This is a genomic window from Stenotrophomonas sp. 80084_Sma, from assembly GCF_056481995.1.
The window spans coordinates 2133774-2249116 of record NZ_CM151177.1; the positions used below are offsets into that span (position 1 = coordinate 2133774).

Sequence of the window (115343 nt, forward strand, 5' to 3'; positions counted from 1 at the left end):
GACCACCACCGGACGGGTGGCACGCACGCTTGAGCATGGCCATCGAGGCTATGCCGCCGCCATCGACCGCCTTGCTTCGCGCTGATCCGCGCCCCGTTCCGAACTTCGAGACCTCCCCCATGAGTGCAACCCAGGCAGCGCCGGCACGAGACCGGTTGCGTATCGCCATCCAGAAGAGTGGCCGGCTGGCCGAACCCGCGCGCAACCTGCTCAGCGCCTGCGGCCTGAGCTGGCGCGAGAGCCGCGACAAGCTGTTCTGCTACGGCGAATCGCTGCCGGTGGACCTGCTGCTGGTGCGCGACGACGACATCCCCGGCCTGATCGCCGACGGCGTCTGCGACCTCGGCATCGTCGGCCGCAACGAGCTGGACGAACAGGCCGCCGCGCGGCGCCAGATCGGTCTGCCGGATGCCTACCAGGCATTGCGCGGGCTGGGCTTCGGCCAGTGCCGGCTGATGCTGGCGGTGCCCGAGGAATGGCAGTGGCAGGGTCCGGCGCAGCTGGCCGGCACCCGCATCGCCACCAGCTACCCGGCCATCCTCAAGCAGTGGCTGGCCGATCAGGGCGTGGACGCACAGGTGGTCGAGCTGTCCGGTTCGGTGGAAATCGCCCCGCGCCTGGGCACCGCCGACCTGATCTGCGATCTGGTGTCCAGCGGCGCCACCCTGCGCGCCAATCAGCTGACCCCGGTGCACAACCTGCTCGACAGCGAGGCGGTGCTGGCCGGCGCGGTGCGCGTGCCGGATGACGCACGTGCATCGCTGCGCGCGATGCTGCTGCGCCGCCTCGACGGCGTGGTGCAGCGGCAGGACCGCAAGCTCCTGATGTTCCGCGCCAGCGAGGATCGCGTCGACGCGCTGGCACAGCTGCTGGCCGATGCCGAGCCGCTGGTGCGGTTGCCGGCCGATGGCGGCGCGCTGCGCCTGCAGACCATGTGCCCCGGGCCGTTGAGCTGGCAGCGCATGGAGGAACTCGAGCGCGCAGGTGCGCAGGGCCTGATGGTACTGAGCGTGGAGCGGTCGCTGGCATGAACCGTCTGATCTGGTCCCGACTTGATGAGGCCGCGCGCAGCGCGGCATTGACCCGCCCGGTGCAGACCGTGGCGCAGCAGACCCGCGATGCCGTGGCCGCGCTGATCGCGCAGGTGCGCACTCAGGGTGACGACGCGCTGCGTGCGATCACCGCGCGCTTCGATGGTGTCGAGCTGGCCTCGTTTGAGGTTTCCGAAGCCGAATTCGCCGCTGCCGAAGCGGCCGTGCCCGCCGACCTGCGCCAGGCGATGGTGGACGCCGCCGGACGCATCGCGCGCTTCCACGCCGCTGGCATGGGCAAAGGCTATGCAGTTGAAACCGCGCCGGGCGTGGTCTGCGAACGCATGTTGCGTCCGATCGGCCGGGTGGGCCTGTATGTGCCGGCGGGCAGCGCGCCGTTGCCGTCCACCGCGCTGATGCTGGGCGTTCCGGCGCAGCTGGCCGGCTGCCCGCAGGTGGTGCTGTGCACGCCGCCGCGCGCCGATGGCAGCGCCGATCCGGCGGTGCTGGTAGCCGCGCGCCTGACCGGCGTGCAGCGCGTGTTCAAGCTGGGTGGTGCGCAGGCGATCGCCGCGATGGCCTATGGCACGGCCAGCATTCCGGCTTGTGACAAGCTGTTTGGGCCCGGCAACAGCTTCGTCACCGAAGCCAAGCAGCAGGTCGCACAGGATGGCGCCGCCGCCATCGACATGCCGGCTGGTCCCTCCGAAGTACTGGTGATCGCCGATGCCGGCGCCAATCCGGCGTTCGTTGCCGCCGACCTGCTGTCGCAGGCCGAGCATGGTCCGGATTCGCAGGTATTGCTGTTGACCGATGATGCCGCGATGCTGGCGGCGGTCGAGGCTGAGGTGGAGCGCCAGGTAGCCCTGCTGCCGCGCCAGCAGATCGCACGCCAGGCGCTGTCGGCCTCGCGCCTGATCCAGGTCGATTCGCTGGACGAGGCCTTCGCGATCAGCAACTGCTACGCGCCCGAGCACCTGATTCTGGCCCTGCGTGATCCGCGCGCGTGGCTGGACAAGGTGCAGGCGGCCGGCTCGGTGTTCCTGGGCGATTACACCCCCGAAGCGCTGGGCGACTACTGCAGCGGCACCAATCACGTGCTGCCCACTGCGGGTGCCGCGCGTGCCTACAGCGGCGTCAGCGTGGCCAGCTTCCAGAACCTGATCAGCGTGCAGAGCGCCAGCGCTGCCGGCCTGGCGGCAATCGGCGGCTGCGCACGCGTCATCGCCAGCGCCGAAGGGCTGGATGCGCACGAGCGTGCAGTGGCCCTGCGCATGGAGGCCGCCGCATGAGCGCCGCCATTGATGAAGTGCTGGCGCTGGTGCGCCCGGATCTGCAGGCCTTCGCCGGCTACAGCTCGGCGCGCAGCGCGGCGGTGCAGGGCGAGGTCTGGTTGAACGCCAACGAGTCGGCCTGGGCCAATCCGGCTGATGCGGCGGGCAACAGCCGGCGCTATCCGGAACCGCAGCCGCTGGCGTTGCGTGAGGGCCTGGCGGCGCTGTACGGCGTGACGCCGCCGCAGCTGCTTATCGGCCGTGGCAGCGACGAAGCCATTGATCTGCTGGTGCGTGCCCTGTGCGTGCCGGGCCGCGGTGGCGTGCTGGTCACGCCGCCGGTGTTTGGCATGTACGCGGTCTGCGCGCGCCTGCAGGGCGCCGCACTGATTGAAGTGCCCCTGGTGGATACCGAATACGGCCTGCGTGCCGATCTGGATGCTGTGATCGATACGGCAAAGTCGCGCAACGCCAAGCTGGTGTTCCTGTGCGCACCGTCCAACCCGGCCGGCAGTGACATCGCCCTGGACGAGATCGAGCGCGTGGCCACTGCTCTGCGTGGGCAGGCGCTGGTGGTGGTGGACGAGGCCTATGTCGAATACGCGCAGCGCTCGTCGGCGACCACGTTGCTGGCCGCGCACGCCAACCTGGCGGTGCTGCGCACGCTGTCGAAGGCGCACGCACTTGCGGCCGCGCGCATTGGCAGCCTGATCGCTGCTCCGGAGCTGATTGCCGTGCTGCGCCGCTGCCAGGCGCCGTACCCGGTGCCGACCCCGTGCGCCGAGCTGGCCGTGCAGGCACTGCAGCCGGCCGCGCTGGCACGCACGGCCGAGCGCGTGGCGACGGTCATCGCCGAGCGCGAGCGCCTGTTCGCGGCACTGCCCGGCCTGCCCGGCGTTCGTCGCGTGTACCGCTCGTCCGGTAACTACCTGCTGGTCCGCTTCGCCGATGCCCAGGCCGCGTTCGACACGTTGCTGGCTGCCGGTGTGGTGGTGCGCGACCAGCGCGCCGCGCCGCAGCTGGGTGATGCACTGCGCATCAGTATCGGCAGCCCCGAAGAGAATGACCGCGTGCTTGCGGCCCTGTCGGCGCGGAGGGCCGCAGCATGACCCCGATCCTGTTCATCGACCGCGACGGCACCCTCATCGAGGAGCCGTCCGATTTCCAGATCGACGCCTACGAGAAGCTGCGCTTCGTGCCGCAGGTGATCCCGGCGCTGCTGAAGCTGCGCGATGCCGGCTACCAGTTCGTGATCGTCACCAACCAGGATGGCCTCGGCAGCGACAGCTACCCGCGCGCCAGCTTCGATGGCCCCAATGAGCTGATGCTGCAGATCTTCGAGAGCCAGGGGATCACATTCCGTGACGTGCTGATCGACTGCAGCTGGCCACAGGACAACGCGCCGACCCGCAAGCCGGGCATCGGCCTGATGACCGCCTACCTGCAGGACCGCAGCATCGACTGGGCGCGCTCGGGCATGGTCGGCGACCGCATCACCGACCTGCAGTTCGCCGACAACCTCAACATCCGTGGCTTCCAGCTGCGCACCGAACAGTTCGGTGGCGAGTGGGACTGGCCGGGCATCGCCCACGCACTGGCCGACGCGCCACGCACCGCGGTGGTCCAGCGCAACACCAAGGAGACGAAGATCCGCGTTGAACTGGATCTGGACCGTGCCGGTGATGCGCGCATCGCCACCGGACTGCCGTTCTTCGACCACATGCTGGAACAGATCGGCAAGCACGGCGGGTTCGCGCTGGACATCCAGGCCGAGGGCGACCTGCACATCGACGAGCACCACACCATCGAGGACACCGGGCTGGCGCTGGGTCAGGCCCTGCGCGAGGCGCTGGGCGACAAGCGCGGCATCGGCCGCTACGGCTTCACCCTGCCGATGGACGAGACCCTGGCCAGCGCTGCGCTGGATTTCAGCGGCCGCCCCTATTTCGTGTTCGAGGGCGAGTTCAAGCGTGAGCGCGTGGGCGATATGCCGACCGAGCTGGTGCCGCACTTCTTCCGTTCGCTGTGCGACGCCAGCGGCCTGAACCTCAACCTGCAGGTGCGCGGCGACAACGACCACCACAAGGTCGAGGCCTGCTTCAAGGCACTGGCGCGCGCGCTGCGCCCGGCATTGGCCCGCCAGGGCACGGCACTGCCGAGCACCAAGGGGGCGCTGTGAGCGACGTTGCGCTGATCGACGCCGGCGGTGCCAACCTGGGCTCGGTGCGCTACGCATTGGAGCGCCTGGGCGCGACGGTGCGGCTGGTGCGCGATGCGGACGGTCTGGTCGGTGCGCAGCGGGTGATCCTGCCCGGCGTCGGCGCCGCTGGTCCCGGCATGCAGCGCCTGCATGCGCAGGGCCTGGTGGAACCGCTGCAGCGACTGGAGGTGCCGCTGATGGGCATCTGCCTCGGCATGCAGCTGCTGTTCGAGCGGTCCGAGGAGGCCGGCGTCGAGACACTGGGATTGATTCCGGGCGTGGTGCGCAAGCTGGTACCGGCCTGTGGCATCCGTGTGCCGCACATGGGCTGGAACCGCCTGCTCCCGCTGCGCGAATCGCTGCTGCTGCAAGGCGTGCCGGAGCGCGCCAGCGCCTACTTCGTGCACAGCTATGCGGCGCCACTCAATACCCACACTGTTGCTGCCTGCGACCACGGTGGCCTGTTCACTGCCGTGGTGGAGCAGGGGCGTTACTACGGCGCACAGTTCCACCCCGAGCGCTCCGGTGAGACCGGTTCGCTGATGCTGCGCAACTTCCTCGAGGGCACTGCTGCATGAGTTTCATCGTCTACCCCGCGCTGGATATCCGCGACGGCCGCGTGGTGCGGCTGCGCCAGGGTGACTACGCGCAGGAAACCTCGTATGGCGACGATCCGCTGCCGCGTGCACAGGTCTTCGCTGCGCAGGGCGCGCAGTGGATGCATCTGGTCGACCTGGACGCTGCGCGTGCCGGTGGCTACACCCTTGCGCCGCTGCTGGCGTCGATCCGTGCGCAGACGCCGCTGCAGGTGCAGACCGGCGGTGGCGTGCGCGGCCGCGACGACGTGGCGCGCATCCTCGACGCCGGCGCCGGCCGCGTGGTGGTGGGTTCGCTGGCAGTACGCCGCCCTGACGAAGTGGTCGGCTGGCTGCAAGAGTTCGGTGCCGAGCGCATCACCATCGCGCTGGATGCCCGCCAGGATGCCCGGGGCCAATGGCAGCTGCCGGTGCACGGCTGGACCGAGAACGCCGGGGTGACCCTGGATGACCTGGCCCAGCGTTATGCGCGTGCCGGCATGCGCCACCTGTTGTGCACCGACATCGCCCGCGACGGCATGCTGGCCGGGCCCAACATCAGCCTCTACCAGCACCTGTCGGCGCTGCTGCCGGGCGTGGCCGTGCAGGCCTCCGGCGGTATCCGTGACGTGGCCGATGTGACAGAAGCCCGTGCCGCCGGCTGCGGTGGCGCGATCCTCGGCAAGGCGCTGCTGGAGCAGCGCATGGACCTGGCGGAGGCGCTGGCATGTTGAGCCGTCGCATCATTCCGTGCCTGGACGTGCGCGACGGCCGCGTGGTCAAGGGTGTGCGCTTCCGCGACCACGTCGACATGGGCGACATCGCCGAACTGGCCCAGCGCTATCGCGACCAGGGGGCGGACGAGCTGGTGTTCTATGACATCGGCGCCAGCCCCGAGGCGCGTTCAGTCGACGTCGCCTGGATCGAGCGCATCGCACGCCTGATCGATATTCCGTTCTGCGTGGCCGGTGGCATCGACAGCGTGGAAACCGCGCGCCGCGTGCTGTTCGCCGGTGCCGACAAGGTGTCGATCAATTCGCCGGCGCTGGGCCGCCCGGAACTGATCACCGAGCTGGCAGACGAGTTCGGCGTGCAGTGCGTGGTGGTCGGTGTCGATTCGGTGCGCGAGACTGATGGCCAGTGGCGGGTACGCCGTTTCAGTGGTGACCCTGACAAGACCCAGGCGGTGCCGCTGCGCACGCTGGACTGGATCGTCGAAGCACAACGGCGTGGCGCAGGCGAGATCGTGCTGAATTGCATGGACAGCGATGGCGTACGCCGTGGCTACGATGTCGTGCAGCTGCAGCAGGCGCGGGCCCTGTGCCAGGTGCCGCTGATCGCCTCGGGCGGTGCCGGTGAGATGGAGCACTTCGCCGAGGCCTTCGACCAGGCCGACGTCGACGGCGCGTTGGCGGCCAGTGTGTTCCACAGCGGCGCCATCGCCATTCCAGAATTGAAGCGCTACCTGCGCGGACAGCAGATCGAGGTGCGGGATGTCTATTGAAGTGAGGCCGTCGCTGGATGCGCTGCAGGCGCTGGACTGGGGCAAGGGCGACGGCCTGCTGCCGGCGGTGGTGCAGGATGCCGACACCCTGCAGGTGCTGATGCTGGGCTATGTCAGCGCCGAATCGCTGGCGGCCACGCTGGCCATCGGTCACATGACCTTCTTCAGCCGCAGCAAGCAGCGGTTGTGGACCAAGGGCGAGCAGTCCGGCAACGTGCTGGTGGTGCAGTCGATCAGCGTCGACTGCGATGCCGATACGCTGCTGGTGATGGCGCGCCCGGCCGGGCCGACCTGCCACACCGGTGCCGAGAGCTGTTTCGACGGGGCACCGAAGGACTTCCTTGGCGGGCTGGGCCAGCTGGTGGCGATGCGTGAGGTGCAACGCCCGCCGGGCAGCTATACGACCAGCCTGTTCGAGGGCGGGATCCGCCGCATCGCGCAGAAGGTGGGCGAGGAGGGCGTGGAGACCGCATTGGCCGCCGTGGCGCAGGATGATGAGGCGCTGCTCGGCGAGGCTTCGGACCTGCTGTACCACCTGCTGGTGCTGCTGCGCGCGCGCGGGTTGTCGCTGGATGATGCGCGGGCGGTGCTGGAAAAGCGTCATCGTTGAGGAAGGCGTGCGGACCAACGGTCCGCACCCACCTCTGCAATGCAGCCGAGCATGGCTCGGCTCTACAATAGGGGGTCTTCTTCTTTCCCGGACCGCCCATGAAACTGCCTGCCGCCTGGCTGTGCTGCCTGTTGCTGACCTCGCCGGCCTGGGCCGCGGATACCGTGGTCAGCGGCAAGGTCTATCTGGAGCGTGACGGCAAATCCGGGCGCGGTGCGACCGATCCGGGCCTGGCCGGGGTGCAGGTCTCCAACGGCGAGGCCATCGTCAAGACCGCCGCCGACGGCAGCTACAGCCTGCCAGTGCGCGACGGCCAGACCGTGTTCGTGATCAAGCCCGATGCGTATTCGTTCCCGAAGGCGGCCGATGGCCTGCCTTCGTTCTGGCGCCACTACCGCCCGAACGGTTCACCGGCACTGAAGTACGGTGGCATCGCCGCGACCAGCGACGTCACCCGCAACTGGGATTTCGCCCTGCAGTCGGATCGCCATGACAGCCGCCGTGGTTTCCAGATGCTGGTGTTCACCGATTCGCAGACCGCCAGCCTGAAGGACATCGGCTACTACCAGCAGTCGATCGTGGCGCCGCTGGTCGGCCAGACCAAGGCGCGCATGGGCACCACCCTGGGCGACATCGTCAACGATGACCTGACCCTGTACCCGGCGATCAACAAGGTCACCACCGAGCTCGGTGTGCCGTGGTTCCACGTGCCGGGCAACCACGATCTCGACTTCGATGCGGCCAGCGACGAACACTCGCTGGACAGCTGGCGCAACATCTACGGCCCGGACACCTACGCGGTGGAAGAGGGTGGCGCCAGCTTCGTGTTCCTGGACGACGTGGTCTACGACCCCAAGGCGAAGCCGAAGTACATCGGCGGCCTGCGCGAAGACCAGTTCGCCTTCCTTGCCAGTTACCTGAAGGGCCTGCACAAGGACCGCCTGCTGGTGCTGGGCATGCACATCCCGCTGTTCGACGCGGCGCCGGGGCGCGAGACCTTCCGTCACGCCGACCGCCAGCGCCTGTTCGACCTGCTGAAGGACTTCCGCAACGTGCTGGTGCTCAGCGGCCACAGCCACACCCAGCAGCACGTCTACCACGGCAAGGCCGAGGGCTGGAACGGCGACAAGCCGCTGCACGAATACAACGTCGGTGCCAACTGCGGTGCGTTCTGGTCGGGGGTGAAGAATGCCGCTGGCGTGCCGGACAGCACCATGAGCGACGGCACGCCGAAGGGCTATGCCCTGCTCGATGTGGCCGGCAACGGCAGCTACAAGCTGCAGTACCGCGTGGCTGGCCAGCCGGCCAGCGAGCAGATCGGCCTGCATGCACCCAAGGTACTGCGCCAGGGCGCCTATCCGGCGTGGGGTGTCTACGCCAACGTCTACATGGGTGAGGACGCCAGCGTGGTCGAGTACCGCGTCGATGGCGGCGCCTGGCAGCCGATGAAGCAGGTCAGCCAGCCCGATCCGCGCCTGATGGTGGAGAACGTGGCCGATGATCTGGCCAACAGCCTGCGCGGCTACGACCGTTCGCCGGAGGCCACTGCGTCGCCGCACCTGTGGCGGGGCGCGCTGCCGACCGACCTGGCAACAGGCAGCCACAAGGTCGAAGTACGCTCCACCCAGCCTGATGGTGCAGTGTTCACCGCCACCACCAGCTACAGCCTGCAGACTGCCCAGCCCTGACACCGCGCACCAGCGCTCCAGCGAAAGGACCCCGCATGGATATCCGCTTCATGGCCGGCACCACGCCGGTGACGCTAAGCCGCCACTGGTTCACCGGCGCGATGCTGCTGCAGAGCGCCACCGAGAAGGTCTGGGTGCAGCACCCGCTGCATCCGGGCACCCACTTCTCGTTCTCGCTGGTACAGTCGTGGCTGCGTCACATCGCCGGCCACGAAGTGCTGGTCGAGCGCACCCGGCCGCTGTTGTTCGCCGGCTTCCGCCCGCAGCGCCTGCGCGTGCTGGTGGATGGTGTGCAGGTGGCCGAACAGGAAGGCATGTAGGCCAACCTGAACCATCGGCGCGCTAGGCAAAGCCGCCCCGATGCCTGAGAATCGGGGCGATTCAATCGATCCAAGCAGGCCAGCGTGACCATCGCAGCAGCGTCCCCGGTTTCCTCCGACTCCGCCCGCGGCGGTCTTCCGCGCCATCTGGTCGTTGCCGATGTCGGCGGCACCTTCGCCCGCCTGGCCTTGGCTGAGACCCAACCCGGGCACGCGCCGTTGCTGGGCAGCCATCGCACCTATGCCTGCGCCGAGCACCCCAGCCTGGCCGCGATCCTGGCCGATTTCACCGCTGGCCTTGGTCAGCCGGTGCAGACCGCGGTGGTGGCCATCGCCGGCCTGCTCGATGGTGATGTGCTGATCAACTCGAACCTGCCGTGGACAGTCTCGCTGTCGACCACGCGCGAACAGTCCGGCCTGCGCGAACTGCAGCTGATCAATGATTTCGAAGCGGTGGCGCTGGCCATCCCGTACCTGCAGCCGGAAACCCTGGTCCCACTGAATGGCGACGCCGATCCGGCGCAGGCCTTCCCGGCGCTGGTGCTGGGTGCCGGTACCGGCCTGGGTGCCGCGCTGCGTTTCGCCGATGGCGAGCGCCCGGTGCTGGCCAGCGAGATCGGCCATGCCGCGCTCGGCGCCGGCAACGCGCTGGAACTGCAGGTGCTGGGCAAGTTGCTGCAGCGCTGGGCGCACGTGGACAACGAGCGAGTGCTGTCCGGCAGCGGCCTGATGAACCTGTATCCGTGCCTGTGCGAACTGCGCGGTGTCACCCCGGTGTGGACCAGTACCGAGGCGCTGATCGGCGCGGCGCGCAGCGGCGAGGATGCACTGGCGGTGGAAACGCTGCAGGTGTTCTGTGCCTGGCTGGGCAGCCTGGCCGGCGACGCGGCGATCGCCGTCGGCGCGCGTTCGGTGTACCTGGCCGGGGGCATTTCCGCGCATGTGCAGGATTTCCTGGCCGATGGCCGCTTCCGTGAGCGCTTCCTCAACAAGGGCGTGCTGACCGAAGTGCTGCGCCAGGTACCGGTGTGGCGGGTGGAGCACGGCCAGCTGGGTGTGCTCGGTGCAGCGGTCTGGCACGCAGCGCGGCAACCCACGCACGACTGATCGGCAGGGCCGGCATCGGGCCGGCCATGCATTGCAGACTGGGAGGGGACGATGGTGGATCGCAGGCAGTTCCTGCAGGCCGGTGCACTGGCCGCAGGCATGGCGGCTTTGCCGGGCGTGCAGGCGCGCACGCTGGGTGGGGCCAAGGTGGTTTCGACCTGGGACTTCGGCGTGCCGGCCAACCAGGCTGCATGGCAGGTGCTGGCGCAGGGTGGCAGCGCACTGGATGCAGTCGAAGCCGGTGCACGCTGGGCCGAGAGCGAGCTGTGCAACCCCACTGTCGGTCATTGCGGCAACCCGGATCGCGACGGCGTGCTGAGCCTGGATGCGAGCATCATGGATGGCGATGGCCGTTGTGGTGCGGTGGCGGCGCTGGTCGACATCCTGCATCCGGTGTCGGTGGCGCGCAAAGTGATGGAGAACAGCCCGCACGTGCTGCTGGTGGGCGAGGGCGCGCAGCAGTTCGCGGTGCAGCAGGGTTTCGAGCGCAAGCACCTGCTGACGCCGCAGGCCGAAGCGGCCTGGCGCGAGTGGCTGAAGACCGAGAAGTACCAGCCGCAGATCAATGCCGAGCGCCGTGGCATTCCCGGCAACAGCGACAACCACGACACCATCGGCATGCTGGCACTGGATGCCAATGGCCATCTGGCCGGTGCCTGCACCACCAGCGGCATGGCGTGGAAACTGCACGGTCGCGTTGGCGACAGTCCGATCATCGGTGCCGGCCTGTACGTCGACAACGACGTGGGCGCGGCCACTGCTTCGGGCGTGGGTGAAGAGATGATCCGCAACGCCGCCTCGTTCCTGGTGGTCGAGCTGATGCGCCAGGGGCGCTCGCCGGCGCAGGCCTGCCGCGAAGCGATCGACCGCGTGGTGCGCAAGCGCCCGGAAGCGAGCAAGACACTGCAGGTCTGCTTCCTGGCCATGAACAAGCAGGGCGAGGTCGGCGCTTACGCGCTGCATCGCGGCTTTGTCTACGCGGTCTGCGATGGGCAGCGCCAGGATGACCTGCGCGACTCGCCATCGATCTACACGAGCACCCAGACGTGAGTACGCGGCTCACCCTGGAGATCGCCAGCAATTCGCTGGCATCGGCGCTGGCCGCGCAGGCCGGCGGTGCCGACCGCATCGAGCTGTTCGACAACCTGGCCGAAGGCGGCACCACACCGTCGTTCGCCAGCATTGCGATGGCCCGCGAACGCCTGTCGATTCCGCTGTTCGTGCTGGTGCGGCCGCGCCCGGGCGACTTCCACTACGACGGGCTGGAAGCCGAACTGATGCTGCGTGACATCGCGCAGTGCCGCGCACTGGGCTGCGATGGCGTGGTGATCGGCGCGCTGGATGTACAGGGCGGGATCGACGTGGCGCTGTGCCGCGAGCTGGTGCAGGCTGCCGGGCCGTTGCAGGTGACCTTCCATCGCGCCTTCGATGCCGCCCGCGATCTGCCCGCCGCGCTGGAGCAGGTGATCGGGCTGGGCTGCCAGCGCGTGCTGACCTCGGGCGGTCAGGTCAGTGCCGAGGCGGGTGCCGATGTGCTGGCAGGCCTCGTTACCCAGGCAGCAGGCCGCATTACGGTGATGGCTGGTGCCGGATTGGCACCGGGCAACATCGCTACCGTGGCAAGGCAGACCGGCTGCACCGAACTGCACGCCTCGGCCAAGGGCCTGCGGCGCTCGGCCATGCAGTTCCAGAACCCGGCTTTGCGAGGGCTGGACCCGGACTGGAGCCAGACCGCCACCGCCACCGTAGCCGCGCTGCGGCAGGCGCTGGACGCCTGATCGCAAGCCCCGGGTCGGATCCTTTCGCAGAAGGGCTCTGACCCCATCTGGATGCAGTCGGGTCAGAGCCCCTCCGTGAGGGGATCCGACCCAGTACGCCGGCCCGCCACGGACAAAATAGTTCCGCGCACGATTGTCGCGATCGTGTCATTGACGTGTGCTCCGTCTTCTCAGCGATGTTTCGCAACCCGTTGATTGTTTTGGATACCTGCAGCCGATAACGGCATTACGCCACGTGTTGCTGCGTCGCCGCATGCCGGGCGTGGTTCAGCTGTGCTTTAGTTTGGATCGATCCACAGGGGAGGGTGTCGGGACGGCCTTGAACCGATCCAGGTGCCCGGATCAGCCGTAGTGCCGCGCCACCACCCGTCCGTGCGTCCACACTTTCGAAGAGCAACCACCCATGGCTCAGATCGTCCGCAAGCGTCGTCACCTGCTGTCCCAGGCCTTGGTCCTGGCCCTGTTGCCCCTGGCGGCCAGCGCGCAGGAGGCCGCCAGTTCGTCCACCAAGGATCTCGACGCGGTCACCGTCACCGGTTCGCGCATCAAGCGCGCCAGCGTTGAAGGCCCAGCGCCGGTCAACGTGATCACCGCCGCACAGATCCAGAAGGAAGGCTTCGTCAGCGTTTACGACGCACTGAAGACGCTCACTGAAGCCACCGGTACCGTCGAGGCGGCCTCGCAGTGGGGTTCGCACACGCCCAATGCCAGCGGCCTGAACCTGCGCGGGATGGGCCCGAACCGTTCGCTGCTGCTGGTCAACGGCCGTCGCGTGGCCGACTACCCGCTGCCCTACGGTGGCGAAACCAACTTCTCCAACTACGGCAACATTCCCGCTGCCGCGGTGGAGCGCATCGAAGTGCTGACCGGTGGCGCCTCGGCCATCTATGGCTCGGATGCGATCGCCGGCGTGGTCAACGTCATCCTGAAGACGAATTACGACGGCGACGAAGTGCGCGTGCGCGGCGGCACCTCCACCGAAGGAGGTCGCGATACCTGGGATCTGTCCTGGGCCGGCGGCAAGACCGGCGACAACTGGAGCGTGACCTACGCGCTGCAGTACACCAAGCGCGATCCGCTGTTCGGACGTGACCGTCCGCAGATGGACGATGCCGACGATGCGCCGTACCCGTCCTGGAACATGGAACAACGCAAGGTCGGCTTCCGTCCCACCGCCGGCCTGGCGCTGATCGATCCCACCACCGGCCAGCGCCTGGCGCCGCCCACCGGCACCTGCGAGAAGTTCGATGGCGAGTACTACACCGCCGATCGCCTGGTCTACAACTACGCCGCCAACACCATCACCAACACCGGCCGCCTGTGCGGCATGAGCGCCGACTACGCCAACTGGCTGCTCACCGGCGGTGCCGAGAACGTGTCCGGCAACCTGTATGCCACCTTCGATTTCAGCAATGACCTGCAGGCCTGGACCAACCTGGCGGTGTACCGCTCCGAAGCGATCTGGGGCACCAATCCGCCCGGCGTGTCGCTGATCGACGATGACAACGGCTACTACTGGGATGCCAACCGCAACCGCCCGATCCTCGGCGTGCGCCAGTTCACCCCGAACGAGGTGGGCGGCCTGGATACGCTGCGTAACACCAACCGCGAACTGTCCTGGGACTGGAGTGCGGGCCTGCGTGGTCGCCTGGCCGATCGCTTCGACTGGAGCGCCACGGTGGGGCGTTCCTACTACCGCGTTGAAGAGCGGCAGAACGTGGTCGACAAGCAGAAGTCGTACGACTATTTCCTAGGCCCGAAGCTGGGCACTACCGCCGACGGCGAGGCGATCTATGCGTTGAACGAATCGCGCTGGTGGAACCCGCTGACGCCGGATCAATACTGGCAGATGGGCACCGTGGCGAAGAACCGTGCGTCCTCATGGGTCAATCAGGCTTCGGCGGACATCACCGGCGAGCTGTTCCAGGGCTGGGCCGGCCCGATCTCGTTCGCGGCGGTGGCCGAAGTCGCGCAGCAGGGCTATCACCTCAGTCCGGATCCGCGCGCCGGCATCGATTTCGACCTGCAGAACGTCGATCGCGGTGGCGGCGAGCGTACCCGCTATTCGGCCGGCGTCGAGTTCAAGATCCCGCTGCTGGAAAGCGTGACCGCCACTGCGGCCGCGCGCTATGACCGCTATGGCAGCTACAAGGCTGACAACAGCGGCGAAGCGCTGGACATCGGCAGCCAGAAGGAGACCACCTGGAATGTCGGCCTGGAATGGCGCCCGGTGGAGTCGCTGCTGGTGCGTGGCTCCTATGCCACCAGCTTCCATGCGCCGGACATGCACTACCTGCTGGGCCAGCCCAGCAGCTCCGAAGTGCAGACCTATGACCGCCTGCGCTGCATCCAGAGCGGCGCGTACCTGGTCAACAACTGTGGCGTGGGCAATACCGATGTCTGGTACACGTTCGACGTGAACCGGCGTGGCACGCCGCTGCTGCGCTCGGAGACCGGTGATTCGTGGACGGTCGGTTTCGTCTGGGATGTGATGCCCAATCTGTCGGTCAGTGCCGACTACTGGGCAATCAAGCTGGAAGACATGATCGTCGACGTTGGCGCCGACGAGGTGCTGGCCAGCGAAGCGGGCTGCCTGACCGGCAAGAACATGGACGGTACGCCGTGGGCCAATCCGGCCGGTGGCGAGTACTGCGCCGGCATCCTGGCCCGCGTGAACCGTGACAGCAACGGTCGCCTGGTATCGATTGAACGTGGCCCGTTCAACCTGGCCAGCCGCGAAGTGCGCGGCATCGACCTGACCGCGCGCTACCGCCTGGAAACCGCGCAGTGGGGCAGCTTCCAGCTCGGCCTGAACTACACTAATCAGATCTCGACCAAGGAACAGCGTTACGCCAACGATCCGAACCCGGAGCGTCGTGACCGTGACCTGCGCAGCAAGCTGCGCGCGAGCCTGGCCTGGCAGCGTGGCAACTGGAATGCCAACGTCTATGCCGATCGCATCGGTTCGGTGCCGGGCGTGCGCTACCACTGGGGCACCGATCGCCTGAACAATCCTGGCGGCTGCCTGCCGTTCGCCGATGGTTACGTGCCCAGCGACAGCCCGTCGCTCAACTGCCTGGAGCCGGCCACGCGTCCGGACGGCTCGCCGAATCCGAATCCCAATGCCGGCCAGCAGACGGCGCGCTACTACGGGCGGGTCGGGCCGTTCATCACCTGGAACTTCAACGTGGGCTACCAGGTGACCGAACGCGCCAAGGTCAATGTCTACGTCAACAACGCGTTCAACTCGGCCAGCTGGAACCACAAGGACCCGTACAAGCTGGACTACGATTTCGCCCCGACCCGCCTGCTCGGCGCGGTTGGCCGCGAGTTCGCGCTGGAATACGTGTTCACCTTCTGAGGTGGACGGCGGGCGGTACGCCGGGCATGGCCCGGCGCTACCGGCTGGACGGGGTGGCTGGATTTGACCTTCCCACGATGGCAAGGTTTAGCCTGTCCGCATCCAGAAGGAACCCCGGGAATCCGATCATGAGCACGCCCCGCGCCACTGCAGTCCCCGCAAGCCCGTCCACCATCAGCCTGCCCATCGAGGGCATGACCTGCGCCAGCTGCGTCGGTCGTGTCGAAGCGGCGCTGTCCAAGGTCGAGGGCGTCGGCAGTGTTTCGGTCAATCTGGCCACCGAACGTGCGGATATCCGCGCGTCCGGTCCGGTCGATCGCGCCGCGCTGATCCAGGCGGTGGAGCGGGTGGGTTATGACGTGCCGGCCGGCACCATCGAGCTGGCAGTGGAAGGCATGACCTGTGCCTCCTGCGTCGGCCGCGTCGAGCGCGCGCTGCTGGCGGTACCGGGCGTCAGCCAGGCCAGCGTCAACCTGGCCACGGAGCGTGCGACCGTGCGCGGCGTTGCGGGCGTAGACGCGCTGATAGCGGCCATCGACAAGGTCGGTTATGCCGCCCATGCCATCGAAGCGGGCGTTCAGTCCGATGACGAAGCGGCGGAAAAGAAGGATGCCGAGCGCGCCGAACTGAAGCGCGACCTGATCGTGGCCACCGCACTTGCACTTCCGGTGTTCGTGCTGGAAATGGGGTCGCACCTGATTCCCGGCATGCACGAATGGGTGATGGCCACCATCGGCATGCAGACCAGCTGGTACCTGCAGTTCGTACTGACCCTGCTGGTGCTGGCCATTCCCGGCCGCCGTTTCTACCAGAAGGGTTTCCCGGCACTGCTGCGGCTGGCGCCGGACATGAACTCGCTGGTGGCGGTGGGTACCGCCGCAGCGTTCGGTTACTCGGTGGTGGCGACCTTTGCACCGCGGTTGCTGCCGCCGGGCACGGTGAACGTCTACTACGAAGCAGCGGCGGTGATCGTCGCGCTGATCCTGCTCGGCCGCTTCCTTGAGGCGCGCGCGAAGGGCCGTACCTCGGAGGCGATCAAGCGCCTGGTCAACCTGCAGGCCAAGGTCGCGCATGTGATCCGTGACGGCCGCACGACCGAGATCCCGGTCAACGAGGTTCTGAGCGGCGATGTGGTGGAAGTGCGCCCGGGCGAGCGCGTGCCGGTCGATGGCGAGGTGATCGAGGGGCGCAGCTACATCGACGAGTCGATGATCAGTGGCGAACCGATTCCGGTCGAGAAGCAGCCGGGCAGCAGCGTGGTCGGCGGCACGGTCAACCAGAAAGGTGCATTGACCGTGCGTGCCACGGCGGTGGGTGCGCAGACCATGCTGGCGCAGATCATTCGCATGGTCGAACAGGCACAGGGCTCGAAGCTGCCGATCCAGGCGGTGGTCGACAAGGTCACCCTGTGGTTCGTGCCGGCGGTGATGCTGGCCGCACTGGCGACCTTCGCGGTCTGGTTGATCTTCGGCCCATCGCCGGCGCTGAGCTTCGCGCTGGTCAATGCGGTGGCGGTGCTGATCATTGCCTGCCCCTGCGCGATGGGCCTGGCTACGCCGACGTCGATCATGGTCGGAACCGGTCGTGGCGCCGAGATGGGCGTGCTGTTCCGCAAGGGTGAAGCACTGCAGTTGCTGAAGGACGCGCAGGTGGTGGCGGTGGACAAGACCGGCACGCTGACCGAAGGCCGCCCGCGCCTGACCGACCTGGAGATCGCCGACGGCTTTGATCGCGCCACAGTGCTGGCCGCCGTCGCCACCGTGGAATCACGTTCGGAGCATCCGATCGCCCGCGCCATTGTCGATGCAGCCACCGAGCAGGGCATCGCATTGCCGGCCATGGTCGACTTCGAATCGGTCACCGGTATGGGTGTACGCGCCAGCGTGGAGGGTGCGCGTGTGGAGGTCGGTGCTGATCGCTTCATGCGCGACCTGGGCGTGGACATCACTGCATTTGCGGCGCTGGCGGCCGAACTCGGCGCGCAGGGCAAGTCGCCGTTGTACGCGGCCATCGATGGACGCCTGGCAGCGATCATCGCAGTATCCGATCCGATCAAGCCGAGCACGCCGGCCGCGATCGCGGCACTGCACCAGCTGGGCCTGAAGGTGGCGATGATCACCGGCGACAATGCCGGCACCGCGCAGGCGATCGCACGCCAGCTGGGTATCGATGAAGTCGTTGCCGAGGTGCTGCCGGAAGGCAAGGTCGAAGCGGTGCGTCGCTTGAAGGCCACGCACGGCCATGTCGCCTTCGTTGGTGACGGCATCAACGATGCGCCGGCGCTGGCCGAGGCCGATGTCGGCCTGGCCATCGGCACCGGCACCGATATCGCGGTGGAGTCGGCCGATGTGGTGCTGATGTCGGGCAACCTGCAGGGCGTGCCGAATGCCATCGCGCTGTCGAAGGCGACGCTGGGCAACATCCGGCAGAACCTGTTCTGGGCCTTCGCCTACAACACCGCGCTGATTCCGGTGGCGGCCGGCGTGCTGTACCCGGTCTGGGGTGTGCTGCTCTCGCCGGTGTTCGCCGCCGGTGCGATGGCGTTGTCCAGCGTATTCGTGCTGGGCAACGCGCTGCGCCTGCGCCGCTTCCAGCCGCCGATGGCGGATGCCCCCGCTGCGAGCCACTGAAGGAGAACCGCATGAACATCGGTGAAGCCGCCAAGGCGTCCAGCGTTTCGGCGAAGATGATCCGCTACTACGAACAGATCGGCCTGATTCCTGCGGCCGATCGCACCGAGTCCGGCTACCGGGCATATTCGCAGGCAGACATCCACCGCCTGCGCTTCATTCGGCGGGCGCGCGATCTTGGCTTCCAGGTGGCCGAGATCACCGATCTGCTCGGCCTGTGGAACGACACCTCGCGGCACAGTGCCGACGTCAAGCATCTTGCCGAACAGCACATCGCCGACCTGGAGCAGCGTATCGAAAGCATGCGGCAGATGGCCGACACGCTGAAGTCGTTGATCAGCTGCTGTGCGGGCGATGAGCGCCCGGAATGCCCGATTCTGCAGCGGCTGGGCGAGGACGAAGAGACCCTGGCACCGCCGGAGACCGCGAAGACCGGTGCAGTACGGCGCCGCACGCACAAGCACTGACCTGGCGTTGCATACATGAAAAACCCGCCCGGTGCAGCTGCACCGGGCGGGTTTTTCGTTGCAGGCGCAGGCTAGGGGATCAGGCCGTGCGCGGCGGGAAGCCTGCATCGGTCAGCGCCGCCACGATCTGCGCTTCGCTGGCCGAGGTCTGTACCTGCACGCGACGGCTGGCGGGATCTGCCTGCACGCTGGCCTGCGGATCGACCAGCTCGATCGCCTTGGTCACGCTGCGTGCGCAGCCGCCGCAGGTCATGCCTTCCACGTGGAATTCCATCTGTAGCTCCTTCGGTGCTCTTGGGGTGGCGCCAGTGTGCACCTTCCAACATTGGCAGGGTCAAGCGCAGGGCTGAACCGAAGACAAAGCACCAATGAAAACGGCAGCCACCTGTACCAGCGCGGCTGCCGTGGAGGAACGTCCCCGCCAGGGCGGGGCGTGGGTTGCACCGGGGCGGGCCCGGGCAACCCGGTGTTGCCTTAGAACTTCCAGGTAGCGCCGAAGTACAGCTGGCGGCCTGCGTAGGTATTGGAGATCAGGCGTGCCTTGGTGTCGCTTCCCAGGTGCACGCGCTGCTCGGACTTGGTGGCATTGATCACCGAGGCGGTCAGGGTCCAGTCCGGGGTCAGGTTGTAGGCCACGTTCAGATCCAGCTGGTCATACGGCTCGGTGTAGACGGTGAGGCCATTGTTGAGCCCACCGACAACCTGACCGCGACGGTTGAACGAGGCGCGCGCGAGGAACTTCTCGTTCTCGTAGAACACCGTCACGTTGGCTTGGTTCTTGGCGCTGCCGACCAGTGGCGAGGAGCCGATTTCCTGACCGTCCAGAACAATGGAGGCCAGGTTGGTGTCGTTGTAGGTGTAGTTGGCCTGCACGCCGAAGCCGAAATCGAAGGTGTACTGGCCATACAGCTCGACGCCTTGCGAGACACCATCGCGGCCATTGGCCTGGGTCTCGTAGCGCTGCACGTTCACCGCTTCACCGTTGATGACCATCGGCGTGTCGCGCACCACCGGCAGGGTGAAGTTGTCCACGTTCTTGCGGAACAGGCCGACGCCGGCGACCGCGCCCGGCTGGAAGTACCACTCCAGGCCCAGGTCGAACTGGGTGGCCTTGAACGGTTCCAGCTGCTTGTTGCTGCCCTGGCCGACCCAGCCTGCGGTCGATGCGCCACCGGCAACGCGGCGATCATTGACGTACTCCTCGCTGTAGTAGCTCAGTGCACCCGGTGCTGCGATGTCGGTGTAGCCGGGGCGGGCGATCACCTTCGACGCGGCACCACGCAGCACCAGCGTGTCGGTGATGTCCCAGGCGATATTGAAACTCGGCAGTACGTCAGTGTAGGTGCGATCCACGCCGATCAGGCTGTAGGTCTTGCTCTGCGCCAGATCGTGCGGCAGGCGCACGAAGCCGCTCTCGCAGCTGTAGGTCGGGTAGGCCGCAGCGGCCGGATCGGTGCACGCCATCGGTGCGCCGGACGCGTTGTCCAGGAAGTAGTCGTTGAACTTCTCGATCGAGTCGGAGGACTGCGCGAACTGCTTGGTACGCACCACGCGCACGCCGACATTGCCGCGCACGCGTTCGGTGCGGAAGTTGGCCTGGAAGTAGCCCGAGTAGATCTTCTCGTTGACGTTGTAGACGAAGTCTTCCTCGGTGCGGTTGTGAGAACCACCGTAGGTCTTGTTCAGGTAATCGATGTAGGCCGGGTAGTTGATGCCCGGGAACACGTTGGCATTGAAGCCGCCCGCGATGTTGTTGATCGGATTGGACAGGAAGAAGCCCGGCTGCGCGTCGCCCGCAGTCGGATCGCAGCCACTCTGGTAGCGGCTGTTGTCATAGTCGGCCGGGTCGCGGCCCGGGCACACCCAGTAGGTGTTGCCGGTATTGCGGTGGACCTTGCCGTCACGGTACTTGGCGCCGAACTGGATCGAGTCCAGCCAGCCGGACTCGAACAGCTTGGTGACGTCAGCCTGGAAGTAGTTCTGCTTGACCTCGGTGCGCTTCCACGACGAATCGGTCGAGCCGGTGTCGACTTCGGCGATGCCGTTCATCAGCTGCTGCTGCAGGTCGGGCGAGAAGGTGGCCGACGGCGTACCGGTCAGGTCCCAGGCGCTGTACAGGTTGCCCGACAGGTAATCGTTGCCGACCTTGCGGCGCGGCTTGGCCGACATCCGGAAGTTCATCGACGGACCACCTTCGGACCAGGTACGGCCGCCGGTGAACGAGGCCTTCCACAGCGGGCTGATGTCCCAGTCGATGGTCAGGTCAGCGGTCTGCGAGAGCGCCTTTTCCTTGCTGTAGCCACCGGTCAGCTGCGGCGTCGGAACCGTGCAGTCGTCCGGGCCCCAGCCGCCGGGCTTGAGGCCAGCGGCCTTGGCCTGGTCTTCGCTGCAGTAGTAGGTCTTTCCAGCCAGCTTTTCGAACTGGGCGCCGGTAACGGTGTTGCCGCTGGGATCGAAATCCAGGCCGTTGAGCAAGCGGCCGCCGGCCCAGTTTCCATCGCCGTTGAAGCGGGCCATGCTCCATTCCGGAATCTTCAGCATGTTCTGGGTGTAGTCACCCTGCAGCTCGAAGCGGAAGTAGTTGGCCGTCATCGTAACGTTGTCGACCGGCTTGAACTGGAAGGTCAGCTGGCCGCCCTTGCGTTCGCGCTTCTCTTCCTTTACCGCGAAGTTGACCGACGTCGGCATGAAGAAGTCGCTGTAGTTGCCGCCGGTCTGGTTGTTGAAGCCGGACTTGCCCCACCAGTAGTGGATGCCATCCTGCGCCTGCACGTTGCCATAGGCATCGCGCGCCTTGCCGGCGCCATACCACTGGTAGTCCTCGGTGCTGGCTTCCATGGTGCGGGTGGTGCGCTTCTGCTGCGTCACGCCGATCAGCACACCGAAACGCTCGTCCTTGCTGTGCCACGAATACAGGGCCGACGCCTGCGGGTCGATATCGTGGTGGGTATCGGAGGAGGTGCCCTCGAGCGTGACGAAGCCCGAGTTGGATTCCATGTCCAGCGGGCGACGGGTGTGCAGGATGACCGTGCCGCCGATGCCGCCTTCATCGATGCGTGCTTCCGGCGACTTGAACAGCTCGGCGCTGGACAGCATGTTCGACGGCAGCAGGGTGTAGTTGAACGAACGGGTGGCTTCGTCGTTGGTTTCCGACGTGGCCACGTAGTTGCCGTTCAACTGGGTCAGGGTCAGGTCGGGTGCCAGGCCACGCACGCTGACGCTCTTGCCTTCGCCGCCACTGCGGGTGATGACCACGCCGGGCACGCGCTGCAGTGCGTCGGCCACGTTCTTGTCGGGGAACTTGCCGACGTCTTCGGCGGTGATCACTTCGACCACGGCGTTGGCGTCGCGCTTCTGCTCAAGGCTCTTTTCAATGGCGTAGCGGTAGCCGGTGACCTGGACGCTGTCCAGGTTGGTGGCTTCCTGCGAGCCGGTGGAAGCGGCCTGCTGCGCGGCGGCGCCAGCCGGAATGACGGCGGCGGCCAAGGCCAGCGCGATGGCCAGCGCCAGTGCGTCCTGGCCATGCGTACGTGTTGAATGCTTCATTCCCATCTCTCCCTCTCTCCTGGATTGATCCGGTGACGTGGCACGGACAACTTGAATCGATCTAATTTGAAGTGACATTGTCGCTATTGCCATGCAGTGGCAGTAGCACCGTGCGCGTGGCCTGGTACGTCCTGTTGCTGCTCCCCCAACTCCCGGCCATCGCAGTGTCGTTCTTGGATCGATCTAAGCGATGGGCGGGCGTTTTTTAGCATGGGTCGCCCGCGGGCGCATGCTGCTCCGCAATATGGTACTGGCGTGGCGAAGGCATGACGGTTTGCTGAAATCAGTGAAATCGTTTTCGTGCGCAGGGGAGGGTGGGGCGGCAGGGCTGCGCCCTGCACCTGCTGTAGTGCCGGCCGCTGGCCGGCAACAGCCAAAGCCAAAGCCAAAGCGGCTCTGGGTTTCTGCTGGTTTGGCGGGGCGGTGTGGGCTGGCAGGACACGCCGTAAACCCCCAGACCGGCCCAGCCGCTGGCGGCTGGGCGTTCGGGCGCTTGCGAAGCAGTGCTTCGCAAGCAAAGCGCCCTCACCCATGGGGGCTCGATGGCGCCATCCATGGCGCCAACGGTCCTGCCAGCCCACACCGCCCCGCCTTTGACAGTTTCCCGGTGACGGTTGGATAGGTCCTGGAATCACGCGAGGTCATGGGGTCAGATCCGTTCTCCGTTGGAAAACGGATCTGATCCCGATTGATTTCGTTATCCGACAGAGATTGATCCACGCATGGCGTGGATCTACTGCAGATCGCGAGAAACTGTCGAAGGCGGGGTGGGTCCGGTTGCGGGGGCGTGAGCCGCATGGATGCGGCGACCGAGCTTACATGGACGTACTTGCAGCGGCCCCCGCAACCGGACCCACCCCGCCTCCCCACAGGAAATCAGCTTCTGCTGTTGCTGTTGCTGTTGCTGTTGCTCCAGCTCGGAGCGGGTGCAGGGCGCAGCCCTGCCGAACACCCCCCTCTCATGCTGCGCCGCAGAATGCATTCGGCTGAACCTGCATGCTCTACTTGAATCGATCTAAATTCACGGTCTGGTGGGTCGGGCGTCATTCCAGGGGGAGCTTTCTGCCAGTCATGGCGGGGCTCAGCGGAACGGTGCCGGACGGCCCCGGCCGTCTGCCTCCGCCTCATCGACTACAGGAACCCGACATGCGTCCAGTGCCGTCCGCTCCCGCCGTCCCAGTGTCCTCGCGCCCGCTGCTGCGCCTGGCCTGCCTGCTCGCACTGTCGTCAGTGCCGGTGCTGCTGCAGGCCGCGCCGGCTGCGCTGGAGCGCGAGGTCAACACCTTCATCGGCAGCAAGGACGACGGCAACACGTTCCCGGGCGCGTCGGCACCGTTCGGCCTGATCCAGGTCAGCCCGATCGGCAGCCACTATTCGGGCTGGCGCTACGACGACGAGAAGATCCGCGGTTTCGGCCACTCCTTCATCTCCGGCGCAGGTTGCTGGGAGCAGGGCGGGCAGGTGTCGGTGCTGCCGGTGACCGGTTCGATCGGTCCCGGCGGCGATTTCGATACCGGCAACGCGAAGAAGTTTGACCACAAGGCCTATGCCGCGTCGTACACGCATGACGGCGAGATCGGCCAGGCGGGCTATTACAAGGTGCGGCTGACCAGCTACGGCGGCATCGATGCCGAGACCACCGCGCGTACGCGTGCCGCGGCCGAGCGCTACACCTTCAGCCAGCGCAGTGGCGATGGCCACGTGCTAGTCAATGTCGGCCAGGCGAACGAGCGCCACTCGGTGATCGGCAGCGTGGTTGATGTGGTCGGCGACCGCGTGGTGGAAGGCAAGCTGGTCACCAAGAGTTTCTGTGGTGGCCATCAGTACACCACCTGGTTCCGCATCGAGTTCGACCGCCCGTTCAAGGCACACGGTACCTGGGGCGAAGGCGGTGGCCTGCCGGGTGCGCGCCACAGCATGGAAGGCGAGCAGAAGCCGAACGGCGCCTGGCTCAGCTTCGACCTGGCCAAGGGCCAGTCGGTGACGGCGGTCAGCGCGATCTCGCATGTGGACGCCGAAGGCGCGCGCATCAATCTGCGCGCAGACGGCATGCAGGGTGGGGCGCTGCTCGGTTTCGACCGCATGCGTGCGCTGTCCCAGCAGTCGTGGCGCGAGCAGCTGGGTCGGGTGCGTGTGCAGGGCGGTACGTCCGATGACCGCACCGTGTTCTACAGTGCGGCCTACCACGCGCTGCTGCAGCCGATGACCGGCAACGACGCCGACGGCCGTTATCGCGGCTATGACGATGGTATCCACCGCGCCGATGGCTGGACCTATTACGAGTACTTCTCGCTGTGGGATACCTACCGCGCGCAGAACCAGTGGCTGGCACTGACCCGCCCGGACGTGGCGCGTGACATCGGCCGTACCCTGCTGGCGATCGACGAGCAGGGTGGCTGGCTGCCGCGCTGGGGCTATGCCAACTTCGAGACCAACATCATGACCGGCGATCCAGTCACGCCGTTCATGGTCGACCTGTGGCGCTTCGGTGCGCTCAAGGGCCGTGAATCGCAGGCGTGGGATGCGCTGCGCCGCAACGCGTTCGGTACTCCTCCGCTGAACTCGCGCATGGCCGGCCGTTCCGGCAACCCGACCTACCTGGACAAGGGCTACGTGGTCTACGACCGCGCATTCCCATCCAAGGGCATGGACGTCGATCCGCACCACGGCGGTTCGGCCACCTTGGAATATGCGCTGGCCGACTGCGCGCTTTCGCAGATGGCCGATGGCTTGGGCCATGCGCAGGACGCGGCGACGCTGCGTGAGCGCGGCCGCAACTGGCGCAAGGTGTGGGACCCGCAGGTGCGTGACGCCGAGACCGGCTTCACCGGTTTCCCGCGCCCGCGTACCGAAGACGGCCAGTGGTACACGCCGGCCGATGGTCACTACAGCCCGCGCTCGCACCACGGTTTCCATGAAGGCACGGCGTGGCAGTACCAGTGGCTGGCGCAGCAGGACGTGCCGGGCCTGGTCGACGCGATGGATGGCCGCGAACAGGCTGGCCGACGCCTGGATGCGTTCTTCGCGATGGACGCGCTGCAGGCCGACCCGCTCAATGCAGCCCGCAAGGAGTGGGTGGTCGGGCCGTACAGCTACTACAACCAGTTCCGCTACAACCCGAACAACGAGCCGGACCTGCACTCGCCGTGGCTGTACACGCTGATCGGCCAGCCGTGGAAGACCGCTGCGGTAGTGCGCGCCGCGCAGCAGTTGTTCACCAATGCCCCGAATGGCGTGACCGGCAATGATGACCTCGGCACGATGTCGGCCTGGTACCTGTTCAGTGCCATCGGTGTGTATCCGGCGGTGCCGGGCAGCGGCCAGTTCCTGCTGCACACCCCGCGTTTCAGCAAGGTGGAAGTGGACATGGGCAATGGCCGCACCCTGCGCATCGACGCGCCGGGTGCCGATGGCCGTCGCCTGCAGTACGTGCAGGGCGTGAAGGTCGATGGCCAGGCGCATGCGCCGGTGTGGCTGGACTGGAACCAGCTGCAGCAGGGCCCGCGCCTGCAGTTCGCGCTCGACGCGAAGGCGCCGGAGCAGGGCTGGGGTACGGCGGTGAAGGACCTGCCGGTATCGTGGTGCGCGGCACCGGGCAGCCAGCTGCGCTGAGACGGACTGTGCCGTTCGCGGTGACCCAGCGAACGGCACGGCACGACAGGGCCCTGATCCATTAGGCTTGAGCCTCCAGCGGAGTCCGGGAAGACGATGAACGACAACGGCAGCAGTCCCAGCAAGCGCGCCGGCAAGGCGGTGACGGTGACCGACATCGCGCGTGCGATCGGCGTGTCACGGGCAACCGTGTCGCTGGTGCTGCGCGGCAGCCCGCTGGTCAACGTCGATACCCGCGCCAAGGTCGAGGCCGAACTGCGCCGCCAGCGCTATGTCTACAACCGCGCGGCGGCCAACCTGCGCCGGCGGACCTCGTCGAGCATCGCGCTGGTGATCAACGATCTGTCCAACCCGTTCTTCGCCGAATTCGCGTCCGGCGTGGATGAGGCGCTGGGCGGACGCGGTTACGTGACCCTGCTCGGCAGTACCGGTGAATCGCCGGAGCGGCAGCAGGCGGTGCTGTCCACGCTGATGGAGCACACCCCGGCCGGCCTGATCCTGTCGCCGGCCGAGGGCAGCGATACCGCGCTGCTGCGGCAGGCACTAGGTGCCAATGCCAACGTGCTGCTGTTCAACCGCGAGCTGGACGGGGCCGACTGGGATTTCCTGACCCTGGACAACCAGCACGGCGCCTATCTGGCCACGCGCCACCTGATCGAACGCGGCCATCGCCAGATCGCCTTCTTCGGCGGCCACGCTGCATCGAGCTCGTGCCACCAGCGCCGTGCCGGTTTCCAGCAGGCGCTGGCCGAGGCCGGTCTGTCGCTGCCGCCGGGCTGGATGATCGAGTCGGCGCCGAACCGCCTGGAAGCTGCGGCGCGCACCGATGAGCTGTTTGCCGACGGACATCGCCCGAGTGCAGCGGTCTGCTACAACGACACCGTCGCGCTGGGCCTGATGCTGGGCTTGAATTCGCGTGGCATCCGTCCGGGCGGTGACTTTGCCGTTACCGGTTTCGATGATATTTCCGAGGCGTCGGTCGCGGTGCCGCCGTTGACCACGCTCACTGCCGATCCGCGCGAGCGGGGCCGGCAAGCTGCCGCGCTGCTGCTGCAACGACTGGACGAACCGGATGCGCCGCCACGGCGCACGGTTGCGCCGGTGCAGCTGCGCATCCGCGAAAGCAGTGCCGCACGACCGAACTGATTCCTTCGTACACCCCTTCCACGCAACAACGACCTTCCGCGCATCGAGGCGCGTACCGCATGCCGATCTCCGCAACGCCCCGTCCATCGGGTACCTCCAGCAGCCAGGCGCCGGTCATGAATGTCCGTGCTGCTCTGGCGGTTGCCACCACCATATTCTTCATGTGGGGCTTCCTGACCAGCCTCAACGACGTGCTGATTCCGCACCTGAAGGCGGTGTTCGAACTGAATTACACCCGCGCGATGCTGGTGCAGTTCACCTTCTTCGGCGCGTACTTCCTGATGTCGGTGCCGGCCGGTCGGCTGGTGGCCCACCTGGGCTACAAGAAGGGCATCATCGCCGGCCTGCTGATCGCCGGCGTGGGCGCGCTGGGCTTCTGGCCGTCGGCTGCATTGCGCACCTATGAAGCGTTCCTTGGTTCGCTGTTCGTACTTGCCACCGGCATTACCGTGCTGCAGGTGGCAGCCAATCCCTACGTCGCGCTGCTGGGCCCGGAACAGACCGCATCGAGCCGTCTGACCCTGGCGCAGGCACTCAACTCGTTGGGTACCACGCTGGCGCCGCTGTTTGGTGGTTTCCTGATTCTGAGCACCGCAGTGAAGAGCGGCGACGAGATCAACGCGCTGCCCGTGGCCGAACAGATTGCCTACCGTACCGCCGAAGCGCAGTCGGTGCAGGGCCCGTACGTGGGCCTGGCCATCGCACTGGTGCTGCTGGCAGTGTTCGTCTACCTGTTCCGCCTGCCCAGCCTGACCGAGACAACCGAGCAGGCCGACAGCGGCCACCACACGCTGCTGGATGCACTCAAGCATCCGCACGTACTTTTCGGCGTGCTGGCTATTTTCTTCTACGTCGGTGCTGAGGTGTCCATCGGCAGCCTGATGGTGAACTACCTGGCACTGCCGGAGATCGGCGGCATGACTGAACAGCAGGCCACGCACTATGTGTCGGCCTACTGGGGCTGCGCCATGGTTGGTCGCTTTGCAGGTGCGTGGCTGCTGGCCAAGTACTCGCCGCGCGGCCTGCTGGCCGGATTCGCAGTGGCCAATGTGGTGCTGCTGGGCGTCACGCTGGCGTCGGGTGGCAAGGTCGCGCTGTACGGCATCGTGGCGACCGGTCTGTTCAATTCCATCATGTTCCCGACCATCTTCTCGCTGGCCATCGAACGCCTGGGCCCGCTGACCAACAAGGCGTCCAGCCTGTTGATCATGGCCATTGTCGGCGGCGCGATCATCCCGCTGCTGCAGGGCATGCTGGCCGACCGCATCGGTCTGCACCTCAGCTTCGTGCTGCCGGTGGTCTGCTACGTCTACATCATCTTCTACGGTCTGGTGGGTTCGCGCCCGCCGGCTTCCGCAACGCAGGGAGGCTGAGTCGGAAATGGGTGCCATTGTCTGCTTCGGCGAAATTTTGATCGATCTACTAGCGCAGCCGCCGGCCTCGGCCGATACCCCGCGCGCGTTCCTGCAGTACGCCGGCGGTGCGCCGGCCAACGTGGCGGTGGCGGCTGCGCGGCTGGGGGCGAAGACCCAGTTCGTCGGCATGCTTGGCCGCGACATGTTCGGTGACTTCCTGGCCGACAGTCTGGTCGAGCACGGCGTGGGCACGGATTACATCGTGCGCACCGACGCCGCCAAGACTGCGTTGGCCTTCGTCGCGCTGGATGCCAGTGGCGAGCGCAGCTTCAGTTTCTACCGCCCGCCGGCGGCTGACCTGCTGTTCCGTGACAGTGACTTCCAGGCGGAGTGCCTCGACAGCGCGCAGTGCTTCCACGTCTGTTCCAACAGCCTGACCGAGCCGGCCATCGCCGAGGCGACCTTCGCCGGCATGGAGCGCGCCCGTGCCGCCGGTGCGGTGGTCAGCCTGGACCTCAACCTGCGCCCGGCTCTGTGGCCAGCCAACGAAGATCCGACGCCGCGCCTGTGGCAGGCGCTGGAGCGCGCCGACCTGGTCAAGCTGTCGCGCGAGGAGCTGGATTACCTGGCGGCACCGCTGGGTGCCGATGGCGAGTCAGTGGTGCTCAAGCGCCTTCTGGCCGCGCAGGCGCGCTGGGTCATCGTTACCGATGGTGCGGCCACGCTGCACTGGTACACGCGCGACAACCACGGCACGGTCACCAGCTTCCGCGTGGCCACCGTCGATACCACGGCCGCCGGCGATGCCTTCGTCGGTGGCGTGCTGGTCGGCCTGCTGGAGCGTGGTGGGGCGGGCGCAGGCTTTGCCGCGTTCTGCCAGGACCCGGAGGCGATCACCGCCACGCTGCGCTTCGGTGCCGCCGTGGGTGCGCTGGCTGTTACCCGCAAGGGCGCGTTCGCCGCGATGCCCTCGCTCGATGAAGTGCAGCAGCTGCTGCAGGCCCAGGACATTACCGCATGAGCACCTCGCCCGATTTCCGTTCGCCCGCGTTCCTGCGCGCGCACATCGCCGATACGATGGCGTTCTACCACCCGCGCTGCATCGATCCGGACGGCGGTTTCTTCCACTACTTCCGTGATGACGGCAGCATCTACGATGCCAGCCACCGCCACCTGGTGAGCAGCACCCGCTTCGTCTTCAACTATGCGATGGCCTACCGCGAGTTCGGCAATGCCGAATACCGGGAGGCTGTCGAGCATGGCGTGCGCTATCTGCGCGAGGTGCACCGCAACCCGGCCACCGGCGGTTATGCCTGGACCCTGCGCGACGGCAAGGTCGAGGACGATATGAACCACTGCTACGGCGTGGCCTTCGTGCTGCTGGCCTACAGTTGCGCGCTGAAGGCCGGCATCGAGCAGGCGCGCGACTGGATGGACGAAACCTGGCAGCTGCTGGAAGCACGCTTCTGGGAGCCGCAGCATGGCCTGTACAAGGACGAGGCTGACGGCCAGTGGAGCTTCACCGGCTACCGCGGCCAGAACGCCAACATGCACATGTGCGAGGCGATGCTGGCCGCGTTCGAGGCCAGTGGCGAGCAGCGCTATGTCGAGCGCGCGCTGCAGCTGGCCGACAACATGACCCGCCGCCAGGCCGCCAAGGCCGGTGGCCTGGTCTGGGAACATTACGATGTGAACTGGGAAATCGACTGGGACTACAACCTGGACGATCCCAAGCACCTGTTCCGCCCGTGGGGCTTCCAGCCGGGGCATCAGACCGAGTGGGCCAAACTGCTGCTGATCCTCGATCGCCACGTGCAGGCCGACTGGCTGGTGCCGACCGCGCAGCATCTGTTCGACGTGGCCGTGGCGCGCAGCTGGGACGACACCCGTGGTGGCCTGTACTACGGCTTCGCACCGGAATCGCGCCGGCAGCCCGGTATGGACGGCGCCCCGATCGGCGGCGACAGCTTCGTCTGCGACGACGACAAGTACTTCTGGGTGCAGGCCGAAACGCTGGCTACGGCCGCGCTGATGGCCAAGCGCACCGGCGATGACCGCTACTGGCAGTGGTACGAACGCATCTGGGCGTATTCGTGGGAGCACTTCGTCGACCACCAGTACGGTGCATGGTTCCGCATTCTCGATGCCGACAACCGCAAGTACAGCGACGAGAAAAGCCCTGCCGGCAAGGTGGATTACCACACCATGGGCGCGTGCTACGAAGTGTTGAACGTCGTGCGTTGAAGATCGTTCGAATGCAGTAGTGCCAGGCCATGCCTGGCAATCCGAAATCGGTAGCGCTGGGTCACGCCCGGCGGAAAAACAGGAGCGCCACGTGCATCGCCTTTCCCTCGTTGTCCGTCTGCTCCTGCTGCTGGTCGCAGCCTCCGCTTTCCCGGCAACTGCAGCGCCTCTGCAGGCGCAGTGGGAATTCCGCATGCTGCCCGGCGACGCCGAGGGTGCAGCCCACCCGGGCCTGCAGCAATGGCGGGCGGCGAAGGTGCCGGGCAGCGTGCACACCGACCTGCTGGCGCATGGGCTGATCCGCGATCCGTACGTCGGTGCACCCGAGGCCGAGCTGCAATGGATCGGCCTGGCTGCCTGGGAGTACCGCGCCCGCTTTGACGTGGATGCGGCGACGCTGGCCAAGCCGAATGCCGAGCTGCGTTTCGACGGGCTGGATACCTTCGCCGAGGTCAGCCTCAACGGCAAGCCGCTGCTGCGCGCGGACAACGCGCACCGCACGTGGCGTGCACGTGTGGACGGGCGCCTGCGCGCGAAAGGCAATGAACTGCAGATCGTGTTCCGCTCGCCGATTCGGACCCTGCTGCCGGGCGTGCAGGCGATGCCGCACAAGATCGCCGGCAATTACCCGTCGCCGTATGGCGATGAACCGAAGGAGGCGATGGTCGGCAACTTCGCGCGCAAGCCGGCCTACCACTTCGGCTGGGACTGGGGCCCGCGTTATGTCACCGCCGGCGTGTGGCGCGGGGTCGACCTGCAGGCCTGGGACGCGCACCGCCTGACCGATCTTGCCGTGCGTACCGATGCATTGAGCGCGGAGCAGGCGAAACTGGCGGTGTTGCTGCAGGTGGAGCAGGGCAGCGCTGCCGGTTCTGCGATGGTCACTGTGGATGTGCAGGATCCGGAAGGCCGCAACGTGGCCCAGGTGCAACGCACGGTGTTGCTGAAGCCGGGCCAGAATACGGTTGAGCTGCCGGTTGAGCTGGCCACGCCGCGGCGCTGGTGGCCGGTGGGCCATGGTGCGCAGGATCGCTATACCGTGAAGGCTGGCCTGGATGGTGGCGGCGATGCAACGCTGGCGCGCGAGCAGCGCATCGGCCTGCGCACGGTCGAACTGCGCCGCGAGGAAGACGGCAAGGGAGGGCAGGGCTTCGCCTTCGTCATCAATGGTGTGGAGATCTTTGCCAAGGGCGCCAACGTCATTCCGTTCGATGCCTTCCCCGCACGCGTCGATGCCGCACGCCTGCGCCAGGTGCTGACCGCCGCGCGCGATGCCAACATGAACATGCTGCGCAACTGGGGCGGTGGCTACTACGAGGACGACGCGTTCTTCGACATCGCCGACGAGCTAGGCCTGCTGGTCTGGCAGGATTTCATGTTCGGCGGCGGCATGCAGCCGGGCTACGATCCGGCATTCCGTACCAGCGTGGTGGCCGAGGCGCGCGACAACGTGCGCCGGCTGCGCCATCACCCCAGCATCGTGCTGTGGTGTGGCAACAACGAGGAGGAAACCGCCTGGAAGGACTGGGGTCACGGCCGCGACCTGAAGGCAGCTGACCCGGCATTTGCGGCGAAGGTCTGGCAGGGCTACGTCGACCTGTTCGGCAACGACCTGCGCCAGGTGGTGGGCGAGGAAGGGCTGGGCGTGCCGTACTGGTCCAGCTCGCCCAGCAACGACCTTGACGAGAAGGCCAACGATTCAACGCGTGGCGACAAGCACTACTGGCAGGTCTGGGGCAATCCGGCGTTGCCGGTGCAGGCCTACCTGCGCGAGACCCCGCGCTTCATGTCCGAGTACGGGCTGCAGGCGTGGCCGTCGGTGGCGACGGTGGACCAGATCGCCACCCGCGCCGAGCAGCGCATCGACAGCCCGGTGATCCGCGCGCACCAGAAATTCATGGCCGGCGAGGGCAACAGCCGCCTGCTGCACTACATCGAACTGGGCTACGGCACGCCGAAGGACTTCGAGGACTTCGTCTACCTCAGCCAGGTGATGCAGGCCGATGGCATCGCACTGGCGGCGCTGCATCATCGCGCCTCGCGGCCGTACACGATGGGCTCGCTGTACTGGCAGCTCAACGACGTCTGGCCAGGTGCTTCATGGTCCAGCGTGGACTACTTCGGTCGCTGGAAGGCGCTGCACTTCGCCGCGCGGCGTTTCTTCGCGCCGGTGGCGGTGGCGGCGCTGCGCGACGAAGGCAGCACGCGGGTGCGCCTGATCAATGATGGCGCCGCGCTGGATGCACGTTGGCGGTTGCGGGTGATGGATGTAGACGGCAAGGTGCTTCGCCGCCGCGAGGAAGCGGTGTCGCTGGCTGCCGCCGGTGTCACCTCGATCGGTGATTTCCGCGACGCCGAATTGCTGGCCGGTGCCGATCCAAAGCGCACGGTGGCCGTGTTCGAACTGCTGCAGAACGGGGCGGTGAGTGCCCGCCAGGTGGTCGGCTTCGTTGAGGCCAAGGATCAGATCCTGCCGCGGCAGAAGCTCAAGGCCAGCCTGTCCATTGAAGGCGACCACTACCGTCTGCGATTGGAAAGCGCGGCCTACATGCGTTCGGCGTGGATCGACTTCGGTGCATTGGACGTGCAGGTGGAAGACAACCTGCTGGATCTGCTGCCGGGCGAAACCCGCGACATCGCAGTGCGTGGCCCGGTGGATCTGACGACGCTGCGCGAAGCGCTGAAGGTAAAAACCCTCAACGATCGTTGAGCAAAAAAGGGGACGGAGGGGATTAAGTCGTTTGTGGCCCATGTGTGCCACAAACGACTTAATCCCCCTCCGTCCCCTTTTTCTTGCTTACAGCTGAATCTGCTGGAAATTCTCGACCCGCTCGTGGCCGTTGGCGGCCTGGCCGGTGCGCGGCAGCGGGTAGTCATCCAGGCGATCAATCAGGCGGGTCTGCAGGCCGGCTTCGCGGGCGGCATCCAGTTCTTCCACCACATCCGACAGGAACAGGATCTCGCCGGCCGGCACGCCAATGGCCTGCACGATGCGGCGGTAGCTGTCGGCCTCGCGCTTGCCGCCGACTTCGGTGTCGAACCAGCCCGACACCAACGGGCTGAGGTCACCGGCGTCGCTGAAGCCGAAGAACAGCTTCTGCGCCGGCACCGAGCCGGAGGAGTACACGTACAGCGGCAGGCCGGAGGCGTGCCAGCCCTTCAGCACCGGCGCCACTTCCGGGTAGAAGTGCGCGGTGTAGTCGCCGCGGCGGTAGCCTTCGTCCCAGATCAGGCCCTGCAGCGCCTTCAGTGCGGTGTGCTTGCGGTCCTGGTCGATCCAGCCCTGCAGCGTCTCGGCCACCAGGCTGTCCTGGCAGGCGCCGCCGATCTCGGTGGCCACCGCATCCAGCCAGCGGCGGACTTCCGGCTGCTGGCCGTGCTCGGCGACGAACGCGGGCAGCGCCTTGCGGGCATAGGGGAACAGCACGTTCTTGACGAACGAGATGCTGCTGGTGGTGCCTTCGATGTCGGTCAGGATGACGCGGGGCTGCATGGATCAGGACGCCTGGGTGGGTACGTAACGGGGGAACTTCTGCGCGATGTCGGTGCCGGTGAAGTGACCGACCCAGCCATCCGGTTCGGTGAAGAAGCGGATCGCCACGAAGCTGGGCTCGTCGCCCATGTCGAACCAGTGGGTGGTGCCATCGGGTACGGCGATCAGGTCGTCCTTCACGCACTCGATCTCATAGACCTTGTCACCCACGTGCAGGGTGAACAGGCCGGAACCCGCGACGAAGAAGCGCACCTCGTCTTCCTTGTGGAAGTGTTCGTCGAGGAACTTCCTGCGCAGCTCGGCGCGGTTCGGGTTGTCCGGGGCGATCGAGGCCACGTCCACGCTCTTGAAGCCGCGCTCGGCAACCAGGCGGTCGATGTCGGCGCGGTAAGCGGCGAACACTTCATCCTGGCTGGCGCCCGGTGCGACCGGTGCGGTGGCCTGCCAGCGCTCGAAGGTGACGCCGATCTTCTGCAGCTCGGCAGCGATGACCGCGCCGTCCTGGGTGTCCAGCAGCGGTGATTCGGGGCGGGTGTCGTCGTAGATGCGCAGTCGGCTCATGGCGGCAGCTTGAACGTCTCGGGGGGAAGACAGGGTAGCAGGGTGGGCACGAGGTGCAGATTCCGGATCGGCATCTGCACCTGCGTGCGGGTTCAGCCGCGCAGCTTGCGCAGTTCCAGCTCGCAGTGGAACAGGAACTCGAACGCTTCCAGGTGGCGGCGTGCCTCGGCCATGTCGCGGCCCCAGGCATACAGGCCGTGGCCGTCGATCAGGTAGCCCCACAGGTTCTGCCGGTCGAGCAGGTCATCGACCTGCTTCGAAAGCACGTTCATGTCCTGGGTGTTGGCGAACACCGGCACGTCGATGGCCATCTCGTGGGTGCTGTTGCCGGCGAAGGCCTTCAGCAGCTCGTAGCCTTCCAGGCGGATGTGGCCCTGCGGCGCGTACAGGCGCGAGGCGATGGTCTGCACCGGCGAGTGGGTGTGCAACACGCAGCCGATCTCCGGGAAGCGGCGATACAGCTGGGTGTGCAGCAGGGTTTCGGCGGACGGGCGCAGCGGGCGGCCGACGGCCAGGCCGTCGAAGTCCACCACCATGATGTCGTCCTCGATCAGGCGGCCCTTGTCCTTGCCGGAGACGGTGATCGCGGCGTGGCGGTCGTCCAGGCGGTGGGAGAAGTTGCTGCTGGTGGCCGGCGTCCAGCCGGCGTGGGCCAGCTCGCGGACGTTGTCGATCAGCAGCTGGGCCAGTTCGCTCAGGCGCGCGGTGTCGTACGGGAAGGTGGGGGCGTTCATGCGGGCGATTTTACTGGATTCGGCCAACGGCTGAGCCCCTCGTGGCTGTCTCGCCGGGCTGGATTTCTTGCTTTGGCCGGGCGGGTGGGCTGTGCAGGGGACGCCGTAGACCCTTCCTTGAAGTGACCCCCGGGAGTTGGACACCAGATCCAACCCCGAGGGATACATGAACAAATACGACGCGCGTTTCAAACTGCAGGTCGCCAAAGAGGCCTGCAAGACCTCCACATCGGTCAAAGCCATTGCCCGTCGCCACGGCCTGGAGTTCTCCACGGTCAGGCGCTGGGTGGCGACCTATCGGCTGCATGGTAGGCGGGGATTTCATCGCCAGGCCCGGTCCTATGACCTCCCGTTCAAACTGGCTGTCCTGGAGAAGATGAGCCAGGACGGCTTGTCCGGGCGGGAGGCCACCACCTACTTTCAAATTGGCGATGCCGGCGCGGTGGGGCGATGGCGGCGCCTGTATGCTCAAGGCGGTGCCCAAGCGTTGGCACCCCCTCCGCCGCCGCCCCGAAAGCCGATGAAAAAGACCCGTTCGTCCAAGCCACCTGAGGATATGAGCCGCGATGAGCTGCTCAAGGAAGTCGCCTATCTGCGTGCGGAGACCGACTACCTAAAAAAACTCGATGCCTTGATCCGGGAAGAGCAGGCGGCGCAGGACGCAAAGCGCAAGCCGTCCAAGGATTGAGGCAGGTTCATACGCTGTCGCTTCTGCTCGAAGCAGCTGAGCTGTCACGCAGTACGTTCTATTACCAGAACCATGTCCTGGCCCATCCGGATCAGGATGAGGCAGCCCTGTGCGAGCGCATCCGTGCAATCTACGATCAAAGCCAAGGGCGCTATGGCTATCGCACGGTGACGCTGGAATTAGCCAATCAGGGTCATCGGACCAATCACAAGCGGGTTCAGCGCCTGATGGGGGAGATGGGACTGAAATCGCGGGTGCGTGTGAAGCGCTACCAGGCCTTCAAGGGGGCGGCCAATGTTGTGGTTGGCAATGACCTCAATCGCCAGTTCCATGCCGAGCGGCCCAACCAGAAGTGGGTGACTGACGTGACCGAGTTCAAGGTGCAGGGCATGAAGCTGTACCTGTCGCCGATCATGGACCTCTACAACGGCGAAATCGTGGCTTATCAGATCAAGCGTCGGCCCGTATTTGATCTGGTGGGTCAAATGCTGGAGGAGGCCATCAAGAAGCTTTCCCCGGATGAGCGCCCGATGATCCACTCCGACCAGGGCTGGCAGTACCAGCATGAAAACTACCGGCATATGCTGGAAAAGCACTCGTTGAAGCAAAGCATGTCCCGGCGCGGCAACTGCCTGGACAATGCGGCGATGGAGAGCTTCTTTGGAACGCTGAAGTCGGAGTTCTTCTACCTGAACAGCTTTGACAGCCTCGAGAGTCTGGAGGCTGGGCTGGTGGAATACATCCAGTACTACAACGAAGAGCGCATCAAACTGAAACTGAAAGGTCTGAGCCCGATAAAGTACCGGGAGCAGGCCCAATCGGCCGCCTGACCCCGTCCAAGTCTCGGGGGTCACTTCACCTTGGGGGCTTGGCCGCGGCATCCATGCCGCGGACACCCCTGCACAACCCACCCGCCCGACCACGGACAGGTTCCGTGCGCGTCAGCCACGGAGTGAAGAAGGAAAGGCAGAAGCGGGTCGCGGCGCTGCGCTTGCTCGGAGCCGAGCATGGCTCGGCTCTACAGAGAATTCATTTCCCAGACCGAATTCATCCACGCATGGCGTGGATCCACCGGACGCGCCGGGAGAGTGTCAGGGGCGGGGAGGCATGGGTTCGCGGGGGTATCCGCGCCATGGATGGCGCGGCTAAGCCTCCATGGACGGATTCACGGCGTCCCCGCGAACCCATGCCTCCCCGCCAAACCTTCAGCCCAGCTGTTGCCGTTGCTCCGGGCGGGTGCAGGGCCGCAGGCCCTGCAATGCAAAAACCTCACTTACCCCGCAGCCGGCTGTGCCTGAAGCCGTAGCAGAAATAGATCACGAAGCCGACGAACGTCCACACCCCCATCAGCATCCAGTTGTGCATCGTCATCGCCGACAGCAGGGCAAGGCAGCTCAGTACGCCCAGGCTGCAGATCAGCCACGCCATCGGCATGCGGAACGGACGCGGCAGGTCCGGCTGGGTGCGGCGCAGGATCAGCACGCCGGCGCACACGGCAGCGAACGCGATCAGCGTGCCCATCGAGGTCAGCTCGCCGAGGATGTCCAGCGGGAACAGCGCCGCCAGCAGCGCGATGCCGATACCGGTGATCACCGTGTTGATGTGCGGGGTACGGTACTTCGGGTGGATCTTGGTGAACACCGGCGGCAGCAGGCCGTCGCGGCCCATGATCATGAAGATGCGCGGCTGCCCGATGATCATCACCAGCACCACCGAGGACAGGCCGACCAGTGCGCCGACCTCGACCACCCAGCGCAACCAGCCCAGCTGCGGATGCGCGGCCACCGCGGTCACCACCGGCTCGTCGGTGCCCAGCAGTTGGAACGGCACCAGGCCGGTCATCACTGCGGCCATCGCGATGTACAGCACGGTGCAGATCACCAGCGACAGCATCATGCCGAACGGCATGTCGCGCTGTGGATTCTTCGATTCCTGCGCCGCCACCGACACCGCCTCGAAGCCGATGTAGGCGAAGAACACCATCGCCGCGCCACGCAGCACGCCTTCCATGCCGTACTTGCCGGGGCCTTCGTTGGCCGGAATGAACGGGGTCCAGTTGCTGGTGTCCACGTACTTCCAGCCGACCACGATGACCAGCACGATCAGGCCGGTCTTGAGCACGACCATCGCCATGTTCATCGCCGAGGACTTGCTGATGCCGACGTAGCACAGCCAGGTCAGCAGCAGCACCAGTGCGGCGGCCGGCAGGTTGGCGATCGCGCCGGTGGGGCGCAGCTGTGCATCGAGTGGGGCACTGACCAGCGCCGCCGGTAGATGGATGTCGAACTGGCTGAGCAGGCTGAGGAAATAGCCGGTCCAGCTGACCGCGACCGCCGAGGCGGAGACGCCGTATTCGAGCACCAGCATCCAGCCGATGAACCAGGCCGAGAGCTCGCCGAAGGTGGCGTAGGTGTAGGTGTAGGCGCTGCCGGAGACCGGCACCATCGAGGCGAACTCGGCATAGGCCAGCGCGCAGAAGGCGCAGCAGATGGCGGCCAGTACGAAGGACAGCATGATGGCCGGGCCGGCGTGGTTGGCGGCGGCCTGGCCGGTGATGACGAAGATGCCGCCGCCGATCACCGCGCCGATACCCAGGGCGGTCAGGCCCCAGGGGCCGAGGTGGCGGCGCAGGCTCAGGCCGTTGGCGTCTTCATGGGCGGCATGCGGGTGCTTGGTGGCCCACAGTTGCTTGAACATGTGTGGTGGTCTTGTCGAAGCGCGCCACGGGCGGCGCGCGGGGAAAACGGACGGGCCGGCACGAGGCCGGCCCGTAGGCGGATCAGGGCGACTTGGCCAGCTTGCTGTTGCGGATGCCGTAGCCCAGGTAGATCAGCAGGCCGAGCAGCGTCCAGCCGACGAACAGGTGCCAGTGCACCACGAACGCCTGCCAGAACAGGAACAGGCAGGTAGCCGCGCCGAGCGGGCAGATGATCCACACCGCCGGCACGCGGAACGGGCGGTGGATCTCCGGCTTGGTATAGCGCAGCACCAGCACGCCGATGCAGACCGTGGCGAAGGCCAGCAGGGTGCCCATCGAGACCAGTTCCCCCAGCACGTTCAGCGGTACCAGGCCGGCCAGTGCGGCGGCGATCACGCCGACCACGATGGTGGCGACGTACGGGGTGCGGAAGCGGGCGTGGACCCTGCCGAAGAACTTCGGCAGCAGGCCGTCGCGGGAGATGGTGTAGGCGATGCGGGTCTGGCCCATCATCATCACCAGCACCACCGAGGACAGGCCGGCGATGGCGCCGATCTCGACCAGGGTCTTCAGCCAGGACAGGGTCGGGTAGGGTTCCAGCGCGGTGGCCACCGGCTTGTCGGTGCCTAGCAGGTGGTACGGCATCATGCCGGTCAGCACCGCGCAGACGATGATGTAGACGATGGTGCACACGGCCAGCGAGCCGAGCAGGCCGATCGGCATGTTGCGCTGCGGGTCCTTGGTTTCACCGGCGGCGGTGGAGACCGCATCGAAGCCGATGTAGGCGAAGAACACGATGGTGGCCGCACGGAACACGCCGCTCCAGCCGAACTCACCCGCCACGCCGGTGTTTTCCGGGATGAACGGCTGCCAGTTGGCCGGGTCGATGTGGGCCGCGCCGATGCCGATGAACAGGCAGATGACGGTGACCTTGATCGCCACGATGATCGCGTTGACGAAGGCCGATTGGGTCACGCCCACGTACAGCAGGCCGGACACCGCCGCCACGATCAGTACTGCAGGCAGGTTGAACAGCTTGCCTGAGGCGATGAACTCGCTGCCGGTCCAGGCGATCGGGGCTGCGCTGAGCGCATCCGGGAACGGCATGTGCAGCGTGGTGGTGATGAAGCTGATCAGGTACGCCGACCAGCCCACCGCGACCGAGGCCGAGGCGAACAGGTATTCCAGCACCAGGCACCAGCCGATGAACCAGGCCATGCCCTCGCCGAGGGTGGCGTAGGAGTAGGAGTAGGCGCTGCCGGAGACCGGCATCATCGCCGCGAATTCGGCGTAGCACAGGCCCGCCAGGGCGCAGGCGAAACCGGCGATGACGAACGACAGCATCACTGCCGGGCCAGCGTGGTTGGCCGCAGCCTGGCCGGTCAGCACGAAGATACCTGCGCCGATCACCGCACCCACGCCAAGCAGGATGAGGTGTTTAGCCGTGAGGGTCCGTTTCAACGTGGCTTCGCCGTCCAGGCTGCCTTCGATGGGTTCGCCAGCATCGACGTGCCCGGCCGGTTCAACCGGCTTGACCCTCAACAGAGCTTTCAGCATGCAGTACTTCCTAGTGATCGGATTGGGTGGGCCGCCGATACGTTGCCGGCAACCCTGGAATGGTGAAGGCCGCGCGAACGGCCCGCTGTACCTTAGCCAAAGCTGAAGCCAACGCACAAGCGCAATCGCAACAATGAACGGCGATAATGAGCAGTATTTTTCCAAACGCCGCCCATTCATGAGCCAGACCGCCGAAACCCTTGCCGTGCTTGACGATCGCCTGCGTGGCCTGCTGCGGGACTACGCCCGCCGCGAGCCCGCCCACGACGCATTGGCTGCCGAATTCGGCACATTGTTGGACGATCCGGAAGATCCGTTCCGGCGCGAGCGGCTGGCCGGCCACTTCACCGCCAGCTGCTGGCTGGTCAGTGCCGACGGCCAGCGCCTGCTGCTGACCCATCACCGCAAGCTGCAGCGCTGGCTGCAGCTGGGCGGCCACGCCGACGGCGACCGCGACCTGGCCCAGGTGGCGCTGAAGGAAGCCGAGGAGGAGTCGGGCCTGAGCGGCCTGGTGTTGGAAGACCCGGCCATCTTCGATCTGGACAAGCATTGGATTCCGGAGCGCAAGGACGTGCCGGGGCACTGGCACTACGACGTGCGTTTCGTGATCCGGGCGCTGGGTGGCGAGGCCTTCGTGCTCAGCGAGGAATCGCTGGAGCTGGCCTGGCGGCCGGTGACCGAGGTCGCCGCCGATCCGGAATCGGACGAATCCATGCAGCGCATGGCGCGCCGGTGGCTGACGCGCTGAAGAAAAAGGGGACGGAGGGGATTAAGTCGTTTACGCCGCATGTGCCGCAAACGACTTAATCCCCTCCGTCCCTTTTTTCAGTACAGGATGCGCGTGCGCAGCGTGCCCGGAATCGCGGCCAGCTCGTCGCGCACGGCGGCGGCTTGTTCCTCGCTGGCGGTGATGTCGATCACCACGTAGCCCACCTTCGGGTCGGTGCGCAGGAACTGGCCGTCGATGTTGACGTTGTGGCGCGAGAAGATCTCGTTGACCTTGGACAGCACGCCCGGCACGTTCTGGTGGATGTGCAGCAGGCGCAGGCTGTCTTCGTGTTCGGGCAGGGTCACTTCCGGGAAGTTGACCGCCGACAGGGTGCTGCCGTTGTCGCTGTAGCGCACCAGCTTGGCCGCCACCTCCACGCCGATGTTGTCCTGCGCCTCCAGCGTGCTGCCGCCTACGTGCGGGGTCAGGATCACATTGTCGTGGCGGGTCAGCGGCGATTCGAAGATATCGCCATTGCCCTTCGGCTCGACCGGGAACACGTCCAGCGCGGCGCCGCCGACGTGGCCGCTGGCCAGCGCCGCGTCCAGCGCATCGATGTCGACCACGGTGCCGCGCGCGGCGTTGATCAGGTGCGCGCCCTTGCGCATCTTCGCCAGCTCGGTGCTGCCGATCATCCACTGCGTGGACGGGGTCTCCGGCACGTGCAGGGTGACGATGTCGGCGCGGGCCAGCAGGTCGTCCAGGCTGGCCGCAGCACGCGCATTGCCCAGCGCCAGCTTGGTTTCCACGTCGTGGAAGATCACCTGCATGCCCAGCGATTCGGCCAGCACGCCGACCTGGGTGCCGATGTGGCCATAGCCGATGATGCCCAGGGTCTTGCCACGCACCTCATGGCTGCCGCTGGCCGACTTGGACCAGCCGCCGCGATGGCACTCGGCATTCTTCTGCGGAATGCCACGGGTCAGCATGATGGCCTCGGCAATCACCAGCTCGGCCACGCTGCGGGTGTTCGAATAGGGCGCATTGAACACCGGGATGCCGGCCAGCTCGGCCGCGTCCAGGTCGACCTGGTTGGTGCCGATGCAGAAGCAGCCCACCGCGATCAGGCGCTTGGCCTCGGCCAGCACTTCGGCGCTGAGCTGGGTGCGCGAACGGATCCCGACGATGTGCGCCTCGGCGATGCGCGCCTTCAGTTCGTCCTCGGGCAGCGCCTTGGTGTGCGCTTCGATCTGGCTGTAGCCGGCGGCGCTGAATACCTCCACGGCGGTCTGGCTGACCCCCTCCAGCAACAGCACGCGGATATCCTGCTTCGGGAACGAGGTCTTCTTCGGCGACATGGGGCGACACGGCCAGTGGGACAGGGGCTGACCACTATGCCAGATCGCAGCGACCATGGTGCAGTGCGCAATTGGTTGCATCCGTAGCTATCTGCACGGCTGCGGGGCTGGACGCTGGCGCGTGCCGCTGGCACGCTTGCCCGTTCTTCACGCACCGCGCTGGACCGTCATGACCGATTCCCGCATTGCCTCGCTGCAACAAGCCTGCCCCGGCCTGAAGCTGAAGACCGATCCGTCCGACCTGGAGCATTACGGGCGCGACTGGACCCGGCGCTGGACGCCGGCGCCGCTGGCGATCGCACTGCCGGCCACGGTCGAGGAAGTGCAGGCGGTGATGCGCTGGAGCGCAGGCGAGGGCGTGGCCGTGGTGCCGTCCGGTGGCCGCACCGGCCTCTCGGGTGGCGCGGTGGCCGCCAACGGCGAGCTGGTGCTCAGCCTGGAACGGATGAACAAGGCGCTGGCCTACGACGCGGTCGATCGCACCCTGGTGGTGCAGGCCGGCATGCCGCTGGAAGCCGTGCACAATGCCGCGCTGGACCATGGCTTGATCTACCCGGTGGATTTCGCCGCGCGCGGGTCCTGCTCGATCGGCGGCAACATCGCCACCAATGCCGGTGGCATCCGCGTGATCCGTTACGGCAACACCCGCGAGTGGATCGCAGGGCTGAAGGTGGTCACCGCTGACGGCGAGTTGCTGGAACTCAACAAGGGGCTGATCAAGAACTCCAGCGGCTATGACTTCCGCCAGCTGCTGATCGGCTCGGAGGGCACGCTGGGTGTGATCGTCGAAGCCACAGTGAAATTGACCGACCCGCCGCCGGCCAGCAACGTGATGCTGCTGGCAGTGCCGAGCTTTGAAGTTCTGATGCAGGTGTTCGCCGCGTTCCGCGCGCGCCTGCAGCTGCAGGCCTTCGAATTCTTCACCGACCGGGCGCTGGAGCACGTGCTGGCACATGGCGCACAGGCACCGTTCGACGAGGTGCATCCGTACTACGTGGTGACCGAGTTCGCCGCGGGCGACGAGGCCCAGGAAGCGGCGGCGATGGCCGCGTTCGAGGACTGCATGGGCAATGGCTGGGTCAGCGATGGCGTAATCAGTGCCAGCGACGCGCAGGCCGCGCAGCTGTGGCGCCTGCGCGAAGGCATCACTGAGTCGCTTGCCCGTTACAAGCCCTACAAAAACGATGTTTCGGTGCGGATCTCGTCGATGCCGGCGTTCCTGGCCGAGACCCAGGCGCTGATCGGGCAGGCCTATCCGCATTTCGACGTGGTCTGGTTCGGCCACATCGGTGACGGCAATCTGCACATCAATGTGCTCAAGCCGGACGACACCAGCGACGCTGATTTCGTGGCGCAATGCGAGCACGTAACCAAGCTGTTGGCGCAGGTGCTGGCCCGCTTCGATGGCAGCATCTCGGCCGAGCACGGCATCGGCCTGGTCAAGAAGGGCTACCTGGACAGCACCCGCGGCCCGGCCGAGATCGCCCTGATGAAGGCGGTCAAACGCGCGTTCGATCCCCAAGCGCGGCTGAATCCCGGCAAGCTGTTCGACGTTTGAGCCGGGCAAATCCTTCACGCACCCGTTACGCTCCACGCTTCCTAACAACCGGCTTCGAACCGATGACCCGTCCGCTTCTGCTGCTCGCCCTGCTGTCCCTGCCGCTGGCCGGCTTCGCTTCCAGCTTCGCCGGCACGTCGGCCGGTTCGGCCACGGGTGCTTCCTCCGGTTCCTCGGGCAGCAGCTCGGGTGACGACAAGGTGGTGATGGCTGCACGCGACGATGCCGCTGCGTTCGTCGCCAGCGACGGCCAGATCCGTGGCGCTCGCCTGCAGGCGGCGCTTGTCCACCTGCGTGAGCAGAGCACTGCCGCACAGCAGCAGAGCGACCTGGAACTGGCCCGCGCGCTGCTGGCGCGTTGATCCCGCCTTCGGGTAGTGCCGGCCGCTGGCCGGCAACGCCATGACATCTGCACGGAACGCAGCCACGCACGGCGTGGCTCTACTGCTGATCGCTCATGTCGCGCACGCGGCTGATCGCCTGCAGCTCGATCCTGCGGGGCTGAGCCCTGCACAGCAGCAGGTGGCGACGCAGACCCTGACCGACGTACAGTCACTGCTGCCGGAGGGTCTGCTGCGCGCCCTGCCGGCGCAGGTGCAGGTGCGCTGGAGTGATGGCCTTCCCGCCGAGGTGCATGGCCGCGCCTTCGCCGGCCGCATCACGTTGCGCCGCGATCTGCTGGATGATGCCGTGCCCGGTGCGCGCCGCGCACGCCGCAGCGCGCTGGTACACGAACTGAGCCATGTTGCCGACCGTACGGCGGCGAACTGGTCGCGCAGTGTGCGCTGGCGTGATCTGGCCGGATGGCAGCGCAAGCCCTGGCATCTCGGCCGTGGCGGCAATGACTTCCGAGACCGTAGTCCCGATGCGTATGAACTGAAAGATCCGGCCGAGTACCTGGCAGTGAACGCCGAGCATTTCGTGCTCGACAGCGAGTTTGCCTGCCGGCGCCCGGCACTGGCGCAGTGGTACCAGGCCCATTTCGGAACCCCGCCATCGCTGCCGCAGTCGCACTGCGCGACCACGCTGCCGTTGCTGCAGGCTGAATCGGAAGAGGGCGCGGCGTCGTTGCTGCAACTCGACCCGGCACGCGTCTACGCGGTGGACTACCTGTTTGCCGAAGGCAGCGCGCAGCCGATGAGCCGCTGGGGCCACAGCATGCTGCGGCTGGTGATCTGCCGGCCGGGCCGTGCGCCGGGGCCGGACTGTCGACTGGACCTGGAGTACCACCGGGTGCTGTCGTTCCGTGCCTTCGTTGGTGACGTGCAGATTTCCAACTGGCGTGGCCTTACCGGTGGCTACCCGTCGCGACTGTTCGTGCTGTCGCTGCAGCAGGTGGTGGATGAGTACACCAAGGTGGAACTGCGCGGGTTGCAGTCGCTGCCGTTGCAGTTGTCGCCCGGCGAGATCGCCAGCCTGCTCGAGCGCACTGCGCAGGTGCACTGGAGCTATGACGGGCGCTATTACTTCGTCAGCAACAACTGCGCGGTGGAAACCGCCAAGCTGCTGCAGGCGGGTGTGCCGCGGCTGGGGGAGGCCGGGCTGGCCCAGCTGAGTCCGCGTGGTTTGAAGCGTCGACTGTCGCAGCTGCATGTGCTGGACGAGCAGGTACTCACGGACCGCAATGCAGCACAGGCGCAGGGTTACTACTTCGCCTCGGCACGCGATCACTACCAGCAGTTGTTCGGCGTGGCGGCAGCCCAGCTGGCATTGCCCGCACGCGACGTACGCGGCTGGTTGAAGCTGCCCGCACAGCAGCGTGCGCTGTGGTTGCTGCAGGGCGGCCTGCGCGCAAGCGCCGGCCTGCTGCTGCTGGAACAGGCTGCGCAACGCCGCGCCGAGCTGCGCGCGCGCGATGTGCTGAAACGGCGCCTGCTGGCCGCACCGGACAGTGCCGAGACCCGGGGCCTGCGCCAGTTGCTGGAGCAGGGTGGGCAATGGCTGCGCCCGGGTACGCTGCTGGCGGACGGCGGCTACGGGTTGCCGCTGGCCGATGAGCAGGCGGTGCTGGCCGAAGCGGTTGCCACCGCCAGCGCACAGGCGGTGCCGGCCTGGCAGACGCTGCGCGTACAGCTGCGTCAGCAGCTGCCGGAGAAGCAGCGCAACGAAATGGATGCGATCGACGCCAACCTCGCTGCGCTCGGTGCCCGCCTGCGGGAACAGGCAGCCACGCCGGCTATTGGCGCGGCAGCTCGATAACGAAACGGCTGCCACCAGCGTTGCCCGCCGTGCAGTAGACGCGGCCGCCGTGCGCGTCGGCGATGGCCTTGACCACCGCCAGACCGAGCCCGCTACCGCCACCCTGGCGCGAACGCGAACCGTCGGCACGCATGAACGGAGAGAAGATGTCGGCGTGCAGCTCAGGGTCGATGCCCGGGCCCTCATCCTCGATCGCTACCTGCACATGGCCCGGTGTGTCATGCACGGCAATCCGCACCTTGCCCGGGCTGGCATAGCGGCGCGCGTTCTCCAGCAGCGCCAGCAGCGCCTGGCGCAGGCGGGTCGGGTCGCAGTGCGCGTTGTGTTCTTCGCGGCTGGTTTCCAGCTCCAGCACGAAGCCGGCGGCGCGGAACTGGGGATCGACCAGGGTCATCACCGAATGCACTTCGGCCACCACGTCGGTACGTGCGCGGCGCACGTCCAGCCGCGCATTGTCGGACAGGCTCAGCACGCGCAGATCCTCGATCAGTCGTGACAGGCCCTCGACCTGGGCGAGCAGGCTGCGGAACTGTGATTCGTCCGGCTGGAAGACGCCCTCGGCCAGGCCCTGCAGGCGGCCGCGCAGGATCGTCACCGGAGTCCGCAGTTCATGGGCGATGGCTGCATGCCACATCGCACGCTCGCTCTCCACGTGCTGCAGCCGCCGCGCCATGGCATTGAAGTCCTCGACCAAGGTGGCCACTTCGCCCGGCGAGTTTTCCTCGACGCTGGCACGGGCACCGAGGTCGCCGCCCGCGAGCGCGCGCACGCTGTCCACCAGCGAATTCAACGGCGACAGGATGCGATGGGCAAGACGGAACGAGGCGGCGATGGCCAGCGCCAGGCCGGTCAGGATCACGCCGACCATCCATGCCAGTTCAGGGCCGGTCGGCAGCCAGCTTTCCGGCTCCTCGGTAGTGCCGGGGAAGAATTCGACCAGGACCGCATACAGCAGCCACGATGACAGGATCATCATCACAATGACGCCGATCACCATCAGCGACATCGAGACGATGATGTGGCGGCTGAGCCCGGAGCGGCGCAGGCGGGCCATCAGCGGTCGGCCATCAACCGGTAGCCGACGCCACGCACGCTGGCCGGCACATTGACCATGCCCACTTCATCCAGCTTGCGGCGCAGCTTGCTGACATGGCTGTCGACCGTGCGCTCCAGCGCCTCGCTTTCCGGCAGGCATTCGTGCATCAGTTCGCTGCGGCTGAAGATGCGGGTCGGCGCCAGCGCCATGCAGTGCAGCAGCTTGAACTCGGTGAGCGTGAGCAGCACTTCGTGGCTGTAGCCTTCGCCTTCCACGTGTACGGCGTGGGTGGCCGAGTCGATCAGCAGCGGGCCCGCCCGCAGCGCGGTCGGGGCATCCACGCGCGAGGCGCGCAACGTACGCCGCAGCACGGCGCGTACGCGCGCCGCCACTTCGGCCGGATTGAATGGTTTGACCACGTAGTCATCAGCGCCCATGCGCAGTGCGGTCAGCTTGTCCAGGTCCTGGTCCAGTGCGGTCAGCATGATCACCGGCGTCTCGCCGCGCTGGCGCAGCTGGGTCAGCACGCTCCAGCCATCCAGCCGCGGCAGCTGCACGTCGAGCAGGACCAGGTCGGGGCGGGCGCTGCGATGCAGGTCCAGTGCGCTGTGGCCGTCGGCGGCGCGCAGCGTACGCAGTCCTTCGCGTTCCAGATAGGCGGTAAGAATGTCGGCGATCTCGGCCTCATCCTCGACGATCAGGACGAGGGCGGCGAGGGCAGGGGCGGCATGCATGCAGGGGCGGGGCCTTAAGGTGCTTGCCTCCATCGTATCTCCACAGTTCCTCCATCGAAACCCCATCATCGCCACGCACACTGGGTTCTTCAGAACCTATCAGCCGCCCGCGCGGCATTGTGCACAGCAATGAGAACCTTCAGGACTCCGGTCGCGTTGATCGCGGCCCTCGCCCTGGCCATGACGGCCTGCTCCACACCCCGAAGCCACGCCCGAAGCCGCACCCCGCGTGAGCGTGGTTACCGTCGGCCCGCAGGTGGTGCAGCGTGACGACGAACTGCCTGGCCGCGTGGCCGCCGTGCGCACCGCGCAGATCCGAGCGCAGGTGGGTGGCATCGTGCAGCGCCGGCTGTTTGACCAGGGCGCGGAAGTAGACGCCGGCCAGGCCCTGTTCCAGATCGATCCGGCGGCCTTCCGTGCCGATGTCGATTCGGCACTGGCCGCGCTGCAGCGCAGTGAGGCCGCCCTGGGCCGCAGTCGCGTGCAGTCGCAGCGCCTGCATGCACTGGCCGCGGCACAGGCCGTCAGCCAGCAGCATCGCGACGATGCCAGTGCCGAGTACGAACAGGCCCGTGCCGCGGTGAATGAAGCGCGCGCGATCCTGGCCCGTCGCCAGCTCGACCTGCGCTATGCCACGGTCAGCGCGCCGATTGCCGGCCGCATCGACCAGGCGCTGGTGACCGAAGGCGCACTGGTCGGCGTGGCCGATGCCGAGCCGATGGCGGTGGTACAGCAGATCGACCAGGTCTACGTCGATGTGCGCCAGCCGGCGGCCCAGCTGGAATCGCTGCAGCGCAGTGCTGCCGGTGGTGGCGAGCTGCCGGTGACGATCATCGGTGCCGCCGGCAAGCCGCTGTCCGAGCGTGGCCAGATGCTGTTCTCCGGCATCAACGTCGATGCGCGTACCGGTGATGTGATCCTCCGCATCCTGGTCGACAACCCGCAGCGCCAGCTGCTGCCCGGCATGTATGTGCGCGCGAAAGTGCCGAGGGGTGCACCGGCCAGTGCGCTGACCGTGCCGCAGCAGGCCGTGCTGCGCAGCGCCGGTGGCCAGGCCTATGCCTGGGTGATCGGTGGCGATGGCAAGGCGGTGATCCGCACGCTGGAAGTCGACGGCAGCGTTGATCGCCAGTGGCTGGTGCGCACCGGTCTGAAGGCGGGCGAAAAGGTGGTGGTCGAGGGCCAGGAACGCCTGCAGGAAGGCGTGGTGGTCGATGCGCGCGACTGGCAGGTGCCGGTCGCCAGCGCCGGCGCGGTGCAGGCCGGCAGCAAGGGCTGAGCCTTTCCCGGGCCAGCCCATCCAGGAAAATCCAACATGGCACGTTTTTTCATCGATCGCCCGGTGTTCGCCTGGGTGCTGGCGATCTTCATCATCCTGGCCGGCGTACTGGCGATTCCGCGCTTGGCCGTGGAGCGCTATCCGGCGGTCGCGCCGCCCAGTGTCAGCATCTATGCCAGCTACCCGGGTGCCAGCCCGCAGACGCTGAATGATGCGGTGGTCGGGCTGATCGAGCGCGAGCTGTCCAGCGTCAAGCACCTGCTGTACTTCGAATCGTCGGTGGACACCTCCGGCGAAGCCTCGATCACTGCGACCTTCAAGCCCGGTACCAACCCGGAGCTGGCGCAGGTGGACGTGCAGAACCGGATCAAGGCGATCGAGCCGCGCCTGCCGCGCAGCGTGCGCCAGAACGGCCTGTTCGTGGAGGCCGCCGATTCCGGCTTCCTGATGCTGGTCGGCCTGCGTTCGCCGGATGCCAGCGTCAGCGAAGCCGCGCTGGGCGATTTCATGGCGCGCAACATCATCGAAGAGCTGCGCCGCATCGATGGCGTCGGCCGCGTGCAGCTGTTCGGTGCCGAACAGGCGATGCGCGTGTGGCTGGACCCGACCCGGTTGACCGGCTACGGCCTGACCATGGGTGATGTGGCCACCGCCATCGAGCAGCAGAACCTGGAGATCTCGCCCGGACGCATCGGTGATTCGCCGGGTGTTCCAGGCCAGCGCATCACCGTGCCGCTCAGCGCCGATGGGCAGCTGTCCACGCCGGAGCAGTTCGCAGCCATCGTGCTGCGCGCCGGGGCCGACGGTTCACGGCTGGTGCTGGGCGATGTCGCCCGCGTCGAACTGGGCGCGCAGAGCTATGCGTGGGGCACCCGCGAGGATGGCCACCCAGCGACCGCCGCCGGGGTGCAGTTGCGTCCTGGCGCGAACGCAGTGCGCACCGCGTCGGCGGTCCGTGAGCGCATGGCCGAACTGGCGCCGCTGCTGCCGCGCGGCGTGGAGTCGAGCATTCCGTTCGACACCGCACCGTTCGTGAAGATCTCGATCCAGAAGGTGGTGCAGACGCTGCTGGAGGCCATGCTGCTGGTGTTCGCGGTGATGTACCTGTTCCTGCAGAACTGGCGCTACACGCTGATTCCGGCGCTGGTCGCACCGATCGCGCTGCTCGGCACCTTCGCGGTGATGCTGGCGCTGGGCTTCTCGATCAACGTGCTGACCATGTTCGGCATGGTGCTGGCGATCGGCATCATCGTCGACGACGCCATCGTGGTGGTCGAGGGCGTGGAACGGATCATGGCCGAGGAAGGACTGCCGCCGCGCGAGGCCACCATCAAGGCGATGCGCGAGCTGACCGGTGCGGTGATCGGCATCACCCTGGTGCTGACCGCCGTGTTCATTCCGATGGCGTTGGCCAGCGGCTCGGTGGGCGCGATCTACCGCCAGTTCACCGTGGCGATGGCGGTGTCGATCCTGTTCTCGGCGCTGCTGGCATTGAGCCTGACGCCGGCGCTGTGCGCGACCCTGCTGCGCCCGAATACCCATGGACACCATGGTCGTGGCGGGCTGTTCGGTGCCTTCAATCGTGGCTTCGAGAAGATGACCGGGCGCTACCAGCGTGGCGTGGCCTCGGTGCTGCAGCGCAGTGGGCGGGTGATGGGCGTGTTCGCCGCACTGGTGGTGGCGCTGCTGCTGGGACTGCACTGGTTGCCGGGTGCGTTCCTGCCGGAAGAAGACCAGGGCTATTTCATGACATCGATCCAGCTGCCTGCCGAAGCCACCGCCGAGCGCACGCTGGCCGTGGTCGAAGCCTACGAGCGGCATGTGGCGTCACGCCCGGGCATCGGCTCCAACCAGTCGATCCTTGGCTACAGCTTCTCTGGCTCCGGTCCCAGCGCGGCGCTGACCTACACCATGCTCAAGGACTGGGGCGAGCGCGCCGGTGCCACCGCGGCCGGCGAGGTGGAGGCCGCGCAGAAGGCGATGTCCACGATTGCCGAGGGCGAGGTGATGAGCGTGATGCCACCGGCGATTGACAGCCTGGGCCGTTCGTCCGGCTTCTCGCTCGCCCTGCAGGCGCGTACCGGGCAGAGCCAGGCTGAACTGCGCGCCGCCCTGCAGCAGCTGCTGAAGCTGGCCGAGGCCAGCCCGCTGCTGTCCGAGGTGCATGCCGATGGCCTGCCGGCCGGCACCAGCGTGCGGCTGGACATCGACCGGGCCAAGGCCGAGGCGATGGGCGTGGGCTTCGAACACATCAGCAGCACGCTGTCGGCTGCGATGGGCTCGCAGTACGTCAATGACTTCCCCAACAAGGGCCGGTTGCAGCAGGTGATCCTGCAGGCAGACGCCTCGCACCGGATGGAACTGGAGGACGTGCTGAAGCTGTACGTGCGGAACAGCGAGGGCGGCATGGTGGCGCTGTCCGAACTGGTGACCCCGCACTGGACCGAGGCGCCGCTGCAGCTGCAGCGCTATCTCGGCTTCCCGGCGCTGAATCTGTCCGGCGCCCCGGCCTCCGGCGTGTCGACTGGCCAGGCGATGGCGGAGATGGAGCGGTTGGCGGAGAAGCTGCCGTCCGGCTTCGCCCTGCAATGGACCAGCCAGTCGCTGCAGGAGCGCGAATCCGGTGCGCAGGCGCCGTGGCTTTTGCTGCTCTCGATGCTGGTGGTGTTCCTGGTGCTGGCGGCGCTGTACGAGAGCTGGTCGATTCCGCTGGCGGTGATGCTGGTGGTGCCCTTGGGGCTGCTCGGTGCGGTCGCGGCCGTGTTGTTGCGCGGCATGCCCAACGACGTGTTCTTCAAGGTCGGCATGATCACGGTGATCGGGCTGTCGGCGAAGAACGCGATCCTCATCGTCGAGTTCGCACGCCAGCTGCAGCAGCAGGGCCGTGGCCTGGTCGAAGCGGCATTGGAGGCGGCACGGCTGCGCCTGCGGCCGATCGTGATGACCTCGCTGGCGTTCGCGCTGGGCGTGGTGCCGCTGATGCTGGCGCAGGGCGCATCGAAGGAAACCCAGCAGGCGATCGGAACCGGCGTGTTCGGCGGCATGGTCAGTGCGACCGTGCTGGCGGTGTTCTTCGTGCCGGTCTTCTATGTAGTAGTGCAGGGCGCGCGGCAGTGGATCGCGCAACGCCTGCGCAGGCGCCGGCCGATGCCGGAAGGATCCGTGGATGGAACGGGACATCGTTGAAGACCTGCATGAGCGGCAGCTGGCAGCGCTGGAACAGCGCCTGCGGCAGGCATTGCTGGATGACGACCACGATGCGCTGACCGCGCTGCTATCGCCGGCCTTGTTCATGATGGATGGGCAGGGCGGGCGCATGCTCGATCTGCCCTGGCTGGGCGACTGGCTGGCCGGGAACCTGCGGGTGAGCAGCCTGCAATCGTACGCGGTGGAAACGCTGCTGTGCGGACGCCTGGCATTGTTGTCCAGTGACGTGCGCTTGTCGGTGTGCGGGCAGGGCCAGGAGCGCGAGCTGAAACTGCGCCTGCTGCGGGTCTGGGCCTGCAGTTCCGGCGACAGTGGCGCACAGCTGCTGTCGATGGCGGTGCTGGCCGCGTGAGTGCGGTCAGGCCGCTTTCAGGCCCCGCTCACCGGCAGGTGGTAGGGTCGAAGATCTCTGTAGTGTCGACAAGGAGTCGAGCCATGCGTGTAGTCCCCAGTCTGTTGGCAGCCTCCCTCGGGTTGGTCCTGGCCGCGTGCCAGCCGGCACAGCCACCCGCTGCGGGCGGCACTGATGCCGCGCCGCCGGCCGCGCCCGAACCGGCTGCCAGCACCGGCGCCGGTACCGGCAGCGAGACCATGTACCGGTGTGGTGATCTGAACGTGCGCGCGACCTTCAATGGCGAGGATGCGGCGACGGTAGTGATCGGCGAACGTACCTTCGCCATGACTTCCGAGCGTGCGGCGTCGGGCGCGAAGTATGGCGATGGCCAGGGCAACAGCTTCTGGACCAAGGGCAGCGATGACGGCCTGTTGAGCCTGAAGGGCGAAGCCGATCGCGAGTGCCATGCGGTCGAAGCCACCGAAGGCGATGGCAGCGCCGGCAATGCCGCGTTCCGTGCCACCGGCAATGAACCCGGCTGGCTTGCAGTCGTTGACGGCGATGCGCCGGGCCTGCAGGTGGAAGTCGATTACGGCGAGCGCCGCTTCGATGTGGCCAAGCCCACCGAGGGGGCCGACGGATGGAGTGGCAAGGCGTCCGACGGTACCGACGTCAAGCTCAGCTTCCAGCGCACCACCTGCCAGGACGACATGAGTGGCGAGGCGTTCGAGGCCAGGGTGAACCTGACCATCGGCACCCGCCAGTATCATGGTTGCGGCAACTTCGGCGCGAAGCAGCCGTAAGCCATCTGTAGAGCCGAGCCCACGCTCGGCTCTACATCATCGAGGGGTCAGCCCCCGCAGGGCTTCAGGTCGAGATCGAAGTCCAGGTCATAGCGGCCGTTGATCCCGATCAGCGCTGCGCGGACAGCGCAGTCACCGCGATAGCGCGCGACCAGATCGGTGAAGTTCTTCTCGCGGCCTTCGCAGTATTTGGCGCTGGCCTCTTCCAGTTCACGGCGACGCTCGTCGTCCTACGGCTCTTCGCCGGCGAAATGCTGGCAGGTGTTCTCGCGCGCGAGGAAGGCCTGCACGTCGGCCGGCATCGCGCAGTAGATGCGCACGTCGTCGACGTCATAAACATCCTCCGGGACCGGACAGCCTGCGGCTGCACGTACCTTGTCCAGGTCCTCATCGCCCGAGGGCCGCTCGGTAGCGGGCTCCGCTTCGGCGATGGCCTCCACGGCGGCCGGTGCCTCCACCGCTGGTGCGGCGGTCACGGCCGGTTCGGCTGGCGTAGCGTCGGCAGCGTTGTCCGCCGCTGCCTGCGGCGAGCACGCCGCAAGCAGGGACAGGCAGCCGATCAGCGCAAGGCGCTTAGTCGGCACGGCCAGCGAATTCGCCGGTGGCGGTGTTCACCAGCACGCGCTCGCCGTTGACGATGTACTCCGGCACCATGATTTCGATGCCGGTGTTGAGCTTGGCCGGCTTCGGGCGCTTGGTGGCGGTGCCACCCTTCAGTTCCGGCGGGGTCTCGATCACTTCCAGCACCACCGAGGCCGGCAGCTGGATCGCCACCGGCTGCTCGTCGATCACCTGCACGTAGATGCCGGTCAGGCCATCGGTGATGTAGCCGGCGTCGTCGCCGATCACGTCCGCGTCCAGGGTGTACGGGGTGTAGTCCTCGTCATCGAGGAACACGAAGGCATCGCCATCCTTGTACGAATAGGTGGACTGGCGGCGCAGCAGTTCGACCTCGACCAGGTTGTCGTCGGCATCGAAGCTGGCGTCGAGCTTGTTGCCGCCCGGCACGCTGTACATGATGAAGCGGAAGCGGACGTTGCCGCCGCGACCCTGCGGCGAGCTGCGCTCGATGTCGCGGATCTGGTACACGCCGTTGTTGTACTCGACGACGTTGCCCTTCTTGATGTCGTTGGCTTTCATGGTGATCTAGGTCGTTGGGGGAGGGCGCCGTCCCGGCGCCCGGGGGAATCACTTCGGAGCGAGGCGGGTAGCGCCGTCCAGGCGGATGGTCTCGCCATTGAGGTAGGTGTTGCCGAGGATGAAGCCGACCAGGCTGGCGAAGTCTTCCGGCTTGCCCAGGCGCGACGGGAACGGGATCGACGCGGCCAGTGACTGCTGCACCGCCTCGGGCATGCCGTCGACCATCGGCGTCCAGAACACGCCTGGAGCAATCGTATTGACGCGGATGCCGAAGCGCGACAGTTCGCGCGCCATCGGCAGCGTCATCGACACCACGCCGCCCTTGCTGGCGGCATACGCGGCCTGGCCGATCTGGCCTTCATAGGCGGCGATGCTGGCGGTGTTGATGATCACGCCGCGCTCGCCGTCGGTGCCGGCCTCGTTGTGCTGCATGCGGTTGGCTGCGGCCTTGGCCACGTTGAAGCTGCCGACCAGGTTGACCATCACCGTGCCCTGGAAGCCGGCCAGCGGCATCGGGCCTTCCTTGCCCAGCACGCGGCCGGCGCCGAGGATGCCGGCGCAGTTCATCGCGACGTTCAGGCCACCGAGGAACTCGTGGGCCTGGTCGATGGCTGCCGAGACGGCCGCTTCATCACTGACGTTGACGTTGAAGTAGCGGGCCTTGTCGGCACCCAGATCGGCGACGGCGGAGGCGCCCTTGTCGTCGTTGAGGTCGAACAGGGCCACCTTGCCGCCCTGGGCGACGAGGTGCTGGGCCACGGCCAGGCCGAGGCCGGAGACGCCGCCAGTGATCACGGCACGTACGGAAGACAGCTGCATTGCACGGTCCTGCAGGTTCGAGAACCGCCGATTCTAACGGAAGCCGCGACCGTCGCTGTTGTGCACTGCGCCGCCGGTGCAGGGCGGCGCAGTGCGGCGGTCAGCCGGCGGCGGCCAGCGCCTGGCCGGTGCGGCTGGCGGTGGCGCGGCCGAGCAGGCCGGCCAGCCAGCGGCCGGTCTCGGCCAGTGCCGGCAGGTCCACGCCGCTGTCCAGGCCCAGGCCCTGCAGCAGGTAGACCACGTCCTCGCTGGCGACATTGCCGCTGGCGCCCTTGGCATACGGGCAGCCACCGGCACCGGACACCGCGCTGTCGACCACGCGCACGCCTTCTTCCAGGCAGGTGGCGATGTTGGCGATGGCCTGGCCATAGGTGTCGTGGAAGTGCACGGCCAGTGCGGCCATCGGAATCTCGGCGGCAACTGCCTGCAGCATCGCCCGGGCCTTGCGCGGGGTGCCGACGCCGATGGTGTCGCCCAGCGAGATTTCGTAACAGCCCATCTGATGCAGGGCGCGCGCCACCCGCACCACGTCGGCCAGCGGCACCTCGCCCTGGTAAGGGCAGCCGAGCACGGTGGACACGTAACCGCGCACGCGCACGCCATCGGCGGCGGCGCGGCGCAGGATCGGCTCGAACCGGGCCAGCGATTCGTCGATGCCTGCATTGGTGTTGGTGCGGTTGAACGCCTCCGAGGCGGCGGTGAACACCGCCACTTCCTCCACGCCCACCGCACGGGCGCGGTCGTAGCCCTGTTCGTTCGGCACCAGCACCGGGTAGTGGATGCCGGGCCGGCGCTGGATGCCGGCGTAGACCTCGGCGGCATCGGCCAGCTGCGGGATCCACTTCGGGCTGACGAAGCTGGTCGCCTCGATGCTGCGCAGGCCGGTGGCCGACAGGCGGTTGATCAGTTCGATCTTGTCGGCGGTGGACACCGACTGCTTTTCGTTCTGCAGACCGTCACGCGGGCCGACCTCGACGATGCGGACGTAGTCGCTCATGCGGCCACCTCGTCGGCAGGGCGGTGGCATACCGCCTCGATGTTGTTGCCATCCGGGTCGAGCACGAAGGCGCCGTAGTAGTCGGGGTGGTACCACGGGCGCAGGCCCGGCGCGCCGTTGTCGCGACCGCCGGCGGCGAGGGCAGCGGCATGGAAGGCGTCCACCTGGGTGCGGCTGGCGCAGGCGAAGGCCACGTGCACACCGTGGCTGGCGGTGCCGCCATTGCCGAGCCAGAAGAACGGCTTGCCCTCGCTGCCGAAGCCGATGTGGTCGTGCGCGCCCGTCTGTTCGGCGGTGACTTCCATCACCACGCCGATCTGCAGCGGCGCCAGCGCCTGCAGGAAGAAGGTCTTGCTGCGCGCCAGGTCGGCGCTGGTCAAACCAAGATGATCGAGCATGTTCAGGCTTCCGTGACCCAGTGGGGCGCGCGCTTGTCGAGGAAGGCGCCCAGGCCTTCCTGGCCCTCGGCGGACACCCGCAGGCGCGCGATCAGGGCGGCATTATCGCGATCCAGGGCATCGCGGTCATGGCTGTCACGCACCTGCCGCACCAGCTGCTTGGCGCTGGAAGAAGCGATCGGGCCGGCCTTGTCGAGCAGGGCCAGCTGGCGCTGCACGGCCTCGTCCAAGCGTTCCGGCTCGACCAGCTGGTGGACCAGGCCGATGCGCAGCGCAGTCTCGGCGTCGAAATGCTCGCCGGTGGCGAACCAGCGCCGCGCCTGGCGCGGGCCGATGGCCTCGATCACGTAGGGCGAGATCACCGCTGGCAGCAGGCCGAGGCGGCTTTCGGTCAGGCCGAAGCGGGCCGCGGTGCTGGCGATGGCGATGTCGCAGCAGGCGACCAGGCCGACGCCGCCACCGAAGGCCGCGCCGTGGACCCGGGCCAGGGTCGGCTTGGGCAGCTCGTCCAGGGTGCGCATCAGCCGCGCCAGGGCCAGCGAGTCCTCGCGGTTGTCGGCCTCGCTGGCGGCGGCCATGCCACGCATCCACTGCATGTCGGCGCCGGCCGAGAAGGAGGCGCCGTGGCCGGCCACCACTACCGCGCGCACCGCGTCGTCGCGTCCGGCGGCTTCGAGGGCGGCGGTCAGCCGCGCTATCAAGCCGGCGTCAAAGGCATTGTGCAGCTCGGGCCGGTTCAGCCAGAGGGTGAGGACGGCGCCGCTGCGCTCGATCTGCAAAGCATCGTTCATGGGATTCCAGGGTCACTCCATACCTGTATGGATCATAGCGGGCCATTGGTCATGGGCCATGACGCGACGCGGGAATGTTAGAATCGAGAACCATTTACATCCAGCAGAGAATGCGCTAGATGACGCTGTCCGAACTGCCGCTGCACGCCTCGGCCGTGGTCGAGTCCGTGCAGGACCTCCATGCCAACGATGCCATCGCCCGTCGCCTGCGCGAGCTGGGTTTCGTGAAGGGCGAGGAAGTGCGCCTGGTGGCCAAGGGCCCGGTCGGTGGCGAGCCGCTGCTGGTGCAGGTCGGGTTCACCCGGTTTGCGCTGCGGATCAGTGAAGCCAAGCGCGTCGTGGTCGACGCCAACCGCCAGGAGCGTCGCGCATGACCGCTGCAACTTCTACCGCGCCCCTGCGCATTGCGCTGGTCGGTAACCCCAACAGTGGCAAGACCGCGCTGTTCAACCAGCTGACCGGCAGCCGGCAGAAGGTTGCCAACTACACCGGCGTCACCGTTGAGCGCAAGGAAGGCCGCCTGCGCGCGCCGTCCGGCCGCGAGTTCGCCGTACTCGACCTGCCCGGTGCCTACAGCCTGCACCCGGCCAGCCTGGACGAGGCGATCACCCGTGACCTGTGCCGGGGCTTCTACCCGGGCGAGGCTGCACCGGACGTGCTGCTGTGCGTGATCGACGCCACCAACCTGCGTCTGCACCTGCGCTTCGCGCTGGAACTGCGCGAGCTGGGCAAGCCGATGGTGGTTGCGCTGAACATGGTCGATGCGGCCCAGCGCCGTGGCATCCAGGTGGACGTGGCCGCGCTGGAGCGCGAGCTGGGCGTGCCGGTGGTGGAAACCGTGGCGGTGCGCAAGCAGGGCGCCAAAGCCCTGGTCGAGCGCCTCGATGCGATGGTGCCGCACCTGGATGCGCCGGTGCCGGGCCCGGAAGGTGGCATCGACTATCACGCCAAGGTGCGCGAGATCCTGTCAGTGGCCGTGCGCATGCCGGCGCGGACCGCCAAGGTCGACGACGCGCTGGACCGCTGGCTGCTGCACCCGGTGTTCGGCCTGGTCAGCCTGGCGGTGGTGATGTTCCTGATCTTCCAGGCGGTGTATGCCTGGGCGACACCGTTGATGGACGGCATCGAGGCCGGTTTCGCCTGGCTTGGTGCCTTCGTCGGCAGCGTGCTGCCGGAAGGCCCGTTGGCCAGCCTGCTGACTGACGGCATCATCGCCGGTGTGGGTGGCGTGGTGGTGTTCCTGCCGCAGATCCTGATCCTGTTCTTCTTCATCCTGGTGCTGGAGGAATCCGGCTACCTGCCGCGTGCGGCGTTCCTGCTCGACCGCATGATGGCCGCCGCCGGCCTGTCCGGCCGCTCGTTCATCCCGCTGCTGTCCAGCTTCGCCTGCGCGGTGCCGGGCATCATGTCCACGCGCAGCATCCAGGACCCGCGTGACCGCCTGGCCACGATCCTGGTCGCGCCGCTGATGACCTGCTCGGCACGCCTGCCGGTGTATGCGCTGCTGATTGGCGCGTTCATCCCGCAGAAGACGGTGTGGGGCGTGTTCAACCAGCAGGGCCTGGTGCTGTTCGGCCTGTATGCGGCGGGCATCCTCAGTGCGCTGGCGATGTCGTGGATCATGAAGAAGTGGCGCCGCGACAAGAGCGAGCACCCGCTGATGCTGGAGCTGCCGTCATACCGCCTGCCGCACGTGCGCGACCTGGCGGTCGGCCTGTACGAGCGCGGCATGATCTTCCTCAAGCGCGTCGGCGGCATCATCCTGGCGCTGACCATCCTGCTGTGGGTGCTGCTGTCGTTCCCGGCGGCTCCGGCCGGCGCCACCATGCCGGCCATCGATTACAGCTATGCGGGCCAGATCGGCCATGCGATGGCGGTGTTCTTCGCGCCGCTGGGCTTCAACTGGCAGATCTGCATTGCGCTGATTCCGGGCCTGGCCGCGCGCGAAGTGGCGGTGTCCTCGCTGGCGACCGTGTACGCGCTGTCCGCAGCCGATGACGATGCCGCCAGCCAGGCGCTGACCCCGTTGATCAGCGACGGCTGGTCGCTGGCCACCGCGCTGTCGCTGCTGGTCTGGTACATCTACGCCCCGATGTGCATCTCGACGCTGGCCACCATCAAGCGCGAGACCAATTCGTGGAAGACGATGGCCTTCTCGGCGTTCTACCTGTTTGCTGCGGCCTACGTGGCGGCGCTGATCACCTACCAGGTGACCAAGGCGCTGGGAGGCGGCTGATGGACCGTGGACTGCTGCTGCAGTACCTGATCATCGCGGTGGCCGTGCTGGTCAGTGCCTGGGTGGTGCTGAAGAAGCAGTTCCCCGGCACCGTGCGCAAGCTGCGCGGGGCGCTGGCGTTGGCCCTGCTGAAACCCAGCCGCGCCGCCTGGCTGCAGGCGCTGGGGCGGAAGATCGCACCGCCGGCTAGCGGAGGCGGTGGTGCCTGTGGCGGTTGCGACAGCTGCGGACCGACGCCGCCCAAACAGCACTGAATGTGTCCTGGTAGGTGCGAACCTTGGTCCGCACGCTCCTGGAGTCCATCCACGCATGGCGTGGATCTACTAGACCTCTCTGCGGATGAGCGCGCGGAAGTTCCCGTCCTGATTCAATCGCCGCACCGACTCCCGGTTTCCATGGGTTGCCGCGAAGCCCGCCACGTCGGCAAGGGCACCGAGCAGCAGGCATTTCATCCCGTCGCGATTGCCGGCCTCCAGCAGATCATCCAGATCCTGCTGGATGAAAGCCCGGCGCAGGCCGGGCGTCTCTTCGATCCGCCAGTCGACATGGGGTGTGGGAATGCTGGAGCGGTACCGGAAAGCCGTTTCAAGATCGTCAGGCGCAAGGGGATGCTCGAGCAGTTCTGGAAAGTAGAGCCCAGCATTCACATAGAAGCCCCGGCTTTCGCTGGCGCGCTGGTGATTGACGACAAGCAGGGCGGCATCCAGCAAGCGGTAGCGGGTCGTCGACGTGCCGGAAAAGCCGGTCTTCCTGGCGCACTTGCTGAAGACAGTCGAGGATTTCATGGGCTTTGCCTGGGCCGAAAGAGGGGCCCTCAGCCTTGAGGCACGGTGCCTGGCGGTCAATTGGCAAACGCGACACATGGAACGTGGCCGGCATTTCATCCGCGCATGGCGTGGATCTACCTGGCGCGTGAACCCAGCTCTGCTGCCAACGCCAGCCACTTGCTGCGTTGTGCTGGGGTACTGCTGCGCACCGCACCGAGACGGCTGACCCGCACAGGGCGGATGCCGCAGAATTCCAGGAGGGGGGCGCGGATCTGGGTGATGCCCGGGTCGCGGTAGATCCAGCGGTAGTACCAGGGCGGCGTATCCAGCGTGGTGATCACCCGCGCGCTGCGCCCGGCCAGCAGCCGGTCCCACCACACCGAATCGCGCCGGTAGCGGAAGGCGTACCCCGGCAACAGCACGCGATCGAAGAAGCCCTTCAGCAGCGCCGGCATCGCACCCCACCAGGTGGGATAGACCAGCACCAGGTGATCGCAGGCCTCGATCGCTTCCGCCGCGTCCTGCAGGTCGGCTTCCAGCGGCTGGATCTGGCGGTAGCCATGCCGCAGCACCGGATCGAACTCGAGGTCACCCAGTGCGATCAGGCGCACCCGATGGCCGGCATTCTCGGCGGCGGTGGCGTAGCGCTGGGCGAGGGCGCCGCACAGGCTGTCGCGGTCGGGATGGCCAAGCAGGATCAGGATGGAACGGGACACGGCAACCTCGGGCAATGGTATGTGCGCGAGGTTGGGCTATGCCCCAGGGACAGAGTCAAACGCCAGGAGTGCAGCCGCTGGGTTGCAGGGTGCAGTCACCATTGCCGGAGTGCAGCCACTGCCGCAGTTCGTCGCTGACCTGCTGCAGGTCGAGCTCGACCTGCGCCAGCCGTGCCCGCTCGCTGGCAATGCGGCTGCGCTGCTGCTCAAGCAGGGTCAGCACTGCCTGCCAGTCGAGCCGCCCGTCGCGGCCCTGCAGGCGCGAGATTGCCGCCAGCGTGATACCCAGCCCCAGCGCCTGGCGGATCAGCTGCACCCAGGCCACGTCCTGTTCGCTGTAGTCGCGGTAGCGGTTCAGTCGTGGCACCGGCGGCAGCAGGCCGCGCGCCTCGTACAGTCGGATGGCCTTGGCGCTGGCACCGGTCAGGCGGCTGACCTCGGAGATGCGCATCGGCTCAGTCCCGCACCAGTCCGCCATCCACCACCAGGTTCTGGCCGGTCACCGCGCGTGACCACGGGCTGGCGAAGAACAGCGCGGCATCGGCGAATTCGGCCGGGGTGGTGACGCTGCGCAGCGGGGTGTTGGCGGCGATGTAGTCGAACACCGCTTCGGGCGTGGCGGAACTGGCATCGGTGGTGCGCAGCAGGCCGCCGGACAGCATGTTGACGGTGATGCCGTGCGGGCCGAGGTCGCCGGCAAGTGTGCGGGTCAGCGACAGCAGTGCGGCCTTGGCGGCGGTGTAGTCGTGGTAGGGCACCACCGGGTTCTGGAACAGGTTGGTGCCGATGTTGATCACGCGGCCGAAGCGGCGGGCCTGCATGCCGGGCAGGGCGGCCTGCACGGTGTTCAGCGCGCCATGCACGCTGCCCTCGAACTGCGCCTGGAAGGCCGGCCAGCCGATGTCGGTGGCGGCGTCGCGGGCATCGCCATTGAACGAGAAAGCGGCCAGCGCGTTGTTGACCACGGTGGTGACACCTTGGCCGAAGTGGGCCAGCGCGTGCTGCAGCATCGCATCGACCTGGGCGCGGTCGGTGACGTCGGCCGGCAGCGCGATCGCCTGTCCGCCCAGCTCAGTGGCCAGCGTACGTGCGGCGGCTTCGCTGCGGTGGTAGTTGATGATGACGCGGGCGCCCTGGGCGGCGAAGGCGCGGGCAATGTGCTTGCCAAGGCCGCGGCCGGCGCCAGTGACCAGCACCAGCTGTTCGCTGATCTGCATGAAGGAGCTGCCATCCATTGCATGAAAGGGCATGCAGCGTAGCAGCGATGGCGCTTGCCGGAGCGGGCGTGCTGCCGCTAGCCTGCAGGCATGAACCAGACTCCCCTGCGATTGCTCATTCACGGTGCCTCCGGGCGCATGGGCCAGGCCCTGCTGCGGCTGGCCGCCGAACATCCCGAAACCCTGCAGATCGTGGCTGCGGTAACCGGCCGTGCGCCGACCCAGCGCGTGGTCGACGGCGTGCCGTTCTTCGGCGCCAGCGAACTGCCTGGCGCGCCGGTGTTCGATGTGGCGATCGACTTCAGCCTGCCGGAGGGCTTCGACCCGATGCTGGCGCTATGCGTGGAGCGGGGTGCGGGCCTGGTCTCGGGCACTACTGGCATCTCCAGCACACAGCGGCAGGCGCTGGAGGCCGCGGCGGCGTCCATCCCGCTGGTCTGGGCGTCGAATTTCAGCCTGGGCGTGGCGGTACTGGACGAGCTGGTCGAGCGCGCGGCGCAGGCGCTGGCCGGCTGGGACTGCGACATCGTCGAATCGCACCACACGCAGAAGAAGGACGCGCCGTCGGGTACCGCGCTGACCCTGGGCGCGGCCGCGCAGCGGGGTGGGGCGGAGCCGCATTACGCCAGCCTGCGTGCCGGTGACATCGTCGGCGAGCATCTGGTGCAGTTCACAGGACTGGGTGAGCGCATCGAGCTGGTGCACCGGGCCACCAACCGCGACATCTTCGCCCGCGGCGCCCTGTTTGCCGCCCGTCAGCTGCAGGGCCGCGCCCCGGGCAGCTACCGGGTTCGGGACCTGCTGCAGTAAGGCGGTAGTGCCGGCCGCTGGCCGGCAGCTTGCGGGCGCCCGATGGTGTGGAGATTGCCGGCCAGCGGCCGGCACTACCAGGCGCCTGATGGCATGCAGATTGCCGGCCAGCGGCCGGCACGATCTGGCAGCGGACCCTGCATACGCCGCCGGATTGAAATGAATGCGCAATCGCCTGTTCATGAAGTGCGATAACCGCTGGCGCGAGCGCCCCGGCAGCGCTACAATTCGCACTCGCCGAATCACGAAAGCCGGACCGGTCCCAGACCGCACGTCCGCGCTTTTTTGCAACCGGATTTCCGTGAAGCGCAGGCGTGACTTCGGCAGCCCCCTCGGTAGCCAAAGTGAGATTCCCGTGACCCAAGCCGCAATCCTCGTCCTCGAAGACGGCACCGTATTCGAGGGCGAATCCGTAGGCGCGCCCGGCCTGTCCGTCGGTGAGGTGGTGTTCAACACCGCCATGACCGGCTACCAGGAAGTGCTGACCGACCCGTCCTACGCCCGGCAGATGGTCACGCTGACCTATCCGCATATCGGTAACACCGGCATGACCGACCAGGACAATGAAGCGTCCAAGGTGTGGTCGGCCGGCCTGATCGTGCGCGATGTTCCCCGCCGTCCCAGCAACTGGCGCAGCCAGGTGTCGCTGCAGGACTGGCTGATCCAGCGTGGCGTGGTCGCCATCGCCGGCATCGACACCCGCAAGCTGACCCGCATCCTGCGCGAGAAGGGCGCGCAGAACGGTGCGCTGATGGCCGGTGACATCGACGTGGAAAAGGCACTGGAAGCCGCCCGCAAGTTCCCGGGGCTGAAGGGCATGGATCTGGCCAAGGTCGTCACTACCGAGAAGACCTACACCTGGACCGAGGGCCAGCTGGACCTGGATGCCAATGCCTTCGTCAGCGTGCCGGCGAAGTTCAAGGTCGTGGCCTACGATTTCGGCGTGAAGACCAACATCCTGCGCATGCTGGCCGAGCGCGGCTGCGAAGTGACCGTGGTGCCGGCGCAGACCCCGGCCGCCGAAGTGCTGGCGCTGAAGCCGGACGGCGTGTTCCTGTCCAACGGCCCGGGTGACCCGGAACCGTGCGACTACGCCATCGAAGCGATCAAGACCTTCATCGACGTGAAGATCCCGACCTTCGGCATCTGCCTGGGCCACCAGCTGCTGGGCCTGGCCTCGGGCGCACAGACCATGAAGATGGGCCACGGCCACCACGGTGCCAACCACCCGGTGCAGGACCTGGACAGCGGCCGGGTGATGATCACCTCGCAGAACCACGGCTTCGCGATCGATGAAGCGACCCTGCCGGCCACCCTGCGCGTGACCCACCGCTCGCTGTTCGACGGCACCAACCAGGGTGTCGCCCGCACCGACGTGCCGGCGTTCTCGTTCCAGGGCCACCCGGAAGCGTCGCCCGGCCCGACCGATGTCGGTCCGCTGTTCGACCGCTTCGTGGTGCTGATGGAGCAGGCCAAGGCGTGATCAGTACGCCGCCGCCCCCCCGGTGGCGTCGCGATGGACCGTAAACCCCGCAACGCTGCTGCCGCTGGCGCGGCGCTGCGGATCAAGATTCCTGATCGACAGCGTGCGATCACCCCCCTTGTCACGCTGTACTGACTTAGAGAAGAAAATGCCCAAGCGCACTGACCTCAAGACCATCCTCATCATCGGTGCTGGCCCGATCGTCATCGGCCAGGCCTGCGAGTTCGACTACTCCGGCGCCCAGGCCTGCAAGGCCCTGCGTGACGAGGGTTACCGCGTGGTGCTGGTCAACAGCAACCCGGCCACGATCATGACCGACCCGGAGATGGCCGACGCCGTCTACATCGAGCCGATCAACTGGCAGACGGTCGAGAAGATCATCGCCAAGGAAAAGCCCGATGCGCTGCTGCCGACCATGGGTGGCCAGACTGCGTTGAACTGCGCGCTGGACCTGGCCGACAACGGCGTGCTGGAGAAGTACAACGTCGAGCTGATCGGCGCCAAACGCGAAGCGATCCGCATGGCCGAAGACCGCGAGCTGTTCCGCGTCGCCATGGGTGAGATCGGCCTGGAATGCCCGACCGCCGCCGTCGCCCACACCCTGGACGAAGCGCTGGAGATCCAGACCCGCGTCGGTTACCCGACCATCATCCGCCCCAGCTTCACCCTGGGCGGCAGCGGTGGCGGCATCGCCTACAACCGCGAAGAGCTGGTCGAGATCGTCAGCTGCGGCCTGGAACTGTCGCCGACCACCGAAGTGCTGGTGGAAGAGTCGGTGCTGGGCTGGAAGGAGTTCGAGATGGAAGTGGTCCGCGATACCGCGGACAACTGCATCATCGTCTGCTCGATCGAGAACCTGGACCCGATGGGCGTGCACACCGGTGACTCGATCACCGTGGCGCCGGCGCAGACCCTGACCGACAAGGAGTACCAGCGCCTGCGCGATGCCTCCATCGCCGTGCTGCGCAAGATCGGCGTCGATACCGGTGGCTCGAACGTGCAGTTCGGCATCAACCCGAAGACCGGCCGCGTGGTCGTCATCGAGATGAACCCGCGCGTGTCGCGTTCCTCGGCGCTGGCCTCCAAGGCCACCGGCTTCCCGATCGCCAAGGTTGCCGCCAAGCTGGCCGTGGGATACACCCTGGACGAACTGAAGAACGAAATCACCGGTGGCCTGACCCCGGCCTCGTTCGAGCCGTCGATCGACTACGTCGTCACCAAGATCCCGCGTTTCGCCTTCGAGAAGTTCCCGGCCGCCGATGCCCGCCTGACCACCCAGATGAAGTCGGTGGGCGAGGTGATGGCAATGGGCCGTACCTTCCAGGAGTCGATGCAGAAGGCGCTGCGTGGCCTGGAAACCGGCAAGGTCGGCTTCGACCCGACCGGCCTGGACCTGAGCAACGAAGAAGACCTGCAGACCCTGCGCCGCGAGCTGAAGGCCCCGGGCCCGGAGCGCCTGTTCTTCGTCGCCGATGCGTTCCGTGCCGGCATGAGCGTGGAAGAGATCTACGCACTGTCGTTCATCGATCACTGGTTCCTGGACCAGATCGAGGAAATCATCGCTGCCGAGGCTGAAGTCGCTGCTGGTGGCATCGACGCGCTGGACGCCGCCCGCCTGCGCAAGCTGAAGCGCGCTGGCTTCTCCGACGCGCGCCTGGCGCAGCTGACCGGCACCAACGAAGCCGCCATCCGCGCGCTGCGTCGTGCGCACAAGGTGCGCCCGGTCTACAAGCGCGTGGACTCCTGTGCCGGTGAATTCTCCACCGGTACCGCCTACCTGTACTCGACCTACGAGGACGAGTGCGAGGCCGCGCCGAGCAACCGCGACAAGATCATGATCCTGGGCGGTGGCCCGAACCGCATCGGCCAGGGCATCGAGTTCGACTACTGCTGCGTGCACGCAGCACTGGCACTGCGCGAGGACGGCTATGAAACCATCATGGTCAACTGCAACCCGGAAACCGTGTCGACCGACTACGACACCTCCGACCGCCTGTACTTCGAGCCGCTGACCCTGGAAGACGTGCTGGAAATCGTCGAACTGGAACAGCCGAAGGGCGTGATCGTGCAGTACGGCGGCCAGACCCCGCTGAAGCTGGCGCGCGCGCTGGAAGCCAACGGCGTGCCGGTGATCGGCACCAGCCCGGACTCCATCGACCTGGCCGAAGACCGCGAGCGCTTCCAGCAGCTGGTCGACAAGCTGGGCCTGAAGCAGCCGCCGAACCGCATCGCCCGCAACGACCAGGAAGCCCTGCTGCTGGCCCGCGAGATCGGCTACCCGCTGGTGGTGCGCCCGAGCTACGTGCTGGGCGGCCGTGCGATGGAAATCGTCTACGGCGAAGCCGACCTGGCCCGCTACGTGCGCGACGCGGTGAAGGTGTCCAACGATTCGCCGGTGCTGCTGGATCGCTTCCTCGACAACGCCGTGGAGTGCGACGTCGACATCATTGCCGATGCCCAGGGCAACGTCCTGATCGGTGGCGTGATGGAGCACATCGAAGAAGCCGGCGTGCACTCGGGTGATTCCTCGTGCTCGCTGCCGCCGTACTCGCTGTCGGCTGAAACCCAGGCCGAGCTGCGTCGCCAGGTGGTGGAACTGGCCAAGGCCCTGAACGTGGTCGGCCTGATGAACACCCAGTTCGCGATCCAGACCAGCGATGAAGGTGCCGACACCATCTACCTGCTGGAAGTGAACCCGCGTGCCTCGCGCACCGTGCCGTTCGTGTCCAAGGCTACCGGCATGCCGCTGGCCAAGATCGCCGCCCGCTGCATGGCCGGCAAAACGCTGGCCGAGCAGGGCGCGACCAAGGAAATCGTGCCGGACTACTACTCGGTGAAGGAGGCGATCTTCCCGTTCGCCAAGTTCCAGGGCGTCGACCCGATCCTCGGGCCGGAGATGCGCTCCACCGGTGAGGTGATGGGCGTGGGCCGCACCTTCAACGCCGCCTTCGCGCGTGCGCAGGAAGCCGGTGGCATCAAGGCGCCGCCGGTCGGCAAGGCCTTCGTCTCGGTCCGCGATCCGGACAAGAAGCGCGTTCTGCCGGTGGCCAAGGCGCTGCTGGCGCGTGGCTACAGCCTGGTCGCCACCCGTGGCACCGCCGCGTGGCTGCAGCAGCATGGCATGGACTGCGAGATCATCAACAAGGTGGTCGAAGGCCGTCCGCACATCGTCGACTCGATCAAGAACGGCGAGATCGTCTACATCGTCAACACGACCGAAGGTCGTTCGGCGATCAACGACTCGTTCTCGATCCGTCGCGAGGCGCTGCAGCATCGCGTCACCTACTCGACCACCATTGCCGGCGCCAAGGCGCTGGTGGATTCACTGGAATTCCGCGGCACCGGCCCCGTCTGGTCGCTGCAGGAGCTGCACAAGGAGTTGAATGCATGAGAGCCCCCATCACGATGAAGGGCGCGCAGAAGCTGCGCGACGAACTGGATCACCTGAAGTCGGTCAAGCGCCCGAAGGTCATTGCGGCCATCGCCGAAGCGCGTGAGCATGGCGACCTGAAGGAGAACGCCGAGTACCACGCTGCACGCGAGGAACAGGGCTTCATCGAAGGCCGCATCAAGCAGCTGGAAGGCGAGCTGTCGCACGCCGAGATCATCGACGTGAGCAAGCTCAACGCCGGCTCCAAGGTGGTGTTCGGCGCCAGCGTGACCCTGGCCGACGTGGAAACCGACGAAGAGAAGAAGTACCAGATCGTCGGTGACCTGGAAGCGGACATCAAGCTGGGCCTGATCGCCATCTCCTCGCCGGTGGCGCGCGCGATGATCGGCAAGCTGGAAGGCGATTCGATCGTGATCGACGCCCCGGCCGGCCAGCGCGAGTACGAGATCGTCAGCGTCAGCTACGTGGACTGACCCGGTGGCAACGGCGACCCTGCTGTTGCCCGCGCGCAGCCGCTTTGCAGCGGCTGCGCTGCCTGATGACGTGGCGCGTGCCCTGGGCCGCGCCAACGCCTCGCAGTTCGAAGCCGGCGAGCGGGTGCAGCTGCAGCGCCATTTCACGGTCGCCGCGCCGCACTGGCCGGTGGCCGCGTTGACCCGCCAGCGCGACGTCGGCGATGCCGCCGGCGCCAGCTGGCTGCGCGCCGATCCGGCCTGCATGGTGCCGGACATGCATGGCGCGCGGATGATGGCCTACGGCGAAACGCTGCGACCGACGCTGGCCGACTGCCTGGCCCTGCTGCCGGTGCTGCAGCCGCTGTTCGCCGATGCCGGGTTCGTGCTCGACGCGCCCGATCCCTCGCGCTGGTACCTGCGGCTTCCGATCGACCTGGCCCTGCCGGACTTCGACAGTCCGGACGAGGTGCTGGGCGATGACCTGTTCTCGCACCTGCCGGAAGGCGAGGGTGGCCGCCGTTGGCGGGCGCTGATGACCGAGGCGCAGGTGCTGCTGCACAATCATTCCTGGAACCAGCAGCGCGCCGCGCAGGGACAACAGCCGATCAATTCGCTGTGGTTCTGGGGTGGCGGCGTGATGCCGGTGTCGGTCAGTACGGCGCATGCGCAGGTGCGCAGTCGTGATGCCCTGCTGCAGGGCCTGGCTCTGGCGGCAGGCGTGGCCGTGGATGGCGAGCAGGCGGTGGATGCACTGGTCGACCTGCGCCAGCTGCGCTCTTTGCAGCAGCTCGGCAATGATGCGATCCGGCCACTGCTGGCCGCGCTGAAACGCGGCGAGCTGCAGCGGCTGGTGCTGGATTTCGAGGATGGCCTGCAGTTCCAGCTGGATCGTGGCCAGCGCTGGCAGTTCTGGAAGAAGCCGCGGCAGCTTCACGATTGAGCGGGATCGGATCCGTTTTCCATCGGAAAGCGGCTCTGACCCTGGACGCTTGCCGGGGTTGCCGGCCAGCGGCCGGCACTACCGCAGCTGCCGGGCACAATCCCGCCAGCCTCTCCCACGCGCGGTATCATCCCTCTGTCTTTCGTAACCGGCGATGCCGATGTCCCTTGCCGCCGATGCCGTGCAGCCCTCCTCTGATACGCCGACGATCCGCCGCCGCGATGCGGTTGCGCCCGCCAACTGGCCGGAGGGCACTCTGCCGTTGCTGGCGCGGCTCTACGCCAGTCGCGGTGCCGGTACCCCGGAGCTGGCGCTGCCGAAGCTGGGCAGCCTGCATGCGCCCGAGCTGCTAACCGGCATCGACGATGCAGTGGGCCTGCTGGTCGAGGCCATCGCCAACGACAAGCGCATCCTGGTGGTCGGCGATTTCGACTGCGATGGTGCTACCGCCTGTGCGGTCGGTGTGCGTGGCCTGCGCATGCTCGGCGCGCAGCATGTCTTCCACGCGGTGCCGAACCGCATGGTGCACGGCTATGGCCTGTCACCTTCACTGGTGGAGGAGTTGGCCGAGCTGAAACCGGACCTGCTGGTCACGGTCGATCACGGCATTGCCTGCCATGCGGGTGTGACTGCGGCCAAGGCGCGTGGCTGGCAGGTGCTGGTCACCGACCATCATCTTCCCGGCCCGCAGCTGCCGCCGGCAGATGTCATCGTCGATCCGAATCTGGATGGTGATGCCTTCCCCAGCAAATCGCTGGCCGGCGTCGGCGTGATTTTCTATGTGCTGATGGCATTGCGCCGGCAGATGCGCGAGGCCGGCGTCTTCGCCGATGGCAAGGGCCCGGACCTGACCACACTGCTTGACCTGGTGGCGGTCGGTACCGTCGCCGACCTGGTAGCGCTGGATCCGAACAACCGTGCGCTGGTCAGTGCGGGCCTACGCCGTCTACGTGCAGGGCAGGGCTGTGTCGGCCTGCGTGCGCTGATCGAAGCCAGTGGCCGTGATGCCGCGCGACTGACCGCCACCGATATCGGCTTCGCACTCGGCCCGCGCCTGAACGCTGCGGGCCGGCTGGAAGACATGGCGCTGGGCATCGCGCTGCTGCTGACCGAAGACCCGCGCCAGGCGCGCGACATCGCGCAGACGCTGGAGCAGATCAATTCGGAACGGCGCGCAGTGCAGCAGTCGATGACCGATGACGCCGAGCAGGCGTTGACCCGCGTAGTGCTGGATATGGCAGGCCAGCGACCGGTGGCCGCCTGCCTGTTCGATGCCGACTGGCATCCCGGCGTGGTCGGCCTGGTCGCGTCGAAGATGAAGGATCGCCTGCATCGCCCGGTGATCGCCTTCGCCCCGGCCGAACCCGGTGCCTACACCCTGCGTGGTTCGGCGCGCTCGATTCCCGGCCTGCACATCCGTGACGCACTGGCGCTGGTCGATGCGCGGCATCCGGGACTGATCGAACGCTTCGGTGGGCATGCCATGGCGGCTGGCCTGAGCATGCGGCTGGATCATGTCGATGACTTCAAGGCCGCCTTCGTCGCCGTGGTGCTGGAAATGCTCGACCCCGCGGCATTGCAGCAGCAGGTTCTCAGCGACGGTGAACTGGCCGCCGACGAGCTGGACCATCGCCACGCCGATGCCCTGCGGTTGGCCGGACCGTGGGGTCAGGGCTTCCCCGAACCGCTGTTCGATGGCCACTTCGAAGTGGCCAACTGGCGCGTACTGAAGGAACGTCACCTCAAGCTTGAACTGCGCCTGCCAGGCGTACCCGGCACGATCAATGCGATCCATTTCGGCGGCTGGCACGGCAACGCACCCGGCCGTCATGTGCATCTCGCCTATCGACTGGCCTGCGACGACTATCGCGGCGGCAGCGCCATCCAGCTGATCGTCGAGCACTGCCTGCCTGCATGAGGAAAAGGGGACGGAGGGGATTAAGTCGCTTGTGCCTTGTTTGCCACTTGCGACTTAATCCCCTCCGTCCCCTTTTTCTGTGGCGTCAGCGGACCTCGCTGACCAGCATCGGCAGTTCCCAGGTGCCACCGGGCACGCCCCGGCATAGACCCGGTGCCACCTCGGACGTCGCGATGAAGTTCGTCCCGTCCCACGTCCAGGCTGCGTGCGAAATGCAGTCAGCGAGGCCGCGGCCCTTCTGCGCGGCAATGATCTGGCCGTCGGTGTAGTCGATCGCATCGCTGGTCACCCATTGCGCCTGGAACGGCGCCTGCGGGCTGGCGACCCAATAGCCATCGCCAATGTTGTAGGCCCCGCGCCAACACGGGACCGTGACCAGCACATGCTGCGCGTCCAGGCGCCGGACCTGCAGCGGGGAGTTGCTGAGCGGAACGTCGGCATCAGTTTCCTGCAGGCCTTCGCAGCTGTCGTCCTCCAGCGTGGCACGCAGTGCTGCGCGCAGGGCGGGTGAGGCGGCCAGCCGAGCAAACGCGGGATCATCCGGAGTCGAGTCCAGGGTGGCGGCCTTGCGCACAACCGGCACCGGCAGTGCGGCGGGGACGCTGGATTCAGGCGTGCTGCCCTTGCGCATCACGGCGCCGGGCGTGCCGAGGCGGCCCTGGTACTCATCGATCTTCAGCAGTACCGCTGCGGCACCCTTGTCCGACAGCGGCCAGCGATGGCCAGCGCCATCGGTCACGCCGATTCCACCGCCGCGCACCAATGCGGACAGCAGCGCGCTGGTCTGCGCAGCAGTCAAGCTGTGCGTGCCTTCGCTCTTTGCCGGGGTCAGCACGCCCAGGTCCTGTTGCTGGATGCGCAGATGCAGCGCGCCCTTGGGCTGGGTCTGGCCTTCTTCCGGCTGCAGCTTCAGGCGGCCCTGGATGGCCTGATCCGGGCCGCCCTTGCGGGTAAGCAGCACGCTCAGGGTGCTGTCATCGTCGGTGGCGTAACCGGCCGCGCGGCAGGTCAAGGTGTTGTCGCAGGCCACGACCCAGTCGTGGTGCTGGAAATACAGGCTCTTGGTCGGAGCCGCAGCAAGGGCGGTCAGGGGGCAGGCAAGGGCCAACAGAGTGGCCAGCAGGGGCAATCGCATCGGCATCCTTGCGCGTGTGGGAGCGTGGGGCATGGTGCCTGCTGGCGGGGGCGATGAAAAGCTGCACGCTGCCCAACCCCATTCCGGCTGTCCGTGCGTTCAAATGTCCACGATCCCACTGGAGCCCTGTCATGGTCTTCGTCCGTTGCTGCGCTGTGTTGCTGCTGGCCCTCGCGGCTGGGCCTGTCGGCGCTCAGTCGCCACGTATCGCCAGGCCGCAAGCCACCACCCCGCTGTTGATCGCGCCCGCCGCCGAACAGCCGGTGCAGCTGCAGCGTGCCCGCATCGAAGGCGAGGTCCAGGCCGGCATCGCCCAGACCAGGATCACCCTCGAATTCCACAACCCGAACCGACGCGTGCTGGAGGGCGAGCTGCAGTTCCCGCTGGCCGATGGCCAGCAGATCAGCGGCTTCGCACTGGACATCAACGGTGAACTGCGTGACGCCGTGCCGGTGCCCAAGGACCGTGGCCGCCAGGTGTTCGAGGAAATCGCCCGCCGCGGTGTCGACCCGGGCCTGCTGGAACAGACTGCCGGCAACCAGTTCCGCCTGCGTATCTATCCGCTGCCGGCCGGCGGCAACCGGCGCGTGCAGCTGGTGATTCGCGAACCGCTGGCCTTCGCCGGACAAGGCTGGCAATGGACATTGCCGTTGCAGTTTGCCGCCGGTGCGGTTTCGGTTGAATTGCAGCTGCAGGCACCGGGTGCGTCCACCGCGGGCATGGCACCGTTCCGCATCACTGCGGGCCAGCTGCACTGGCAGGGCAGGGGCGCGCAGCTGCCGAAGCAGCTGCAGTGGAGCCTGCCCGCAGCACGTCAGGCACAGGTGCAGGTGGCGCCCTGGCAGGATGGGCACTACCTGCTGGCGCAGCTGCCGGTGGTAGTCAGTCGCACGCCGCGCACACTTCCCAGCGAGATCGGCCTGCTGTGGGACGGCTCCGGATCCTCGGGTCAGCGCGATCGCACGCGTGAGTTCGCGCTGCTGGATCGCTACTTCGCAGCGATGGGTGACGGCACCGTGGCGTTGACCGTGCTGCGTGACCGCGCGGAACCGGTGCGTCGCTTCCGTGTCCGTGCGGGCAACTGGAGCGAGCTGCGTGCAGCACTGCAGGCCGTACGCCCGGACGGTGCCAGCGCGCTGGCGCAGTGGCAGCCGCAACCGAGCGTGAAGGAATACCTGCTGATCAGCGATGGCCTGCTGACCTATGGACCGGAAGCATTGCCAGCACTCGCACCGCAGCAGCGCCTGTTCGCGGTCAGCAGTGCTGGTGCGCGAACCGATACAGTGCGCCTGCGCGGCTGGAGCGAAGCCCATGGCGGACGCTTCGTCGCGCTGGGCAAGGATGTTGACGCGGCTGCGCGGGAACTGCTGTCGTCGCCGTTGGACGTGCAGGTCGATTCGGGCCGTGGCGTACAGGATGTTGTGATCGATCGTCGCAGCGAGGCCGAAGGCTGGCTGTGGCTGCATGCACGACTGGCGGCCGACGGCGTGCCGATGCGGGTGCGCGTGGGCGGTGGTGAATGGCAGGCGATGCCGGCAACGCAGAAGAGTGACGATGGCGAGCTGCTGGCCGGCTTGTGGGCGCAGGCCCGTCTGCAGCAACTCGGCGCCGATCGCCGAGGCCACCGCGAGGCAATGCAACTGCTGTCGCAGCAGTTCGGCCTGGTCGGACCGGATACCTCGCTGATCGTGCTGGAGACCTTGGAGGACTACCTGCGCTACGCGATCCGCCCGTCCGGAAAACTGCGCGCCGAGTACGATGCCCGCTTCGCACGGCAGGTGAGCGATCGCGCCGCTGCCGATCGCCAGCGCCTGGACCAGGTTGCCGCACGTTGGAAGGAGCGCCAGCAGTGGTGGAACCGAAGCTGGCCGAAGGGAGCGCCTCCGCAGTTGAAGGGCGGGGCGCTGGAAGTTGCATCCGCGGACTACGCGATGGACTCGGCGCCGATGGCGATGCTCGCCGCGCCGGCCCCTGCGGCACCGCCCGCCCCGGCACCGATGGCCGCCGCTGCCGAGCAGCGCATGGAAGCCAGCAGTGCGCGTGCACGTCGCTCAACGTCCGCATCGAACAAGGCCCTGGATTCAATCACGGTCACTGGTGGTCGTGTCGCTGCGCCCGCTGCCGCCAACGAGGGCGAGCTCGGCATCCAGCTGGCGGCCTGGCAGCCGGATTCGGCCATCGCCCGCCGCCTGCGCCAGGGCCCCGCGTCGCAACTGTATGACCGCTACCTGGCCGAGCGCGATGCACACGCCGACAGCAGTGCGTTCTTCCTCGACGTGGCCGACCTGCTGCTGGAGCAGGGCCAGCGCGAACTGGCACTGCGTGTGCTGTCGAACCTGGCCGAGATGGACCTGGACAACCGCCACCTGCTGCGCGTGCTCGGCTACCGGCTGATGCAGGCCGATGCGCCGGCACTGGCGGTGCCGGTGTTCGAGCAGGTGCTGGCGATGGGCCAGGAGGAACCGCAGAGCTTCCGCGATCTGGGCCTGGCACTGGCAGCGGCAGGCAAGCCGCAGCAGGCGTTGGCGCCGCTGTATCAGGTGGTGGTGCGGCCGTGGGACAACCGCTTCGACGGCATCGCCCTGATCGCGCTGGATGAGCTGAACAACCTGGTGGCACGCAGCACGCCACGGCTGGATACCCGCAGCATCGACCCACGCCTGCTGCAGGCGATGCCGCTGGACCTGCGCGTTGTGCTGTCGTGGGATGCGGACAACAGCGACATGGACCTGTGGGTGACCGACCCGAACGGCGAGCGCGCATACTACGGCAACCGCCTGACCTATCAGGGTGGGCAGATGTCGCAGGACTTCACCGGCGGCTATGGCCCCGAGCAGTTCTCGCTGCGCAATGCCAAGCCCGGCAAGTACAAGGTGGAGGCCAATTACTTCGGCAGCCGCCAGCAGCTGGTGACCGGTGCGACGACCCTGATGCTGCGCCTGACCACGCACTGGGGCACGCCGAAGCAGAAGGACCAGAGCGTGACGATGCGGCTGAAGGACCGTGCCGAGACCGTGCTGGTGGGCGAATTCGAGGTGAAGTAGTGATTGGCTGGCGGCGGCGATCCGGGGGGGGCCGTGGACACCGCCGTCGCCCGCGGAGCATGGATGCCCTGCGGGGGGTCGGCTGCCGCTCAGCCGCTCCCCGCCCATGGCGGCCATCGCCCGGTCCGGACGCTGCGGCGGTGGACCACGCTCGCGCCCGCCCGCAGCGTGCCCGGGCCCTCATTCCGGGTACCCGCCGCCTGCGGTATCATTACCAGTCATCTTTTGAATGCATAACCGCCGACATGATCGAACTGAATCCTGTCCGCCAGCGCATCACCGATCTGACCGATCGCGTGCTGTCGCTTCGGGGGTATCTTTGACTACGACGCCAAGAAAGAGCGTCTTGAAGAAGTAACGCGGGAGCTGGAAAGCCCCGACGTCTGGAACAACGCCGAATACGCCCAGAATCTGGGCCGCGAGCGTTCCAGCCTGGAAAAGACCGTGGGCGGCATCGCCTCGGTGCTGGACGGCCTGGCTGATGCCACCGAACTGCTTGAGCTGGCTGAGTCCGAACAGGACGAAGACACCGCGCTGGCCGTGGTCGCCGACCTGGACAAGCACCAGTCGCACGTGGAGAAGCTGGAGTTCCAGCGCATGTTCTCCGGCGAGATGGACAATGCTGCCGCGTTCGTCGACATCCAGGCCGGTGCCGGTGGCACCGAAGCCCAGGACTGGGCCGAGATCCTGCTGCGCATGTACCTGCGCTGGTGTGAATCGCGCGGCTGGAAGACCGAGCTGATGGAAGTCTCCGGTGGCGACGTCGCCGGCATCAAGTCGGCCACGCTGCGCGTGGAAGGCGACTATGCGTACGGCTGGCTGAAGACCGAGACCGGCGTGCACCGCCTGGTGCGCAAGTCGCCGTTCGACTCGGACAACCGCCGCCACACCAGCTTCACCTCGGTGTTTGTGTCGCCTGAAATCGATGACAACATCGACATCACCATCAACCCGGCCGACCTGCGGACCGACGTGTACCGTTCGTCCGGTGCCGGTGGCCAGCACGTGAACAAGACCGAGTCGGCGGTGCGAATCACCCACATCCCGACCAATATCGTCGTGGCCTGCCAGACCGGCCGCAGCCAGCACCAGAACCGCGACAACGCGATGAAGATGCTGGCCGCCAAGCTGTATGAGCTGGAGATCCAGAAGCGCAACGCCGAAAAGGACGCCGTGGAAGCCACCAAGTCCGACATCGGCTGGGGCAGCCAGATCCGTAACTACGTGCTCGACCAGAGCCGTATCAAGGACCTGCGTACTGGCATCGAGCGTTCGGATACGCAGAAGGTGCTGGACGGCGACCTCGACGAATTCGTCGAAGCCAGCCTGAAGGCCGGCCTGGCCGTGGGCTCCAAGCGCGTCGATGCCTGATCGACGTGCCTGCGCGGAGATCGTCACCCTCGCGCGCAACGCCGAGGGTGGTTGAACCGTTTTTGTGTAGAGCCGAGCCATGCTCGGCTGCTTCTCGCGAGCTGGCGGACGCGTCGAGCATGGCTCGACGCTACAAAGGGTAGGACGGGCCGATGATGCGCAGCGAAAGTGAACGCAAGGAACTTGGCGGCTTCCTCAAGGCCTGCCGTGCCCGTGTCGACCCCGCCACGCTCGGCCTCCCGGCCGGGCGCCGGCGCACCCCGGGCCTGAAGCGGGAGGAAGTCGCACTGGCGATCGGGGTCAGCGTCAGCTGGTACACCTGGATCGAACAGGGCCGCGAAGTGCGCGCTTCGCCGGAGGTGCTTGAGCGCTTGGCGCAGGTACTGCGCATGAGTGACGACGAGCGCGCCTATGCGTTCGCGCTGTCCGGCTACGGTGTGCCACTGGAATCTCCCGACGAGACGGTGACCGACGGCCTGCGCCAGCTGGTCGAGGCCATGCAGCCGATCCCGGCCTACGTGCGCAATACCCGTTACGACATCCTGGCCTGGAACCCGGCCATCGCCGACCTGTTCGTGGACTACAGCCAGCTGGCGCCGCATGAGCGCAACACGCTGCGGCTGATGTTCCTGTATCCGCCGTACCGCACGCTGATCCTCAACTGGGAAGAAATGACCCGCGGCCTGCTGGCAGGCTTCCGCGCGGCGATGGCGCAGGCGCCGGACAAGGCCCCGTTCCTGGCGCTGGCCGAGGACATCGCCGCGCACAGCGAGGAGTTCCGCCAGTGGTGGCCGGAGCACGACGTGCGCCGGTTCGACGAAGGTGCGAAGAAGCTGAACCACCCAACGCGGGGGTTGCTGGACCTGCAGTACGTGGCGCTGGTGCCGGAGAGTCGGCACGACCTGTCACTGGTTACCTACCTGCCGCGTAGGTAGGGGGTTGTTCGGCAGGGCTTGCAGCCCTGCACCTGCTTCAAGCCGAAGCAACGGCAACAGCAACAGCAACAGCGAGCTATCCGTGGGTTGGCGGGGCGGTGTCGGAGTGCGGGGACGCCGCAAGTACGTCCGTGTAGGCTTGGCAGCCGCATCCATGCGGCTGACACCCCGCACTCCGACACCGCCCCGCCTTTGACAGTTTCTCGTGATCTGGTAGATCCACGCCATGCGTGGATGGTTTTCGATCTCAATTGGAGATATTTGATTCCGAAAGAGATTCAGCCACGAACGACGTGGATCTACTGTGGCGACCGACTCGCGTCTGGGGCAGAGCCCCCTGAGTCAGGGGGCGGCCGCGAAGCGGCGGGGGTCTGGGAGCTGGTAAGTGGGGCCCGCGGTTCGCGTAGCGAAGCGTGGGAGCGGCAGCGCGCATGCGATGGCGCGTACCCAGGGCGCAGCCCTGCCGATAACCCCATTCAGGCAGGTAAGTGCAGGTCACAGGATAAGCAGACGCCTTGTTGCCTCCGCCAATCGGGTCCACATTCCTGTGCAGGAGACGGGCCGCCGCCCGTTGTCGAGACACCAGGAGACCTGCATGTCCGCTGCCCCCAGCACCGCCATTTCCCGCGATCCGGCCACCGGCCAGCAGATCGCCAGCCATCCCTTCGCCACCGACGCCGAACTGGAAACAATCCTGGATCGCGGCCAGGTTGGCTTCGTGGCCTGGAGCGCCAAGAGCCTTGAACAGCGTGCAGACGTACTGCGTGCGATGGCGGTGGTACTGCGCCGTGACCGTGAAAAGCTGGCTGCACTGGCCACCGCCGAGATGGGCAAGGTGCAGGCCGAATCGCTGGCCGAGATCGAGAAGTGCGCCGTGCTGTGCGACTGGTACGCCGACCACGGTGCGCAGTTCCTGCGCGACGAACCGACCCAGGTGCCCGACGACAAGGCCTACGTGTCCTACCTGCCGCTGGGCGTGGTGCTGGGCATCATGCCGTGGAACTTCCCCTACTGGCAGGTGATGCGCGCGGCGGTACCGATCCTGATGGGCGGCAACGGCTTCCTGCTTAAGCCGGCCGAGAACATCGTCGGTACCGCGCAGCTGCTCGACGCCGCCTGGCGCGATGCCGGTCTGCCGGAAGGCACCTTCATCGCCGCCAACATCAGCCGCGACGGCACCAGCCGCGCGATCGCCGATGACCGCATCGCGGCGGTGACCCTGACCGGCAGCGTGGCCGCCGGCCGTAGCATCGCCGCCCAGGCCGGGCAGGCGCTGAAGAAGGTGGTGCTGGAACTGGGTGGCTCGGATCCGTTCATCGTGCTGGCCGACGCCGATCTGGACGCTGCCGTCGATGCAGCGGTGGCTTCGCGCTTCCAGAACACCGGGCAGGTCTGCATCGCCGGCAAGCGCATCATCGTTGAAGACGCGGTCTACGACCGGTTCGTGGCGCAGTTCTGCCAGAAGGTGCAGGCGCTGACCATCGGCGACGGCCGTGAAGCCGGCAACCGTATCGGCCCGATGGCACGCCAGGACCTGCTGGAGCAGCTGGACGCGCAGGTACGGGCCTCGGTGGACGCGGGCGCGAAGCTGCTGGTTGGCGGCCATCAGCTGGATCGCCCGGGTGCGTTCTACGCGCCCACCGTGCTGGCCGACGTGGAGCCGGGCATGCAGGCTTTCGATACCGAGACCTTCGGTCCGGTTGCCTCGATCAGCCGCGCCCGTGATGCCGATCATGCGGTGGAACTGGCCAACCAGAGCGAGTTCGGCCTCAGCGGCAACCTGTGGACCGGCGACCGCGCACGGGCCATGCAGTTGGCGCGCCGGCTGCAGACCGGCGGCGTGTTCGTCAACGGTTTCTCCGCCTCTGACCCGCGCGTGCCGATCGGTGGCGTGAAGAAGAGCGGCTTCGGCCGTGAGCTCTCGCACTTCGGCATCCGCGAATTCGTCAACGCGCAGACGGTGTGGTTCGACAAGCGTTGACGCGCAGCTTCCATCCTTCCTGCAACGATCCATCATCAGTCCAGCGAAAAGGACGGCATTCCAATGTCCAAGGGTTCAGATCTGCTCGTCGCCGCGCTTGAGAACGAAGGCGTCGAGCGTATTTTCGGCATCCCCGGCGAGGAGAACCTCGACGTGGTCGAATCACTCCGCCATTCCAGCATCGAGCTGGTCATCACCCGTCACGAGCAGGCAGCGGTGTTCATGGCGGCGACCTATGGCCGCCTGACCGGCAAGCCGGGCGTGTGCCTGGCCACGCTCGGCCCGGGCGCGCTCAACTTCACCACCGGTGCCGCCTACGCGCTGCTTGGCGCGTGGCCGGTGATCATGATCACCGGCCAAAAGGGCATCGTCGCCAGCAAGCAGGCGCGTTTCCAGATCGTCGACATCGTCAGCACCATGAAGCCGCTGACCAAGCAGGCGCGGCAGATCGTGTCGGCGCGCACCATTCCGACCATCGTCCGCGAGGCATTCCGTACCGCGCTGGAAGAGCGCCCGGGCCCGGTGCTGCTGGAGCTGCCCGAAGACATCGCGGCCGATGAGGTCGGGGACGTAGCGCTGATTCCGCCGCATGCGGTGGATCGTCCCATTGCCAGTCCGGAAGCACTGGACCGCGCGGCGGAGATCATCCGCAATGCCAAGCGCCCGCTGCTGATGATCGCCTCGGCGGCGTCGCGGCCGCAGTCCAGCGAAGCGTTGTCGGCATTCGTGCTGCGCGCGGGTATTCCATTCTTCACCACGCAGATGGGCAAGGGTGCGGTGGCCGGTGGTTCGGGCCTGTACATGGGCACCGCCGCGCTGACCGAGCGCGACTACGTGCACATGGCGATCGACCAGGCCGACGTGATCGTGACGATCGGCCACGAGGTCACCGAGAAGCCGCCGTTCGTGATGCGCCCGGGTGGGCCGACCGTGATCCATATCGGCTATTCGCAGGCGGCGGTGGAGCAGGTGTACTTCCCGCAGGTGGAAGTGATCGGTGACATCGGCCGTTCGCTGACCCAGCTGGCCGACCGTATCGAAGGTGCAGTGCCGAACGCCGACGCGCTGCTGCCACTGCGCGCGACCATTCTGGAACACTTGGCTGACCGTGCCGAGGAAGCTGGATTCACCCCGCAGCGGCTGGTGCACGACGTGCGCCAGGTGATGCCGCCGGACGGCATCGTGGCGCTGGACAACGGCATGTACAAGATCTGGTTTGCGCGCAATTACCGCACCCAGGTGGCCAATACGCTGCTGCTGGACAACGCGCTGGCGACGATGGGCGCGGGCCTGCCGTCGGCGATCATGGCCTCGATCCTGTACCCGCAGCGGCGGGTGTTGGCGGTGTGCGGCGATGGCGGATTCATGATGAACAGCCAGGAGCTGGAGACCGCGCGTCGGCTGGGCCTGAACCTTGTGGTGCTGATCCTCAACGACGGCGCCTACGGGATGATCCGCTGGAAGCAGGCGGTGGATGGCTTCACCGACTACGGCATGACGTTCAGTAACCCGGATTTCGTGAAGTATGCGGAAGCCTATGGCTGCAAGGGGCATGAGGTGACGGCCATCGAGCAGTTCATCCCGACGCTGGAGGCGGCGTTCAACGAGGGTGGGGTGCACCTGGTATCGGTGCCGATCGACTACTCGGAGAACCAGCGGGTGCTGGTGGACGAGCTGCGGCAGGCGTTCCCCGGGAACGGTTGACGCCTACCGGGGCATCGGTTCCCCGGAATCCGGTAGGTGTCGACCTTGGTCGACACACGGACCGCCAACCAAGGTTGGCGGCTACCAGAGCGGCGGGCAGCGGACCTGGTAGGTGTCGACCTTGGTCGACACGATGGAGCGCCAACCAAGGTTGGCGGCTACCAAGCGGCGGGCAGCGGACCTGGTAGGTGTCGACCTTGGTCGACACGCAGAGCGCCAACCAAGGTTGGCGACTACCGGGGCAGGGCGCCGGCCCAGGGCCGGGGCGGGGCGGTTTTGGTATGCTGGGCAACCGGCTGTGCCGGGCGCAACATCCCCCCTCACTACACGATTCCCGCAGATCCATGAGCGAAGCTACCGATACCCTCCCCGTTGACGAAAACAAGTTGATCGCCGAGCGCCGCGAGAAACTCAAAACGCTGCGTGGGCAGGGCATCGCGTACCCGAACGACTTCCGTCGCGAGGACTTCGCCGGCCGCCTGCAGGAAGAATTCGCCGACGCCGAACAGTGGACCGCTGAGGCGCTGGAAGGCAACGGCCGCCAGGTGAAGATGGCCGGCCGACTGATGGCCAAGCGCATCATGGGCAAGGCCAGTTTCGCGCAGATCCAGGACGAGTCAGGCCGCATCCAGCTGTTCCTGCAGGGCACGGTACTGGGCGATGCCTACACCGCCTTCAAGGGCTGGGACGTGGGCGACATCATCGCCGTCGAAGGCGGCCTGACCCGTACCAAGACCGGTGAGCTGTCGGTCAAGGCCGAATCGATCCGCCTGCTGACCAAGTCGCTGCGCCCGCTGCCGGACAAGTGGCATGGCCTGGCCGACGTCGAGCAGCGCTACCGCCAGCGCTATGTCGACCTGATCGTGACCCCGGAGTCGCGCGCGGTGTTCATCAAGCGCTCGAAGATCATCCGCGCCATGCGCGCGTGGCTGGACAACCGCGACTTCCTCGAAGTCGAAACGCCGATGATGCATTACATCCCCGGCGGCGCGGCGGCCAAGCCGTTCACCACCCACCATAATGCGCTGGACCTGGACCTGTACCTGCGCGTGGCGCCGGAGCTGTACCTCAAGCGCCTGACCGTGGGTGGCCTGGAGCGCGTGTACGAGATCAACCGCAACTTCCGCAATGAAGGCGTCAGCACCCGCCACAACCCGGAATTCACCATGATGGAGCTGTACGAGGCCTATGCCACGTACAACGAGATCATGGACCTGACCGAAGGCGTGATCCGTGACGTGGCCAGGACGGTCAATGGCGGCACCGAGGTGGAGTGGGACGGCGCGAAGATCGACCTGGGCCCGGCGTTCCGCCGCTGGCGCATGGACGAGGCTGTGCGCCACCACAACCCGGAAATCTCCGCTGCCGACTGCACCGACCGCGAGGCGCTGCTGCGCCATTGCGAGCGCTTGAAGATCCGCGTCAAGCCGTCTTACGGCTGGGGCAAGCTGCTGCTGGAGATCTTCGAAGCCACGGTCGAGCACACCCTGATCCAGCCGACCTTCATCACCGACCATCCGGTGGAGGTCTCGCCGCTGGCCCGTGCCAACGACAACGATCCGGGCTACACCGACCGCTTCGAGCTGTTCGTCAACGGCAAGGAGCTGGCCAATGGCTTCTCCGAGCTGAACGACCCGGAAGACCAGGCCCAGCGTTTCCAGGCCCAGGTAGCCGCGAAGGAAGGCGGCGATGACGAGGCCATGCACTACGACGCCGACTACATCCGTGCGCTGGAGTACGGCATGGCACCGACCGGCGGCCTCGGCATCGGCGTCGATCGCCTGGTGATGCTGCTGACTGGCAGCAGCTCGATCCGTGACGTGCTGCTGTTCCCGTACATGCGTCCGGAGCAGTAAGTCGTCTTTTTGACTCCTGTTTGTGCGCGCCGTCGCGAAATGAGACGGCGCGATTGACGCCTCCCGCACTCGGCGTATCGTTAATGCACTACCTTGACGTCTGTTATGGCTTGATCGGCGCCAAGGGGAGTGCGCATTGTGGAGAGTCCGCTTCACAATGTGATGACGATCATGAACCGGGACGCATGACACGGGAGTCAGGCCGATGCAGGGTGCGAGCGTTCGCAGCGGCAGGGTATCCTCGCCTGCTGATGATCCAGCATGGTCGAGAAACCAGGCAGAGTACGCGTTGAACATCGTCATTGTTGACGACCAGACGTCCGCCCGGACGATGCTGCGTCACGTCATCGAAGATATCGCGCCGGAACTGAGCGTGTATGACTTCGGTGATCCGCTGACCGCATTGGCCTGGTGCGAGGCGCATCCGGTCGACCTGCTGCTGCTCGATTATCGCATGCCGGAAATGGACGGGCTGGAGTTCGCCCGCCGTTTCCGTCGCCTGCCCAAGCATCGCGACATTCCGGTGATCCTGATCACCGTGGTCGGCGACGAGCCGATCCGTCAGGCGGCGCTGGAAGCGGGGGTCATCGACTTCCTGGTCAAGCCCATCCGTCCGCGCGAACTGCGCGCGCGCTGCTACAACCTGTTGCAGCTGCGCCAGCAGACCGAGAACGTGAAGCAACGCGCGTTGTCGCTGGAGCAGCGCTTGCTGGCCAGCATGCACGAGGTCGAGGAACGCGAGCGTGAGACACTGTCGCGGTTGGCGCGGGCGATCGAGTTCCGTGATGCCGGCACCAGTGCCTACCTTGAACGCATGGCGCGCGTGGCAGGGCTGATCGCCGAGCAGCTGGGCCTGCCCGAAGACGACGTGCGCCTGATCGAGATGGCCGCGCCGCTGCATGACATGGGCAAGATCGCCATTCCCGATGCAGTGCTGCTCAAGCAGGGCAAGCTCAACGACGAAGAGCTGGCGATCATGCGGCGGCACCCGCGCATCGGCCATGAGCTGCTCAGTGGCAGCCAGAACCGCTTCATCCAGGTCGGCGCATTGATCGCGCTGCGCCACCACGAACGTTACGACGGCAGCGGCTACCCGGATGGGCTGGTCGGTGAGGCGATTCCGCTGGAAGCGCGCATCGTCGCCGTGGCCGACGTCTTCGACGCACTCATCTCACCCCGTCCGTACAAGGAAGCATGGACCATGGAAGCCACACTGGCCTATCTGTATGCCCAGCGTGGCCGCCTGTTCGATCCACGCTGCGTGGATGCGCTGATGCGCGGCCACCAGCAGTTGATGGATATCTGCGCCCAGCACTCGACGGCATCGACGCGACCGGGTGGGTGACATGCAGGACCTGTTCGCACGCGTGAGGCGTCGGCTGGCGCAGCGTCCGGATTCGGAACATGGCCAGGCGATCGTGCGGGTGGTGCTGATCTCGCTGATCCTGGTCTATGTGCTGCTGTCCGGTGCGCGCCTGCACCGTCTGGAGCAGTACCAGGGCGTGCTGGCGACGGTACTGACCGGATTGGGACTTTCGCTGCTGCTGTTCGGTTGGCTGCTGTGGAAGCCGGAGCGCTCCGATCCGAGGCGGGTGGCCGGGATGCTGGCCGATTACGGCCTGATCGCGGTCGGCATGATCCAGATGGGTGAGCCGCTGGCGTGGGTGTATGCGGTGGTGATGTGGGTCACGGTGGGCAACGGCCTGCGCTTCGGGCCGCGTTACCTGGCCGCGGCCATCGTGCTGGCGATGGTCAGTTTCGGCACCACCGTGCTGTTGACCCCTTACTGGCAGGCCAACCTGGGGCTGGCCATTTCCCTGTGGTTGGGGTTGCTGGCAGTACCGTTGTGCTGCTCCTCCCTGCTGCGCCGAAGGATGCGACATCCGACCATGGATACGACTCCCGCCGCTGGTTCCGACAAGCGCTCGCTGCTGGCCCGCTTCAAGCAGCGCCTGTCCGGGCGCGAGGACAGCGAGCACGCGCAGAACCTGATCCGCATCATCATCACGGCGCTGTTCATCAGCTATCTCGGCTGGCGCTCGCTGAGCGGCGGCGGTGAGGCATTGACTGCGACGTGGCTGATCCTCGCCTTCGAGCTGACCATTTCCGCCGGCCTGCTGACCGCGATCCTGGTCAATCCGGGTGTGTCGCATGTGCGCCGGGTGATCGGCATGCTGACCGACTACACCTGCATGGCCTGGATCATGACCATCCAGGGTGAGCCGGCGGCACCGCTGTATGCGGTGATGCTGTGGGTCACGATCGGCAACGGCATGCGCTACGGCAGCACCTACCTGCGCGTGGCCACGGCCATGGGCTGCCTGGCCTTCCTGTGCACGGTGATGCTGTCGCCGTACTGGCGCGGCCACGACTATCTGGGCTGGGGCCTGCTGCTGGGCCTGGGCGCGATTCCGCTGTACTTCGATTCGCTGCTGCATGCCTTGACCCGGGCGGTGGCAGAGGCGCGCCAGGCCAACGAAGCCAAGAGCCGTTTCCTGGCCAACATGAGCCATGAGTTCCGCACGCCGTTGAACGGGCTGGCCGGCATGACCGAAGTGCTGGCCACCACCCGCCTGGACGACGAACAGCGCGAGTGCCTGAACACCATCCAGGCCTCGACCCGCAGTCTGTTGGCGCTGGTGGAAGAGGTGCTGGACATCTCCGCGATCGAAGCCGGCAAGGTGCGCGTGGAGTGGCACGAGTTCGCGCTGGCCGACGTGCTGCAGGCGATCAACCTGATCCTGACCCCGCAGACCCGCTCCAAATCGCTGGACTATCGCGTGCAGGTGGATGACAACGTGCCGCCGCGCCTGCTGGGTGATGCCGGTCATCTGCAGCAGATCCTGCTCAATCTGATGGGTAACGCGGTCAAGTTCACCGACAGCGGCTACGTGCATCTGCGCGTGTCCAGCCCCGATGTGCTGGGTAGCGAGCGGATGCGCCTGCGATTCGAGATCGTCGACAGCGGCATCGGCGTACCGGTGGCGCTGCGCGGCCGGCTGTTCAATGCCTTCGAGCAGGGCGATGTCGGCCTGGCCCGCCGCCATGAAGGCACCGGTCTGGGCACCGCCATTGCCAAGGGCCTGGTCGAGTCGATGGGCGGGCAGGTCGGTTATGCGCCGAACAGCCCGCGCGGCAGCGTGTTCTGGGTCGAGATCACGCTGGACGTCGCAGACACCTCATCAGCCCCGGCGGTTCCGTCCGAGGTGGCTGAAGCCGGCAATGTCATCGCGTTCTCCAATCCCTTCCTGCGCCATCGTGCGCGCGTGCGCAGCCTGCGGGTGCTGGTGGCCGACGACCACGAAGCCAACCGCATGGTGCTGCAGCGGTTGCTGGAGAAGGCCGGCCACAAGGTCACCTGCGTCAATGGCGGCGCCGAAGTACTCGATGCGTTGGAGCAGGCCAGTTACGACGCAGCGATCGTCGATCTGCACATGCCCGGCATGAGCGGACTGGACCTGCTCAAACAGTTGCGGGTGATGCAGGCCAGTGGCATGCCTTACGTTCCGGTCATGGTGCTGAGCGCGGACGTCACCCCCGAGTCCATCCTGCGTTGCGAGCAGGCCGGTGCGCGCGCCTTCCTTGCCAAGCCCGTGGTGGCCACCCGTCTGCTGGAAGTGCTGGCCGATGTCGCCGCCAACACCCGCGCCGAGTCCGGCATCCAGTCGGTGCCGGCATTGCCGGTTGGCGATGGCGTGCTCGATACCGCGGTGCTGGACGAGCTGGCGTCGCTGGGCATGGGCGATGGCTTCGAACGCAAGTTCATCGACCAGTGCCTGGCGGACGTCGACGCGAGCATGGGCCAGCTGCAGGGCTGCGGCGAGCGCCAGGCCTGGGAGGATTTCCGCGAGCACGCACACGCGCTGCGCGGTGTGGCGAGCAACCTGGGGCTTGTCCAGGTTGCCGCCTCCAGTGGCGAAATCATGCGCATGGCGGACTGGCAGCTGAAGGGTGAATGGAACGCCCGCCTCGGCAGCCTGGCGACTGCCCTGCGCAACGGCAGGAATGCGTTGGCTGCCCGTAGTGCGGGAGCATCGCACCGCGACGACAGCGAGCGCAGCCCGTCCTGACCCGCCAGACGGTCAGGCCGGGTCGCCATTGCGCCGGGCCTGCGCCCGTACCAGCCGATCCATGGTGCGCAGGGACTTCTCGCCGAGCTGCATGGCGGTGTCCACCCAGATCTCGGTGATCCGCATCATTTCATGCAGCGGCACCATGGTGGCGATCTCGTTGACCTCACGCATCGCCGCCCACGCGTGCGGAATGCGCCGGCTTTCCTTGATCACCTGTTCGACCGCGGCAACACCTTCGCCCACCGGCACCACGATGTCGACCAGGCCCATCTCCTTCAGCTGGCTGGCGGTGTAGAGGTTGCCTTCCAGCATGATCTTCTCGGCCAGGCGCGGGCTGATCCGCTGGCACAGGAAGGAGTAGGCGCCCATGCCCGGGAACAGGTCGAACAGCACCTCGGGCAGGCCCATCAGCACGCCTTCCTCGGCGACGATGGTGTGGCAGCTCAGTGCGGCCTCGAAGCCGCCACCCAGTGCATTGCCCTGGACCAGGGCGATGCTGTGGGCACGGGTGCCCAGGCCGGCATGGAAGGCATGCACGCCGCGCACGCAGCGTTGGGCATAGTCGAGCAGGCGGGCACGGTCGCCCTCGCGGATCAGGCGGCAGAACAGTTCGAGATCGCCACCCAGGTTGAACACGTCGCTGTCCGAGGCAAGAACGACATGGGGTGACAGAGCGTGCGAGGCGCTGAGGCGATCGCCCAGTTCGCGCTGGTAGTCGACGATGTCATCGACCAGACGCGAGGCGAAGCACGGCCGGCCCGGCTGGTTGACCAGGTTGGCGTGCATGTGGATCCAGTAGACATCCCGCTCGGGTTCTTCGGTGATACGCAGGGTAGGGTGCTGCGAGGGACGGGTGATGATGGGGCGTACTGCGGACATGGGAGTTCTCCGTGTGACCGTCCGGCCAACCGCAGAGCGGACGGAGAGGAGTGAGGGGGCGGGCTGAACGTGCGGCGGCGACTGATTCTATGCACCCGTCGTGAACCGCCCGCAAGCGCTGTACCGGCCATGTTCCGGTAATAAAAAGACCCCGCCGTCTCCGGCGGGGTCCCTGTACTCTCCCGTTGCCCGGAAACCCTTACTGGGCGGGCGTATCACGCAGCTCGCGACGGAGAATCTTGCCGACGTTGGTCTTCGGCAGCTCCTTTCGGAATTCTACGATTCTGGGGTGCTTGTAACCGGTCAGGTTTGCCCGCGCATGTTCCTTGACCATTTCCGCGGTCAGGTTCGGGTCCTTCTTCACGATCACGACCTTGACCACTTCGCCGGACTTTTCGTCCGGGACACCGACGGCGGCGACTTCCAGCACGCCCGGCATCATCGCGATGACGTCTTCGACCTCATTCGGGTACACGTTGAAGCCGGACACCAGGATCATGTCCTTCTTGCGGTCGACGATGTAGAAGAAGCCCTGTTCGTCCATCTTCGCCATGTCGCCGGTGTGCAGCCAGCCGTCCGCATCGATGGCGGTGGCGGTTTCTTCCGGACGCTGCCAGTAGCCCTTCATTACCTGCGGGCCCTTGATGCACAGCTCGCCCACTTCGCCCAGCGCCAGGATGTTGCCGTTGTCGTCCTTGATGCAGGCATCGGTGGACGGGATCGGCAGGCCGATGGCACCGTTGTACTCGGGCAGGGTGAGCGGATTGATGCAGGCCGCGGGGGAGGTCTCGGTCAGGCCATAGGCTTCGACCAGGGTCACGCCGGTGACCTTCTTCCAGCGTTCGGCCACGGCACGTTGCACCGCCATGCCGCCGCCCAGGGTGAATTTGACCGAAGAGAAGTCGATCTCGTCGAAGCCCGGGGTGTTGAGCAGGCCGTTGAACAGCGTGTTGACGCCGGTGATGGCGGTGAAGCGGGTGCCCTTGAGCTCTTTGACGAAGCCCTTCATGTCGCGTGGGTTGGTGATCAGGTGGTTGCAGCCACCGAACTTCATGAAGACCAGCCCGTTCGCGGTCAACGCGAAGATGTGGTACAGCGGCAGGGCGGTGATGATCACTTCCTTGCCCGGCTCGATGCCCGAGGTGGACAGCCACGCCGACGCCTGCTGCATGTTGGCGATCAGGTTGCGGTTGGTCAGCATCGCTCCCTTGGCCACGCCGGTGGTCCCGCCGGTGTACTGCAGGAAGGCAATGTCGTCGTGGTCGATCTCGACCGCCGGAAGCGCGTGGCGGCTGCCCAGCTTGAGCGCCTGCTTGAAGCGGACGGCGCCCTTGATGTGGTAGTTGGGCACCATCTTCTTGATGTACTTCAGCACGAAGTTGACGATCGCGCCCTTGGCGCCGAGCAGGTCGCCCAGGCCGGTGGTGACCACGTGCTTGACCGGCGTATCGGCGATGACCTGTTCGACGGTGTCGCCGAAGTTGTCGACCACCACCAGGGCGCTGACGCCGGCATCAACCAGCTGGTGCTTGAGTTCGCGCGCGGTGTACAGCGGGTTGACGTTGACCACGGTCAGGCCGGCGCGCAGCACGCCGAAGGTGGCCACCGGGTACTGCAGGCAGTTGGGCATCATCAGGGCGACGCGGTCACCCTTCTTGAGCTTGAGCTCACCCAGCAGGTAGGCGGCGAACTGGGTGACCAGCGCGTCCGTCTCACCATAGGTGAGGACCTTGCCGAAGCTGGAGTAGGCGGGACGGTCGCGGAATTTCGCGACGGAAGCGTCGAAGACCGAGGCGACCGAATGGAATTCGTTGACGTCGATTTCGGCGGGAACGCCTTTCGGATAGCTCTGCAGCCAGGGACGATCCAGACTCATATTCCCCCTCCAGGAATCGTGATGTTTTAGGTTACGGCCCTGAGCGTATCGACAATGGCCGTTCATTGCAGCATACCCCGCCGTAGGGAAAACGCGAAGAGGCCCCCGAGGGGCCTCTTTGCTTGGTAATGCCGGCCGCTGGCCGGCATCTGCGCTCGATCGGGATTCCGGTGGATGCCGGCCAGCGGCCGGCACTACCGCGGCCCCAAGCGGGGCGCTTGCGTCAGCCCTGCTTGCGTACCGGTGCGCCGTTGGCCTTGTAGTACGGCGCGGTGCTGCGGGCCAGCGGGGTGCGGCCACGGATCACGTCGGCCAGCTTCTCGGCCATCATGATGGTCGGCGCGTTGAGGTTGCCGGTCACCACCTGCGGCATGATCGAGGCATCGACGATGCGCAGGCCTTCCAGCCCGTGCACGCGGCCCTGGCCGTCGACCACCGCCATCGGGTCATCGGCATGGCCCATCTTGTTCGAGCACGACGGGTGGTAGGCGGTCTCGGCATGCTCGCGGACGAACGCATCGATCTGCGCATCGGTCTGCAGTGCGCTGCCCGGCGAGATCTCGCGGCCGCTGTACGGCGCCAGTGCCGGCTGCGCGAAGATCTCGCGGGTGATCCGGATCGCCGCGCGGAACTCGCGCCAGTCCTGGTCGTGCGACATGTAGTTGAACAGGATGCTCGGATGTTCGCGCGGATCCTTCGAACGCACGTGGATGCGGCCGCGGCTGGGCGAGCGCATCGAACCGACGTGCATCTGGAAGCTGTGCGCCTTGATCGGGTTGGAGCCGTTGTAATTGATCGCTACCGGCAGGAAGTGGTACTGCAGGTTCGGCCAGTCGAACTCGGCGTCGCTGCGGATGAAGCCGCCGGCTTCGAACTGGTTGCTGGCGCCGATGCCGGTGCCCAGGAACAGCCACTCGGCACCGATGGCCGGCTGGTTGTACAGCTTCAGAGCCGGGGCCAGCGAGACGGGCTTCTTGCACTCGTACTGCAGGTACATCTCCAGGTGATCCTGCAGGTTGGCGCCGACGCCCGGCAGGTGGTGCACCAGGTCGATGTCGAGGCTGCGCAGCAGGTCGGCCGGGCCGACGCCCGAGCGCTGCAGGATCTGCGGCGAGGCGATGGCGCCGCCACACAGCAGCACTTCGCGGCGGGCGGTGGCACGCTGCGGCTGGTCGTTGTGCAGCCACTGCACGCCCACCGCACGCTTGCCCGAGAACAGGATGTGGTCGGTCAGCGCGTGGGTGACGATGGTCAGGTTCGGGCGCGGCTTGGCCAGGTCCAGATAGCCGCGGGCGGTGCTGGAACGACGGCCCTTCGGGGTCACCGTGCGGTCCATCGGGCCGAAGCCTTCCTGCTGGTAGCCGTTGAGGTCGTCGGTGCGCGGGTAGCCGGCCTGCACGCCGGCTTCAACCATCGCGGCGAACAGTTCGTTGTTGCCGGCCTTGGGCGTGGTCACCCGCAGCGGGCCTTCGCCACCGTGGTAGTCGTTGGGGCCGATGTCACGGGTTTCGGCCTTGCGGAAGTACGGCAGGCAGTCCAGGTAGGTCCAGTCTTCCAGGCCCGGCATGCTGGCCCAGTTGTCGTAGTCCATCGCGTTGCCGCGGATGTAGCACATGCCGTTGATCAGCGACGAGCCACCCAGCCCCTTGCCACGGCCGCAGTCCATGCGGCGGTTGTTCATGAAGGGCTCGGGATCGGTCTTGTACGCCCAGTTGTAGCGCTTGCCCTGCAGCGGGAAGGCCAGTGCCGCCGGCATCTGGGTACGGAAGTCGAGCCGGTAGTCCGGGCCACCGGCTTCCAGCAGCAGCACGCTGACATCGGCATCTTCGGTGAGGCGGGTGGCCAGCACGTTGCCGGCCGAACCGGCGCCGATGATGATGTAGTCGTACTCGTTATGGGTGCTCATGGGTGTCTCCTGCAGGCCGGGGCGCGCTGCATGCAGGCGTCCCGGCGGAATGTCGGATCGGCGCGGTGGCCGGACGAAGGTGCGCGCTCAGGGCGCGCCGATCAGAACACGCTGGCGTAGTCACCCAGTTCGACCTGCACCGACTTGATGCGGGTGTAGTGGCCGAGGGTGGAGAGGCCGTTCTCACGGCCGACACCGGATTCCTTGTAACCGCCGACCGGCATTTCGGCCGGCGATTCGCCCCAGGTGTTGATCCAGCAGATGCCGGCTTCCAGGCGGTGGATGATGCGGTGGGCGCGGCTGACGTCCTTGCTGACCACGCCAGCGGCGAGGCCGAAGGTGGTGTCGTTGGCACGACGCACCACTTCGTCTTCGTCGTCGTAGGCGAGGATGCTCATCACCGGCCCGAAGATCTCTTCCTTGACGATGGTCATGTCATCGCGGCAGTCGGAGAACACGGTCGGCAGCACGTAGGCGCCATTGGCCAGCGCGCCTTCGGTGGCACGGCCGCCGCCGGTCAGCAGGCGAGCGCCTTCGGCCTTGCCGCTTTCGATGTAGCGCAGCACGTTTTCCATGTGCGGGAAGCTGGTCAGCGGGCCGAAGTTGGTCTCGGCGGCCATCGGGTCACCGATGCGGATGCGCTTGACGCGCTCGACAACGGCGGCTTCGAACGCAGCCAGCATGCTGCGTGGCACGAACACGCGGGTGCCGTTGGTGCAGACCTGGCCGGAGCTGAAGAAGTTGGCCATCACCGCGATGTCGGCGGCGCGGTCCAGATCGGCGTCATCGCAGATCACCAGCGGCGACTTGCCGCCCAGTTCCATGGTCACTTCCTTCAGCGACGAGGACGCGGCGCTGGCCATGACCTTCTTGCCGGTGGCAACGCCGCCGGTGAAGGAGATTTTCTCGATCACCGGGTGCTCGGTCAGCCACTGGCCGATCTCGCGGCCCGGGCCCTGCACGACGTTGAATACGCCAGCGGGCACGCCGGCCTCGGTGTAGATCTCGGCCAGCTTGATCGCGGTCAGCGGGGTCACTTCCGACGGCTTGAACACCATCGCGTTGCCGGCCGCCAGGGCCGGGGCCGACTTCCACATCGCAATCTGGATCGGGTAGTTCCAGGCGCCGATGCCGGCGACCACGCCCAGCGGCTCGCGACGGGTGTAGAAGAAGCTCGACTCACGCAGTGGCAGTTGGATGCCTTCGATGGCGGTGGCCAGGCCGGCGTAGTACTCGACCACATCGGCGCCGGTGACGATGTCCACGGTGGTGGTTTCAGCCAGTGCCTTGCCGGTGTCCAGGGTTTCCAGATGGGCCAGTTCGTCGTTGCGCTCGCGCAGGATCTCGACGGCGCGGCGCAGGATGCGCGAGCGCTCCATGGCGGTCATCGCCGCCCACACCTTCTGGCCTTCGGCCGCGCTCTGCACGGCGCGTTCGACGTCGGCCTGGCTGGCGACCTGCACTTCAGCGATCACGTCACCGGTGGCCGGGTTCACGGTCTTGAAGGTCTTGCCGCTGCTGGCATCGACGCGCTGGCCGTGAATGTAGAGCTGTTGGACGGGCAGGGTGGTCATGGGGCGTACTCCTTGGAAGGGGGCGGATGCTGCAACGCTTATAGCGCGGCAGCCTGCAACTGGAAGTCGATGTAGCCGTAAGCGATGCGCCGGGACTTCTCGGCGTTGAACTGGCCGCCGACCAGGCTGCCGCGCAGCCACAGGCCGTCGATCATCGCGGCCAGGCCACGGGCGGCCAGGCGGGCCTGCGGGTGGGGCAGCAGGCGGTTGAACTGGTGGCACAGGTTGGAGAACAGGCGCTGGTCGTTGGCGCGCTGCAGCCGGGCCAGTTCCGGCTGGTGCATGCTGGCGGCCCAGAAGGTCAGCCAGACGCGCATCGCGGTGCCGTTGATCTGGCTGTCGTCGAAGTTGCCATCGACGATGGCGCGCAGCTGCTCGCGCGGGTCGTCACCAGCGTCGGCACGGTAGCGGGCGACCGCGTCCTTAAGTTCACGCAGGATCTGCCGCATTGCAGCATTGAGCAGGCCGTCCTTGTCGCCGAAGTAGTGGGCGACGATGCCGCTGGACAGCCCTGCTTTCTTCGCGATGGTGGCGACGGTCGCATCGGCCATGCCGATCTCGTCGATGGTCTGGAAAGTGGCCCGGATCAGCTGTTCGCGCCGTACCGGTTCCACGCCTTTCTTCGGCATTGTCTCTCCACGGATTGCGACCCGAAGGATCGGGCTGCCCGCCATTATGCTTTTTATTGATTGAACGTTCAATCAATAAACCCTAGGATGCGCTCGCGCCCCACGCCATGGGCCCGGTTTACCGGTCCGGCCCCGCCCATGTGCCCCCTCGGACTTGATGAGACGACCCCATGTCTTCCCTGGCTCATCCCAAGCGTTCGCCCCTGCGCTTGAACCGTTTTGTCTTCTTCAGCTCCTCGGTGTCGATCGGCATCCTCGGGCTGCTTACCGTTCTTTATCCCGAAAGCAGCGAGCACTGGCTGCAGTGGGCGCAGGCCGAAGTCTCGGCGGCGTTCGGCTGGTGGTACATGCTGCTGATCGTGCTGTGCCTGGGCTTCGTGCTGTGGCTGGCGTTCTCACCGTATGGCCGCATCCGCCTGGGCCACAACGAGGAATCACCGGCGTTCGGCTACGTGGCCTGGGTGTCGATGCTGTTCTCGGCCGGCATCGGCATCGCGCTGCTGTACTACGGCGCCTACGAGCCGCTGGACCACTTCCTCAATCCGCCCGGGCAGCCCGGCGGGACCGTGGCCGCCGGCCGCGAGGCGATGGTGCTGACCTTCCTGCACTGGGGCCTGCACGGCTGGGCGCTGTATGCGCTGGTCGGCGTGGCCCTGGGCTATTTCGCCTACCGCCGCGACCTGCCGCTGGCGCTGCGCTCGGCGCTGTACCCGATCTTCGGTGAGCGCATCCATGGCCGCATCGGCGACATGGTCGATGGCTTCGGCATCCTCGCCACGCTGATCTCGATGGTGACCAACCTCGGCATCGGCGCGCTGGTGGTGCAGTCCGGCCTGGTCTACCTGTTCCACATCCCGGATACGCCGCAGGTGCTGGTGGCGATCGTGCTGGTGATGATGGTGGTGGCCACCATCGGCGTGGTGGCCGGTGTGGAGAAGGGCATTGCCTGGCTCTCCAACCTCAACGTGCGCCTGCTGTGCGGCCTGCTGCTGTTCGTGCTGGTCACCGGCCCGACCCTGCACCTGTTCGATGGTCTGATCCAGAACACCGGCGATTATCTCGGCGCATTCGTGCGCAAGAGCTTCGACATGTACCTCAACGACCCGAAGGGCCGTGAGTGGATGGGCTCGTGGACGCTGTTCTACTGGGCGTGGTGGATCGCCTGGGCGCCGTTCGTCGGTCTTTTCGTGGCGCGCATCTCGCGTGGCCGCACCATCCGCGAAGTGATCATGGGCGTGCTGCTGATCCCGCTCGGCTTCACCCTGGCGTGGCTGTCGATCTTCGGCAACACGGCTATCGATCTGGTGCTCAACCACGGCCAGGCGATCCTGGGTGACGTGGCCAAGCATGATGCGGCGATGACGCTGTTCAAGCTGCTGGAGTACCTGCCCGCCGCGCCGTACGTGGCCGGTGCCGCGGTGGTGATCGGCTTCGTGCTGTTCCTGACCCCGGTCGATTCGGGCACGCTGATGATCGCCAACCTGTGCACCCGTCGCGTTGACGACGGCGTGGAGGATGGCCACGACGCGCCGATCTGGCTGCGCGTGTTCTGGGCGGCCGGCATCACCGTGGCCAGCGTCGGCCTGCTGCTGGCCGGCAACTTCAGCGCGATGCAGACGGCAGTGGTGCTGTGCGGCCTGCCGTTCTCCTTCACCCTGGCGTTCTACATGTGGGGCCTGCTGAAGGCCCTGCGCACCGACCCGGACGCACCGCGGCGGTAGATAGCGCCGGGCCCTGCCCGGCAAACGCGAAAGCAAAGGGCCGGATCTGTGAGGATCCGGCCCTTTGCGTTTGCTTCCGGGATCCGCCGGGCATGGCCCGGCGCTACCAGTTACTTGGCTGCCAGCTGGCGCAGCACGTACTGCAGCAGGCCGCCATGGCGGAAGTACTCGACTTCCTTCGGGGTCAGCAGCATCACCGAGACTTCGAAGGTCTTCTTGGTGCCGTCGGCCTTGGTCGCGGTGACGGTGGCACGCTTGCTGGCACCGTCCTGCAGGCCGGTGATGTCGATCACTTCCGAACCGTCCAGGCCCAGGCTCTGTGCGTTTTCACCGTTGCGGAACTGCAGCGGCAGCACGCCCATGCCGACCAGGTTGGAGCGGTGGATGCGCTCGAAGCTCTCGGCCACGACCGCCTTCACCCCCAGCAGCAGGGTGCCCTTGGCCGCCCAGTCACGCGACGAGCCGGTGCCGTATTCCTTGCCGGCCAACACCACCAGCGGCACCTTGTCAGCCTTGTACTTCATGGCTGCATCGTAGATCGCCAGCTTCTCCGGCTGGCCGCCGCCGGCCGGGTAGTACAGGGTGTTGCCGCCTTCCTCGCCACCGAACATCAGGTTCTTGATGCGGATGTTGGCGAAGGTGCCGCGGACCATCACGTCATCGTTGCCGCGGCGGCTGCCGTAGCTGTTGAAGTCGGCCGGCTGCACGCCGCGCTCCTGCAGGAAGCGGCCTGCCGGCGAGTCCTTCTTGATGTTGCCGGCGGGCGAGATGTGGTCGGTGGTGATCGAGTCGCCGAACAGGCCCATCACGCGAGCACCGTGCACGTCGTCGATGCTGCCGGTCTGCATGGTCATGCCATCGAAGTACGGCGGGTTCTTGATGTAGGTGGAGGCATCGCTCCACTCGTACAGGTTGCCGTCCGGCGAAGCGATGGTGTTCCAGCGGGTATCACCCTTGAACACATCGGCGTAGTTCTGCTTGAACATCTCCGGGCCGATGGTGGCAGCGATGACGTCGCCGATTTCCTTGTTGCTCGGCCAGATGTCGCGCAGGAACACCGGCTGGCCATCGCTGCCGGTACCCAGCGGTTGGGTGGTCAGGTCGATGTCGGTGGTGCCGGCGATGGCGTAGGCCACCACCAGTGGCGGGCTGGCCAGGTAGTTCATCTTCACTTCGGGGTGCACGCGGCCCTCGAAGTTGCGGTTGCCGGACAGCACCGAGGTGACCACCAGATCGCCGGTGGCGATGCCGGCGCTGACTTCGGTCGGCAGCGGGCCGGAGTTTCCGATGCAGGTGGTGCAACCGTAGCCGACCACGTAGAAGCCGATCTTCTCCAGCTCCTTCAGTACGCCGGCCTTTTCCAGGTAATCGGTGACCACGCGCGAACCTGGGCCGAGCGAGGTCTTCACCCACGGCTGGCGGTTCAGGCCCTTGGCGGCCGCGTTGCGGGCCAGCAGGCCAGCACCGATCATCACCGCCGGGTTGGAGGTGTTGGTGCACGAGGTGATGGCAGCGATGACCACCGCACCATCCTTCAGGCGGACCTTGCGGCCTTCGGTTTCGATGTCCGCGTAGCCCTTGGCCAGCTGCTCGTTGCCGACCGCCGCACCGCCGCCTTCGTTGACGAACGAGGAGACATCGTCGCTGCGCTTGTCACGGTTGGTGGTCAGGCCAACCAGGGCTTCGCGGTAGTTCTTCTGCACGTCTTCCAGCAGCACGCGGTCCTGCGGACGCTTCGGGCCGGCCAGCGACGGCTTCACCGTGCCCATGTCCAGTTCCAGCGTGGTGCTGTACTGCGCGTGCGGGCTGCCCGGTTCGTGCCACAGGCCCTGCGCCTTGGCATAGGCTTCAACCAGATCGATCTGCTCTTCGCTGCGGCCGGACAGGCGCAGGTAGTTCAGCGACTCGGCGTCGATCGGGAAGATGCCGCAGGTGGCGCCGTATTCCGGGGCCATGTTGCCAATGGTGGCGCGGTCGGCCAGCGGCAGGTGCTGCAGGCCGTCACCGTAGAACTCGACGAACTTGCCGACGACGCCCAGTTTGCGCAGCATCTGGGTGACGGTCAGCACCAGGTCGGTGGCGGTGGCGCCCTCGGGCAGCTTGCCGGTCAGCTTGAAGCCGACCACCTGCGGGATCAGCATCGACGACGGCTGGCCGAGCATGGCCGCCTCCGCTTCGATGCCGCCCACGCCCCAGCCCAGCACGCCGATGCCGTTGATCATGGTGGTGTGGCTGTCGGTACCGAACACGGTATCGGGGTAGGCAATCGCCTTGCCGTCCTTGTCCGCCGTCATCACCACGCGGGCCAGGTTCTCCAGGTTCACCTGGTGGACGATGCCGGTGTTCGGCGGCACTACCTTGAAGTTGTCGAAGGCCTTCTGGCCCCAGCGCAGGAAGCCGTAGCGTTCCTGATTGCGCTGGAATTCGATCTTGCCGTTGAGGTCCAGCGCGTCCGGTTTGCCGAACACGTCGACCTGCACCGAGTGGTCGATGACCAGTTCGGAGGGAATCTGCGGGTTGATCTGCTCAGGCGAGCCGCCGAGCTTGACCACCGCGTCGCGCATCGCGGCGAGGTCGACCACGCAGGGCACGCCGGTGAAGTCCTGCAGGACCACGCGCGCCGGCATGAAGGCGATTTCGGTGTCCGGCTCGGCCGCCGGGTTCCAGCGGGCCACGGCTTCGATGTGGTCCTTGCCGACGGTGATGCCGCCGTCCTCGTGCCGGAGCAGGTTCTCCAGCAGGATCTTCATCGAGTAGGGCAGGTGGGAGATATCGAAGCGCTGGCCCAGCGTGGGCAGGCTGAAGTAGTCGTAGGTCTTGCCGCCGACGTTCAGCTGGCTGCGGGTGGAGAACGAATCGCTCATGCGGGGTAACTCCTTCTTGCGGATGGCTTGCAGTGGCCCGCGCATGGGCGGACCTGCTTGCGGTCGCCGCGGGCCTGACGGCCCCGGTGGTCCCAGTATGAACCCCAGACTGAATGGATTCATCCGGGCCGGGTTCCGGCCTGCGGCATCGGTTCCAGACTACAGGGGAAGGTGTATGGCGTATGTCACGTTTGTGGCCGATCCTTTGCGAGGCAAGGGCTGGCGGGTTGCCGGTCCTGTTCAGGGTGGAAGTATGCCCGGGGAAGTATGTATAATTTGTGCATACTCTGGAGGGCCTACCGATGGAAGCCACTGTTGCAGAACGCGGACAGATCACCCTGCCCAAGGCGGTGCGTGATGCCCTCGGCCTGACCAAGGGCACGCTGCTGAAGGTCGAGCTGGACGGCAGCCGCATCATCCTGCGCAAGAGTGTTGACGATGCCATTTCACGGGCGCGCGGCAAGTTCGCGCTGGACGGTTTCGAATCGTCCGACGCAGCGGTACGTGCGGTGCGTGACGAGGAATAAGCCGTGATGATCGCCGTCGACTCTCCGGTGCTGGTCGAGCTGCTCAGCAATGGCCCGCAGGCCGATGCCGTGGAAGCCATCCTCAGGCAGAGCCTGGTCGGTGGCCGCGTGGTGGTCTGCGGCGCGACCCTGGCCGAGGTCTGCGCATCGCTGCGTGGCGGTGCCGAGGTGCTCGAAGCGCTGGAAGAAATGGGCGTGCACTTCAACCCGATGGAAGCCAAGTCGGCGCTGCGCGCCGGCGAGATGCACCGCCGCCACCGCCAGCGCAGCGGCAGCCGCCGCAGCCTGGACGAATTCATGGTCGGCGCCCACGCACTGCTGCAGTGCGATGGCCTGATCACCTGGAACGACACGTTTTACCGCGACTACTTCAAGGGCCTGAAGCTGATCGTGCCGCAAGCCTGAGCCCACTTTTTTTCAACCTACGCATTACCCGGGAGTTGTCATGTTGGAAGCCTACCGCCACCACGTCGCCGAGCGCGCTGCGCTTGGCATCCCGCCGCTGCCGCTGAGCGCGCAGCAGACGGCCGATGTCATCGAACTGCTGAAGAACCCGCCGCAGGGCGAGGCCGAGTTCCTGCTCGACCTGCTGACCCACCGCGTGCCGGCCGGCGTCGATGACGCGGCCAAGGTCAAGGCCTCGTACCTGGCGGCGATCGCCCTGGGCAGCGAGCAGAACCCGCTGATCAGCCGTGAGCGCGCCACCGAACTGCTGGGTACCATGCTCGGCGGTTACAACGTCGCCCCGCTGGTGCAGCTGCTGGACGATGCCAGCGTCGGCACCATCGCCGCCAACGGTCTGAAGAAGACCCTGCTGGTGTTCGATGCCTTCCATGACGTGCAGGAAAAGGCCAAGGCCGGCAACGCCAACGCCCAGGCCGTGCTGCAGAGCTGGGCCGACGCCGAGTGGTTCACCAACAACCCGGAAGTGCCGCAGAGCCTGACCGTCACCGTGTTCAAGGTGCCGGGCGAAACCAACACCGACGACCTGTCGCCGGCGCCGGACGCGACCACCCGCCCGGACATCCCGATGCACGCCCTGGCGATGCTGAAGAACAAGCGCGACGACGCGCCGTTCACCCCGGAAGAAGACGGCAAGCGCGGCCCGATCCAGCAGATCCTCGACCTGAAGGACAAGGGTCACCTGGTCGCCTACGTTGGCGACGTGGTCGGCACCGGTTCCTCGCGCAAGTCGGCCACCAACAGCGTGCTGTGGTGGACCGGCGATGACATTCCGTTCATCCCGAACAAGCGCGCCGGTGGCGTCTGCCTGGGTTCGAAGATCGCCCCGATCTTCTACAACACCATGGAAGATGCCGGTGCACTGCCGATCGAGCTGGACGTGTCGAAGATGGAGCACGGCGATGTGGTCGAGCTGCGTCCGTACGAAGGCAAGGCGCTGAAGAACGGTGAAGTGATCGCCGAGTTCCAGGTCAAGTCCGAAGTGCTGTTCGACGAAGTGCGCGCCGGTGGCCGCATTCCGCTGATCATCGGCCGTGGCCTGACCGGCAAGGCGCGCGAAGCGCTGGGCCTGGCCCCGACCGATCTGTTCCGCCTGCCGGTGCAGCCGGTCGATACCGGCAAGGGCTTCTCGCTGGCGCAGAAGATGGTCGGCCGCGCCTGTGGCCTGCCGGAAGGCCAGGGCATGCGCCCGGGCACCTACTGCGAACCGAAGATGACCTCGGTCGGCTCGCAGGACACCACCGGCCCGATGACCCGTGACGAGCTGAAGGACCTGGCCTGCCTGGGCTTCTCGGCCGACCTGGTGATGCAGTCGTTCTGCCACACCGCCGCTTACCCGAAGCCGGTGGACGTGAAGACCCACCACACCCTGCCGGAGTTCATCTCCACCCGTGGCGGCGTCTCGCTGCGTCCGGGCGACGGCGTGATCCACAGCTGGCTCAACCGCATGCTGCTGCCGGACACCGTTGGTACCGGTGGTGACTCGCACACCCGTTTCCCGGTGGGCATTTCGTTCCCGGCCGGTTCGGGCCTGGTTGCCTTCGCCGCTGCCACCGGCGTGATGCCGCTGGACATGCCGGAGTCGGTGCTGGTGCGCTTCAAGGGCAAGATGCAGCCGGGCGTGACCCTGCGCGACCTGGTCAATGCGATCCCGCTGTACGCGATCAAGTCGGGCCTGCTGACCGTGGCCAAGGCTGGCAAGAAGAACATCTTCTCCGGCCGCATCCTGGAAATCGAAGGCCTGCCGGAGCTGAAGGTCGAGCAGGCGTTCGAACTGTCCGACGCCTCGGCCGAGCGTTCGGCGGCCGGTTGCTCGGTGCGCCTGAACAAGGAGCCGATCATCGAGTACCTCAACAGCAACATCACCCTGCTGAAGTGGATGATTGCCGAGGGTTACCAGGATCCGCGTTCGCTGCAGCGCCGTATCGAGAAGATGGAAGCGTGGCTGGCCAACCCGGAGCTGCTGGAGCCGGATGCCGATGCCGAATACGCTGCCGTCATCGAGATCGACCTGGCCGACATCCACGAGCCGATCGTGGCCTGCCCGAACGACCCGGACGACGTGAAGACCCTGTCCGAAGTGGCCGGCGCCAAGATCGACGAAGTGTTCATCGGTTCGTGCATGACCAACATCGGCCACTTCCGTGCGGCTGCCAAGCTGCTGGAAGGCAAGCGTGACCTGCCGACCCGCCTGTGGGTGGCCCCGCCGACCAAGATGGATGCCTCGGAGCTGACCAAGGAAGGCGTGTACGGCACCTTCGGCGCCACCGGTGCACGCATGGAAATGCCGGGCTGCTCGCTGTGCATGGGCAACCAGGCGCAGATCCGCGAAGGCTCCACCGCGATGTCGACCTCGACCCGCAACTTCCCGAACCGCCTGGGCCGCAACACCAACGTGTACCTGGGTTCGGCGGAACTGGCGGCGATCTGCTCGCGTCTGGGCCGCATCCCGACCAAGGAGGAGTACATGGCGGACATCGGCGTGATCAACGCCAATGGTGCGGAGATCTACCGCTACATGAACTTCGACCAGATCGAGGAATACCAGGACGTGGCCAAGACGGTCGCCGCCTGATGCGGTAACGAAAAGCCCCCGGCTCGCGCCGGGGGTTTTTTGTGAGCGGACGACGCATGGTAGTGCCGGCCGCTGGCCGGCAACCCGTTGAAACGAAGAACCCCCGGTGAAAGCCGGGTTTTTTTTTTGCCTGATGGCCTGTAGTGCCGAATCAACGCCAATGGTGCGGAGATCTACCGCTACATGAACTTCGACCAGATCGAGGAACACCAGGACGTGGCCAAGACGGTCGCCGCCTGATGCGGTAACGAAAAGCCCCCGGCTCGCGCCGGGGGTTTTTTGTGAGCGGACGACGCATGGTAGTGCCGGCCGCTGGCCGGCAACCCGTTGAAACGAAGAACCCCCGGTGAAAGCCGGGTTTTTTTTTGTTGCCTGATGGCCTGTAGTGCCGAATCCACGCGTGGCTGCTGTTCGCGCCATGCGCGATGAGTCGAGCATGGCTCGACTCTACAACGGCATCCACGCATGGCGTGGATCTACTGCAAGCGGAGTCCTTGAGCCGGGGCGCGCAATCAGCCGCGCGCGAGCGCCAGCAACCGCTCGGCAATCCGTTCCAGCGGCACCTGTTCCTCGGCGGCGCCGAGCTTGAACGCGGCACCGGGCATGCCCCAGACCACACTGGTGGCCTCGTCCTGCACCAGCGTCGGTGCGCCGGCCTGACGCATTTCCAGCAGGCCGCGTGCACCGTCATCGCCCATGCCGGTGAGGATGGCGCCGATGGCGTTGCCACCGGCGTTCTGCGCGACCGAGCGGAACAACACGTCCACCGCCGGCTTGTGCCGGTTCACTGCCGGGCCGTCGTCGACCCGGCAACGCCAGCGCGCACCGTCGCGGATGATCCGCAGATGCTTGCCACCCGGTGGCAGGTAGGCGTGGCCGGGCAGCACCGCTTCGCCGTCGCTGGCCTCGCGCACGGCCATCGCCGAGTGCCGGTCCAGGCGTTCGGCGAAGGCGCTGCTGAAGCTGGCCGGCAGGTGCTGGGTCATTACCACGGCCGGGCCGTCGGCGGGCATGCCTTCCAGCACCACACGCAGCGCTTCGGTGCCACCGGCCGATGAGCCGATCGCGATCAGCCGGTCGGTGGTGCGGAACTGAGGCGTGGCGGGACGCGTCGCTGGGGAGGCGTCCAGCAGGAGCTTCGGTGCGGCAGCGCGCACCAGCGGGCGAACGCGCGAGCGCGCCGCCATCTTCACTTTGGCGATGATCTCGTCGGCGTAGCCCTGCAGGCCGCGCGCCACGTCCAGTTTCGGCTTGGAGACGAAGTCCACCGCACCCAGCGCCAGCGCCTGCAGGGTGGTGTCGGCGCCACGTTCGGTCAACGAGGAGATCATCACCACCGGCAGCGGGTGCAGGCGCATCAGGTTTTCCAGGAACGCCAGGCCGTCCATGCGCGGCATTTCCACGTCCAGGGTGATCACGTCCGGGGCCAGGCGCTTGATCTTCTCGCGCGCCAGCAGCGGGTCGGCGGCGGTGCCGACCACGTCGATGGACGGATCGCTGGACAGGATTTCCGTGAGCATCTGGCGCACGACGGCGGAGTCGTCGACGATCAGGACCCGGCAGGGGGCGTTGCCGGTCAGGGTCATTCGAACAGCTCCACGCCGCCGGTGACCGGGGCCTTGGACAGGCGTGCACGCACCGCCGATTCGGTCGCGGCCACTTCGGCCTCATGGGCATGCGGCAGGCGCTGCACCACCACGCGGCCGGTATCGGCGAAGAACCAGATCTTGCGCGGATGGATGCCGCACAGGTCCTCGGCGATGATCGGAATATGCTCGGCCTGCAGGTACTGGCGCACGAACTCGGCGTTGCGGGTACCGACCGGGTTGCTGGTGAAACCCTTCAGCACGTTGGCACCGCCGAACACCTTGGCCTCGATGCGCTTGCGGTGGGCGCCACGCTTGAGCATGTCGTTGATCAGCAGCTCCATCGCGTAGCTGCCATAGCGCGCAGGTGCGCCGTCGCCGGCGTTGCCCTCGGGCAACAGGAAATGGTTCATGCCGCCGATCTTCAGCACCGGGTCGCGCAGGCAGGCCGCCACGCAGGAGCCCAGCGTGGTGGTCAGCGCAGTGGTGTCATCGACCACCAGGTACTGGGTCGGCAGCAGCTTGGCCGCAATGGTCTTGAAGCGCGCGTCCTGGTAACGCATCACATCATCGGTGCGCAGCGATGCGTTCATGCGCCTGCCTTTGCCGCACGGCGGTACAGGGTGCGTCCGCAGGGCTGGATCAGGTCGGCGGCATGCAGGTAGTTCTCCGAGTGGCCGGTGTAGAGCAGGCCATCGTCGGACAGGTGCTGTACCAGCCGGCCGAGGATCGCGCGCTGGGTCGGCTTGTCGAAGTAGATCATCACGTTGCGGCAGAACAGTGCGTCGAACGGGCCGCCGACGTCGTAGCGCGGGGCAAGCAGGTTCAATGGGCGGAACTCGATCAGCTCGCGCAGCGCCGGCAGCACGCGGCACTGGCCCTCGTTGGGGCCGCTGCCGCGCTGGAAGTAGCGGCGGCGCAGATCCGGATCGAGGCTGGTGACGCGGTCGATGTTGTAGACGCCACGGCCGGCGGTGGCCAGCACCTGGGTATCGACGTCGGTGGCGATGATGCGTACCGGTGGCTTCAGGGTGCCGAAGGCTTCGCAGGCGGTGATCGCCATCGAGTAGGGCTCTTCGCCGGTGGAGGCGGCGCACGACCACAGCAGCAGCGGCGTGCGGCTGGAGCGTTGCTGCAGCTCCTCGCGCAGCTTGTCGAAGTGGTGCGGCTCGCGGAAGAACGAGGTCAGGTTGGTGGTCAGGGCGTTGGTGAACGCCTGCCACTCGTCACCGTCTTCCTGCTCCAGATGGTCCAGATACTGCTGGAAGCTGCGCATGCCCAGCGTGCGCAGGCGGCGCGACAGGCGGCCATAGACCATGTCGCGCTTTGCCGGAGCAAGGGCAATGCCCACGCGCTGGTAGATCAGGTCGCAGACGCGGCGGAAATCACGGTCGGCGAACTCGAATTCGCGCGGGCCGGTGACGATGGGAGTAGGACTTTGCACGGGGGACGTGTCCATCGGCAGAGGCGGCGGCCGAAGCCGCCGCGGGTGGGTCTCAGAATTCCTGCCAGTCGCTGTCGCTGGCGACGAAGGTGCTGGCGTTGCTGCCGGTGCGGCGTACCGGTGCTGGCGTCGGAGCCGGCCGCGGACGCGCCACGGCGGCGGCGACATGCACCGGCTCGACACGCGCGGCCACTGCCTTCATCGCGGCCGAGACCTGGTTGTCCAGGCGGAAGATCGCCACGGCGTCGGCCAGCTGGCCAGCCTGTTCTTCCATCGCACGTGCGGCGGCGGTGGCTTCTTCCACCAGCGCAGCATTCTGCTGGGTGGTTTCGTCCATCTGCACCACGGTCTGGTTGACCTGCTCGATGCCGGCCGACTGCTCCTGCGAAGCCGCGGAGATCTCGGCCATGATGTCGGTCACGCGCTGCACCGAGGCGACGATCTCGCCCATGGTGCTGCCGGCCTGGTGCACCAGGCTGGAGCCTTCGGCGACCTTGCCGACCGAATCATCGATCAGGCCCTTGATCTCCTTGGCCGCGGCGGCCGAGCGCTGGGCGAGGGTACGCACTTCGCTGGCGACCACGGCGAAGCCACGGCCCTGTTCGCCGGCACGTGCGGCTTCCACTGCGGCGTTCAGCGCCAGGATGTTGGTCTGGAAGGCGATGCCGTCGATGACCGAGATGATCTCGGCGATCTTCTTCGACGAGGCTTCGATGGCCGACATGGTGTTGACCACCTGGCCGACCACGCTGCCGCCTTGAGAAGCAACACCCTGCGCGCCGATCGCCAGCTGATTGGCCTGGCGGGCGTGCTCGGCGTTCTGGCGCACGGTGGAGGTCAGTTCCTCCATCGACGCGGCGGTTTCTTCCAGATTGGCGGCCTGCTGCTCGGTACGGCGCGACAGGTCACTGTTGCCCGAGGCGATCTCACCGGCGGCCAGGGTGATGCTGCCGGCGCTGGCCTGGATCTGGCCGACGATCTGGGTCAGCTGGGTGACGGTGGTGTTGGCGTCGTCCCGCATGCGTGCGAACACGCCCTGGTAGTCGCCGTGCATGCGCGCGGTCAGGTCGCCTTCGGCGATGGCCGACAGCAGCTGCGAGAGCTTGCCGAGGTTGTCATCGCTGACCGCCATCATCGCGTTGAGGTTTTCCAGCATCAGGCGGAAATCGTGATCGAAGCGCTGCGCGTCGCCACGGCGGCTGAAGTCGCCTGCGGCGGCGGCACTGGCCAGCTGCTTGATCTCGGCGTTGATGCGGCCGAGGTTGGCCTTGACCGTGTCGACGGTGGTGGTCATCGCGGCCTTCTCGCCGGGGTAGCGCGCGACGTCGCGGCTCAGATCGCCCACCGCGTACTGCTGCACCACGTCCAGCACATCGTGCAGGGTCTGCACGTGGCCGCCGACCAGGGCATTGGTTTCCTGCACCATCAGCCCGTACTCGCCGGGGAAGGCGCTGGCATCGATGCGGTAGCTCAGTTCGCCGCCGTCGTGGCGACGCGCCATCTCGCGCTGGCCGCTGATCACCGCGTGCAGCTGCTGCTGCATGCCGGACATGGCGTCCAGCAGGCGGCCGGTCTCGTCATGCGGCTGCGGGCCGATGTGGCTGTCCAGCTTGCCGCGGGCGATACCCTCGGCGACGGCCGTTGCCTGCTTCAGCGGTACGGCGATGCGGTTGCCGATGAGCCAGCTCAGGGCCAGCACGATCAGTACCAGCACGCCACCGGAGACGGCCATGATGGCGGTGAACACCAGTGCCTGCTTCTGCACGTCGTCCATGTAGACGCCACTGCTGACCACCCAGTTCCAGGGCGCGAACAGGCCGGCGTAAGCCACCTTCTCGACCTCGCCCTTGCTGCCGGGCTTGGCCCAGCGGTAGTTGACGAAGCCGCCACCGGCCTTGGCTGCTTCCACCTGGTCGTAGTAGATGCGCACGCCGTCGTCGGTGCGGAAGTCCTTCATGTCCTTGCCGACCAGGTCCTTGCGGAACGGGTGCATCAGCAGGCGGTAGCCGGTGTCGTAGATGTTGAAGTAGTAGGCATCGTTATCGGCGCGCATCACTTCCAGCGCCTGCAGGGCGGCGGCCTTGGCCGCGTCCTCGCTGAGCTCGCCGGTACCGGCCAGGCGATGGTAGTGCTGGAGGATGCCGTAGCTGAGTTCGACCTGGGTCTTCAGCGCGGTCTTGCGGGTCTCGGTCAGGTCGAGGTACTGCATGCGGGCGGCGATCACAGAGAGCGCGATCACGCCAAGCGCGATGAGCAGCGTCAGCAGGTTGAGCTTGCGCCGGACGGAGAGGTTGCTGAAGTAGTGTTGCCAGCGATGCATGAGATTCATCGAGCAGGACCAGGTCGAAGCGGGCGGGCGGCGCCGTGCCGGTCACAGCGGGACAAGCGGTGACAACCCCGTTATCGGCCGCGCGGGCGGGGGATTGAGGTGCGGTGTCCGAACGTATTCAGGTTTCCTTGCAGCGGCGGCTGCGGCGCTGCCTGCGGCAGGCTTTTGAAGCAACAGCAACAGCAACAGCAACAGCAACAGCAACGGCGGTTGGTCGGCTCTGAATTTTCAGTGGGTGGCTGGATCGGGGTGGGCTGGCGGGACACGCCGTAAACCCGTCCTTGGGGGCTCGATGGCGCCATCCATGGCGCCAACGGTCCCGCCAGCCCACCCCGACCCAGCCCTCTCGGCATTCCTGTGACGGACGGCAAGAGCGTTGGCTTTCCAAGTGGGAAGAGGGGGCAGATCCGTTTTCCTGCGGAAAGCGAATCTGAACCCGGAAGCGGTGCTGTTGCTCTTGCTCTTCTTTCTTCAATCCGGGGTGGACGCGCACGGAAACTGTCCGTGGCCGGGAGGGTGGGCTGCGCAGGGGCGTGAGCCGCATGGATGCGGCGACCGAGCTTACATGGACGTACTTGCAGCGGCCCCTGCGCAGCCCACCCTCCCGGCCAACCCTCAGTAGCCACGCGCCTACCGCGACCACCCCGAGGGGCTTCGCCGTTGGCTGGATATCCAGATACCCCGTAAACAAAAACGCCCCAGCGCAGGGCCAGGGCGTTCTCGTACATCAGGTCAGGCAGGCATCAGAATTCCTGCCAGTCTCCATCGGCCAGTTCGGTGGCCATGGGGCGACCACCGGCGGTGCGGCGGGCCGGCGGGGCGACCGGGGCCGGTGCGGCCGGTGCGGCAGCACGCGGGACCGGGGCAGCGGCGATGCGCGGGGCAACCACGGTCTCGGCTTCATCCACCACGAAGATCGACACGGCCTCGCTGAGGTGACCGGCCTGTTCTTCCATTGCGCGTGCGGCGGCGGTGGCTTCTTCCACCAGCGCGGCGTTCTGCTGGGTGGTTTCGTCCATCTGCACCACGGTCTGGTTGACCTGCTCGATGCCAGCACTCTGTTCCTGCGAAGCCGCAGAGATCTCGGCCATGATGTCGGTCACGCGCTGCACCGAGGCGACGATCTCGCCCATGGTGGCGCCGGCCTTGTGCACCAGTGCCGAGCCGTCGTTGACCTTGCCGACCGAATCATCGATCAGGCCCTTGATCTCCTTGGCGGCCGCAGCCGAGCGCTGGGCGAGGGTGCGCACTTCGCTGGCGACCACGGCGAAGCCACGGCCCTGTTCACCTGCGCGGGCAGCTTCCACTGCAGCATTCAACGCCAGGATGTTGGTCTGGAAGGCGATTCCGTCGATGACCGAGATGATCTCGGCGATCTTCTTCGACGAGGCTTCGATGGCCGACATGGTGGTGACCACCTGGCCGACCACTTCACCGCCCTGCGAGGCGACGCCATGTGCGCCTATGGCGAGCTGATTGGCCTGGCGGGCGTGCTCGGCGTTCTGGCGCACGGTGGAGGTCAGTTCCTCCATCGACGCGGCGGTTTCTTCCAGATTGGCGGCCTGCTGCTCGGTGCGGCGCGACAGATCGCTGTTGCCCGAGGCGATCTCGCCGGCGGCCGAGCTGATCGCGCGGCTGGACTGCTTGATGCGGGTGACGATCTCGCTCAGCTGCGCGGCGGTCGCGTTGGCGTCGTCTCGCATACGGGCGAACACACCCTGGTAGTCGCCGTGCATGCGCACGGTCAGGTCACCCTGCGACAGTGCGGCAAGCAGCCCGGAGATCTGTTCGATGCTGCCGGCGTTGGCGTCGAGCAGGCCGTTGATCTGCTGGGCCAGCTGCAGGAAGAAGCCTTCCTTGTCGCTGGAATCGATGCGGCCGGACAGGTCGCCGGCAGCAGCCTGGGCGATCACGCGGGCCACTTCGGCTTCCACCTGCGCTTCCTGGGTGCGGTCGCGCCATTCCACCACGTAGCCGACGGTGTCGCCGCCTTCATTGCGGATGGTGGAAACCACCTGGGCGAACTGGGCATCGCCGTACTGCATCGGGCGACGGGCGACGCCGTGTGCCTTCAGGTTGCCCAGCAGGGTCTGGTCCATCTCGCCGCGATGCTCCAGCACAGTGACCGGCTTGCCGATCAGCGAGGCCTGCGCGTCGAAGTCCGGCAGGTCGCGGCGCACGTCGTCCTGGTACTGGCTCAGGGTCTGCTGCAGGGCGCGATTGGTGTAGACGATGGTATTGCTGGTGTCGGTCAGGTACACGCCGGTGGAGCTGTAGTCCAGCGCGGTGCGGATGCGCAGGTTCTCGCGGGCGATGGCCTGGTCGGTTTCGGTGCGCTCGCGCAGGTCGCGCTGCATGCGCTGCATCGCCTGCATCAGTTCGCCCACTTCGTCCTGGCGGCTGACGTCGATGTGGCCATCGAGCTTGCCGCCGGCCACATCGTTGGCAACCGAGACGGCGCCGCGCACGCTGCCGACCAGGGCACGGGCAAACAGCCAGACCAGCACCAGGCCGAGTGCGGCGCCGCCCAGCAGGGCGATCACGGTCAGCACGGCCGAGGCGGAGTAGGTGGATTCGGCCTCTTCGCGCGAGGCGCGGGCGAGGCGGTTGTCTTCGGCGATCAGCGCTTCCAGCGCCGAAGCGGCCTTGCGGTGCTTGGTGCGGGTCTCGCCGACGAAGGTATCGATGGCGTCGTCCGGCAGGTCCAGTTCCAGCATCTCGGTGACGCTGTCATAGGAGGCCAGGGCGTCCTTCCATTCCTTGGCGAAGGTGTCGAACAGCTTCTTCTGCTGTGCGTTGTCGACCAGCTTCGGATAGTCCTTGATCGACTTGTCCATGCTGGTACGCAGCTCGACGGTCTGCTTGCGTGCATCAGCCTTGACGTCGTCACTGGCGCGGATCAGCTGCTGGTAGGCGGCGTTGCGGTATTCACCCAGCATGCCGCGCATCTCGCCGGCCATGCGGATGCTCTCCATGCGAGAACCCGCCAGCTCGGTGGTGACGTTGTTCAGCGAGTGCAGGCCGCGATAGGCGACGATACCCTGCAGCAGCATCACCAGCAGGAGGACACCGAAGGTCAGCAGCAGCTTCGGCATCAGTTTCAGGTTGTTGATCCACGGCATGGGCGTTGCGAGCTCCTAAGGCAGACGCGCCCGGGCATCGGGCCCGGTTGCAGCAGAAACCACGCCGGCACCAGGTCCGGCGTGGTTCGACGGACAGCGGATTACTTGATGTTGGCCAGCTTCAGGCCGGCCGGCGAGCTGACTTCGATTTCCGCGCGCGAGGCGTCGCGCTGGATCTTGCCGATCACGCAGACGGTCTTGCCTTCCAGGGTTTCCAGCGGGAAGGAGAACTTGCTGCGGTTCTCGCCAGCGATGCGGGCCGAGAAGGTGTGGCGCGGGAAGGCGCCGCCCATGTACAGGAAGGTCGGCTGGCCTTCGGAACCTTCTGCGTAGCGGGCCTTCTCGACCTTGCCGCAGACCATGCCGTCCTTGCCGACCGAGCGCGGTGCCAGTTCCGGCGGGATCATGTCGGCCGACTGGGCGAACGCGGCGGAAGCAGTGGTGGCCAGTACAGCGGCCGAAACGAACGCAAGCAGGGACTTCATCGAGGTGTATCTCCGGGGATGGTGATGGTCGTTCCGGTCCTGCGCGCTCCTGCGCGACCGGCTTCTGTCCCCCTATCGGCACTGCCGAAGGGAACTGAAGGGTTTTGTGACCAGAACGTGAAGCAGGTCCGTTCGATCAGGCAGCGGCGTCTTCAACGACGCTGGCCTGGCCCATGTCGGCGCTGTCCAGCAGGGTCTCGATGTCGAGCAGGATCAGCATGCGGTCGTCCTGCGTGCCGATGCCGGAGATGAAGCGGGTATCGACGGCGGCGCCGAATTCCGGGGTCGGGCGGATCTGCTCGGCCGACAGCGGGATCACATCCGAGACGCTGTCGACGACGATGCCGACCACGCGGTCGTCGACGTTCAGCACGATCATCACGGTGAAGGCGTCGTAGCGGGCATCGTCCAGGCGCAGCTTCAGGCGCAGGTCGATCACCGGGACGATGGTGCCGCGCAGGTTGATCACGCCCTTGATGTAGTCCGGTGCATCCGGGACCCGGGTGACCGCGTCATAGCCGCGGATTTCCTGGACCTTGAGGATGTCCACGCCGTAGTGCTCGGCACCGAGGGTGAAGCTGAGGAATTCGCCACCGGCGCTGGCGGCGGAGCTGGTCTTGTCGTTCATCGAGGGGTCCTGGTTCTGCCGGAAGTCCCGGTGTCAGGCTCGATATCGGCCCCTCGTCGGGGGACTTTAGGTGCCGGGGGAAGGCATCCACGCATGGCGTGGATCTACACGGGAAGCGGTAGTGCCGGCCGCTGGCCGGCAACCTGGCAACAATGTGGATAAGACCATTGCCGGCCAGCGGCCGGCACTACCGGTCGGGAGGCCTTACAGCTCGCCGTTGCGGCGCGCCTTGCGCTGGCGGTCGATACGGAAGATGTAGCGCTGGATGGCACTGTCGGCGCCACGCGGCAGGATGTCGAAGCGCATGCCCACGCGCTTGATCTCGATGCCATTGGGTTGGCGCTGCGGCAGCAGGTTGCAGACGACCAGCTCGATCTCCAGGTCGGGGCCGTCGGGCAGCGACAGCATCGCCGGGTAGCGCTTCTGCAGGCTGAACACTGCGCAGTCGGTAGGTACGGCCACCGCCAGGCCGCCGCCGCTGATGTCCACCACCCGCATCGACAGCGCTTCGGCACGGCTCTCGCCGGCGGGGATCAGCAGCTGGGGCGAATCGGTGACTGGCGTCTCCAGCCGGTACATCTCACGTCGTTGCAGATGGACCAGTTCAATCGGCAGAGGGGCACGGAAGGCGACGTGGCCGTCGTTGTCCACACGCTGCAGTGCCTGCAGGCGGAACCGCACCAGCACACGTTCGAGCTGGGCAAAGCACAGCAGATGGTCGGCCTGTTCGGCGGCTCGGTTGGACGCCTCCTGCGGGCTGCCATCGAGCAGCAGGGTGTCGTCGTCCTCGTCGAGTTCAAGCAGCGCGGTTGGGAACGAGCGGTCGCGGCCGTCGATATGCGCATTGATCAGTGATCGCTGGTCGATCAGCGATCGCAACAGCTGCCGCAGCTGGCGCGGATTACGGACCAGGAAACGTTCGTCAGCGGCATCAGCCGCGTGGACATCATGCACTGCAGTGTCGTTGCCGTCGGACATGGAATCTACGGTCAGGGGCGGGCGCCAGCACGCGTTGGCGCGAGGCTCGATGGGGATATCGGCCACTGTGCCCGATTATGAAGTGAGAATTGCATCACTTTCCATGCGTCAGGGGTCGGATCCCTTTCCCGAAGGAAAGGGATCCGACCCCGGGTACATCAGAACTCCTGCCAGTCGCCGTCTCCGGCCAGCGCCGGCTGGGCCGTCGCGGTGCGCAGCGTACGCGCCGGGACCGGCTTTGCGGCCGGTGCGGCGGCTGCAACCTGGCGCGGTACCGGTGCCGCCAGCGGGCGGGCCGGGATGGCGGTGGTGCCCTGCGATGCCAGCCGGAAGCGGGCCACGGCTTCATCCAGCTGCACGGCCTGGTCTTCCATCGCACGTGCGGCGGCGGTGGCTTCTTCCACCAGCGCGGCATTCTGCTGGGTGGTCTCGTCCATCTGCACCACGGTCTGGTTGACCTGCTCGATGCCGGCCGACTGTTCCTGCGAGGCCGCGGAGATCTCGGCCATGATGTCGGTCACCCGCTGCACCGAGGCGACGATCTCGCCCATGGTGCTGCCGGCCTGGTGGACCAGGCTGGAGCCTTCGGCGACCTTGCCGACGGAGTCGTCGATCAGGCCCTTGATCTCCTTGGCGGCGGCAGCCGAGCGCTGGGCGAGGGTACGCACTTCGCTGGCGACCACGGCGAAGCCGCGGCCCTGTTCACCGGCACGGGCGGCTTCCACCGCCGCGTTCAAAGCCAGGATGTTGGTCTGGAAGGCGATGCCGTCGATGACGCTGATGATCTCGGCGATCTTCTTCGACGAGGCTTCGATGGCCGACATGGTGGTGACCACCTGGCCGACTACTTCGCCGCCCTGCGAGGCGACGCCATGCGCGCCGATCGCGAGCTGGTTGGCCTGGCGTGCATGCTCGGCGTTCTGGCGCACGGTGGAGGTCAGTTCCTCCATCGAAGCGGCGGTTTCTTCCAGGTTGGCGGCCTGCTGCTCGGTACGGCGCGACAGGTCGCTGTTGCCCGACGCGATCTCGCCGGCGGCGAGGGTGATGCTGCCGGCGCTGGCCTGGATCTGGCCGACGATCTGGGTCAGCTGCGCAACGGTGGTGTTGGCGTCGTCCCGCATGCGCGCGAACACGCCGTTGAACTGGCCGTCCATGCGTGCGGTCAGGTCGCCGGCGGCGATCGACTGCAGCAGCTGCGAGAGCTGGCCGAGGTTGCCGTCGGCCACCTGCATCATGCTGTTGAGCTGTTCGATCATCACGCGGAAATCGTGATCGAAACGCTGCGCATCGCCGCGCTGGCTGAAGTCACCGGCGGCGGCTGCCGAGGCCAGCTGCTGGATCTGCGTGTTGATGGCCAACAGGCTGGCCTTGGCCGCATCCATCGACTCGTGCAGGATCGCACGGCTGCCCGGCAGGCGGCGTGCATCCGGGGTGAGGTTGCCGGTGGCGTACTGGTTGAGCACGTCGATGGCATCGCGGATCGCGTCGAGATGTTCGAAGATGACCGTGTTGATACCGCTGGCCAGCTGCCCGTAGACGCCCGGGAAGTCTTCCGGAATGCGATGGCTGATGTCCGGACCAGCGTGCATCTGCGCCATCAGCTGGGTCTGCTCGGAGAAGCGGCGCAGCATCGCGGTCATTTCGGTGGTGGCGGCCAGCATCTTGCCGGCTTCGTCCTTGCTGGTGGCCTGGGTGCTGACGCTGAGATCGCCACGGGCAACGGCCTGGATCGCGTGCACGGCCTTGCCGAGCGGGCCTGTGACGGCGCGAGAGATGACCGTTGCCAGGGTTGCGGCGACCACAACCAGCAATACTACGACGGCAATGATCGCCAGCATGCTGTTGCGGTGGGTGGCGTTGGCGTTGTTGATCTTGTCCTGCATCAGCGAGCTGCTGTACGCGCCCAGTGCCTTGAGGTCTTCAAAGGCTTTGCGGCGCAGCGGGCGCGACTGGTCGTCGGAGATCTGCCGTGCGACGACGCCATCGCCGGCGGTGGCCGCTTCGCGCAGCTTGGCATTGGCTGCGAAGTAGCCATCGACGTCGGCCTGCACGGCGCGGTAGAGCTCGCGCTCCTTGGCGCCGGCCGGCAGCTTGGCGTACGCGGCCAGCTGTTCGCGCACGACGGCGGCGGTGTCGTCCATGCGCTTGTTGTAGTCGGCCACCTTCTCGGGCTGGTCCAGCATGC

Annotated in this window: 88 protein-coding genes and 1 pseudogene (2 of these 89 cut by a window edge); 53 read left to right on the forward strand and 36 right to left on the reverse strand. The window is 66.6% G+C overall.

What is annotated here, in order from left to right; translation table 11 throughout:
- The 17 genes from ACZK3W_RS10035 to cueR all read left to right on the forward strand — a co-directional run.
- Positions 1-85 carry the 3' end of a YerC/YecD family TrpR-related protein gene (locus tag ACZK3W_RS10035; RefSeq protein WP_088025802.1) on the forward strand. Its footprint begins 224 nt before the window's first position, so 85 of the gene's 309 nt are visible here — the last part of the coding sequence; its start codon lies off the left edge, out of view; its stop codon occupies positions 83-85.
- Between the two features lie 34 nt (positions 86-119).
- Positions 120-1031: an ATP phosphoribosyltransferase gene (hisG, locus tag ACZK3W_RS10040; RefSeq protein ID WP_189719542.1), complete on the forward strand. Its 912-nt coding sequence runs from the start codon at positions 120-122 to the stop codon at positions 1029-1031.
- On the forward strand, positions 1028-2323 hold the full coding sequence (gene hisD / locus ACZK3W_RS10045) for a histidinol dehydrogenase (RefSeq protein ID WP_478450759.1): 1296 nt from the start codon (positions 1028-1030) through the stop codon (positions 2321-2323). Before hisG ends, hisD begins: the two co-directional genes overlap by 4 nt.
- A complete protein-coding gene (gene hisC, locus ACZK3W_RS10050; RefSeq protein ID WP_478450760.1) occupies positions 2320-3414 on the forward strand; it encodes a histidinol-phosphate transaminase in 1095 nt (364 codons plus the stop codon). The genes hisD and hisC overlap by 4 nt, the downstream gene beginning before the upstream one ends.
- A complete protein-coding gene (gene hisB / locus ACZK3W_RS10055) occupies positions 3411-4484 on the forward strand; it encodes a bifunctional histidinol-phosphatase/imidazoleglycerol-phosphate dehydratase HisB (RefSeq protein ID WP_149500987.1) in 1074 nt (357 codons plus the stop codon). The genes hisC and hisB overlap by 4 nt, the downstream gene beginning before the upstream one ends.
- Positions 4481-5083, forward strand: coding sequence for an imidazole glycerol phosphate synthase subunit HisH (hisH, locus tag ACZK3W_RS10060; protein ID WP_008268504.1), 603 nt, complete (start codon positions 4481-4483; stop codon positions 5081-5083). Before hisB ends, hisH begins: the two co-directional genes overlap by 4 nt.
- Entirely contained in the window at positions 5080-5814 is a 735-nt protein-coding gene (gene hisA, locus ACZK3W_RS10065) for a 1-(5-phosphoribosyl)-5-[(5-phosphoribosylamino)methylideneamino]imidazole-4-carboxamide isomerase (protein ID WP_478450761.1), read from the forward strand. The genes hisH and hisA overlap by 4 nt, the downstream gene beginning before the upstream one ends.
- Positions 5808-6584: an imidazole glycerol phosphate synthase subunit HisF gene (gene hisF / locus ACZK3W_RS10070; RefSeq protein ID WP_164081157.1), complete on the forward strand. Its 777-nt coding sequence runs from the start codon at positions 5808-5810 to the stop codon at positions 6582-6584. Before hisA ends, hisF begins: the two co-directional genes overlap by 7 nt.
- Entirely contained in the window at positions 6574-7194 is a 621-nt protein-coding gene (gene hisIE, locus ACZK3W_RS10075; RefSeq protein WP_478450763.1) for a bifunctional phosphoribosyl-AMP cyclohydrolase/phosphoribosyl-ATP diphosphatase HisIE, read from the forward strand. Before hisF ends, hisIE begins: the two co-directional genes overlap by 11 nt.
- A gap of 98 nt (positions 7195-7292) precedes the next feature.
- On the forward strand, positions 7293-8882 hold the full coding sequence (locus ACZK3W_RS10080) for a calcineurin-like phosphoesterase C-terminal domain-containing protein (protein WP_478450764.1): 1590 nt from the start codon (positions 7293-7295) through the stop codon (positions 8880-8882).
- A gap of 35 nt (positions 8883-8917) precedes the next feature.
- Positions 8918-9202, forward strand: a complete 285-nt coding sequence (locus ACZK3W_RS10085; protein WP_005409434.1) for a hypothetical protein — start codon at positions 8918-8920, stop codon at positions 9200-9202.
- Between the two features lie 84 nt (positions 9203-9286).
- Positions 9287-10309 carry a glucokinase family protein gene (locus ACZK3W_RS10090; RefSeq protein WP_253145910.1) on the forward strand — a complete coding sequence of 341 codons (1023 nt, stop codon included), beginning with the start codon at positions 9287-9289 and terminating at the stop codon, positions 10307-10309.
- 51 nt (positions 10310-10360) lie between these two features.
- Complete coding sequence (locus ACZK3W_RS10095; protein ID WP_478450765.1) at positions 10361-11359, forward strand: glycosylasparaginase; 999 nt, start codon at positions 10361-10363, stop codon at positions 11357-11359.
- The gene (locus ACZK3W_RS10100) at positions 11356-12087 is read left to right on the forward strand and encodes a copper homeostasis protein CutC (protein WP_478450766.1); all 732 of its coding nucleotides are present in this window, start codon (positions 11356-11358) and stop codon (positions 12085-12087) included. Before ACZK3W_RS10095 ends, ACZK3W_RS10100 begins: the two co-directional genes overlap by 4 nt.
- A 403-nt stretch (positions 12088-12490) precedes the next feature.
- Positions 12491-15448, forward strand: coding sequence for a TonB-dependent receptor plug domain-containing protein (locus ACZK3W_RS10105; protein ID WP_478450767.1), 2958 nt, complete (start codon positions 12491-12493; stop codon positions 15446-15448).
- A 128-nt stretch (positions 15449-15576) separates the two neighbouring features.
- Positions 15577-18078: a heavy metal translocating P-type ATPase gene (locus tag ACZK3W_RS10110; RefSeq protein WP_478450768.1), complete on the forward strand. Its 2502-nt coding sequence runs from the start codon at positions 15577-15579 to the stop codon at positions 18076-18078.
- An 11-nt stretch (positions 18079-18089) separates the two neighbouring features.
- The gene (gene cueR / locus ACZK3W_RS10115) at positions 18090-18545 is read left to right on the forward strand and encodes a Cu(I)-responsive transcriptional regulator (protein WP_032129957.1); all 456 of its coding nucleotides are present in this window, start codon (positions 18090-18092) and stop codon (positions 18543-18545) included.
- Positions 18546-18624: 79 nt separating this feature from the next.
- On the opposite strand, the gene ACZK3W_RS10120 is transcribed toward cueR, so the two are convergent.
- Together ACZK3W_RS10120 and ACZK3W_RS10125 are read right to left on the reverse strand one after the other, a co-directional pair.
- On the reverse strand, positions 18625-18819 hold the full coding sequence (locus tag ACZK3W_RS10120; RefSeq protein WP_021204511.1) for a heavy-metal-associated domain-containing protein: 195 nt from the start codon (positions 18817-18819) through the stop codon (positions 18625-18627).
- Positions 18820-19019: 200 nt separating this feature from the next.
- Positions 19020-22097: a TonB-dependent receptor gene (locus ACZK3W_RS10125; protein WP_125892809.1), complete on the reverse strand. Its 3078-nt coding sequence runs from the start codon at positions 22095-22097 to the stop codon at positions 19020-19022.
- Between the two features lie 1140 nt (positions 22098-23237).
- Here ACZK3W_RS10125 and ACZK3W_RS10130 point away from each other — a divergent pair.
- The 6 genes from ACZK3W_RS10130 to ACZK3W_RS10155 all read left to right on the forward strand — a co-directional run bounded on the left by ACZK3W_RS10130 (position 23238) and on the right by ACZK3W_RS10155 (position 33158).
- Positions 23238-25703, forward strand: a complete 2466-nt coding sequence (locus tag ACZK3W_RS10130; protein ID WP_125895902.1) for a GH92 family glycosyl hydrolase — start codon at positions 23238-23240, stop codon at positions 25701-25703.
- A gap of 96 nt (positions 25704-25799) precedes the next feature.
- Positions 25800-26849, forward strand: coding sequence for a LacI family DNA-binding transcriptional regulator (locus ACZK3W_RS10135; protein WP_049424705.1), 1050 nt, complete (start codon positions 25800-25802; stop codon positions 26847-26849).
- Positions 26850-26965: 116 nt separating this feature from the next.
- Positions 26966-28222 carry an L-fucose:H+ symporter permease gene (gene fucP, locus ACZK3W_RS10140; protein ID WP_373695424.1) on the forward strand — a complete coding sequence of 419 codons (1257 nt, stop codon included), beginning with the start codon at positions 26966-26968 and terminating at the stop codon, positions 28220-28222.
- Between the two features lie 7 nt (positions 28223-28229).
- Positions 28230-29225, forward strand: coding sequence for a carbohydrate kinase family protein (locus ACZK3W_RS10145; protein WP_032130344.1), 996 nt, complete (start codon positions 28230-28232; stop codon positions 29223-29225).
- Positions 29222-30448 carry an AGE family epimerase/isomerase gene (locus ACZK3W_RS10150; protein ID WP_100468325.1) on the forward strand — a complete coding sequence of 409 codons (1227 nt, stop codon included), beginning with the start codon at positions 29222-29224 and terminating at the stop codon, positions 30446-30448. The genes ACZK3W_RS10145 and ACZK3W_RS10150 overlap by 4 nt, the downstream gene beginning before the upstream one ends.
- Positions 30449-30539: 91 nt before the next feature.
- Positions 30540-33158 (forward strand): beta-mannosidase, encoded by a 2619-nt coding sequence (locus tag ACZK3W_RS10155; protein ID WP_125895901.1) that lies wholly within the window; start codon positions 30540-30542, stop codon positions 33156-33158.
- A gap of 87 nt (positions 33159-33245) precedes the next feature.
- Here ACZK3W_RS10155 and mtnC read toward each other — a convergent pair whose 3' ends face one another.
- The 3 genes from mtnC to ACZK3W_RS10170 form a co-directional block, all read right to left on the reverse strand.
- A complete protein-coding gene (gene mtnC, locus ACZK3W_RS10160) occupies positions 33246-33941 on the reverse strand; it encodes an acireductone synthase (RefSeq protein ID WP_043397315.1) in 696 nt (231 codons plus the stop codon).
- A gap of 3 nt (positions 33942-33944) precedes the next feature.
- Positions 33945-34502 (reverse strand): 1,2-dihydroxy-3-keto-5-methylthiopentene dioxygenase, encoded by a 558-nt coding sequence (locus ACZK3W_RS10165; protein ID WP_014037028.1) that lies wholly within the window; start codon positions 34500-34502, stop codon positions 33945-33947.
- A gap of 92 nt (positions 34503-34594) precedes the next feature.
- Positions 34595-35236 (reverse strand): methylthioribulose 1-phosphate dehydratase, encoded by a 642-nt coding sequence (locus tag ACZK3W_RS10170; protein WP_049434984.1) that lies wholly within the window; start codon positions 35234-35236, stop codon positions 34595-34597.
- Between the two features lie 166 nt (positions 35237-35402).
- On the opposite strand from ACZK3W_RS10170, the gene ACZK3W_RS10175 reads away from it, so the two are divergent.
- Positions 35403-36754, forward strand: a protein-coding gene (locus tag ACZK3W_RS10175) for an IS3-like element ISStma2 family transposase (protein WP_132810585.1) whose coding sequence is annotated in 2 segments (ribosomal slippage) — positions 35403-35850 and positions 35850-36754 — 1353 coding nt in all. Because the reading frame shifts where the segments join, the coding sequence is not laid out codon by codon here.
- 439 nt (positions 36755-37193) lie between these two features.
- On the opposite strand, the gene ACZK3W_RS10180 is transcribed toward ACZK3W_RS10175, so the two are convergent.
- Positions 37194-38621, reverse strand: a complete 1428-nt coding sequence (locus ACZK3W_RS10180; protein ID WP_032128776.1) for an amino acid permease — start codon at positions 38619-38621, stop codon at positions 37194-37196.
- Between the two features lie 82 nt (positions 38622-38703).
- The gene (locus ACZK3W_RS10185) at positions 38704-40179 is read right to left on the reverse strand and encodes an amino acid permease (protein WP_121503164.1); all 1476 of its coding nucleotides are present in this window, start codon (positions 40177-40179) and stop codon (positions 38704-38706) included.
- A 133-nt stretch (positions 40180-40312) separates the two neighbouring features.
- On the opposite strand from ACZK3W_RS10185, the gene ACZK3W_RS10190 reads away from it, so the two are divergent.
- A complete protein-coding gene (locus ACZK3W_RS10190) occupies positions 40313-40927 on the forward strand; it encodes an NUDIX hydrolase (protein ID WP_125895397.1) in 615 nt (204 codons plus the stop codon).
- Positions 40928-41004: 77 nt separating this feature from the next.
- On the opposite strand, the gene serA is transcribed toward ACZK3W_RS10190, so the two are convergent.
- The gene (gene serA / locus ACZK3W_RS10195; RefSeq protein ID WP_125895396.1) at positions 41005-42246 is read right to left on the reverse strand and encodes a phosphoglycerate dehydrogenase; all 1242 of its coding nucleotides are present in this window, start codon (positions 42244-42246) and stop codon (positions 41005-41007) included.
- Between the two features lie 169 nt (positions 42247-42415).
- Between serA and ACZK3W_RS10200 the strand changes: the two genes are divergently transcribed.
- The 3 genes from ACZK3W_RS10200 (at position 42416) to ACZK3W_RS10210 (ending at position 46003) form a co-directional block, all read left to right on the forward strand.
- Positions 42416-43804, forward strand: coding sequence for an FAD-binding oxidoreductase (locus ACZK3W_RS10200; protein WP_049400143.1), 1389 nt, complete (start codon positions 42416-42418; stop codon positions 43802-43804).
- A gap of 62 nt (positions 43805-43866) precedes the next feature.
- Entirely contained in the window at positions 43867-44166 is a 300-nt protein-coding gene (locus tag ACZK3W_RS10205; RefSeq protein WP_125895394.1) for a DUF2388 domain-containing protein, read from the forward strand.
- Between the two features lie 40 nt (positions 44167-44206).
- A complete protein-coding gene (locus ACZK3W_RS10210) occupies positions 44207-46003 on the forward strand; it encodes a DUF7844 domain-containing protein (RefSeq protein ID WP_478450769.1) in 1797 nt (598 codons plus the stop codon).
- On the opposite strand, the gene ACZK3W_RS10215 is transcribed toward ACZK3W_RS10210, so the two are convergent.
- Complete coding sequence (locus tag ACZK3W_RS10215) at positions 45981-47057, reverse strand: ATP-binding protein (protein WP_032128780.1); 1077 nt, start codon at positions 47055-47057, stop codon at positions 45981-45983. The genes ACZK3W_RS10210 and ACZK3W_RS10215 overlap by 23 nt on opposite strands.
- Complete coding sequence (locus tag ACZK3W_RS10220) at positions 47057-47773, reverse strand: response regulator (RefSeq protein WP_020424480.1); 717 nt, start codon at positions 47771-47773, stop codon at positions 47057-47059. The genes ACZK3W_RS10215 and ACZK3W_RS10220 overlap by 1 nt, the downstream gene beginning before the upstream one ends.
- A gap of 129 nt (positions 47774-47902) precedes the next feature.
- On the opposite strand from ACZK3W_RS10220, the pseudogene ACZK3W_RS10225 reads away from it, so the two are divergent.
- From ACZK3W_RS10225 to ACZK3W_RS10240, 4 genes and pseudogenes are all read left to right on the forward strand, one after another.
- Positions 47903-49052 (forward strand): annotated as a pseudogene (locus ACZK3W_RS10225) (efflux RND transporter periplasmic adaptor subunit).
- A gap of 36 nt (positions 49053-49088) precedes the next feature.
- Positions 49089-52238, forward strand: coding sequence for a multidrug efflux RND transporter permease subunit (locus ACZK3W_RS10230; RefSeq protein WP_285302824.1), 3150 nt, complete (start codon positions 49089-49091; stop codon positions 52236-52238).
- Complete coding sequence (locus ACZK3W_RS10235; RefSeq protein WP_478450770.1) at positions 52219-52611, forward strand: nuclear transport factor 2 family protein; 393 nt, start codon at positions 52219-52221, stop codon at positions 52609-52611. The genes ACZK3W_RS10230 and ACZK3W_RS10235 overlap by 20 nt, the downstream gene beginning before the upstream one ends.
- Positions 52612-52694: 83 nt before the next feature.
- On the forward strand, positions 52695-53396 hold the full coding sequence (locus ACZK3W_RS10240; protein ID WP_049400135.1) for a COG3650 family protein: 702 nt from the start codon (positions 52695-52697) through the stop codon (positions 53394-53396).
- A gap of 230 nt (positions 53397-53626) precedes the next feature.
- Here the strand turns inward: ACZK3W_RS10240 and ACZK3W_RS10245 are convergent, their stop codons facing one another.
- The 6 genes from ACZK3W_RS10245 to ACZK3W_RS10270 all read right to left on the reverse strand — a co-directional run bounded on the left by ACZK3W_RS10245 (position 53627) and on the right by ACZK3W_RS10270 (position 57541).
- On the reverse strand, positions 53627-53980 hold the full coding sequence (locus tag ACZK3W_RS10245; protein ID WP_478450771.1) for a hypothetical protein: 354 nt from the start codon (positions 53978-53980) through the stop codon (positions 53627-53629).
- The gene (gene yeiP, locus ACZK3W_RS10250; protein ID WP_005409468.1) at positions 53970-54536 is read right to left on the reverse strand and encodes an elongation factor P-like protein YeiP; all 567 of its coding nucleotides are present in this window, start codon (positions 54534-54536) and stop codon (positions 53970-53972) included. Before yeiP ends, ACZK3W_RS10245 begins: the two co-directional genes overlap by 11 nt.
- Positions 54537-54584: 48 nt before the next feature.
- On the reverse strand, positions 54585-55355 hold the full coding sequence (locus ACZK3W_RS10255) for an SDR family oxidoreductase (RefSeq protein WP_032128786.1): 771 nt from the start codon (positions 55353-55355) through the stop codon (positions 54585-54587).
- Positions 55356-55455: 100 nt separating this feature from the next.
- Entirely contained in the window at positions 55456-56352 is an 897-nt protein-coding gene (locus tag ACZK3W_RS10260; RefSeq protein WP_008268685.1) for a hydroxymethylglutaryl-CoA lyase, read from the reverse strand.
- Positions 56349-56750, reverse strand: a complete 402-nt coding sequence (locus ACZK3W_RS10265; RefSeq protein ID WP_132810027.1) for a VOC family protein — start codon at positions 56748-56750, stop codon at positions 56349-56351. Before ACZK3W_RS10265 ends, ACZK3W_RS10260 begins: the two co-directional genes overlap by 4 nt.
- A gap of 2 nt (positions 56751-56752) precedes the next feature.
- Positions 56753-57541 (reverse strand): enoyl-CoA hydratase-related protein, encoded by a 789-nt coding sequence (locus ACZK3W_RS10270; RefSeq protein WP_107432688.1) that lies wholly within the window; start codon positions 57539-57541, stop codon positions 56753-56755.
- A 119-nt stretch (positions 57542-57660) separates the two neighbouring features.
- On the opposite strand from ACZK3W_RS10270, the gene ACZK3W_RS10275 reads away from it, so the two are divergent.
- From ACZK3W_RS10275 to ACZK3W_RS10285, 3 genes are read left to right on the forward strand one after another with little or no spacing between them, the layout of a single operon-like run.
- Complete coding sequence (locus tag ACZK3W_RS10275) at positions 57661-57915, forward strand: FeoA family protein (protein ID WP_032128790.1); 255 nt, start codon at positions 57661-57663, stop codon at positions 57913-57915.
- A complete protein-coding gene (gene feoB / locus ACZK3W_RS10280) occupies positions 57912-59777 on the forward strand; it encodes a ferrous iron transporter B (protein ID WP_182267740.1) in 1866 nt (621 codons plus the stop codon). Before ACZK3W_RS10275 ends, feoB begins: the two co-directional genes overlap by 4 nt.
- Positions 59777-60031, forward strand: coding sequence for a DUF6587 family protein (locus tag ACZK3W_RS10285; protein ID WP_478450772.1), 255 nt, complete (start codon positions 59777-59779; stop codon positions 60029-60031). Before feoB ends, ACZK3W_RS10285 begins: the two co-directional genes overlap by 1 nt.
- A 69-nt stretch (positions 60032-60100) precedes the next feature.
- Here ACZK3W_RS10285 and ACZK3W_RS10290 read toward each other — a convergent pair whose 3' ends face one another.
- From ACZK3W_RS10290 to ACZK3W_RS10305, 4 genes are all read right to left on the reverse strand, one after another.
- Positions 60101-60562 carry a DUF4304 domain-containing protein gene (locus ACZK3W_RS10290; protein ID WP_164080829.1) on the reverse strand — a complete coding sequence of 154 codons (462 nt, stop codon included), beginning with the start codon at positions 60560-60562 and terminating at the stop codon, positions 60101-60103.
- Positions 60563-60678: 116 nt separating this feature from the next.
- Positions 60679-61260, reverse strand: a complete 582-nt coding sequence (locus ACZK3W_RS10295) for an NAD(P)H-dependent oxidoreductase (protein WP_478450773.1) — start codon at positions 61258-61260, stop codon at positions 60679-60681.
- 55 nt (positions 61261-61315) lie between these two features.
- Positions 61316-61711, reverse strand: coding sequence for a MerR family transcriptional regulator (locus ACZK3W_RS10300; protein ID WP_478450774.1), 396 nt, complete (start codon positions 61709-61711; stop codon positions 61316-61318).
- 4 nt (positions 61712-61715) lie between these two features.
- Positions 61716-62477, reverse strand: a complete 762-nt coding sequence (locus tag ACZK3W_RS10305; RefSeq protein ID WP_478450775.1) for a 3-oxoacyl-ACP reductase — start codon at positions 62475-62477, stop codon at positions 61716-61718.
- Between the two features lie 138 nt (positions 62478-62615).
- Between ACZK3W_RS10305 and ACZK3W_RS10310 the strand changes: the two genes are divergently transcribed.
- The 6 genes from ACZK3W_RS10310 (at position 62616) to recJ (ending at position 71474) form a co-directional block, all read left to right on the forward strand.
- Positions 62616-63287, forward strand: coding sequence for a 4-hydroxy-tetrahydrodipicolinate reductase (locus ACZK3W_RS10310; protein WP_240792142.1), 672 nt, complete (start codon positions 62616-62618; stop codon positions 63285-63287).
- 355 nt (positions 63288-63642) lie between these two features.
- Positions 63643-64770 (forward strand): glutamine-hydrolyzing carbamoyl-phosphate synthase small subunit, encoded by a 1128-nt coding sequence (gene carA / locus ACZK3W_RS10315; RefSeq protein ID WP_042358678.1) that lies wholly within the window; start codon positions 63643-63645, stop codon positions 64768-64770.
- Between the two features lie 148 nt (positions 64771-64918).
- Positions 64919-68161, forward strand: a complete 3243-nt coding sequence (gene carB, locus ACZK3W_RS10320) for a carbamoyl-phosphate synthase large subunit (protein WP_478450776.1) — start codon at positions 64919-64921, stop codon at positions 68159-68161.
- A gap of 8 nt (positions 68162-68169) precedes the next feature.
- Entirely contained in the window at positions 68170-68634 is a 465-nt protein-coding gene (gene greA, locus ACZK3W_RS10325; protein ID WP_026347191.1) for a transcription elongation factor GreA, read from the forward strand.
- Positions 68635-68638: 4 nt separating this feature from the next.
- On the forward strand, positions 68639-69556 hold the full coding sequence (locus tag ACZK3W_RS10330; RefSeq protein WP_478450777.1) for a phosphoglycerate mutase: 918 nt from the start codon (positions 68639-68641) through the stop codon (positions 69554-69556).
- A 160-nt stretch (positions 69557-69716) separates the two neighbouring features.
- Positions 69717-71474 (forward strand): single-stranded-DNA-specific exonuclease RecJ, encoded by a 1758-nt coding sequence (recJ, locus tag ACZK3W_RS10335; RefSeq protein ID WP_478450778.1) that lies wholly within the window; start codon positions 69717-69719, stop codon positions 71472-71474.
- Between the two features lie 85 nt (positions 71475-71559).
- Here the strand turns inward: recJ and ACZK3W_RS10340 are convergent, their stop codons facing one another.
- Positions 71560-72609: a DUF1176 domain-containing protein gene (locus tag ACZK3W_RS10340; protein ID WP_423174997.1), complete on the reverse strand. Its 1050-nt coding sequence runs from the start codon at positions 72607-72609 to the stop codon at positions 71560-71562.
- A gap of 131 nt (positions 72610-72740) precedes the next feature.
- On the opposite strand from ACZK3W_RS10340, the gene ACZK3W_RS10345 reads away from it, so the two are divergent.
- The 8 genes from ACZK3W_RS10345 (at position 72741) to ACZK3W_RS10380 (ending at position 87570) form a co-directional block, all read left to right on the forward strand.
- Positions 72741-75653, forward strand: a complete 2913-nt coding sequence (locus ACZK3W_RS10345; protein ID WP_478450779.1) for a VIT domain-containing protein — start codon at positions 72741-72743, stop codon at positions 75651-75653.
- A 245-nt stretch (positions 75654-75898) separates the two neighbouring features.
- Positions 75899-77024 (forward strand): peptide chain release factor 2 gene (gene prfB / locus ACZK3W_RS10350; protein ID WP_097048047.1). Its coding sequence is split into 2 segments (ribosomal slippage): positions 75899-75973 and positions 75975-77024, totalling 1125 coding nucleotides; the frame shifts between segments, so codons are not numbered across the junction.
- Between the two features lie 152 nt (positions 77025-77176).
- On the forward strand, positions 77177-77959 hold the full coding sequence (locus ACZK3W_RS10355) for a helix-turn-helix transcriptional regulator (protein ID WP_046985666.1): 783 nt from the start codon (positions 77177-77179) through the stop codon (positions 77957-77959).
- A gap of 595 nt (positions 77960-78554) precedes the next feature.
- Positions 78555-79940: an NAD-dependent succinate-semialdehyde dehydrogenase gene (locus ACZK3W_RS10360; RefSeq protein WP_478450780.1), complete on the forward strand. Its 1386-nt coding sequence runs from the start codon at positions 78555-78557 to the stop codon at positions 79938-79940.
- A 63-nt stretch (positions 79941-80003) separates the two neighbouring features.
- The gene (locus ACZK3W_RS10365; RefSeq protein ID WP_012510938.1) at positions 80004-81644 is read left to right on the forward strand and encodes an acetolactate synthase large subunit; all 1641 of its coding nucleotides are present in this window, start codon (positions 80004-80006) and stop codon (positions 81642-81644) included.
- A gap of 344 nt (positions 81645-81988) precedes the next feature.
- Positions 81989-83500, forward strand: a complete 1512-nt coding sequence (gene lysS / locus ACZK3W_RS10370) for a lysine--tRNA ligase (protein WP_478450781.1) — start codon at positions 81989-81991, stop codon at positions 83498-83500.
- 205 nt (positions 83501-83705) lie between these two features.
- Positions 83706-84845, forward strand: a complete 1140-nt coding sequence (gene rpfG, locus ACZK3W_RS10375; RefSeq protein ID WP_006364528.1) for a cyclic di-GMP phosphodiesterase response regulator RpfG — start codon at positions 83706-83708, stop codon at positions 84843-84845.
- A 1-nt stretch (position 84846) separates the two neighbouring features.
- Positions 84847-87570 (forward strand): response regulator, encoded by a 2724-nt coding sequence (locus ACZK3W_RS10380; protein ID WP_285303176.1) that lies wholly within the window; start codon positions 84847-84849, stop codon positions 87568-87570.
- A gap of 12 nt (positions 87571-87582) precedes the next feature.
- Here ACZK3W_RS10380 and rpfF read toward each other — a convergent pair whose 3' ends face one another.
- The 5 genes from rpfF to betI all read right to left on the reverse strand — a co-directional run bounded on the left by rpfF (position 87583) and on the right by betI (position 94437).
- The gene (gene rpfF, locus ACZK3W_RS10385) at positions 87583-88452 is read right to left on the reverse strand and encodes a diffusible signal factor synthase RpfF (RefSeq protein WP_012480080.1); all 870 of its coding nucleotides are present in this window, start codon (positions 88450-88452) and stop codon (positions 87583-87585) included.
- Positions 88453-88651: 199 nt separating this feature from the next.
- Positions 88652-90328: a long-chain fatty acid--CoA ligase gene (locus ACZK3W_RS10390; RefSeq protein WP_049399434.1), complete on the reverse strand. Its 1677-nt coding sequence runs from the start codon at positions 90326-90328 to the stop codon at positions 88652-88654.
- Between the two features lie 223 nt (positions 90329-90551).
- The gene (betA, locus tag ACZK3W_RS10395; RefSeq protein ID WP_478450782.1) at positions 90552-92234 is read right to left on the reverse strand and encodes a choline dehydrogenase; all 1683 of its coding nucleotides are present in this window, start codon (positions 92232-92234) and stop codon (positions 90552-90554) included.
- Positions 92235-92335: 101 nt separating this feature from the next.
- Positions 92336-93808, reverse strand: coding sequence for a betaine-aldehyde dehydrogenase (betB, locus tag ACZK3W_RS10400; RefSeq protein ID WP_478450783.1), 1473 nt, complete (start codon positions 93806-93808; stop codon positions 92336-92338).
- Positions 93809-93846: 38 nt separating this feature from the next.
- A complete protein-coding gene (gene betI, locus ACZK3W_RS10405) occupies positions 93847-94437 on the reverse strand; it encodes a transcriptional regulator BetI (RefSeq protein WP_069138626.1) in 591 nt (196 codons plus the stop codon).
- Positions 94438-94607: 170 nt separating this feature from the next.
- On the opposite strand from betI, the gene ACZK3W_RS10410 reads away from it, so the two are divergent.
- A complete protein-coding gene (locus ACZK3W_RS10410) occupies positions 94608-96158 on the forward strand; it encodes a BCCT family transporter (protein ID WP_423175008.1) in 1551 nt (516 codons plus the stop codon).
- A gap of 110 nt (positions 96159-96268) precedes the next feature.
- On the opposite strand, the gene acnA is transcribed toward ACZK3W_RS10410, so the two are convergent.
- Positions 96269-99022 (reverse strand): aconitate hydratase AcnA, encoded by a 2754-nt coding sequence (gene acnA, locus ACZK3W_RS10415; RefSeq protein WP_478450784.1) that lies wholly within the window; start codon positions 99020-99022, stop codon positions 96269-96271.
- Positions 99023-99324: 302 nt separating this feature from the next.
- Between acnA and ACZK3W_RS10420 the strand changes: the two genes are divergently transcribed.
- From ACZK3W_RS10420 to acnB, 3 genes are read left to right on the forward strand one after another with little or no spacing between them, the layout of a single operon-like run.
- Positions 99325-99549, forward strand: a complete 225-nt coding sequence (locus ACZK3W_RS10420; RefSeq protein ID WP_005409505.1) for an AbrB/MazE/SpoVT family DNA-binding domain-containing protein — start codon at positions 99325-99327, stop codon at positions 99547-99549.
- A 6-nt stretch (positions 99550-99555) separates the two neighbouring features.
- The gene (locus ACZK3W_RS10425) at positions 99556-99954 is read left to right on the forward strand and encodes a type II toxin-antitoxin system VapC family toxin (protein ID WP_008267153.1); all 399 of its coding nucleotides are present in this window, start codon (positions 99556-99558) and stop codon (positions 99952-99954) included.
- A 40-nt stretch (positions 99955-99994) separates the two neighbouring features.
- Positions 99995-102586 (forward strand): bifunctional aconitate hydratase 2/2-methylisocitrate dehydratase, encoded by a 2592-nt coding sequence (gene acnB / locus ACZK3W_RS10430; RefSeq protein WP_478450785.1) that lies wholly within the window; start codon positions 99995-99997, stop codon positions 102584-102586.
- Positions 102587-103098: 512 nt separating this feature from the next.
- Here the strand turns inward: acnB and ACZK3W_RS10435 are convergent.
- The 9 genes from ACZK3W_RS10435 to ACZK3W_RS10475 form a co-directional block, all read right to left on the reverse strand.
- Complete coding sequence (locus tag ACZK3W_RS10435; protein ID WP_121503191.1) at positions 103099-104172, reverse strand: protein-glutamate methylesterase/protein-glutamine glutaminase; 1074 nt, start codon at positions 104170-104172, stop codon at positions 103099-103101.
- Positions 104169-104765, reverse strand: a complete 597-nt coding sequence (cheD, locus tag ACZK3W_RS10440; protein ID WP_008264676.1) for a chemoreceptor glutamine deamidase CheD — start codon at positions 104763-104765, stop codon at positions 104169-104171. Before cheD ends, ACZK3W_RS10435 begins: the two co-directional genes overlap by 4 nt.
- Positions 104762-105631 (reverse strand): CheR family methyltransferase, encoded by an 870-nt coding sequence (locus ACZK3W_RS10445; protein WP_050509861.1) that lies wholly within the window; start codon positions 105629-105631, stop codon positions 104762-104764. The genes cheD and ACZK3W_RS10445 overlap by 4 nt, the downstream gene beginning before the upstream one ends.
- 37 nt (positions 105632-105668) lie before the next feature.
- Positions 105669-107945 carry a methyl-accepting chemotaxis protein gene (locus ACZK3W_RS10450; RefSeq protein WP_201119044.1) on the reverse strand — a complete coding sequence of 759 codons (2277 nt, stop codon included), beginning with the start codon at positions 107943-107945 and terminating at the stop codon, positions 105669-105671.
- A gap of 743 nt (positions 107946-108688) precedes the next feature.
- The gene (locus tag ACZK3W_RS10455) at positions 108689-111067 is read right to left on the reverse strand and encodes a methyl-accepting chemotaxis protein (protein ID WP_478450786.1); all 2379 of its coding nucleotides are present in this window, start codon (positions 111065-111067) and stop codon (positions 108689-108691) included.
- 101 nt (positions 111068-111168) lie between these two features.
- Entirely contained in the window at positions 111169-111552 is a 384-nt protein-coding gene (locus tag ACZK3W_RS10460; RefSeq protein WP_106467940.1) for a hypothetical protein, read from the reverse strand.
- A gap of 136 nt (positions 111553-111688) precedes the next feature.
- Positions 111689-112180, reverse strand: coding sequence for a chemotaxis protein CheW (locus ACZK3W_RS10465; RefSeq protein WP_049401162.1), 492 nt, complete (start codon positions 112178-112180; stop codon positions 111689-111691).
- 204 nt (positions 112181-112384) lie between these two features.
- Entirely contained in the window at positions 112385-113158 is a 774-nt protein-coding gene (locus tag ACZK3W_RS10470) for a flagellar brake protein (protein ID WP_049401200.1), read from the reverse strand.
- Between the two features lie 158 nt (positions 113159-113316).
- Positions 113317-115343, reverse strand: the 3' portion of a protein-coding gene (locus ACZK3W_RS10475; RefSeq protein ID WP_478450787.1) for a methyl-accepting chemotaxis protein. It continues 223 nt past the right edge of the window; the window shows 2027 of its 2250 coding nt (coding positions 224-2250); its start codon lies beyond the right edge, outside the window — the gene reads right to left on this strand; the stop codon is at positions 113317-113319.

Excerpts from the sequence above, each read along its gene's own strand:
- serA (WP_125895396.1), bottom strand. The coding sequence starts at position 42,246 with ATGTCGCCGAAGAAGACCTCGTTCCCGAAGCAGGATATCCGCGTGCTG.
- feoB (WP_182267740.1), top strand. The coding sequence starts at position 57,912 with ATGACCGCTGCAACTTCTACCGCGCCCCTGCGCATTGCGCTGGTCGGT.
- ACZK3W_RS10275 (WP_032128790.1), top strand. The coding sequence starts at position 57,661 with ATGACGCTGTCCGAACTGCCGCTGCACGCCTCGGCCGTGGTCGAGTCC.
- ACZK3W_RS10470 (WP_049401200.1), bottom strand. The coding sequence starts at position 113,158 with ATGTCCGACGGCAACGACACTGCAGTGCATGATGTCCACGCGGCTGAT.
- ACZK3W_RS10460 (WP_106467940.1), bottom strand. The coding sequence starts at position 111,552 with ATGAAGTCCCTGCTTGCGTTCGTTTCGGCCGCTGTACTGGCCACCACT.
- ACZK3W_RS10310 (WP_240792142.1), top strand. The coding sequence starts at position 62,616 with ATGGGCCAGGCCCTGCTGCGGCTGGCCGCCGAACATCCCGAAACCCTG.
- recJ (WP_478450778.1), top strand. The coding sequence starts at position 69,717 with ATGTCCCTTGCCGCCGATGCCGTGCAGCCCTCCTCTGATACGCCGACG.
- ACZK3W_RS10215 (WP_032128780.1), bottom strand. The coding sequence starts at position 47,057 with ATGGCCCGCCTGCGCCGCTCCGGGCTCAGCCGCCACATCATCGTCTCG.
- ACZK3W_RS10345 (WP_478450779.1), top strand. The coding sequence starts at position 72,741 with ATGGTCTTCGTCCGTTGCTGCGCTGTGTTGCTGCTGGCCCTCGCGGCT.
- ACZK3W_RS10240 (WP_049400135.1), top strand. The coding sequence starts at position 52,695 with ATGCGTGTAGTCCCCAGTCTGTTGGCAGCCTCCCTCGGGTTGGTCCTG.
- yeiP (WP_005409468.1), bottom strand. The coding sequence starts at position 54,536 with ATGAAAGCCAACGACATCAAGAAGGGCAACGTCGTCGAGTACAACAAC.
- ACZK3W_RS10425 (WP_008267153.1), top strand. The coding sequence starts at position 99,556 with ATGATCGCCGTCGACTCTCCGGTGCTGGTCGAGCTGCTCAGCAATGGC.
- ACZK3W_RS10455 (WP_478450786.1), bottom strand. The coding sequence starts at position 111,067 with ATGCCGTGGATCAACAACCTGAAACTGATGCCGAAGCTGCTGCTGACC.
- ACZK3W_RS10185 (WP_121503164.1), bottom strand. The coding sequence starts at position 40,179 with ATGCTGAAAGCTCTGTTGAGGGTCAAGCCGGTTGAACCGGCCGGGCAC.
- ACZK3W_RS10105 (WP_478450767.1), top strand. The coding sequence starts at position 12,491 with ATGGCTCAGATCGTCCGCAAGCGTCGTCACCTGCTGTCCCAGGCCTTG.
- ACZK3W_RS10365 (WP_012510938.1), top strand. The coding sequence starts at position 80,004 with ATGTCCAAGGGTTCAGATCTGCTCGTCGCCGCGCTTGAGAACGAAGGC.
- ACZK3W_RS10390 (WP_049399434.1), bottom strand. The coding sequence starts at position 90,328 with ATGAGTCTGGATCGTCCCTGGCTGCAGAGCTATCCGAAAGGCGTTCCC.
- rpfG (WP_006364528.1), top strand. The coding sequence starts at position 83,706 with ATGCAGGGTGCGAGCGTTCGCAGCGGCAGGGTATCCTCGCCTGCTGAT.
- ACZK3W_RS10180 (WP_032128776.1), bottom strand. The coding sequence starts at position 38,621 with ATGTTCAAGCAACTGTGGGCCACCAAGCACCCGCATGCCGCCCATGAA.
- cueR (WP_032129957.1), top strand. The coding sequence starts at position 18,090 with ATGAACATCGGTGAAGCCGCCAAGGCGTCCAGCGTTTCGGCGAAGATG.
- hisA (WP_478450761.1), top strand. The coding sequence starts at position 5,080 with ATGAGTTTCATCGTCTACCCCGCGCTGGATATCCGCGACGGCCGCGTG.
- ACZK3W_RS10235 (WP_478450770.1), top strand. The coding sequence starts at position 52,219 with ATGGAACGGGACATCGTTGAAGACCTGCATGAGCGGCAGCTGGCAGCG.
- ACZK3W_RS10290 (WP_164080829.1), bottom strand. The coding sequence starts at position 60,562 with ATGAAATCCTCGACTGTCTTCAGCAAGTGCGCCAGGAAGACCGGCTTT.
- ACZK3W_RS10150 (WP_100468325.1), top strand. The coding sequence starts at position 29,222 with ATGAGCACCTCGCCCGATTTCCGTTCGCCCGCGTTCCTGCGCGCGCAC.
- hisB (WP_149500987.1), top strand. The coding sequence starts at position 3,411 with ATGACCCCGATCCTGTTCATCGACCGCGACGGCACCCTCATCGAGGAG.
- betI (WP_069138626.1), bottom strand. The coding sequence starts at position 94,437 with ATGCCGAAGAAAGGCGTGGAACCGGTACGGCGCGAACAGCTGATCCGG.
- mtnC (WP_043397315.1), bottom strand. The coding sequence starts at position 33,941 with ATGCAGCCCCGCGTCATCCTGACCGACATCGAAGGCACCACCAGCAGC.
- ACZK3W_RS10145 (WP_032130344.1), top strand. The coding sequence starts at position 28,230 with ATGGGTGCCATTGTCTGCTTCGGCGAAATTTTGATCGATCTACTAGCG.
- fucP (WP_373695424.1), top strand. The coding sequence starts at position 26,966 with ATGAATGTCCGTGCTGCTCTGGCGGTTGCCACCACCATATTCTTCATG.
- ACZK3W_RS10190 (WP_125895397.1), top strand. The coding sequence starts at position 40,313 with ATGAACGGCGATAATGAGCAGTATTTTTCCAAACGCCGCCCATTCATG.
- ACZK3W_RS10255 (WP_032128786.1), bottom strand. The coding sequence starts at position 55,355 with ATGCAGCTGTCTTCCGTACGTGCCGTGATCACTGGCGGCGTCTCCGGC.
- ACZK3W_RS10265 (WP_132810027.1), bottom strand. The coding sequence starts at position 56,750 with ATGCTCGATCATCTTGGTTTGACCAGCGCCGACCTGGCGCGCAGCAAG.
- ACZK3W_RS10435 (WP_121503191.1), bottom strand. The coding sequence starts at position 104,172 with ATGACCCTGACCGGCAACGCCCCCTGCCGGGTCCTGATCGTCGACGAC.
- betA (WP_478450782.1), bottom strand. The coding sequence starts at position 92,234 with ATGAGCACCCATAACGAGTACGACTACATCATCATCGGCGCCGGTTCG.
- betB (WP_478450783.1), bottom strand. The coding sequence starts at position 93,808 with ATGACCACCCTGCCCGTCCAACAGCTCTACATTCACGGCCAGCGCGTC.
- hisG (WP_189719542.1), top strand. The coding sequence starts at position 120 with ATGAGTGCAACCCAGGCAGCGCCGGCACGAGACCGGTTGCGTATCGCC.
- hisF (WP_164081157.1), top strand. The coding sequence starts at position 5,808 with ATGTTGAGCCGTCGCATCATTCCGTGCCTGGACGTGCGCGACGGCCGC.
- carB (WP_478450776.1), top strand. The coding sequence starts at position 64,919 with ATGCCCAAGCGCACTGACCTCAAGACCATCCTCATCATCGGTGCTGGC.
- ACZK3W_RS10170 (WP_049434984.1), bottom strand. The coding sequence starts at position 35,236 with ATGAACGCCCCCACCTTCCCGTACGACACCGCGCGCCTGAGCGAACTG.
- ACZK3W_RS10205 (WP_125895394.1), top strand. The coding sequence starts at position 43,867 with ATGACCCGTCCGCTTCTGCTGCTCGCCCTGCTGTCCCTGCCGCTGGCC.
- ACZK3W_RS10360 (WP_478450780.1), top strand. The coding sequence starts at position 78,555 with ATGTCCGCTGCCCCCAGCACCGCCATTTCCCGCGATCCGGCCACCGGC.
- acnA (WP_478450784.1), bottom strand. The coding sequence starts at position 99,022 with ATGAGCGATTCGTTCTCCACCCGCAGCCAGCTGAACGTCGGCGGCAAG.
- ACZK3W_RS10230 (WP_285302824.1), top strand. The coding sequence starts at position 49,089 with ATGGCACGTTTTTTCATCGATCGCCCGGTGTTCGCCTGGGTGCTGGCG.
- ACZK3W_RS10080 (WP_478450764.1), top strand. The coding sequence starts at position 7,293 with ATGAAACTGCCTGCCGCCTGGCTGTGCTGCCTGTTGCTGACCTCGCCG.
- ACZK3W_RS10165 (WP_014037028.1), bottom strand. The coding sequence starts at position 34,502 with ATGAGCCGACTGCGCATCTACGACGACACCCGCCCCGAATCACCGCTG.
- cheD (WP_008264676.1), bottom strand. The coding sequence starts at position 104,765 with ATGAACGCATCGCTGCGCACCGATGATGTGATGCGTTACCAGGACGCG.
- ACZK3W_RS10420 (WP_005409505.1), top strand. The coding sequence starts at position 99,325 with ATGGAAGCCACTGTTGCAGAACGCGGACAGATCACCCTGCCCAAGGCG.
- ACZK3W_RS10285 (WP_478450772.1), top strand. The coding sequence starts at position 59,777 with ATGGACCGTGGACTGCTGCTGCAGTACCTGATCATCGCGGTGGCCGTG.
- ACZK3W_RS10450 (WP_201119044.1), bottom strand. The coding sequence starts at position 107,945 with ATGAATCTCATGCATCGCTGGCAACACTACTTCAGCAACCTCTCCGTC.
- rpfF (WP_012480080.1), bottom strand. The coding sequence starts at position 88,452 with ATGTCCGCAGTACGCCCCATCATCACCCGTCCCTCGCAGCACCCTACC.
- ACZK3W_RS10120 (WP_021204511.1), bottom strand. The coding sequence starts at position 18,819 with ATGGAATTCCACGTGGAAGGCATGACCTGCGGCGGCTGCGCACGCAGC.
- ACZK3W_RS10210 (WP_478450769.1), top strand. The coding sequence starts at position 44,207 with ATGACATCTGCACGGAACGCAGCCACGCACGGCGTGGCTCTACTGCTG.
- ACZK3W_RS10220 (WP_020424480.1), bottom strand. The coding sequence starts at position 47,773 with ATGCATGCCGCCCCTGCCCTCGCCGCCCTCGTCCTGATCGTCGAGGAT.
- ACZK3W_RS10260 (WP_008268685.1), bottom strand. The coding sequence starts at position 56,352 with ATGAGCGACTACGTCCGCATCGTCGAGGTCGGCCCGCGTGACGGTCTG.
- hisD (WP_478450759.1), top strand. The coding sequence starts at position 1,028 with ATGAACCGTCTGATCTGGTCCCGACTTGATGAGGCCGCGCGCAGCGCG.
- ACZK3W_RS10130 (WP_125895902.1), top strand. The coding sequence starts at position 23,238 with ATGCGTCCAGTGCCGTCCGCTCCCGCCGTCCCAGTGTCCTCGCGCCCG.
- lysS (WP_478450781.1), top strand. The coding sequence starts at position 81,989 with ATGAGCGAAGCTACCGATACCCTCCCCGTTGACGAAAACAAGTTGATC.
- ACZK3W_RS10465 (WP_049401162.1), bottom strand. The coding sequence starts at position 112,180 with ATGAACGACAAGACCAGCTCCGCCGCCAGCGCCGGTGGCGAATTCCTC.
- ACZK3W_RS10340 (WP_423174997.1), bottom strand. The coding sequence starts at position 72,609 with ATGCGATTGCCCCTGCTGGCCACTCTGTTGGCCCTTGCCTGCCCCCTG.
- ACZK3W_RS10380 (WP_285303176.1), top strand. The coding sequence starts at position 84,847 with ATGCAGGACCTGTTCGCACGCGTGAGGCGTCGGCTGGCGCAGCGTCCG.
- ACZK3W_RS10200 (WP_049400143.1), top strand. The coding sequence starts at position 42,416 with ATGACCGATTCCCGCATTGCCTCGCTGCAACAAGCCTGCCCCGGCCTG.
- ACZK3W_RS10095 (WP_478450765.1), top strand. The coding sequence starts at position 10,361 with ATGGTGGATCGCAGGCAGTTCCTGCAGGCCGGTGCACTGGCCGCAGGC.
- ACZK3W_RS10300 (WP_478450774.1), bottom strand. The coding sequence starts at position 61,711 with ATGCGCATCTCCGAGGTCAGCCGCCTGACCGGTGCCAGCGCCAAGGCC.
- hisC (WP_478450760.1), top strand. The coding sequence starts at position 2,320 with ATGAGCGCCGCCATTGATGAAGTGCTGGCGCTGGTGCGCCCGGATCTG.
- ACZK3W_RS10135 (WP_049424705.1), top strand. The coding sequence starts at position 25,800 with ATGAACGACAACGGCAGCAGTCCCAGCAAGCGCGCCGGCAAGGCGGTG.
- ACZK3W_RS10305 (WP_478450775.1), bottom strand. The coding sequence starts at position 62,477 with ATGCAGATCAGCGAACAGCTGGTGCTGGTCACTGGCGCCGGCCGCGGC.
- acnB (WP_478450785.1), top strand. The coding sequence starts at position 99,995 with ATGTTGGAAGCCTACCGCCACCACGTCGCCGAGCGCGCTGCGCTTGGC.
- ACZK3W_RS10270 (WP_107432688.1), bottom strand. The coding sequence starts at position 57,541 with ATGAACGATGCTTTGCAGATCGAGCGCAGCGGCGCCGTCCTCACCCTC.
- ACZK3W_RS10085 (WP_005409434.1), top strand. The coding sequence starts at position 8,918 with ATGGATATCCGCTTCATGGCCGGCACCACGCCGGTGACGCTAAGCCGC.
- ACZK3W_RS10445 (WP_050509861.1), bottom strand. The coding sequence starts at position 105,631 with ATGGACACGTCCCCCGTGCAAAGTCCTACTCCCATCGTCACCGGCCCG.
- ACZK3W_RS10410 (WP_423175008.1), top strand. The coding sequence starts at position 94,608 with ATGTCTTCCCTGGCTCATCCCAAGCGTTCGCCCCTGCGCTTGAACCGT.
- ACZK3W_RS10110 (WP_478450768.1), top strand. The coding sequence starts at position 15,577 with ATGAGCACGCCCCGCGCCACTGCAGTCCCCGCAAGCCCGTCCACCATC.
- hisIE (WP_478450763.1), top strand. The coding sequence starts at position 6,574 with ATGTCTATTGAAGTGAGGCCGTCGCTGGATGCGCTGCAGGCGCTGGAC.
- ACZK3W_RS10125 (WP_125892809.1), bottom strand. The coding sequence starts at position 22,097 with ATGGGAATGAAGCATTCAACACGTACGCATGGCCAGGACGCACTGGCG.
- ACZK3W_RS10355 (WP_046985666.1), top strand. The coding sequence starts at position 77,177 with ATGATGCGCAGCGAAAGTGAACGCAAGGAACTTGGCGGCTTCCTCAAG.